The sequence below is a fragment of the Pelomicrobium sp. G1 genome (genome assembly GCF_051905455.1).
Classification (GTDB): domain Bacteria; phylum Pseudomonadota; class Gammaproteobacteria; order Burkholderiales; family UBA6910; genus Pelomicrobium.
The window spans coordinates 54,547-161,386 of the sequence record NZ_JBQACR010000006.1 but is presented as its reverse complement, the minus strand read 5'-3'; the positions used below and the strand labels follow the sequence as shown (position 1 = coordinate 161,386).

At 67.9% G+C, this 106,840-nt stretch carries 115 protein-coding genes and 1 pseudogene (2 of these 116 running past the window's edge); 62 read left to right on the top strand and 54 right to left on the bottom strand.

The genetic code is table 11. From position 1 onward, the window contains the following. The 6 genes in view from ACTFO6_RS08125 to ACTFO6_RS08100 are tightly spaced (at most 34 nt apart) and all read left to right on the top strand, a layout consistent with a single transcriptional unit that may run on beyond the window. Positions 1–809 carry the 3' portion of a carboxyl transferase domain-containing protein gene (locus ACTFO6_RS08125; RefSeq protein ID WP_439933946.1) on the top strand. It extends 799 nt beyond the left edge of the window, so the window shows 809 of its 1,608 coding nt (coding positions 800–1,608); its start codon lies beyond the left edge, outside the window; its stop codon occupies positions 807–809. Positions 810–843: 34 nt separating this feature from the next. Next, the gene (locus ACTFO6_RS08120) at positions 844–1,638 is read left to right on the top strand and encodes an enoyl-CoA hydratase/isomerase family protein (protein WP_439933945.1); all 795 of its coding nucleotides are present in this window, start codon (positions 844–846) and stop codon (positions 1,636–1,638) included. Continuing rightward, positions 1,635–2,066 carry a hypothetical protein gene (locus ACTFO6_RS08115; protein ID WP_439933944.1) on the top strand — a complete coding sequence of 144 codons (432 nt, stop codon included), beginning with the start codon at positions 1,635–1,637 and terminating at the stop codon, positions 2,064–2,066. Before ACTFO6_RS08120 ends, ACTFO6_RS08115 begins: the two co-directional genes overlap by 4 nt. Positions 2,067–2,095: 29 nt before the next feature. Further along, on the top strand, positions 2,096–4,093 hold the full coding sequence (locus ACTFO6_RS08110) for an acetyl/propionyl/methylcrotonyl-CoA carboxylase subunit alpha (protein WP_439933943.1): 1,998 nt from the start codon (positions 2,096–2,098) through the stop codon (positions 4,091–4,093). A gap of 2 nt (positions 4,094–4,095) precedes the next feature. Further along, the gene (locus ACTFO6_RS08105; RefSeq protein WP_439933942.1) at positions 4,096–5,004 is read left to right on the top strand and encodes a hydroxymethylglutaryl-CoA lyase; all 909 of its coding nucleotides are present in this window, start codon (positions 4,096–4,098) and stop codon (positions 5,002–5,004) included. Beyond that, positions 5,001–5,201 (top strand): DUF1289 domain-containing protein, encoded by a 201-nt coding sequence (locus ACTFO6_RS08100; protein WP_439933941.1) that lies wholly within the window; start codon positions 5,001–5,003, stop codon positions 5,199–5,201. The genes ACTFO6_RS08105 and ACTFO6_RS08100 overlap by 4 nt, the downstream gene beginning before the upstream one ends. Positions 5,202–5,309: 108 nt before the next feature. Here ACTFO6_RS08100 and msrA (ACTFO6_RS08095) read toward each other — a convergent pair whose 3' ends face one another. From msrA (ACTFO6_RS08095) to ACTFO6_RS08085, 3 genes are all read right to left on the bottom strand, one after another. Further along, positions 5,310–5,963 (bottom strand): peptide-methionine (S)-S-oxide reductase MsrA, encoded by a 654-nt coding sequence (gene msrA / locus ACTFO6_RS08095; protein ID WP_439933964.1) that lies wholly within the window; start codon positions 5,961–5,963, stop codon positions 5,310–5,312. Positions 5,964–6,126: 163 nt separating this feature from the next. Further along, positions 6,127–6,729 carry a DUF502 domain-containing protein gene (locus tag ACTFO6_RS08090; protein ID WP_439933940.1) on the bottom strand — a complete coding sequence of 201 codons (603 nt, stop codon included), beginning with the start codon at positions 6,727–6,729 and terminating at the stop codon, positions 6,127–6,129. Positions 6,730–6,851: 122 nt separating this feature from the next. Next, positions 6,852–7,091, bottom strand: coding sequence for a DUF2061 domain-containing protein (locus ACTFO6_RS08085; protein ID WP_439933939.1), 240 nt, complete (start codon positions 7,089–7,091; stop codon positions 6,852–6,854). A gap of 208 nt (positions 7,092–7,299) precedes the next feature. Between ACTFO6_RS08085 and msrA (ACTFO6_RS08080) the strand changes: the two genes are divergently transcribed. Continuing rightward, the gene (msrA, locus tag ACTFO6_RS08080) at positions 7,300–7,908 is read left to right on the top strand and encodes a peptide-methionine (S)-S-oxide reductase MsrA (RefSeq protein WP_439933938.1); all 609 of its coding nucleotides are present in this window, start codon (positions 7,300–7,302) and stop codon (positions 7,906–7,908) included. Here msrA (ACTFO6_RS08080) and ACTFO6_RS08075 read toward each other — a convergent pair. Continuing rightward, the gene (locus ACTFO6_RS08075) at positions 7,845–8,087 is read right to left on the bottom strand and encodes an ATP-binding protein (RefSeq protein WP_439933963.1); all 243 of its coding nucleotides are present in this window, start codon (positions 8,085–8,087) and stop codon (positions 7,845–7,847) included. The genes msrA (ACTFO6_RS08080) and ACTFO6_RS08075 overlap by 64 nt on opposite strands. On the opposite strand from ACTFO6_RS08075, the gene ACTFO6_RS08070 reads away from it, so the two are divergent. The 3 genes from ACTFO6_RS08070 to ACTFO6_RS08060 all read left to right on the top strand — a co-directional run bounded on the left by ACTFO6_RS08070 (position 7,995) and on the right by ACTFO6_RS08060 (position 9,168). After that, positions 7,995–8,210, top strand: coding sequence for a hypothetical protein (locus tag ACTFO6_RS08070; RefSeq protein ID WP_439933966.1), 216 nt, complete (start codon positions 7,995–7,997; stop codon positions 8,208–8,210). The two genes, ACTFO6_RS08075 and ACTFO6_RS08070, sit on opposite strands and share 93 nt — an antisense overlap. Before the next feature lie 344 nt (positions 8,211–8,554). Next, positions 8,555–8,917, top strand: a complete 363-nt coding sequence (locus ACTFO6_RS08065; protein WP_439933937.1) for an SPW repeat protein — start codon at positions 8,555–8,557, stop codon at positions 8,915–8,917. A 116-nt stretch (positions 8,918–9,033) separates the two neighbouring features. Beyond that, positions 9,034–9,168, top strand: coding sequence for a hypothetical protein (locus tag ACTFO6_RS08060; protein ID WP_439933936.1), 135 nt, complete (start codon positions 9,034–9,036; stop codon positions 9,166–9,168). Positions 9,169–9,220: 52 nt separating this feature from the next. Here ACTFO6_RS08060 and ACTFO6_RS08055 read toward each other — a convergent pair whose 3' ends face one another. Further along, on the bottom strand, positions 9,221–11,179 hold the full coding sequence (locus tag ACTFO6_RS08055; protein WP_439933935.1) for a PhoX family protein: 1,959 nt from the start codon (positions 11,177–11,179) through the stop codon (positions 9,221–9,223). A gap of 133 nt (positions 11,180–11,312) precedes the next feature. Further along, positions 11,313–12,134: an NYN domain-containing protein gene (locus ACTFO6_RS08050; RefSeq protein ID WP_439933934.1), complete on the bottom strand. Its 822-nt coding sequence runs from the start codon at positions 12,132–12,134 to the stop codon at positions 11,313–11,315. A 167-nt stretch (positions 12,135–12,301) separates the two neighbouring features. Here ACTFO6_RS08050 and ACTFO6_RS08045 point away from each other — a divergent pair, with 167 nt between their 5' ends. Both ACTFO6_RS08045 and ACTFO6_RS08040 read left to right on the top strand, forming a co-directional pair. Beyond that, positions 12,302–12,649, top strand: coding sequence for a hypothetical protein (locus ACTFO6_RS08045; protein ID WP_439933933.1), 348 nt, complete (start codon positions 12,302–12,304; stop codon positions 12,647–12,649). A 5-nt stretch (positions 12,650–12,654) separates the two neighbouring features. Continuing rightward, a complete protein-coding gene (locus ACTFO6_RS08040) occupies positions 12,655–13,017 on the top strand; it encodes a hypothetical protein (protein ID WP_439933932.1) in 363 nt (120 codons plus the stop codon). Between the two features lie 23 nt (positions 13,018–13,040). Here ACTFO6_RS08040 and ACTFO6_RS08035 read toward each other — a convergent pair whose 3' ends face one another. The 3 genes and pseudogenes from ACTFO6_RS08035 to ACTFO6_RS08025 all read right to left on the bottom strand — a co-directional run. After that, positions 13,041–13,463: a DsrE family protein gene (locus ACTFO6_RS08035; RefSeq protein WP_439933962.1), complete on the bottom strand. Its 423-nt coding sequence runs from the start codon at positions 13,461–13,463 to the stop codon at positions 13,041–13,043. Next, positions 13,460–14,233 carry a Mut7-C RNAse domain-containing protein gene (locus tag ACTFO6_RS08030; RefSeq protein WP_439933931.1) on the bottom strand — a complete coding sequence of 258 codons (774 nt, stop codon included), beginning with the start codon at positions 14,231–14,233 and terminating at the stop codon, positions 13,460–13,462. The genes ACTFO6_RS08035 and ACTFO6_RS08030 overlap by 4 nt, the downstream gene beginning before the upstream one ends. 127 nt (positions 14,234–14,360) lie before the next feature. Continuing rightward, positions 14,361–14,747, bottom strand: a pseudogene (locus tag ACTFO6_RS08025) (serine/threonine protein kinase); the annotation flags it as partial. Positions 14,748–15,037: 290 nt separating this feature from the next. Here ACTFO6_RS08025 and ACTFO6_RS08020 point away from each other — a divergent pair. Next, positions 15,038–15,673, top strand: a complete 636-nt coding sequence (locus ACTFO6_RS08020) for a uracil-DNA glycosylase family protein (protein ID WP_439933930.1) — start codon at positions 15,038–15,040, stop codon at positions 15,671–15,673. A gap of 25 nt (positions 15,674–15,698) precedes the next feature. Here ACTFO6_RS08020 and ACTFO6_RS08015 read toward each other — a convergent pair whose 3' ends face one another. Further along, positions 15,699–16,697, bottom strand: a complete 999-nt coding sequence (locus ACTFO6_RS08015) for a 23S rRNA (adenine(2030)-N(6))-methyltransferase RlmJ (protein WP_439933929.1) — start codon at positions 16,695–16,697, stop codon at positions 15,699–15,701. Between the two features lie 46 nt (positions 16,698–16,743). Further along, positions 16,744–17,100 carry a nucleotide pyrophosphohydrolase gene (locus ACTFO6_RS08010; RefSeq protein ID WP_439933928.1) on the bottom strand — a complete coding sequence of 119 codons (357 nt, stop codon included), beginning with the start codon at positions 17,098–17,100 and terminating at the stop codon, positions 16,744–16,746. A 69-nt stretch (positions 17,101–17,169) separates the two neighbouring features. Between ACTFO6_RS08010 and ACTFO6_RS08005 the strand changes: the two genes are divergently transcribed. From ACTFO6_RS08005 to ACTFO6_RS07990, 4 genes are all read left to right on the top strand, one after another. Next, positions 17,170–18,219 carry a TGS domain-containing protein gene (locus ACTFO6_RS08005; protein WP_439933927.1) on the top strand — a complete coding sequence of 350 codons (1,050 nt, stop codon included), beginning with the start codon at positions 17,170–17,172 and terminating at the stop codon, positions 18,217–18,219. Positions 18,220–18,341: 122 nt separating this feature from the next. Further along, entirely contained in the window at positions 18,342–18,950 is a 609-nt protein-coding gene (gstA, locus tag ACTFO6_RS08000; protein WP_439933926.1) for a glutathione transferase GstA, read from the top strand. 73 nt (positions 18,951–19,023) lie between these two features. Further along, on the top strand, positions 19,024–19,479 hold the full coding sequence (locus ACTFO6_RS07995; RefSeq protein ID WP_439933925.1) for a TerB family tellurite resistance protein: 456 nt from the start codon (positions 19,024–19,026) through the stop codon (positions 19,477–19,479). Between the two features lie 140 nt (positions 19,480–19,619). Continuing rightward, complete coding sequence (locus ACTFO6_RS07990; RefSeq protein ID WP_439933924.1) at positions 19,620–21,281, top strand: glycoside hydrolase family 17 protein; 1,662 nt, start codon at positions 19,620–19,622, stop codon at positions 21,279–21,281. On the opposite strand, the gene ACTFO6_RS07985 is transcribed toward ACTFO6_RS07990, so the two are convergent. After that, entirely contained in the window at positions 21,186–21,587 is a 402-nt protein-coding gene (locus ACTFO6_RS07985; protein ID WP_439933923.1) for a hypothetical protein, read from the bottom strand. The two genes, ACTFO6_RS07990 and ACTFO6_RS07985, sit on opposite strands and share 96 nt — an antisense overlap. A gap of 238 nt (positions 21,588–21,825) precedes the next feature. Here ACTFO6_RS07985 and ACTFO6_RS07980 point away from each other — a divergent pair, with 238 nt between their 5' ends. After that, positions 21,826–24,648, top strand: a complete 2,823-nt coding sequence (locus ACTFO6_RS07980; protein WP_439933922.1) for a glycosyltransferase family 2 protein — start codon at positions 21,826–21,828, stop codon at positions 24,646–24,648. Here ACTFO6_RS07980 and ACTFO6_RS07975 read toward each other — a convergent pair. Together ACTFO6_RS07975 and ACTFO6_RS07970 are read right to left on the bottom strand one after the other, a co-directional pair. Then, entirely contained in the window at positions 24,645–25,502 is an 858-nt protein-coding gene (locus tag ACTFO6_RS07975) for a mechanosensitive ion channel family protein (RefSeq protein ID WP_439933921.1), read from the bottom strand. The genes ACTFO6_RS07980 and ACTFO6_RS07975 overlap by 4 nt on opposite strands. Positions 25,503–25,532: 30 nt before the next feature. Next, a complete protein-coding gene (locus ACTFO6_RS07970; RefSeq protein WP_439933920.1) occupies positions 25,533–26,090 on the bottom strand; it encodes a hypothetical protein in 558 nt (185 codons plus the stop codon). 232 nt (positions 26,091–26,322) lie between these two features. On the opposite strand from ACTFO6_RS07970, the gene ACTFO6_RS07965 reads away from it, so the two are divergent. Next, the gene (locus ACTFO6_RS07965) at positions 26,323–28,299 is read left to right on the top strand and encodes a sodium:solute symporter family protein (protein WP_439933919.1); all 1,977 of its coding nucleotides are present in this window, start codon (positions 26,323–26,325) and stop codon (positions 28,297–28,299) included. Positions 28,300–28,312: 13 nt separating this feature from the next. On the opposite strand, the gene ACTFO6_RS07960 is transcribed toward ACTFO6_RS07965, so the two are convergent. The 4 genes from ACTFO6_RS07960 to ACTFO6_RS07945 all read right to left on the bottom strand — a co-directional run bounded on the left by ACTFO6_RS07960 (position 28,313) and on the right by ACTFO6_RS07945 (position 29,911). Continuing rightward, complete coding sequence (locus ACTFO6_RS07960) at positions 28,313–28,642, bottom strand: hypothetical protein (protein ID WP_439933918.1); 330 nt, start codon at positions 28,640–28,642, stop codon at positions 28,313–28,315. A 7-nt stretch (positions 28,643–28,649) separates the two neighbouring features. Next, a complete protein-coding gene (locus ACTFO6_RS07955; RefSeq protein ID WP_439933917.1) occupies positions 28,650–28,979 on the bottom strand; it encodes a tetratricopeptide repeat protein in 330 nt (109 codons plus the stop codon). Between the two features lie 26 nt (positions 28,980–29,005). After that, positions 29,006–29,206, bottom strand: coding sequence for a hypothetical protein (locus ACTFO6_RS07950; protein ID WP_439933916.1), 201 nt, complete (start codon positions 29,204–29,206; stop codon positions 29,006–29,008). 144 nt (positions 29,207–29,350) lie between these two features. Then, positions 29,351–29,911: an energy transducer TonB gene (locus ACTFO6_RS07945; RefSeq protein ID WP_439933915.1), complete on the bottom strand. Its 561-nt coding sequence runs from the start codon at positions 29,909–29,911 to the stop codon at positions 29,351–29,353. Positions 29,912–30,043: 132 nt separating this feature from the next. Here ACTFO6_RS07945 and ACTFO6_RS07940 point away from each other — a divergent pair, with 132 nt between their 5' ends. Beyond that, on the top strand, positions 30,044–31,018 hold the full coding sequence (locus ACTFO6_RS07940) for an ankyrin repeat domain-containing protein (RefSeq protein WP_439933914.1): 975 nt from the start codon (positions 30,044–30,046) through the stop codon (positions 31,016–31,018). A 117-nt stretch (positions 31,019–31,135) separates the two neighbouring features. Here ACTFO6_RS07940 and ACTFO6_RS07935 read toward each other — a convergent pair whose 3' ends face one another. From ACTFO6_RS07935 to ACTFO6_RS07920, 4 genes are all read right to left on the bottom strand, one after another. Beyond that, complete coding sequence (locus ACTFO6_RS07935; protein ID WP_439933913.1) at positions 31,136–31,672, bottom strand: lysozyme inhibitor LprI family protein; 537 nt, start codon at positions 31,670–31,672, stop codon at positions 31,136–31,138. Positions 31,673–31,795: 123 nt separating this feature from the next. Then, positions 31,796–32,044 carry a translation initiation factor IF-1 gene (gene infA, locus ACTFO6_RS07930; RefSeq protein WP_439933912.1) on the bottom strand — a complete coding sequence of 83 codons (249 nt, stop codon included), beginning with the start codon at positions 32,042–32,044 and terminating at the stop codon, positions 31,796–31,798. 73 nt (positions 32,045–32,117) lie between these two features. Continuing rightward, positions 32,118–32,273, bottom strand: coding sequence for a hypothetical protein (locus ACTFO6_RS07925; RefSeq protein ID WP_439933911.1), 156 nt, complete (start codon positions 32,271–32,273; stop codon positions 32,118–32,120). 140 nt (positions 32,274–32,413) lie between these two features. Beyond that, positions 32,414–32,815, bottom strand: coding sequence for a DUF429 domain-containing protein (locus ACTFO6_RS07920; RefSeq protein WP_439933910.1), 402 nt, complete (start codon positions 32,813–32,815; stop codon positions 32,414–32,416). Between the two features lie 80 nt (positions 32,816–32,895). Here ACTFO6_RS07920 and ACTFO6_RS07915 point away from each other — a divergent pair, with 80 nt between their 5' ends. The 4 genes from ACTFO6_RS07915 (at position 32,896) to ACTFO6_RS07900 (ending at position 37,753) form a co-directional block, all read left to right on the top strand. Then, positions 32,896–33,534 (top strand): TetR/AcrR family transcriptional regulator, encoded by a 639-nt coding sequence (locus ACTFO6_RS07915; protein WP_439933909.1) that lies wholly within the window; start codon positions 32,896–32,898, stop codon positions 33,532–33,534. A 20-nt stretch (positions 33,535–33,554) separates the two neighbouring features. Beyond that, complete coding sequence (locus ACTFO6_RS07910; protein WP_439933908.1) at positions 33,555–34,601, top strand: metal-dependent hydrolase; 1,047 nt, start codon at positions 33,555–33,557, stop codon at positions 34,599–34,601. A 411-nt stretch (positions 34,602–35,012) separates the two neighbouring features. After that, positions 35,013–36,440 carry a TldD/PmbA family protein gene (locus ACTFO6_RS07905; RefSeq protein ID WP_439933907.1) on the top strand — a complete coding sequence of 476 codons (1,428 nt, stop codon included), beginning with the start codon at positions 35,013–35,015 and terminating at the stop codon, positions 36,438–36,440. Then, positions 36,437–37,753: a TldD/PmbA family protein gene (locus ACTFO6_RS07900; RefSeq protein WP_439933906.1), complete on the top strand. Its 1,317-nt coding sequence runs from the start codon at positions 36,437–36,439 to the stop codon at positions 37,751–37,753. The genes ACTFO6_RS07905 and ACTFO6_RS07900 overlap by 4 nt, the downstream gene beginning before the upstream one ends. 8 nt (positions 37,754–37,761) lie before the next feature. Here ACTFO6_RS07900 and ACTFO6_RS07895 read toward each other — a convergent pair whose 3' ends face one another. The 8 genes from ACTFO6_RS07895 to ACTFO6_RS07860 form a co-directional block, all read right to left on the bottom strand. Next, a complete protein-coding gene (locus ACTFO6_RS07895) occupies positions 37,762–38,580 on the bottom strand; it encodes a DUF3014 domain-containing protein (protein WP_439933905.1) in 819 nt (272 codons plus the stop codon). 423 nt (positions 38,581–39,003) lie between these two features. Continuing rightward, positions 39,004–39,783, bottom strand: a complete 780-nt coding sequence (locus ACTFO6_RS07890; protein ID WP_439933904.1) for a hypothetical protein — start codon at positions 39,781–39,783, stop codon at positions 39,004–39,006. Next, the gene (locus ACTFO6_RS07885; protein WP_439933903.1) at positions 39,783–40,559 is read right to left on the bottom strand and encodes a hypothetical protein; all 777 of its coding nucleotides are present in this window, start codon (positions 40,557–40,559) and stop codon (positions 39,783–39,785) included. The genes ACTFO6_RS07890 and ACTFO6_RS07885 overlap by 1 nt, the downstream gene beginning before the upstream one ends. Then, positions 40,556–42,469 carry a hypothetical protein gene (locus tag ACTFO6_RS07880; protein ID WP_439933902.1) on the bottom strand — a complete coding sequence of 638 codons (1,914 nt, stop codon included), beginning with the start codon at positions 42,467–42,469 and terminating at the stop codon, positions 40,556–40,558. Before ACTFO6_RS07880 ends, ACTFO6_RS07885 begins: the two co-directional genes overlap by 4 nt. Beyond that, on the bottom strand, positions 42,418–42,672 hold the full coding sequence (locus tag ACTFO6_RS07875; RefSeq protein WP_439933961.1) for a hypothetical protein: 255 nt from the start codon (positions 42,670–42,672) through the stop codon (positions 42,418–42,420). The genes ACTFO6_RS07880 and ACTFO6_RS07875 overlap by 52 nt, the downstream gene beginning before the upstream one ends. Before the next feature lie 29 nt (positions 42,673–42,701). Further along, the gene (locus tag ACTFO6_RS07870) at positions 42,702–42,950 is read right to left on the bottom strand and encodes a hypothetical protein (protein WP_439933901.1); all 249 of its coding nucleotides are present in this window, start codon (positions 42,948–42,950) and stop codon (positions 42,702–42,704) included. A gap of 535 nt (positions 42,951–43,485) precedes the next feature. Beyond that, entirely contained in the window at positions 43,486–43,692 is a 207-nt protein-coding gene (locus ACTFO6_RS07865; RefSeq protein WP_439933960.1) for a 3'-5' exonuclease, read from the bottom strand. 217 nt (positions 43,693–43,909) lie between these two features. Next, complete coding sequence (locus ACTFO6_RS07860) at positions 43,910–44,407, bottom strand: hypothetical protein (protein WP_439933900.1); 498 nt, start codon at positions 44,405–44,407, stop codon at positions 43,910–43,912. Between the two features lie 53 nt (positions 44,408–44,460). Between ACTFO6_RS07860 and ACTFO6_RS07855 the strand changes: the two genes are divergently transcribed. From ACTFO6_RS07855 to ACTFO6_RS07825, 7 genes are all read left to right on the top strand, one after another. Next, positions 44,461–44,880, top strand: a complete 420-nt coding sequence (locus ACTFO6_RS07855; RefSeq protein WP_439933899.1) for a secondary thiamine-phosphate synthase enzyme YjbQ — start codon at positions 44,461–44,463, stop codon at positions 44,878–44,880. Between the two features lie 444 nt (positions 44,881–45,324). Continuing rightward, positions 45,325–45,819, top strand: a complete 495-nt coding sequence (locus ACTFO6_RS07850) for a TRAP transporter small permease subunit (protein ID WP_439933898.1) — start codon at positions 45,325–45,327, stop codon at positions 45,817–45,819. Between the two features lie 12 nt (positions 45,820–45,831). Next, positions 45,832–47,121 (top strand): TRAP transporter large permease, encoded by a 1,290-nt coding sequence (locus tag ACTFO6_RS07845; RefSeq protein ID WP_439933897.1) that lies wholly within the window; start codon positions 45,832–45,834, stop codon positions 47,119–47,121. A gap of 98 nt (positions 47,122–47,219) precedes the next feature. Next, a complete protein-coding gene (locus ACTFO6_RS07840) occupies positions 47,220–48,026 on the top strand; it encodes a GntR family transcriptional regulator (RefSeq protein ID WP_439933896.1) in 807 nt (268 codons plus the stop codon). Between the two features lie 12 nt (positions 48,027–48,038). Next, a complete protein-coding gene (locus ACTFO6_RS07835) occupies positions 48,039–49,280 on the top strand; it encodes an aconitase X (RefSeq protein ID WP_439933895.1) in 1,242 nt (413 codons plus the stop codon). Next, positions 49,277–49,699: an aconitase X swivel domain-containing protein gene (locus ACTFO6_RS07830; RefSeq protein ID WP_439933894.1), complete on the top strand. Its 423-nt coding sequence runs from the start codon at positions 49,277–49,279 to the stop codon at positions 49,697–49,699. The genes ACTFO6_RS07835 and ACTFO6_RS07830 overlap by 4 nt, the downstream gene beginning before the upstream one ends. 26 nt (positions 49,700–49,725) lie before the next feature. After that, entirely contained in the window at positions 49,726–50,712 is a 987-nt protein-coding gene (locus ACTFO6_RS07825; protein ID WP_439933893.1) for a TRAP transporter substrate-binding protein, read from the top strand. On the opposite strand, the gene ACTFO6_RS07820 is transcribed toward ACTFO6_RS07825, so the two are convergent. Continuing rightward, positions 50,654–51,805: an SGNH/GDSL hydrolase family protein gene (locus tag ACTFO6_RS07820; RefSeq protein ID WP_439933892.1), complete on the bottom strand. Its 1,152-nt coding sequence runs from the start codon at positions 51,803–51,805 to the stop codon at positions 50,654–50,656. The two genes, ACTFO6_RS07825 and ACTFO6_RS07820, sit on opposite strands and share 59 nt — an antisense overlap. 400 nt (positions 51,806–52,205) lie before the next feature. On the opposite strand from ACTFO6_RS07820, the gene ACTFO6_RS07815 reads away from it, so the two are divergent. The 5 genes from ACTFO6_RS07815 (at position 52,206) to ACTFO6_RS07795 (ending at position 55,981) form a co-directional block, all read left to right on the top strand. Further along, positions 52,206–52,577: a hypothetical protein gene (locus tag ACTFO6_RS07815; protein ID WP_439933891.1), complete on the top strand. Its 372-nt coding sequence runs from the start codon at positions 52,206–52,208 to the stop codon at positions 52,575–52,577. 105 nt (positions 52,578–52,682) lie between these two features. Beyond that, positions 52,683–53,117 (top strand): STAS domain-containing protein, encoded by a 435-nt coding sequence (locus ACTFO6_RS07810; RefSeq protein ID WP_439933890.1) that lies wholly within the window; start codon positions 52,683–52,685, stop codon positions 53,115–53,117. A gap of 182 nt (positions 53,118–53,299) precedes the next feature. Continuing rightward, the gene (locus tag ACTFO6_RS07805) at positions 53,300–53,974 is read left to right on the top strand and encodes a hypothetical protein (protein ID WP_439933889.1); all 675 of its coding nucleotides are present in this window, start codon (positions 53,300–53,302) and stop codon (positions 53,972–53,974) included. A gap of 223 nt (positions 53,975–54,197) precedes the next feature. Further along, entirely contained in the window at positions 54,198–55,670 is a 1,473-nt protein-coding gene (locus ACTFO6_RS07800) for a DEAD/DEAH box helicase (RefSeq protein WP_439933888.1), read from the top strand. Between the two features lie 38 nt (positions 55,671–55,708). Continuing rightward, positions 55,709–55,981 carry an RNA recognition motif domain-containing protein gene (locus ACTFO6_RS07795; protein ID WP_439933887.1) on the top strand — a complete coding sequence of 91 codons (273 nt, stop codon included), beginning with the start codon at positions 55,709–55,711 and terminating at the stop codon, positions 55,979–55,981. A gap of 526 nt (positions 55,982–56,507) precedes the next feature. Here the strand turns inward: ACTFO6_RS07795 and ACTFO6_RS07790 are convergent. Both ACTFO6_RS07790 and ACTFO6_RS07785 read right to left on the bottom strand, forming a co-directional pair. Beyond that, positions 56,508–56,711: a cold-shock protein gene (locus ACTFO6_RS07790; protein WP_333843018.1), complete on the bottom strand. Its 204-nt coding sequence runs from the start codon at positions 56,709–56,711 to the stop codon at positions 56,508–56,510. A gap of 185 nt (positions 56,712–56,896) precedes the next feature. Then, positions 56,897–58,522 carry a hypothetical protein gene (locus tag ACTFO6_RS07785; protein WP_439933886.1) on the bottom strand — a complete coding sequence of 542 codons (1,626 nt, stop codon included), beginning with the start codon at positions 58,520–58,522 and terminating at the stop codon, positions 56,897–56,899. Between the two features lie 205 nt (positions 58,523–58,727). On the opposite strand from ACTFO6_RS07785, the gene ACTFO6_RS07780 reads away from it, so the two are divergent. Next, the gene (locus ACTFO6_RS07780) at positions 58,728–58,994 is read left to right on the top strand and encodes a hypothetical protein (RefSeq protein ID WP_439933885.1); all 267 of its coding nucleotides are present in this window, start codon (positions 58,728–58,730) and stop codon (positions 58,992–58,994) included. 148 nt (positions 58,995–59,142) lie between these two features. Here the strand turns inward: ACTFO6_RS07780 and ACTFO6_RS07775 are convergent, their stop codons facing one another. Further along, positions 59,143–59,715, bottom strand: coding sequence for an RT0821/Lpp0805 family surface protein (locus tag ACTFO6_RS07775; protein WP_439933884.1), 573 nt, complete (start codon positions 59,713–59,715; stop codon positions 59,143–59,145). Positions 59,716–59,899: 184 nt separating this feature from the next. Here ACTFO6_RS07775 and ACTFO6_RS07770 point away from each other — a divergent pair, with 184 nt between their 5' ends. The 3 genes from ACTFO6_RS07770 (at position 59,900) to leuA (ending at position 63,532) form a co-directional block, all read left to right on the top strand. Next, a complete protein-coding gene (locus ACTFO6_RS07770; RefSeq protein ID WP_439933883.1) occupies positions 59,900–61,030 on the top strand; it encodes a PQQ-dependent sugar dehydrogenase in 1,131 nt (376 codons plus the stop codon). A 183-nt stretch (positions 61,031–61,213) separates the two neighbouring features. Then, complete coding sequence (locus ACTFO6_RS07765) at positions 61,214–61,567, top strand: hypothetical protein (RefSeq protein ID WP_439933882.1); 354 nt, start codon at positions 61,214–61,216, stop codon at positions 61,565–61,567. Positions 61,568–61,834: 267 nt separating this feature from the next. Further along, the gene (gene leuA / locus ACTFO6_RS07760) at positions 61,835–63,532 is read left to right on the top strand and encodes a 2-isopropylmalate synthase (RefSeq protein ID WP_439933881.1); all 1,698 of its coding nucleotides are present in this window, start codon (positions 61,835–61,837) and stop codon (positions 63,530–63,532) included. A 56-nt stretch (positions 63,533–63,588) separates the two neighbouring features. On the opposite strand, the gene ACTFO6_RS07755 is transcribed toward leuA, so the two are convergent. After that, positions 63,589–64,116 carry an HNH endonuclease gene (locus ACTFO6_RS07755; protein ID WP_439933959.1) on the bottom strand — a complete coding sequence of 176 codons (528 nt, stop codon included), beginning with the start codon at positions 64,114–64,116 and terminating at the stop codon, positions 63,589–63,591. Positions 64,117–64,351: 235 nt separating this feature from the next. On the opposite strand from ACTFO6_RS07755, the gene ACTFO6_RS07750 reads away from it, so the two are divergent. Further along, positions 64,352–65,584 carry a diguanylate cyclase gene (locus tag ACTFO6_RS07750; protein ID WP_439933880.1) on the top strand — a complete coding sequence of 411 codons (1,233 nt, stop codon included), beginning with the start codon at positions 64,352–64,354 and terminating at the stop codon, positions 65,582–65,584. 3 nt (positions 65,585–65,587) lie between these two features. Here the strand turns inward: ACTFO6_RS07750 and ACTFO6_RS07745 are convergent, their stop codons facing one another. Beyond that, positions 65,588–67,036, bottom strand: coding sequence for a PLP-dependent aminotransferase family protein (locus ACTFO6_RS07745; RefSeq protein ID WP_439933879.1), 1,449 nt, complete (start codon positions 67,034–67,036; stop codon positions 65,588–65,590). A gap of 185 nt (positions 67,037–67,221) precedes the next feature. On the opposite strand from ACTFO6_RS07745, the gene ACTFO6_RS07740 reads away from it, so the two are divergent. Together ACTFO6_RS07740 and ACTFO6_RS07735 are read left to right on the top strand one after the other, a co-directional pair. Then, the gene (locus tag ACTFO6_RS07740; RefSeq protein WP_439933878.1) at positions 67,222–67,476 is read left to right on the top strand and encodes a DUF2917 domain-containing protein; all 255 of its coding nucleotides are present in this window, start codon (positions 67,222–67,224) and stop codon (positions 67,474–67,476) included. Positions 67,477–67,628: 152 nt separating this feature from the next. Beyond that, on the top strand, positions 67,629–68,885 hold the full coding sequence (locus ACTFO6_RS07735; RefSeq protein ID WP_439933877.1) for a PQQ-dependent sugar dehydrogenase: 1,257 nt from the start codon (positions 67,629–67,631) through the stop codon (positions 68,883–68,885). Between the two features lie 64 nt (positions 68,886–68,949). Here the strand turns inward: ACTFO6_RS07735 and ACTFO6_RS07730 are convergent, their stop codons facing one another. The 3 genes from ACTFO6_RS07730 to ACTFO6_RS07720 are packed head-to-tail and all read right to left on the bottom strand — an operon-like array spanning position 68,950 to position 71,466. Then, positions 68,950–69,690, bottom strand: coding sequence for a hypothetical protein (locus ACTFO6_RS07730; protein WP_439933876.1), 741 nt, complete (start codon positions 69,688–69,690; stop codon positions 68,950–68,952). Between the two features lies 1 nt (position 69,691). Further along, complete coding sequence (locus tag ACTFO6_RS07725) at positions 69,692–70,573, bottom strand: DUF6279 family lipoprotein (RefSeq protein WP_439933875.1); 882 nt, start codon at positions 70,571–70,573, stop codon at positions 69,692–69,694. A 23-nt stretch (positions 70,574–70,596) separates the two neighbouring features. After that, on the bottom strand, positions 70,597–71,466 hold the full coding sequence (locus ACTFO6_RS07720) for an energy transducer TonB (protein WP_439933874.1): 870 nt from the start codon (positions 71,464–71,466) through the stop codon (positions 70,597–70,599). Positions 71,467–71,675: 209 nt separating this feature from the next. Between ACTFO6_RS07720 and ACTFO6_RS07715 the strand changes: the two genes are divergently transcribed. The 3 genes from ACTFO6_RS07715 to ACTFO6_RS07705 all read left to right on the top strand — a co-directional run bounded on the left by ACTFO6_RS07715 (position 71,676) and on the right by ACTFO6_RS07705 (position 74,048). After that, entirely contained in the window at positions 71,676–72,065 is a 390-nt protein-coding gene (locus tag ACTFO6_RS07715; RefSeq protein WP_439933873.1) for a SirB2 family protein, read from the top strand. 38 nt (positions 72,066–72,103) lie between these two features. Beyond that, positions 72,104–73,285, top strand: coding sequence for a CaiB/BaiF CoA transferase family protein (locus ACTFO6_RS07710; protein ID WP_439933872.1), 1,182 nt, complete (start codon positions 72,104–72,106; stop codon positions 73,283–73,285). A 184-nt stretch (positions 73,286–73,469) separates the two neighbouring features. Next, positions 73,470–74,048: a hemerythrin domain-containing protein gene (locus tag ACTFO6_RS07705; RefSeq protein WP_439933871.1), complete on the top strand. Its 579-nt coding sequence runs from the start codon at positions 73,470–73,472 to the stop codon at positions 74,046–74,048. Here ACTFO6_RS07705 and ACTFO6_RS07700 read toward each other — a convergent pair. The 3 genes from ACTFO6_RS07700 to ACTFO6_RS07690 all read right to left on the bottom strand — a co-directional run bounded on the left by ACTFO6_RS07700 (position 74,035) and on the right by ACTFO6_RS07690 (position 77,508). Next, positions 74,035–75,210, bottom strand: a complete 1,176-nt coding sequence (locus ACTFO6_RS07700; protein ID WP_439933958.1) for a CaiB/BaiF CoA transferase family protein — start codon at positions 75,208–75,210, stop codon at positions 74,035–74,037. The genes ACTFO6_RS07705 and ACTFO6_RS07700 overlap by 14 nt on opposite strands. Before the next feature lie 92 nt (positions 75,211–75,302). Next, the gene (locus ACTFO6_RS07695; RefSeq protein WP_439933870.1) at positions 75,303–76,421 is read right to left on the bottom strand and encodes a Rieske 2Fe-2S domain-containing protein; all 1,119 of its coding nucleotides are present in this window, start codon (positions 76,419–76,421) and stop codon (positions 75,303–75,305) included. A gap of 91 nt (positions 76,422–76,512) precedes the next feature. Then, positions 76,513–77,508 carry a PDR/VanB family oxidoreductase gene (locus ACTFO6_RS07690; protein ID WP_439933869.1) on the bottom strand — a complete coding sequence of 332 codons (996 nt, stop codon included), beginning with the start codon at positions 77,506–77,508 and terminating at the stop codon, positions 76,513–76,515. A 300-nt stretch (positions 77,509–77,808) separates the two neighbouring features. Here ACTFO6_RS07690 and ACTFO6_RS07685 point away from each other — a divergent pair, with 300 nt between their 5' ends. The 5 genes from ACTFO6_RS07685 (at position 77,809) to ACTFO6_RS07665 (ending at position 83,114) form a co-directional block, all read left to right on the top strand. Then, positions 77,809–78,420, top strand: a complete 612-nt coding sequence (locus ACTFO6_RS07685) for a carboxymuconolactone decarboxylase family protein (RefSeq protein WP_439933868.1) — start codon at positions 77,809–77,811, stop codon at positions 78,418–78,420. Between the two features lie 17 nt (positions 78,421–78,437). Further along, entirely contained in the window at positions 78,438–79,433 is a 996-nt protein-coding gene (locus ACTFO6_RS07680; protein ID WP_439933867.1) for a LysR family transcriptional regulator, read from the top strand. Positions 79,434–79,726: 293 nt separating this feature from the next. Further along, on the top strand, positions 79,727–80,272 hold the full coding sequence (locus ACTFO6_RS07675) for a TRAP transporter small permease subunit (RefSeq protein ID WP_439933866.1): 546 nt from the start codon (positions 79,727–79,729) through the stop codon (positions 80,270–80,272). Between the two features lie 34 nt (positions 80,273–80,306). After that, positions 80,307–81,689: a TRAP transporter large permease gene (locus ACTFO6_RS07670; RefSeq protein WP_439933865.1), complete on the top strand. Its 1,383-nt coding sequence runs from the start codon at positions 80,307–80,309 to the stop codon at positions 81,687–81,689. A 312-nt stretch (positions 81,690–82,001) separates the two neighbouring features. Then, a complete protein-coding gene (locus ACTFO6_RS07665; RefSeq protein ID WP_439933864.1) occupies positions 82,002–83,114 on the top strand; it encodes a TRAP transporter substrate-binding protein in 1,113 nt (370 codons plus the stop codon). Between the two features lie 52 nt (positions 83,115–83,166). On the opposite strand, the gene ACTFO6_RS07660 is transcribed toward ACTFO6_RS07665, so the two are convergent. The 3 genes from ACTFO6_RS07660 to pqqA (ACTFO6_RS07650) all read right to left on the bottom strand — a co-directional run bounded on the left by ACTFO6_RS07660 (position 83,167) and on the right by pqqA (ACTFO6_RS07650) (position 84,988). Continuing rightward, entirely contained in the window at positions 83,167–83,751 is a 585-nt protein-coding gene (locus ACTFO6_RS07660; RefSeq protein WP_439933863.1) for a cytochrome b, read from the bottom strand. Then, positions 83,730–84,680, bottom strand: a complete 951-nt coding sequence (locus tag ACTFO6_RS07655) for a beta-propeller fold lactonase family protein (protein ID WP_439933862.1) — start codon at positions 84,678–84,680, stop codon at positions 83,730–83,732. Before ACTFO6_RS07655 ends, ACTFO6_RS07660 begins: the two co-directional genes overlap by 22 nt. Positions 84,681–84,913: 233 nt before the next feature. Further along, the gene (pqqA, locus tag ACTFO6_RS07650; protein ID WP_333842941.1) at positions 84,914–84,988 is read right to left on the bottom strand and encodes a pyrroloquinoline quinone precursor peptide PqqA; all 75 of its coding nucleotides are present in this window, start codon (positions 84,986–84,988) and stop codon (positions 84,914–84,916) included. A gap of 257 nt (positions 84,989–85,245) precedes the next feature. Between pqqA (ACTFO6_RS07650) and ACTFO6_RS07645 the strand changes: the two genes are divergently transcribed. From ACTFO6_RS07645 to pqqA (ACTFO6_RS07625), 5 genes are read left to right on the top strand one after another with little or no spacing between them, the layout of a single operon-like run. After that, on the top strand, positions 85,246–86,157 hold the full coding sequence (locus ACTFO6_RS07645; protein ID WP_439933861.1) for an energy transducer TonB: 912 nt from the start codon (positions 85,246–85,248) through the stop codon (positions 86,155–86,157). After that, complete coding sequence (pip, locus tag ACTFO6_RS07640) at positions 86,154–87,101, top strand: prolyl aminopeptidase (protein ID WP_439933860.1); 948 nt, start codon at positions 86,154–86,156, stop codon at positions 87,099–87,101. The genes ACTFO6_RS07645 and pip overlap by 4 nt, the downstream gene beginning before the upstream one ends. Next, positions 87,092–88,834: a PAS domain S-box protein gene (locus ACTFO6_RS07635; RefSeq protein WP_439933859.1), complete on the top strand. Its 1,743-nt coding sequence runs from the start codon at positions 87,092–87,094 to the stop codon at positions 88,832–88,834. The genes pip and ACTFO6_RS07635 overlap by 10 nt, the downstream gene beginning before the upstream one ends. Positions 88,835–88,844: 10 nt before the next feature. After that, positions 88,845–89,489, top strand: a complete 645-nt coding sequence (locus ACTFO6_RS07630; protein WP_439933858.1) for a response regulator — start codon at positions 88,845–88,847, stop codon at positions 89,487–89,489. Positions 89,490–89,492: 3 nt separating this feature from the next. Continuing rightward, on the top strand, positions 89,493–89,669 hold the full coding sequence (pqqA, locus tag ACTFO6_RS07625) for a pyrroloquinoline quinone precursor peptide PqqA (protein ID WP_439933857.1): 177 nt from the start codon (positions 89,493–89,495) through the stop codon (positions 89,667–89,669). Positions 89,670–89,729: 60 nt separating this feature from the next. On the opposite strand, the gene ACTFO6_RS07620 is transcribed toward pqqA (ACTFO6_RS07625), so the two are convergent. The 4 genes from ACTFO6_RS07620 to ACTFO6_RS07605 all read right to left on the bottom strand — a co-directional run bounded on the left by ACTFO6_RS07620 (position 89,730) and on the right by ACTFO6_RS07605 (position 96,639). Continuing rightward, positions 89,730–92,006 (bottom strand): TonB-dependent receptor, encoded by a 2,277-nt coding sequence (locus ACTFO6_RS07620; RefSeq protein ID WP_439933856.1) that lies wholly within the window; start codon positions 92,004–92,006, stop codon positions 89,730–89,732. Positions 92,007–92,252: 246 nt separating this feature from the next. After that, positions 92,253–94,520 (bottom strand): TonB-dependent receptor, encoded by a 2,268-nt coding sequence (locus ACTFO6_RS07615; protein WP_439933855.1) that lies wholly within the window; start codon positions 94,518–94,520, stop codon positions 92,253–92,255. Positions 94,521–94,664: 144 nt separating this feature from the next. Further along, a complete protein-coding gene (locus tag ACTFO6_RS07610) occupies positions 94,665–95,309 on the bottom strand; it encodes a response regulator (RefSeq protein WP_439933854.1) in 645 nt (214 codons plus the stop codon). Between the two features lies 1 nt (position 95,310). After that, positions 95,311–96,639, bottom strand: coding sequence for a histidine kinase (locus ACTFO6_RS07605; RefSeq protein ID WP_439933853.1), 1,329 nt, complete (start codon positions 96,637–96,639; stop codon positions 95,311–95,313). A gap of 305 nt (positions 96,640–96,944) precedes the next feature. On the opposite strand from ACTFO6_RS07605, the gene ACTFO6_RS07600 reads away from it, so the two are divergent. The 5 genes from ACTFO6_RS07600 (at position 96,945) to ACTFO6_RS07580 (ending at position 102,300) form a co-directional block, all read left to right on the top strand. Then, positions 96,945–98,912, top strand: coding sequence for a sigma-54-dependent Fis family transcriptional regulator (locus ACTFO6_RS07600; RefSeq protein ID WP_439933852.1), 1,968 nt, complete (start codon positions 96,945–96,947; stop codon positions 98,910–98,912). A gap of 196 nt (positions 98,913–99,108) precedes the next feature. Next, the gene (locus tag ACTFO6_RS07595; protein ID WP_439933851.1) at positions 99,109–99,666 is read left to right on the top strand and encodes a flavoprotein; all 558 of its coding nucleotides are present in this window, start codon (positions 99,109–99,111) and stop codon (positions 99,664–99,666) included. Continuing rightward, positions 99,642–101,048 carry a DUF6513 domain-containing protein gene (locus ACTFO6_RS07590; RefSeq protein WP_439933850.1) on the top strand — a complete coding sequence of 469 codons (1,407 nt, stop codon included), beginning with the start codon at positions 99,642–99,644 and terminating at the stop codon, positions 101,046–101,048. The genes ACTFO6_RS07595 and ACTFO6_RS07590 overlap by 25 nt, the downstream gene beginning before the upstream one ends. Next, entirely contained in the window at positions 101,045–101,620 is a 576-nt protein-coding gene (locus ACTFO6_RS07585; protein WP_439933849.1) for a DUF447 domain-containing protein, read from the top strand. The genes ACTFO6_RS07590 and ACTFO6_RS07585 overlap by 4 nt, the downstream gene beginning before the upstream one ends. Beyond that, positions 101,617–102,300 carry a (5-formylfuran-3-yl)methyl phosphate synthase gene (locus ACTFO6_RS07580; RefSeq protein ID WP_439933848.1) on the top strand — a complete coding sequence of 228 codons (684 nt, stop codon included), beginning with the start codon at positions 101,617–101,619 and terminating at the stop codon, positions 102,298–102,300. The genes ACTFO6_RS07585 and ACTFO6_RS07580 overlap by 4 nt, the downstream gene beginning before the upstream one ends. A 49-nt stretch (positions 102,301–102,349) precedes the next feature. Here ACTFO6_RS07580 and ACTFO6_RS07575 read toward each other — a convergent pair whose 3' ends face one another. The 3 genes from ACTFO6_RS07575 to ACTFO6_RS07565 are packed head-to-tail and all read right to left on the bottom strand — an operon-like array spanning position 102,350 to position 105,033. Continuing rightward, positions 102,350–102,973 carry an amino acid kinase family protein gene (locus ACTFO6_RS07575; protein ID WP_439933847.1) on the bottom strand — a complete coding sequence of 208 codons (624 nt, stop codon included), beginning with the start codon at positions 102,971–102,973 and terminating at the stop codon, positions 102,350–102,352. Then, complete coding sequence (locus tag ACTFO6_RS07570; protein WP_439933846.1) at positions 102,960–104,030, bottom strand: hydantoinase/oxoprolinase family protein; 1,071 nt, start codon at positions 104,028–104,030, stop codon at positions 102,960–102,962. Before ACTFO6_RS07570 ends, ACTFO6_RS07575 begins: the two co-directional genes overlap by 14 nt. Next, a complete protein-coding gene (locus ACTFO6_RS07565) occupies positions 104,023–105,033 on the bottom strand; it encodes an ATP-grasp domain-containing protein (RefSeq protein WP_439933845.1) in 1,011 nt (336 codons plus the stop codon). Before ACTFO6_RS07565 ends, ACTFO6_RS07570 begins: the two co-directional genes overlap by 8 nt. On the opposite strand from ACTFO6_RS07565, the gene ACTFO6_RS07560 reads away from it, so the two are divergent. Next, positions 105,010–105,735, top strand: coding sequence for a HisA/HisF-related TIM barrel protein (locus ACTFO6_RS07560; RefSeq protein WP_439933844.1), 726 nt, complete (start codon positions 105,010–105,012; stop codon positions 105,733–105,735). The genes ACTFO6_RS07565 and ACTFO6_RS07560 overlap by 24 nt on opposite strands. A 10-nt stretch (positions 105,736–105,745) precedes the next feature. Here ACTFO6_RS07560 and fae read toward each other — a convergent pair whose 3' ends face one another. Together fae and ACTFO6_RS07550 are read right to left on the bottom strand one after the other, a co-directional pair. Continuing rightward, complete coding sequence (fae, locus tag ACTFO6_RS07555; protein ID WP_439933843.1) at positions 105,746–106,258, bottom strand: formaldehyde-activating enzyme; 513 nt, start codon at positions 106,256–106,258, stop codon at positions 105,746–105,748. 22 nt (positions 106,259–106,280) lie between these two features. Further along, positions 106,281–106,840 carry the 3' portion of a triphosphoribosyl-dephospho-CoA synthase gene (locus ACTFO6_RS07550; RefSeq protein WP_439933842.1) on the bottom strand. 373 nt of this gene lie beyond the right edge of the window, so only the last 560 of its 933 coding nucleotides appear in the window; the start codon falls outside the window, past its right edge; its stop codon occupies positions 106,281–106,283.

Here is a 106,840-nt window from a genome sequence, read left to right as displayed (position 1 = left end):
ACCGTAAAAAAGCCCTTCCCTTCGAGCCCGCGGAGCCGGAGGAACCCCTCTATCCCCCGGAGGAGCTCTACGGCGTGGTGCCGACCGATCTCCGGAAGACCTACGACGTGCGCGAAGTGATCGCGCGCCTCGTCGACGGCAGCCGCTTCGACGAATTCAAGAGCCGCTACGGCACCACCCTGGTGACGGGCTTCGCCCGCATCCACGGCTACCCGGTGGGAATCTTGGCCAATAACGGCGTCCTGTTCTCCGAATCCGCGCTGAAGGGCACCCACTTCATCCAGCTCGCCTGCCAGCGGGGCGTGCCGCTGCTCTTCTTGCAGAACATCACCGGCTTCATGGTGGGCAAGAAATACGAAACCGGCGGCATCGCCAAGGACGGGGCCAAGATGGTGACCGCGGTGGCCTGCGCCCGGGTGCCCAAGTTCACCGTGATCATCGGCGGCAGCTTCGGCGCTGGCAACTATGGGATGTGCGGCCGGGCCTACGGCCCCCGCTTCCTGTGGATGTGGCCCAACGCCCGCATCTCGGTGATGGGGGGCGAGCAAGCGGCCTCGGTGCTGGCCCAGATCAAGCGCGACGGCCTGGAAAAAGAAGGCAAGAGCTGGAGCCCCGAAGAGGAGGAGACCTTTAAGGCCCCGATCCGGAACCAGTACGAGACCCAGGGTCATCCCTATTACGCCACTGCCCGCCTGTGGGACGACGGGGTGATCGACCCGGCCCAGACCCGCCGGGTGCTGGGGCTGGCCCTGTCGGCCGCCTTCAACGCCCCCATTGAAAATACCGCCTTCGGGGTCTTCCGCATGTGACGCGTGGCCCCGCTTCTTCGACCTTGCGACGCCCATGAGCTCCCCATCGATCCTGCTCGACATTGACAAGCGCGGCGTGGCCACGCTGCGGCTCAACCGTCCCGAGGTGCACAACGCCTTCGACGACGCCCTGATCGCCCAATTGGGCGACGCCTTGCATCACCTGGAGCAGGACCCGGCAGTGCGGGTGGTGGTGCTGGCCGCCGAGGGCCCGAGCTTCTGCGCCGGGGCGGATCTCCAGTGGATGCGGCGGGTGGCCGGCTACACCGAGGCCCAGAACGTGGAGGACGCCCTGAAGCTCGCCCGGGTGCTCAGGCGGCTCGACGCCCTGCCCCGCCCCACCGTGGCCCGAGTCCAGGGCTCCGCCTTCGGCGGCGGGGTGGGGCTTATCGCCTGCTGCGACCTGGCGGTGGCGGCACGCGGCGCCCAGTTCGCCCTGTCCGAGGTGCGGCTGGGCCTGATCCCCGCCACCGTCGCGCCCTACGTGGTGGCCGCCCTGGGCCCCCGCCAAGCGCGCCGCTACTTCACCACCGGGGAGCGCTTCGACGCCGAGACTGCACGGCGCCTGGGGCTGGTGCACGAAGTGGCCGACACGCCCGCCCTGGATCAGGCGGTGGAGGGGCTGGTGGCGGCGCTGCTCCAGGGCGCGCCCGGCGCCCAGGGGGCGGCCAAGCGCCTGGTGGCCGACGTGGCCGGGCGGGGGCTGGACGAGGCGCTCCTCCTGGAAACCGCTCGCCGCATCGCCGCGGCCCGGGCCAGCGCCGAAGGGCGGGAGGGCATGGCCGCCTTCCTGGAGAAGCGGGCTCCGCGCTGGACCACAAGGGCATGAGCGATCCGGCCCCCGATATCCTGCGGGCAGACCGCCGGCTGCGACGGCGCATCGCCTTCGCCGCCCTCGCCCTAGTGGCGCTGGCGGTCCTGGCGCTGGAGCTGGTAGCGCCCTGGCTGGTCGCGAAGTTCCAGCATGATCCGCGCGAGGCGGTGCGAGCCTTGAAGCTTTTGATGCTGGCCGCTTTCGCTCCCCTCATCCCCATCGGCGTTTATCTTTTTTCCTTTGGCCGGTGCGCCGTGCAGGCCGGCCGCTTTCCCCCGCCCGGCGCCCGGGTGATCGTGGACACCCGGATCGCCCAAGGCCGTGCCGCCCGGCTGCGGGGCGGCGTGCTGATGCTGCTCGGCCTCGTTCTCACCGGCATCGCCCTCTTCGCCGCCCTGGTGGTGCCGGCCCTGGTGGAGCGCTCGTTGTTCGCTGCGGCCTGATCTGGATCGAGGGGAAACCGACGGCCGCCATGTTCAACAAGCTCCTCATCGCCAACCGGGGGGAAATCGCCTGCCGCATCATCCGTACCGCCCGCCGCTTGGGGCTGCGCGCCGTGGCCGTCTACTCCGAGGCGGACGCCCGGGCGCGCCACGTGGCGATGGCGGATGAAGCCCACTTGATCGGCCCGGCGCCGGCGCGCGAGAGTTACCTGCGCATCGACCGTATCCTGGAAGCGGCGAAGCGCTGCGGCGCAGAGGCGATCCATCCGGGCTACGGGTTCCTCTCGGAGAACGCCGAGTTCGCGGAAGCCTGCGCCGCCGCCGGCATCGTGTTCGTGGGGCCGCCCGCCGCAGTGATCCGGGCCATGGGCTCCAAGAGCACCGCCCGGGAGCTCATGGAGGCAGCGGTGGTGCCCGTGCTGCCCGGCTACCACGGCCATGACCAGCGGCTGGAGACCTTCCAGGCCGAGGCCGAGCGCCTGGGCTACCCGGTTCTGATCAAGGCCGCCTTCGGCGGAGGCGGCAAGGGGATGCGAGTCGTCGCCCGTCCACAGGAGCTCCCCGAGGCCCTTGCCGCGGCCCGTCGGGAAGCGGCCTCCGCCTTCGGCCATGACCAGTTGCTCCTGGAAAAGTACCTCCACCGGCCCCGCCACGTGGAGGTGCAGGTCTTCGCCGATCGGTTTGGCGCCGCGGTGCACCTCTACGAGCGGGACTGCTCGCTGCAGCGCCGGCACCAGAAGGTGATGGAGGAGGCGCCCGCGCCGGCGCTCGCCCCGGAGCGCCGCGCCCAGATGACCCGGGCTGCCCTGGCCGCCGCCCGGGCGGTGGGCTACGTGGGGGCCGGCACCGTGGAGTTTCTCCTGGCCGAGGACGGGGAGTTCTACTTCATCGAGATGAACACCCGGCTCCAGGTGGAGCACCCGGTCACCGAAATGGTGACCGGCCTGGATCTGGTGGAGTGGCAACTGCGGGTGGCGGCGGGGGAGCCCCTGCCCCTTTCCCAGGAGCAAATCGCCTGCAACGGCCACGCGGTGGAAGCGCGCATCTACGCCGAAGATCCCGCCCGGGACTTCCAGCCTTCCCCCGGGCGCATCCTCCATTTGCGCCTGCCCGAGGAGAGCCCCCACGTGCGCGTGGACAGCGGAGTGGCCGAAGGGGACGAGATCGGCGTCCACTACGATCCCCTGATCGCCAAGCTGATCGCCTGGGACCTGGACCGGGCCGGGGCCCTGCGCCGGCTGAGGCACGCCCTTGCCCAAGCGCGCATCGCCGGTGTGGCCACCAACGTGGTTTTCCTGAGCGCCCTGGCGGCCCATCCCACCTACCTGAAGCCGGACCTGGATACCGGCTTCATCGAGCGGCACCGGGACGATCTGATCCCGGGCGAGCGCTCCACGCCGGAGTGGATCGTGGCGGCGGCGGCCCTGGCGGAGCTCCTGCGCATCGACCGGGAAGCGGAGGCCGCCGCAGAACGCTCCTCCGATCCCCATTCCCCCTGGCACTGGCGCGACGGCTGGCGGCTCAACCAGGACAGCCGCCAGGTCTTCCGCTTCCGCGACGGACGGGCAAGCGTCCAGGTGACGGCCCGCCACCGGCGCGGTTACTATCTCCTGGAGCTTCCGTCCCGCAGCTTCTGCGCCCGGGGCGCCCTGGAGGGGGAAGAGCTGCTGGCGGACCTGGACGGAGTGCGGGCGCGGCTTGCGGTGGTGCGCTCCGGGACCGATCTCATCCTGATCGCCGAGGGCCGCTGCTACCGGCTGAGCCTCGATGATCCGGTGGCCCTGGCTCTGGCCGAGGAGCATCCCGCCGGAAGCCTCACGGCCTCCATGCCCGGCATCGTCACCAGCGTTCTGGTGAAGCCCGGGGAGCGGGTGGTGAAAGGCCAGCCCCTCGCCACGCTGGAGGCCATGAAGATGGAACACACCTTGGTCGCGCCGGCCGATGGCGTCGTACAGGCGGTGCGGTGCACTCCCGGCGAACAGGTGAGGGAGGGGATGGAGCTGATCGTGCTGGAAGCTGAGGCGTAGCCATGAGCCTGCCTGTCCGGGTAAAAGTGGTGGAAGTGGGCCCGCGGGACGGCCTGCAGAACGAGCCCAAGACGGTGCCCGCCCCGGTCAAGATCGAGCTGATCGAGCGCCTCGCCGACTCGGGGCTCACGGTGATCGAAGCGGGCAGCTTCGTCTCCCCCAAGTGGGTGCCCCAGATGGCGGACACGGCCCAGGTGCTGGCAGGCATCCGCCGCCGGCCCGGGGTTTCCTACCCGGTGCTGGTGCCCAACCTGAAGGGCCTAGAGGCAGCCCTGGCCGCGGGGGCGGAGGAGATCGCCGTGTTCGCCGCCGCCACCGAATCCTTCTCTCGCAAGAACACCAACTGCACCATCGAAGAGGGGCTCGAGCGCTTTCGGGAAGTGACGGCCGCGGCCCTAGAAGCGGGCGTGCGGGTGCGGGGCTACGTGTCCTGCGTGCTGGGCTGCCCTTACGAGGGGGAAGTGAAGCCTGAAGCTGCGGCCCGGGTGGCGGCGGCCCTCTACCGCATGGGCTGCTATGAAGTGTCCCTGGGGGACACCATCGGCGTGGGCACGCCCGGCAGGATGAAGGCCCTGATCGAAACCGTCGCCCGGGAAATCCCGGTGGAAAACCTGGCGGTGCACTGCCACGACACCTACGGCCAGGCGCTGGCCAACTGCTACGCGGCGCTGGAGCGGGGGGTGGCGGCGATCGACGCCGCGGTAGCGGGCCTGGGGGGCTGCCCCTACGCCAAGGGCGCCACCGGCAACGTAGCCACCGAGGACGTGGTGTACCTGCTGAACGGCCTCGGGATCGAGACCGGCGTCGACCTGGAGCGGCTCATCGACGCGGGCGAGTTCATCTGCGGCTTCCTCGGCCGCCCCAGCAACTCCAAGGCGGCGCGGGCCATCCTCGCCAGGCGCAACCCATGAACGGCGTCCCCTCCCCTTGCGTCCAGGTGTGCGCCATGGACCCGGCGACCCAATTCTGCCGCGGTTGCTTCCGCACCCTGGAGGAGATCGCCGGCTGGCCCTCCTATACCGAGGCCCAGAAGGCCGAAGTCTGGCGCCGCATCGCCGAGCGCCGGGCCGGCCCGGCGATCCCGGCCCAGGCCCACGCCCGCTCCTAAAGGGGGCGACTGAATCCCCCGGGTATTACCCGCAGGCTCGGGGAACCCGCCGGCTCCCCGCGGGAGGCGCTTCCGGGCGCGGGGCGTTTCGCCTGCGCTCAACCCATCCTACGGGGCGCCGGCGCCCACGGGGCATTCAACGCCGGTGCCGCCCAGACCGCAATAGCCGTGAGGATTCTTCGCCAGGTACTGCTGGTGGTAGTCCTCGGCGTAGTAGAACGGCGGCGCGTCCCGGATCTCGGTGGTGATCTCTGGGTAGCCCGCCTTCTTGAGCGCCGCCTGGTAGCGGTCGCGGGAGGCTTCCGCCGCCCGCCGCTGGCCTTCCGTAGAGGTATAGATGGCCGAGCGGTACTGGGTGCCCACGTCGTTGCCCTGGCGCATTCCCTGGGTGGGATCGTGGGATTCCCAGAAAGCCTGGAGCAGCCGCTCGAAGGAGATCACCCGGGGATCGTAGACCACCAGCACCACTTCAGCGTGGCCGGTGAGGCCGCTGCACACCTCCTCGTAGGTGGGATTGGGGGTGTAGCCCCCGGCATAGCCCACCGCTGTGGTATAGACCCCTTCCAGGGGCCAGAACTTGCGCTCGGCGCCCCAGAAGCAGCCCATGCCGAACTGAACCTGCTCCATCCCCTCGGGGAAAGGCGGCTTGATCGGGCGCCCGTGCACGAAATGCTTGTTGGTGACCGGCAGGGGCGTCCCCCGGCCTTTCAACGCCTCCTCCGGCGCGGGCATCACCAGCTTGGAGCCGAACATCCACATCATCTGGGCCTCCTCATCCAACGAATCCACGCTGGGCCTCCTGGATCATCTGCGCTCCGCCGACCGCCCCTCAGGAGTTGCGACCGCGAAGGCGTGCATCGCCCGCGGGGTGCGGCACGCCCTCGCTCGCTCCCGGGTCGCACTTACCCCCTTCCAGGGGCAGGCACTACGGCCCGTCCGCGGGCACACCGCTCAAGCCCGCCGTCAGGACGAAGCGCATGGCCTCTTCCCGCGACCACGGCACCGGGGTCACCGCCGAGCCGGGCACCAGGACCGTGTAGCCCCCCACCTGGTAGCTCATGGGCAGGTAGACCGCCACCCGCCCGCTCTCGTGCAGCTCGGCCGGTAGCCCGGTCAAGTCGTCGCGCATGAGAAAACCCACCAGGCGCAGGTCGGTGCCCGGCACTTCCACGGCCACCACCCGTCCCGCGGCGCTGCGGCTTTCGCTGGAGAACAGGCCGAAGAAGTCGCGCACCGCGCCGTAGACCGTTTTCACCAGGGGCATGTGCAGGAGCAGGCGCTCTCCCAGCTCGAACAGGCGCCGCACCGCCCAGGTCTGCATCAGCAACCCCACGGCGAAGATCACGCCGACGCCCGCCAGCATGCCCATGCCGTAAAAATAGAGATGCTCGGAGAGGACCGCCTTCAGCAATCCTCCGAGAAAAGTTTCCGCGGTGGCCGCCAGCCACACCACCAGGTAGAGAGTCGCCACCACCGGCACCACGGTCAGCACGCCGGTGAGAAACGTCCTGCCGATCGCCTTTCGCATGGAGCCCCCGCAGCGCCTCCTGTTCCTCGCCCGCAAGCTCGCGGGTCGAAGACAGACTGTAACAGAAGGCGCTGGTGCCGAACACAAAGGCGGCGCCCTCCGCGCCGCCTTGGGACCCCCCCTCAGGCACCCCCCGCCTGAACTAGCCAGCCCGCGCCGGCGGCCGGGCGGCTCCGCTTGCCGGCGGACCGCCGGGCGCGGAGCCGCTCCCAGAGCTTTTCGTGGAAGAAATAGGCCACCGTGTTGAGGGCGGGCTCGAGGAGGGCGATGGCGCCGCCCAAGGCTACGCTGCCGGTCAGGGCGTAGCCCACGCCGAAGGCGACGCTGAAGTGCACGATCCCGAAGGTGATGGTCTTGATCATGGCAGGCCTCGTTTTGTTCCTCATGCGGCCGTGTTGTCCGCGTTCGAAGCCAATAATAATCATTCTCCCATATAGAGAGAAACGAATTGTATTTGGTTTAATGATCGATAAAATCGATCAAAAGCAGAAGCCGGATCGCCCCGTGTAAGCGCCGACGCCGTCAGACGGTCTAAGGGTTGAGCAGGATTCCTAAGGGAGGGGGTTGCCGATGAAATCCGTCACCTGCGTTGCCATGGGCCTGCTGGCCGCGATCCTGGGCGCCAGCGCATCGGCCCAGCCCGCTCCGCCCCTGGCCAAGGCCACCTTCGCCGGCGGCTGCTTCTGGTGCGTGGAAGCCGACTTCGACAAGGTGCAGGGCGTGGTCTCCACCACCTCCGGCTACACCGGCGGGCACACAACCCATCCCACCTACAAGGAGGTCTCGGCGGGCGGGACCGGTCACGCCGAGGCGGTGGAGGTGGTCTACGACCCCAGGAAAGTGGGCTACGAGGCGTTGGTGGAAGTGTTCTGGCGCAGCATCGACCCCACCACCCCCAACCGGCAGTTCTGCGACGTGGGCGACCAGTACCGCACCGCCATCTTCTACCACGACGAGGAGCAGAAACGGCTGGCGGAGGCCTCGAAGCGGAAGCTGGAACAGACCAAGCCTTTCAAGGAGCCGATCGTGACCGAGATCGTACCCGCGGGGAAGTTCTACCCGGCCGAGGAATACCACCAGGACTTCTACAAGAAGAACCCGATCCGCTACGCGTTCTATCGCAACGGCTGCGGGCGGGACCAGCGGCTGGAAGCGCTGTGGGGCAAAGCCCGCAAGTGAAATGAGCCGGCATGACTAGCCCCGTGGCAGCGTGATCTCGACGCACAGCCCCCTTCCGGGCTGTTAGCGGCGCGGATCCAGCCGCCGTGGGCCTCGACGGCGCGTTTGGCGATCGCCAGCCCGAGGCCGTAGCCGCCGCGATTAGCCGTGCCGTCGGCGTCGAAGAACGGCTCGAACACCGCGTCCACGGCCAGCACCGGCGCCGCATGCCTGCCGAGTCACTGGCGCAGCGGCCGGCGGTGCTGGAGAAGATGAAGGAGCTGCGCAAGGACCGCGGCCGGCACGGGCCGCGCGGGGAGTAACGAGGGGCCGCCCCCGCGACTCGTCAGGGCAACGCCGCGGGCCGCTCTCCGACCCCGAGCGCCGGTGCATCGGCCCAGCCCGCTCCGCCCCTGGCCAAGGCCACCTTCGCCGGCGTCTTCTGGCACGGGAGGGCCCCAGGGGGATGCCTCGCTTCCGCCATGTCCGGCGATATACCGGCGGGCGGCCCCTCCGGGGGGTAGAAAAAGCCCTCGGGTGAGGCCCCCTTGTTGCATAGCAACTCGTTGTTCCTGAAGGAGTGTGACGGAACACGGGGTTTCCGGCGGCGGTCTAAAAGAAAGGAGATGGAGATAAACCCGGCAAGCTAGCGAAAGGAGGTGACTGAATGGGCACCACCAAGCGTTGGCAGGACTGGGTAACCCTGGCGCTGGGGGTGTGGCTGTTCATCTCCCCTTGGGTATTGGGGTTCGAGGATAAGATGAGCGCCGTCGCGTGGAACTCCTATCTCCTTGGCGCTGCGGTGGCGATCTTTTCCGTCGTCTGCCTCTATACGCCCAAGGTGTGGGAGGAGTGGCTGAACGTCGCCTTTGGCGTATGGCTGATCATCTCGCCGTGGGTGGTGGGTTTCAGCACCTTCGCGGCGGCGACCTATAACGCGGTCGCGGTTGGTATCCTGGTGATCGGCTTCACGTTCTGGGCGATGGCGCATGCCGGCCACCTGGCCTGGCGCAAGGGTCACCAGGCTTGAGATGGCGTTCGCTTCGAAAGACGAGACCTTCGCAGGTCTCGAGGGGCGGAGAGGAGCTGCGGTACCGCCCTGATGCTCCCAAGGGCCGTCGTGATGACGGCCCTTTTCGCGTAATCATGGGCTTCAGCGAGTCCACCGCCGCCACTGCCGACGCGGTCATCGTGGGCGTGCTGCTGGCCATCGTCTCGCCCCTGGACGTCACCGAGGAATACGGCCTCATCGAGGCGAGCGGCGGCCACCACCCGACCTGAAGGGGGGCCTGGCGGGTCGGCCCGCCAGGTGAAAGAAAGGAACCGCGCTCCCTTATGTGCCGATGATGCCGCCGTCCGCGCGGCGGATAGCGATGGTGGCCGAGCGCGGGCGGCCACCCTTTTCACCCTCCGGCCAGGCGCTGATGGCCTTGGGGTTCTTCGGGTCGTTGCGCCCCGGGTGCGGCAGGGGCGCTTCTCCCGGATGCTGGATGTTGACGAACAGGGTGCGGTGGTCCGGGGTGAATTGGATCCCGGTGATCTCGCAGCCCACCGGGCCAGTCAGGAAACGGCGCACCTCCCCGGTCCCCGGGTCGGCGGCCAGCATCTGGTTGTTGCCGATGTTCGCCCAATCCTTGGTGGCCATCAATTGGGCGGAGGAATCGGTCTGGATCCACAGCACGCCGCGCCGGTCGATGTAGAGGCCGTCGGGCTGGGCGAAGGCAACGCCTCCGGGAGCGTTGCCCCGCTTCAAGGAATCTGGGTGGGCGGGATCACCCGCCAGCAGAAACACGTCCCAGGTGAAACGGGTGGCGCTGGGATCTCCGTTCGCTTCCCGCCAGCGCACGATATGGCCCATGAGGTTGGGAGCACGTGGGTTGGCGGCGTCCGCGCCCACCGGATCTTTCTGTTGCAAAGGCTTGCCCTTGCCGCGGGCGGTGTTGTTGGACAGGCTCACGTAGACCTCTTTGGTGCGGGGGTGGACTGCGATCCATTCGGGCCGGTCCATGTAGGTGGCCCCCACCACGTCTGCGGCAGTGCGGGCATTGATGAGCACTTCCGCCTGGGAGGCGAATCCCCGTTCCGGGGTGAGCCCATTCTTGCCCTGAATAAGCTCCAGCCACTCCCCGGTACCGTCGGCGTGGAAGCGGGCGGCGTAGAGGGTCCCCTCGTCCAGGATGTCCTGATTTTCTGCGGCGCCGCCCCCCTTCACCCAGGGCCGCTTGCTCACGAACTTGTAGATATGTTCGAACTTGGAGCGGTAGTCGTCGTCTCCCATGTAGTAGACTACCCGCCCGTCTGGGGCGAGGGACAGCATCGCTCCCTCATGGGCCAAGCGGCCCATGGCGGTGCGCTTCACCGGGACGCTCTTCGGATCGAAGGGGTCGAACTCCACGACCCAGCCGAAGCGGTTGGGCTCGTTCGGGTGCTTGCCAGCGTCGAAGCGCTCGTCGAATTCGTGCCAGCGGAAGCCCCAGCTATCCTTGGACGGCCCGATGCCGTAGCGGTCCTCCAGCGGGCTGATCTTGCCGGTGTCGTTGATGAAATAGGCGTTGACGTTCTCTTCGCACGAGAGATACGTGCCCCAAGGGGTGACGCCGTTGGCGCAGTTCTGGAATGTGCCCAGAACTGTACGCCCAGCCGGGTCTGCTACTGTCCGCATCCAGGGATGACCGGCCGCCGGGCCACGGATGGTAAAGGGTGTGTCCGCGGTGATACGGCGACCGTAGCGTGAATCCCGTACCGTGCGCCAGCGGCCCCCTTCGAAGCGCACCTCGTACACCCCCAGTCCATGGGCGTTCTTGGATTTCTGCACTTTCTCAGCGGTCCAGGGGTCCATGCCCTCGGGCGTCAGCAGGTTGTCGTCGGTGTACTCGTAATTGATGGCGATCAGCCCATGGGTGGAGGAGTCGGAGCCCTTGGGCAGAGGGAAATAGTGCATGCCGTCGTGGAACATGCCCGACTGCATGGCCTGCTCGGCCGCGGTGTTGCTGGCATCGGGCTTGAAGTCCGGGGCGCCGGGCATGATGGGATCGCCCCAAGCATTCACCACTTGCCAGGTGTACCCGGCCGGCACCACCACCGTATCCGCCCTGGAGACGGGCACCGGCGTAAACCCGAGGAGCGGCCCCCTTTTCTGCGTCATTTCCAGGGCGCGGCAGCCGCCGAAAAGCGACAGGGCAGCCACGCTCAAGGATCCCTTGAGCAGGGTGCGCCGGGACAGCCGCAAGGCGAGGAGTTCATCGAAGTCGAGGCTTTCTTCCGGGAGCGGGGAGGGAAAAGGGACTGACATGAGCACCTCCTTAGAGGCCCCTGAATGGTTCAGAGGTCCCTTCCGGCGCAGCGGGCGCTGGGCTGGTTTTATCGATTTTATTTATAGCAGGACGGCGCCCGGAAGCAACCCGCGCCGCCGGCGCCGGATGACCTCAATCCTCGTGGGCGAAGCCCCGGATGATGTAGCCGCCTGACTTTTCGTCCCGCTCCAGAGTCAGCAACCCCCGGGCCTGGGCCTCTTCCAGAAGCTGCCCGAAGGTCTTGAACCCGTGGTAGCTCTCGTTAAAGCCGGGCTTGCGGCGCTTGATGGCCTGCTTGACCATCGACCCCCATACCTTTTCCTCCTCGCCCCGCTCCTCGAACAGGTCCTCCACCGTCGCGAGCACGAGATCCAGCGCCTCCTGCTTCTTCTCCTCCTCGCTCGACTCCGCCTTCTTCTCCTCGGGTTTCGCCGTAGCGGCTTTTGTCCTGCGCCGCTTGCGCTGAGAGCGCTCTGCTTCCCGTACCAGGTCATCGTAGTAGATGAACTCGTCGCAGTTGCTGATAAGGAGATCAGAGGAGGATTTTTTCACCCCTACGCCGATCACGATCTTGTTGTTCTCCCGCAGCTTCGACACCAGAGGCGAGAAATCCGAGTCGCCGCTGATGATGACAAAGGTGTCCACGTGGGACTTGGTGTAGCACAGGTCCAGGGCGTCCACCACCATGCGGATGTCCGCCGAGTTCTTGCCCGACTGGCGCACGTGGGGGATCTCGATCAGCTCGAACGCCGCCTCGTGCATGGCCGGCTTGAACGCCTTGTAGCGGTCCCAGTCGCAGTAGGCCTTCTTCACCACGATGTTGCCCTTGAGCAGGAGGCGCTCGAGCACCTTCTTGATGTCGAACTTGTCGTACTTGGCGTCGCGCACCCCGAGGGCGATGTTCTCGAAGTCGCAGAATAGCGCCATGTTCTGGGTGGTCTGTTTGGTGCTCATGAACTCCTTTCGTCGCTAACGGCCGCCGCAACGGGCGGCACCGCCGAAGTCTACGGCGAATCGGGATGGGTGGCTACCCGGACGGCGCCGTACAATAAGCATCATCACGGCGTCGCCGGCGAGCCGCCGGACCGCCGGTCTTTTCACGCCATGGAGGAGCTAGGCTTATGTCCCCCCGCCGCCCGCTACCCCTCGTCCTCACCGCCGCCCTGCTCGTCCCATGGGAAGCGGCCCGGCCCCAGGCGCCCAGCGAGGGCGTCCGGGTCTACGAGCCCGCCCACCTCGTGGCCAGTCGGTACACGGTGGTGAAACGGCTGTGGGTGGAATCGATCCCCGCCATGTTCCGCTACCCCCTGTTCGAGACCCGGGAGGCGGCGGCCACCGCGGCGCGGGCGGCGGCCGCCGAAGCGGGGGCGGATGGGGTGGCCCACCTCGCTTGCACCGATCTGGCGGCCATCGGCCGGGGGGAGGGGCTGCTGTGCTACGCCCTGGCCATCCGGGTCAAGCAGCCCTGAGCCCCATGAGCCCCAAGCTGCGCGCCGCGATCGCCCTCGTCGTCGGGATGGGGTCCGCCGTGATGGCGCCGGCCGCGGACCCGGAACCCATCACCACGCTGCAGTACCGGCTCGAGTTCGCGCGCCGGGAGCTCGAGGCCGCGCGCGCCGCCACGGCCCAGGCGACCGAAGCGCTCCAAGCCGCCCGGCAGCGGGTGGCGGAGGCGGAGCGGGCGCTGGACCGCGCCCGCCGCGAAGCGCAGGAAGCCGAGTCTCGGCTCGAGCGGGCCCGGGCGGCGGAGCGCCAGGCGAGCGGCCGCCTGGAGGAGGCCGAGCGCCGGCTTCGCGAGGCATGGCAGGCGCAGGAAGCGGCTACCACAAGGCATTGATCCCGCGCCCGTCCCGGGTCCCGCTACCCGATCGGGATATAGGCATAGCCCCGATTCTGCAGAGCGATGGCGTTGACGAATACGTTCTCCTCCACCTCCAGGCCCGGCAGCAGGTTGTCTTCTCCGATGCGGCAACGCTCCATGGCGATCCTGCACACCTCGATGCGCACGCCGGCCTGGAGGGCGCCGTGCATCAGGGCACGACCTTCGGCGAGGGCGGCCTCCTCCGCCGGGTCGAACTTGGTGCCCGCCAGGGTCCGGGCGGCGAACTTGGTGGCGGGGCCGTGCAGGAGCAGCACGAAATCCGGCTCGATGCCCTGGCCGCGGAATTGTGCCAGGGCGTGAAGCAGCAGGGAAAGCCGGTCCTGGAAGCGCCTGGGGTCGCCGGTGGTGAAGTCCCACACCGCCCGCGCGCTGGCGAGCCCGGCCCAATCCTCCCCCTTCATGCGCCAGCCCTTTCCACGCCGCCCGCGCCTGCGAGCGGCAGGCAATCGCTGAGCAGCGCCCGCATGCGCTCCCAGTGGCTGCCTTCCCAGAACACCCGGTGGCAGCCCTCGCAGGTGCTGAAGCGCTCGTGGACCTGGGCCACCGTGGGCGGCAGGCGCTCGAGCACCTGCTCCTTGGGGATGGGGGCGAGGGGCAGGTTGCAGTGCAGGCAGCGGGAGAAGGGCCGCACGCTGGAGGCGAGCTGCAGCCGCTCCACCACCTCCTTGAGCTGTTCCTGGGGCTTGCGCGCGTGCACGTAGCAGCCGTGGGTGATGCTGCGGCACTTGAGCAGCTCCCGGTCCCGGGTGAGGATGATGCGACCTTCCCGCTTCGCCTGCATGCAGATGTCGAAGTCGTCGCAGGTGTTGTCGTACAGGGTGTCGAACCCGAGCATGCGCAAAAGCCGCGCGAGTCCCCCCAGGTGGGCGTCGGCGATGAAGCGGGTCTCCCGCAGGGGCCGCGGCCGCACCCGCACCAGGGGCCCCACGTCCAGCGCCTCGAACTTGGGATAGACGCTCACCCGGTCCCCCTCCCGCACCCGGTAGGAGAAATCCACCGACTCCCCGTTCACCAGGATCAGCTCCACCTCCGTGTGGGGCACCCCCAGCGCCTCGATGGCGTTCTTCACCGTCGCCGCCCGGGCGCAGCGGTACTCGAACTCGGTCTTCCTGCGCTCGGGGGCGAGAAAGTCGTTCAGCTCTTCGTAAAAGCGAAACCAAGCGGTGACCATGGGGCGAGCTCCTTCGTCCCCCTATCAGCGCCCATTCTAACGCGGGACCAGTCAGCCAGAGGGCCAGGGGGAGGGGCGGCTCCTCCAGGCGTGCCGCCTGTTCCCGCAAGTGCTGCAAGTGCTCCTGCCAATAGCGTGGGGTGTTGAACCAGGGGAAGGCCGCCGGAAACGCCGGATCATCCCAGCGCCGGGCCAGCCACCCCGCGTAGTGGATCATTTGCAGGGTTCGCAGCGACTCGACGAGGCCAAGCTCCCGCGCCTCGAAGTCGAAGAACTCCCGGTAGCCCCGCACCAGCCAGCCAAGCTGGCGAGTCATGTCCTCGCGGCTCCCGTGAAGCAGCATCCACAGGTCCTGCACCGCCGGCCCCATGCGCGCGTCGTCCAGGTCGATAAACTGGGGACCGTCGTCGGTCCAGAGCACGTTGCCCGCGTAGCAGTCCCCGTGGAGCCGCAGCCGGCGCAGAGGAGCGGCCCGTTCGAATGCCCGCCGGACCCGGTCCAGGAGGTGCTCCACCAGTCGGCGGCACGTCTCCCTCGGCTCGGGGGGGCACGAAGCCCCTCTCCTGCAAGAACCAGGACGGCTCGACGCCGAAGCTCTCCACGCCCAGCGCGGGCCGGTGGCGGAAAGGGCGCGCGGCCCCTACGGCGTGGAGGCGGCCGATGAAGCGCCCCAAGCGCTCCACCGCATCGAGGGTGAGCTCCGGCGTCAAGCGGGCGTAGGGATGAGGGGCTTCCGGCATGCCCGGGATCGTAGTCCACGCCGCATCTTGCGTTCAGCGCTTGCGCCCCCGGCATAATGGGATTATGGATTCGACCCTCGACGCCCTGCGGCGGCATCAACGGCAGCTCGCCCGCTGCACCCGGTGTCCCAAGATGATCGGCCCGCCGGTGATGGGCTACCCGGTAGTCTCGCCGGTGATGCTGGTGGGTCAGGCGCCCGGGGCCAAAGAGATCGAGCGCCGGCGCCCCTTCGCCTGGACCGCGGGCAAGACCCTGTTCGGCTGGTTCCGCGGCATCGGCCTCGACGAAGAGGGTTTTCGCCGCCGGGTCTACATGGCCGCCGTGTGCCGCTGCTTTCCCGGCAAAAATCCCGGCGGCGGCGACCGGGTCCCCGACCGGCAGGAGGTGGAAAACTGCACGAGCTGGCTCGCCGCGGAATTCCAGCTCCTGCGCCCTCGGCTGGTGATTCCCGCGGGCAAGCTCGCCATCGGCCTGTTCCTGCCGGTGGGCAAGCTGGACGCGGTGGTGGGACGGCTCTTCAAGGTGCGGCTCTTCGGCTTCGAGACCGACGTGGTGCCCCTCCCCCACCCGTCAGGCGCCTCCCCCTGGCACCGCACCGAGCCGGGCCGCGCGCTGCTCCATCAAGCCCTTGCCCGGATCGCCGCCCACCCTGCCTGGGGGAAGATGTGCGGGCGAGAGGCGCGGAGGGCCGCCGATTGAACGCTGCGGGAAAACGGCACTTTTTTTACTTCTTCACACCGTACTTGGCCCGGTAGTGCTGGGAGAGCACCTTGCGGGTCTGGGCATAGAGTTGGGGGTTGGTGGAAGGCGGCCGCGGCCCCTTGGGGGCATCCCCGGGCGGGCGCCTACCGGCAGGAAGCTTTTTCATGTCCTTTGGGGTCGATTCCGGCACCAGCCATTCGACCTCCCAGCCGCCGGCGCCGTTCACCGCGAGCCGCTCCCAGAGCCAGGGCAGCAGGGCCGAGGCGAAGGCTTCGAAGTTCCAAGGGGGGTTCACGATCAGCATCCCGCACCCCCGGAGGCTTGCGCTCCAGCCCGCCGGGTGCACCGCCAGGGTAAGCTTCAGGATCTTGGTGACGCCGCTTTCCGCCACGCTGCGCTCGAAGGCCCGCACCTCCCCCGGCGCCATGAAGGGGTACCAGAAGGCCAAGATGCCGGTCCCCCAGCGCCCATGGGCGAAGCGCAGGGCCTTCCCGATGCGCCCGTACTCCCCGGCCCGGTCGAAGGAGGAGTCCACCAGCACCAGACCCCGGCGCTCCCGGGGCGGCAGGTAAGCCCGCAGGGCCTGGTAGCCGTCCATGCACTCCACCGTGGTGTTCGGCGCATCGCCAAAAAGGGCCCGCAGCTCGGCCCAATCGGCCTTGTTGAGCTCCGTGGCCACCAGCCGGTCCTGGGGTCGCATGAGCCGACTGGCGATCCAGGGCGAACCCGGGTAGAAGCGCAGCTTCCCGTCGGGGTTTTCGGCGCGCACGCACGCCAGGTACGGGGCGATGGCCTCGGGCACCGGGTGCGCGTCCCACAGCCGGCCGATCCCTTCCTTCCACTCGGCGAGCTTGCGGGCCCACTCGTGCTGCAGGTCGTAGCGCCCGATGCCGGCGTGGGTGTCGAGATAGAAGAAGGGCTTCTCTTTGCCCGCCAGCGCCAGGATCAATTGGGCGAGCAGGGCGTGCTTGAAGCAGTCGGCGAAGTTACCGGCGTGGAAAAGGTGACGATAGGCGAGCATGCCCCGCAGCCTGGGTCCCGGTCACAATATCCGCGAAAGATACGGACTAGAGCCGGTTGTACTTGGTGGCCTTGCCCCGGGCCTTGTCCGCCGGGTACTTCTCGGCGTTGAGGGCGAGCTTCTTTTCCGCCGCCCGCAGCAGGTCGACGCCCAGCTTGTCGGCGAGCCGCGTGAGGAACAGCAGCACGTCGGCCATCTCCAGCTCCACCTCGGCCCGCACCTCGGGCGGCAGGTTCGCGCTTTCCTCGAAGGTGAGCCATTGGAAGTGCTCCAGCAGCTCGCCCGTCTCCCCCGCCAGGGCCATGGCCAGGTTCTTGGGATTATGGAACTGATCCCAGTCCCGCTCGGCGGCGAACTCGGCGAGCGCTTGGCGCAGGGCTTCCAGGCTGTCGATGGATTTCATCCGGGGGCTCCTCGATTTTCCACCGGCAGTATAAAACCTCCGAGCCCAGGCCACGCGGCCGCGTTTAAAATGAAAGCCGCCTACGGGCGATGGCCCCCGGGTATCCCGATGCCCGCCAACCTCACTCCCGAGTACAAGGCCGCCGAGGCCGCCTTCCGCAAGGCGCGGGACCCCCGCGAGCGGCTGGAGTGGCTGCGAGAGATGCTCCGGGTCATCCCCAAGCATAAGGGCACGGACCACCTGCAGGCGGACATCAAGCGCCGCATCAAGGAGCTCTCCGAGGAGCTGGAGGGGCCGCGCAAGGGGGGCGCCCGCACCGGCCCGGCCCTGGTGGTGCGCCCCGAAGGGGCGGCCCAGATCGCCCTGCTCGGTCCCCCGAACGCCGGCAAGTCGTCCCTGCACGCCCGCCTGACCGGATCGGGGGCGGAGGTGGCGCCGTACCCGTTCACCACCCAGTACCCCCAGCCGGGCATGCTGCCCCACGAGGACGTCCATTTCCAGCTCGTGGACCTGCCGGCGGTGTCCCCCGAGCACCCGGTTCCCTGGCTCGCCGCCGCCCTCCAGACCGCGGACGCCTGCCTGCTGGTGGTGGACCTGGGCGACCCCGCCTGCGTGGAGCAGGTGGAGGCGCTCCACGCCTTGCTGCGGGATAAGCGGGTGACCCTCACGGAACGGTGGAGCCTGGACGAGTCCGCGGCCGACGAAGAGGACCCCTTCGCCCTGCGGCTTCCGGCATTGCTCCTGGCCAACAAGGCGGACCGCCTGGCCGATCCGGAGGAGGAGCTGCGGACGTTCCTGGAGCTCGCCAGGCTTCGCTACCCCAGCCTGATCGTCTCGGCCCAGAGCGGCCGGGGCCTGGGGGACATCGGCCCCTGGCTGTTCGAGCATCTGGACATCGTGCGCGTCTACACCAAGGCCCCTGGCAAGCCGGCGGAGCGCAGCCACCCCTTCACCCTGCGCCGGGGCCAGACGGTGGAGGACGTGGCGCGACTGGTGCACAAGGACCTGGCGCGCCAGCTTCGCTACGCCCGGGTGTGGGGAAAGTCCGGCATCCAAGGCCAGCAGGTGGGGCGGGAGCACCGGCTGGAGGACGGGGACGTGGTAGAGCTGCACGCCTGAGCCAAACTCTCCCCGGCGCCTGCGGTCAAACCCTCGCTCTGCGGAGCCGGCGGGAAGCGAGGAGCTTCGCTTCGGGTTTTTCGATGTAATCTTGCGTCACTTCGGACACACCGGAGACCGCCATGAAACTGTATTACGCCCCGGGCGCCTGCTCCATGGCGTCCCACATGGTCCTGCGGGAGGCGGGCTTTTCCTTCGACCTGGAAAAGGTGGAGCTAGCCACCGGGAAAACCGCTTCGGGGGAGGACTATCGCCGGATCAACCCGAAGGGCTACGTGCCCGCCCTGCGGCTGGACGACGGCGAGATCCTCACCGAGTCGGCGGTGATCCTCCAGTACCTGGCGGACCAGAAGCCGGCGGCGGGCCTCGCGCCCGCGCCGGGCACCCTGGAGCGCTACCGCCTCATGGAATGGCTCAACTTCATCGCCACGGAAATGCATAAGCAACTGGGCGCCCTCTACAACCCCAAGATCACCCCGGAATGGCGGGAAAACCAGCTCGCCTTGTTCGGCCGACGCTGCGACTTCTTGGAGGGGCAGATGGGCACCAAAACGTACCTGATGGGGGACCGCTATTCGGTGGCGGACGCCTATCTCTTCACCGTCCTCAATTGGACCCATTTCCTTCACGTGGACATGGACAAGTGGCCGACGCTCCGGGGATACATGGCCCGGGTGGCGGAGCGGCCGGCGGTGAGGGACACGATGCGGGCGGAGGGTCTGATCCCGTGAAGGGTGTGGGCGAAGCGTGGGCGTCCCGAAGGCCGGGCCGCCCGTGGGAACGCTGGGCGGAAGGGAGGATTCCATGCTGAAGGCCCTCAAGCGCTGGATGGAAGCCGGCCAGGACGCTCCCGCCCTTCCGGGCGCGGCAGTGGCCCAGCGGGAACTGTTGGCGGCCGCGGCAGGGCTCGTCGCCGAGTTGATGCGGGTGGACCTGCAGGAGCGTCCGGAGGAGCGGGCCGTGGCGGCGAAGGCCCTGACCACCCTCTTCGCTTCGGACCCGCAGACCATCGACGGCCTGCTGGCGGAGGCGGGGGACCGGTCGCGGCGCTTCGCTTCCTACTACGCACCAGTGTCCCTGCTCAAGCGCCGCTGGGGAGCTCCAGAGCGAGTAGCGTTCATCGAGGCGCTGTGGCGCATCGCCCACGCCGACGGCCAACTGGACGCCCACGAGGATCACTTCGTGCGCAAGATCGCCCACTTGCTGTACGTGTCCAACACCGATTGCATCCTGGCGCGCAACCGCGCCCGAGCCGAATGAATCCCCGCGGAGAAACCGCCATGACCGAAAGCTGGAATGACGCGAGCCAGAACACCCGGCGCCGCGTTCTCCACCGCCGTCGCCGGGGCCTGCGCCACGGGCCGTCCCCTCGTGCCTGAGGGGCCGCTTCCACGCCCCAGATGAGCGGCCCGAGGCTGCGGTACGGCCTCCTCCTGGCCGTGCTGGGCCTTGCCTGCGTCGCCGCCGGATACGACGCCTGGTTTCGGGGCCGGCCGGTGCCCCTGCCCGATGGGCCCGCCCAGCCCCTCGACTGCGTCTCCTACACGCCCTTTCGCCTGCCGGGGGAAAGCCCCCTCGATCCCAATACCCAGGTGTCCCGCGCTCGCATCGAAGCGGAGCTAAAATTCCTGTCCACCCGGTTCCGGTGCGTGCGCACCTATTCGGTCAGCCAGGGGCTCGCGGAGGTGCCCGCCGTGGCCGAGACGCTGGGCATGCAGGTGCTGCTGGGCCTCTGGCTCGGGCGCGATCGGGAGGAAAACGAACAGGAACTGGCCCTCGGTCTCCGCGTCGCCAACGCCCATCCCGCCACGGTGCGCGCCGTGATCGTGGGCAACGAGGTTCTGCTGCGGCGGGAGCTGCCGCAGGAAGAATTGCGCGCCTACATCGAGCGGGTGCGCGCGGCCACGCCCCTTCCCGTCACCTACGCCGACGTGTGGGAGTTCTGGCTCCAGCACCCGTCCCTGGCCCAGGCCGTGTCCTTCGTCACCATCCACATCCTGCCCTACTGGGAAGACGATCCCGTGGGGATCGAGGAAGCGGTTCCCCACGTGCAGCGGATCTACGGTCGGGTGCGGGCCGCCTTTCCGGGGCGGGAAACTTTCATCGGGGAAACGGGCTGGCCGAGCCGGGGACGCCAGCGCCGGGAGGCGGTCCCCAGCCAGGTCAACGAAGCCCGCTTCCTTCGGGAGTTCCTTTCCTTTGCCCACCGCTCGGGGGTAGCGTATAACCTGATCGAGGCCTTCGACCAGCCCTGGAAGCGCCGCCTGGAGGGGACGGTGGGAGGCCATTGGGGCCTGTACGACGCCGCGCTGCGGCCCAAGTTTCCCCTGCAAGGCCCGGTGGTGGAGGACCCCCACTGGCGCGCGAGTTTCTATTCTGGCGGCGCCCTAGCGTTTCTCTTCTCCCTGATGGCATGGATCGGCAACCCCCGGCCGGGCGGGCGGGGGCTGCCGGTTCTCGTGCTCGCGGGCTTCGCGACCGGCGTGGCCCTGGCGGCCCAGTGCCGGCATATGGCGGCGGCCAACCAGGACCTATTCGAGTGGGCCTTGACCGGCGCCTTCACGGCCTTGGCGCTCGCCACTGCCCTGGTCCTGGCCTACGGGCTGGCCCGGTGGGCGGGCGACTGGGAACGGCTCGCGCCTCCCGCTTCCCTCCTCCACATCCCGCGCCCGCCGAAAAGGGCGGCGGACTGGCTGGGGTTCCTGCGCTTCGCCTGGCTCTTCGCCGCCGCGGTGGTGGCGCTGCTCCTCGTCTTCGACCCCCGCTATCGAGACTTTCCCCTGGCCCTCTTCGGGCCGCCCGCCCTGGGCTTCCTGCTGCACGCCCTGGCTGGCGCCGGGGAATGGAGGGCCTGGCCCCCGGCGGAGGGGGAGGAACGGCTGCTGGCAGGCGGGCTCGCCGCCTCCGCCCCCCTCATCGTGGCGAGGGAGGGGCTCACCAACGGGAGCGCCGTCCTTTGGGCGGCGCTAAGCCTGGCACTGGCGGCCGCGGTGCTCGCTCCCCATGTCGCCGCCCGACGACAGGCTCGAACCCGTCCGGGCGAGCACCAGGGCGCCCAGTAGAAACCCCACCGCCGAGGCCTCGAAGCAGTACAGGATCAGCCCGGCGAGCCCCAGCGCCGCGGCGGTCCAGGCGATCCACGGCCGCGGGAGCGCCACCGCCAGCGCACCGGTCCCCAGCGCCCCGTACCCCAGACCGTAGCCGGAAAAGGCGGCGATGACGGCCCGGCGCAGGCCACACCACCAGGGTCCCGAGCCCCCGTCGCACAGATGGGCGACGGCGGCAGGCTCCACCAGCCCGTAGCGGGCGGCGGCGGCGAGGAGCCCGACTGCGGCGATGGCGCTCCAAGGGAAGAAGGCCTTACCCATGAATCGGATACCCGCGCCCGGCTTAGGTGCGGGAGTCTGAGCGGACGCTCCAGCATACGGCATGCGCCATGCCAGACGAAAGTCCAGACCCGCCACGTCGATCGGCACGCCGGACAAAAATCCGATAGAATTCGCGCCGCTTCGCTTGTGGATCCTCGCCCTGTCGTCGGTTGACGACAGCATTTTCCTGGTTCTACGCCAGAGCCAGACGCAAGTGCGCGCGGCATAAGCACTTGGCATGCAGGCATGGACCCTGCTTGACGCCAGGGCGCTTGCAGCGAAGCCAAAAGCCAGCCCGCCGTGGCGGCGGGTCACGGAAAAGAACCATACGGAGGGGCCCGGCAGAGATGCCGGGCCTCTTGTTTGCCAAAGGGTGATCGTGAAGACCGACTCCTTGACCTTACCCGCCGGAAAGCCGGTCCGCGCGCTTGTCCCGGCCGCCCTCATCGCCCTGCTGATCGCATCCCTCAACTACGGGTCGTGGGCCTATTTCAACCGGCCCCTCGCGCCGGCGGAATTCGAGGGCCGGGTCCGGGGCATGGCCTATAGCGCCTTCCAGCGCCACCAGAGCCCCCTGGAGAACCGTTATCCCTCGGAAGCCGAGGTGGCCGCCGACCTGCGGCTGCTCGCCCGCCACACCAAACGCATCCGGGTCTATACCGCGACGGAAAACCCGATACTCCCCCGGCTCGCCCGGGAAGCGGGCCTCCAGGTCACCGCCGGCGCCTGGCTGAGCCGGGACCGGGAGCGCAACCTGCGGGAGATCAACGCCCTCGTCTCCGCGGCCAAGATCCACCCCAATCTAGACCGGGCCATCATCGGCAACGAGACCTTGCTGCGGGGCGACCTCGGCGTGAAGGAGCTGGCGGGTTACCTCAAAGCGGCCAAGCGCCGGCTGAAGATCCCCGTCTCCACCGCCGAGCCCTGGCACGTCTGGCTCAAGTACCCGGAACTGGCCCGGCACGTGGACTTCATCACCGTACACCTGCTGCCCTACTGGGAAGGGGTGCCCGTGGAAGCGGCGGTGGAGTTCGTGTTCCTGCGGCTGGAAGAGCTGCGGCGGAAGTTCCCCAAGAAACCCATCGTCATCGGCGAAGTGGGCTGGCCCAGCCACGGGGACCGGGTCCGCCAGGCCCTCGCCTCCACCGCCCACCAGGCCCAGTTCGTGCGGGCCTTTCTCGCCCGCGCCCGGGACCTTCCTCTGGACTACTACCTGATGGAGGCCTTCGACCAGCCGTGGAAAGGGGCCGAGGAAGGACGGGCGGGGGCCTATTGGGGCGTGTTCCACGCCGACCGCACCCCCAAGTTTCCCTTAAGCGGCCCGGTGATCGAGGATCCCCACTGGCCGCAGAAGGCCCTCGCCGCCTCCCTCTTAGCCTTTCCCTTCATGCTCTGGTTCGCCGCCGCCTTCCGGCGCTTCCGCCTGCCAGGACGGCTGTTCTTCGCCGGATTGATCCAGGCCGCGGCCGCCCTCCTGGTGTGGCTCGCCGCCATGCCCTTCGAGTTCTACCTGAAGCCCCTCGACTGGGCCATGCTGGCGCTGCTCGCGCCCGCCTTCCTCGCCATGGCGGCCATCCTGCTAGCCAACGGCTTCGAGTTCACCGAAGCGTTGTGGCGCGACCGCTGGCAGCGGAGCTTCGGCCCGCGGGAGCTTCCGCCCGGCCAGGCGCAACCCTTCGTCTCCATCCACCTCGCCTGCTCGCGCGAGCCGCCGGAGATGGTGATCCTGACCCTCAATAGCCTGGCTCACCTGGATTACCAGAACTTCGAAGTGCTGGTGATCGACAACAACACCCCGGACGAAGCCCTGTGGAAGCCGGTGCAGGCGTGGTGCGAGAAGGCAGGACCGCGATTCCGTTTCTTCCATCTGCCCCAGTGGCCGGGATTCAAGGCCGGGGCGCTCAACTTCGCCCTGCAGCAGACGGACCCGCGCGCCGAGGTGGTGGGGGTAGTGGACGCCGACTACGCGGTGAGCCGCACCTGGCTCTCGGCGCTAATGGGCCACTTCCTGGAGCCCCAGGTGGCCGTGGTGCAGGCGCCCCAGGCCCACCGAGACTTCGAGGCCAACTTCTTCCAGCGCATGTGCAACTGGGAGTTCGAAGGCTTCTTCCGCGTGGGCATGCACCACCGCAACGAGCGCAATGCCATCATCCAGCACGGCACCATGACGCTGATCCGCCGCCGCGCCCTGGAGCGGGTGGGCGGCTGGGCCGAGTGGTGCATCTGCGAGGATGCGGAGCTGGGGCTGCGCCTCATGGGCGCGGGCTACGAGACCCGCTACGTGGACCGGGTGCTGGGCCGGGGCCTCACGCCGGCCGACTTTAAAGCATTCAAGTCCCAGCGGCTGCGCTGGGCCTTCGGCGCCATGCAGATCCTCAAGGGGCATTGGTCCGCCTTGACCGGCAAAAGCCCCTTGAGCGCCGGCCAGCGCTACCACTTCCTGACCGGGTGGTTTTCCTGGTTCGCCGACGCCCTGCACTTCGCCTTCGCCCTGAGCGCTCTCCTCTGGACCATCGGCATGCTGGCGGCGCCCAAGCACTTCACCCTGCCCCTGGACCTCTTCCTCGTCCCGGTGCTCGCCTTCTTCGCCGCCAAGGCCCTGTTCGGCCCGGTGCTGTACGCGGCGCGGGTGGACTGCGGCTGGCGCGACATCTTGGGCGCGTCGCTGGCCAGCATGGCCCTGTCCCACGCCATCGCCCGAGGCGTGTTCCAGGGCCTGGCCCGGAAGCGGGGGGTGTTCGTGCGCACGGCGAAGAGCTTCCACCGCCACGGGCGCTTCGCCGCCATGCTGGGCGTGGTGCGGGAGGAGCTGCTCATGCTCGTCGCCTTGAGCCTGGGGGCGGGATTGACCCTGTGGGGCCTGGGCACCGAGCGGGAGGCTTCCCTCTGGGCGGCGATCCTGGCCGCCCAGGCCGTGCCCTATGGGGCGGCGCTGCTCACGGCAGCCATCTCCGCCCGGGCCGGCCGCACCGCCCGCCAGGGCGCCCAGCCGGCGCCGGAAGGCGCCCCGGTGGCGCGCATCGAGCCCGCGGTCCCGGTGCGGGAGCGGGCCCGGGCCTAACCGGGCGGGGCGAGGCGGGCCGTCTCGCCGGCCGCGCTGCCTGCGCCCGAGGGCCGGCGCCGCCCGGGGAGCGACGCCAGGTAGCGGGCGATGATCTGCTGCTCGGTGGCCATGCGCCGGTCCGCGGGATAGGGGTAGCGCAGGATGAGGTGCACCTTGTCCACGTCGGGCAGGGCCACCGCCACCCGGGGCTCGGCCGAGGGCATCATGATGAAGCGCTCCCCCTCTATTTCCCGGATGGCGGCTTCCGCTGGCTCGACGAAGGCGCTGCACACTTCCCGCGCCGCCTGCTCCAGGACGCCCTTCAACGCCTCCACGTCCTCGCCGGCGGCCACCGGAACGGTGAGCAGCCCGATCTGGTAGCGCCCGATCCGGGACAGGTTCTTGAGGGGATGGGTGAGGTAATAGGCGTTGGGGAACTGCACCAGCCGCCCGGTCAACTGGTGCTGCTGGCCCACTTCCAGCACCGTGGTGGAGAGCAGGGTCTGGTCCACCACCTCTCCCTTCACGTCGTGGATCTCGATGATGTCGCCGAAGCGGAACGCCCCCGAGGTGGTGCGATAGACGTAGCCGAGCACCGAGATGAGGAGTTCCTTGGTGGCGAGCACCACGGCCACCCCCAAGGCCACCAGGGACAGGGCGGCGGCCCGAAGTTCCGAGCCCCATACGAAAACGAGGGCCACCACGGCGATCAGGAACGAGGCGTTGCGCCAGAAGACCGAGGTGCGCAGCTTGGCCTCCCGGGACATGTGCACCCGGCCGCGCAGGATCCAGGAAATGGCGAAGTTGGCCAACAGGACCCCGGCCAGGATGACCAGGGTGGCGAGGATTTCGTGGCGCAGCAGCGTGTCCATGGGGCGCTCGGGAGACGTCATTTTACAGGGTCAGCCGGCGCGGAAACGCTCTCGCAGGAAGCGCCGCGGCACCTCGAAATCCAGGAACAGGAACTGGTCCTGCGGATCGCGGGCGAATCCCCCCGTGCGGGCGCAGGGCCACTCGGCGGCGGTCAGACCTTCCGGCACCAGGGCGTGCTTCTTGCGCGGATCGAGTAGCAGAACCTCGCCGGTCGCGTGCCGCGCCGCCCGGCTTTTCCGGTCCACGATCCCCAGCCGCCCGGAGTGGGCCACCACGATCACGAAGTAGACGTCGGGATAGTTGCGCGCGTCGTCGTGGAGGCTGACGGGCCCCGCTCCCTGCACGGTGAAGCGCTCCAGGCTCAGCGCCCCCGCCGGCAGCCCCAGCGCCTCCTGCAGCTCGGCCCGCAGTCCTTCCACGAAGCCCAGAGTCAGGCGGGCCCGCACCGGGTCGAGGCTGCGGGTCTCGTCGAAGGGAAAGCCCTCCCGGCAGAGGGCGCGGGCCTGCTCGAACAGGGCTTGCAGCTCGGCGTGGCGGCCCTGGATGCGAGCGCCGGTGCGAAGCAACGTCGCGTAGCGGGCGGTCACGGGGACATGCCAGGGTTATAAAGAGGTACCGTCCAGGAAGCGGCGCGCGACCCGCCGGGCCCGCGCTGCCGGCAGGAGCGCATGATGGCTTGTCTGCCCCACACTGGCAAGGCGGCGCCCGCCGGAAGCCCCGGCCGTCCCGGCCTCCCGGGCGCGGCGTGGGATAATCCCCACGGACCGGGCTTCAAGCGGAGGGAAACCTTGCGGCGGACCGGCAGTCCGCCGGGCCATCATGCTCGACCTGTTCATCGTTCTGGCATTCGTGGGGTACTCCATCGCGGCGGGGTTCGCGGCCCGGCGCAAAGCTTCCCGCGACCTGCACGAGTATTTCCTCGCCGGGCGAGGCCTGAAGGGCTGGCAAGCGGGAACCAGCATGGCGGCGACCCAGTTCGCCGCCGACACGCCCCTGCTGGTGGCGGGCCTGGTGGCCACGGGGGGCGTCTTTCTGCTCTGGCGGCTGTGGATCTACGCCCTGGCCTTCCTGCTCATGGCCTTCGTCTTCGCCGCCCTCTGGCAGCGGGCGGGGGTACTCACCGACGCCGAGCTGGCCGAGATCCGCTACAGCGGCCGGGGGACGCTGCTGCTGCGGACGTTCAAGGCGATCTACTACGGCACGATCTTCAACTGCGTGGTGCTCGCCTGGGTGCTCGCCGCCGCCGTCGGCATCACCGAGCTCTTCCTGCCCTGGCACCGGTGGCTGCCCGCGGCGCTCTACGATCCCCTCGCCGATTTCGTCCTGCGCTCCGGCCTGGGACCGAAACTGTCCTCCAGTGCTCCCGCCTATCCGCAGCACCTGGCAGCGGCCAACAACATCATCAGCATCGCGCTGATCCTTCTCTTCACCGCCCTCTACGCCACGACCGGGGGCCTGCGCGGCGTGGTGGCGACCGATATTGTGCAATTCGCCGTCGCCCTGGCCGGCACCCTCCTCTTCGCCTGGTTCATCGCGCAAGCGGCCGGGGGGCTTCGCGCCCTGGTGCCGAGTCTGGTCCACCTCTACGGGGAAGAGCGGGCGGCCCGGATCCTCTCCTTCGCCCCGGGCTTCGCCGGTGAGGCGACGGGCGGCCCGGACTGGCCCGCCCTTCTCCTGCCTTTCCTCGCCGTCATCGGCCTGCAGTGGCTGTTCCAGGTGAACAGCGACGGCACGGGCTACCTGGCCCAGCGGACCATGGCCTGCCGCGACGAGCGGGAGGCGCGCTTCGCCGGCATCGTCTTCGCCTGGCTGCAGATCCTGCTGCGCTCCCTGCCGTGGCTGGTGATCGCCGTGGGGCTCCTGGTGCTGTACCCCTTCGACGAGAGTGCGAAGACGGAAGCGGGCTTCGCGGCGCGGCGGGAACTCATGTTCGTGCGGGGCGTCCACGAGCTGATGCCCAGCGGCGCCCTGGGCCTCATGTTGACCGGCATGCTCGCCGCCCTCGCCTCCACCCTGGACACCCATCTCAACTGGGGCGCCAGCTACTGGAGCAACGACCTCTACCAGCGGCTCGTCTGCCGCGCCTGGCTCAAGCGGGAGCCGGGGAACCGAGAGCTGGTTCTGGTCGCCCGGCTCTCCAACGTGCTGGTCATCGCCCTGGCCCTCGTCGTCATGGTGAACTTAAGCTCGATCCAGCAGGCCTGGCAAATCGCGCTCCTGTTCGGCGCGGGGGTCGGGTCGGTCTTGGTGCTGCGCTGGCTGTGGGAGCGGATCAATCTCTGGTCGGAGCTCGCCGCCATGGCGGTCTCCCTCCTGGTGGCGCCTCTGCTGCTCCACCTGGGGGGGCAGGCCCGCGCCGAGGGCTGGTTCGCGGGCAACGAGCTGGCGATCGAGGCCCTCAACCTGGGCATCATGGCGGCCGCGTCCACGGCGGCGGCAGTGGCGGCGGCGTTCCTCGGACCGCCTACCGATCCCGAAACGCTCGAATCCTTCTACCGCCGCGTCCGGCCCCACGGATGGTGGCGCGCCACCGCCGCCAAGGTGGGGGACGACCCGTCGCGCCCCCTGCGGGCTTTGGCGCGGGACGGGCTGACCGCGCTCCTCGCCGCAAGCTCCCTGTTCCTCTGCCTCTACGGCGCCGGACGGCTGCTCCTGCCCCATCCCGCCGTGCCATGGCCGGTGGCGGCGGCGGCGCTGGTCCTGGGCGTGACGCTGGTGCCCCTGTGGTGGCGCCGCGCCTCGCGCGCCGAGCCCACCGGCGCGCAATCCCGTCCCGTCCCCGCCCGGGCCCCGTGAGCCGAGCGGGCCCTCAAGGCGTCGCGGCTTCCCCGTCGATCGCCGACGCGCGCGCGAATGCCGGCCGGGCAGTGCAGCGGGCGTCGTACGCATCGAACGCCGGGCAGCGCTCAAGCAGCCCATACGCCAAGCACATGAGGGAATTGAGCGTCATCCCATCGAGGGTCCTGACGTCGAGCTTGCCCTCGTAGAGGACATGGTTGACGCGGTTCCAGGCCGAACCGGGCTCGATGGAAATTCCGCCGCCCACCACCTGGCGCTCGATCGGCACCAGCGTATAGGGAGCAGCGGCGCAGCCGGCCACGGCCAGTGCCGCGACCAGCAGGATGCTGTGGGTCTTCATAGCCGCCTCACTGGGCAAGGAGCGTGTGGATCGCTTCCCGGTCCGGGGCATCGCGCTTCACGCGCAAGTAGGTCTCGAACGCCTGTTTCGCCTGCGCCCGGTCGCCGGTCTTGAGGGCGACGAGACCCAGGGAGCGGTGCACCTCGGGCGGCGCTCCGCCCGCGTTCACCGCGCGCTCGTAGGCGGCGAGGGCTCGCTGGGCGTCCCCCTCGTCCCACCGCAACCGGTAGACCTCGCCCTTGGCGAACCAGAGCTCGCCGTCGTCGGGCGCTTCCGCCAGCAGTTGCTCGATCACGATCTCGCTGCGGCCGTACTGCCGCAGGCTCAGCTCGTCCAAGTGGTGGGCGCGAAGGGGATTCCGGCTCAGAGCCCCGCCGCCGGGCTGGTGTAGCGACGGTGGATGAAGTCGATCTGCGCCAGCAGATTCTCATCCAATCTCGCTTCGGCGGCGGCCAGCTCTTCCTTGAGCTGGTCGATCCTCGTGGCCCCGAGGATGTTGGACGCGGTTGCGCACGAAGGCGATGGCCAGGTGGACCGGACGAATGCCCGCCCGCACCAGGGCATCCATGGCCTCGATCTGCTCCAGCCTCGGGGTCGCCTGTCTTTCCTTCGTCGGATCGAACCGGGCGTTGCCGAAGAGCGGCACCTTCCGCTCCGCTCGGAAACGTTCAGATCGCTGTCGGAGAGAGGATGGTAACGCATGGAGGATTACAAAATTCTAAACCGCACCGGCAGGAGAATGGCCTTGCCCGCCGATGCGGGGCTCAAGGCGCCAAGCCGGGCGACGGCCTTGAGCGCCGCCTGATCCAGCAGGGCGTGCCCCGAGCTGCTGGCGACCGACGCCTCCACGATGCGCCCGCCTTCCCCCAGCTCCAGGAGGAGCACCACCTCCCCTTCTAGCCCCAGCCGCAGGGCTTCCGGCGGGTAGAGCAGCACCTCCGACAGCCGCTCCAGGGTCTCGGCCAGTTGCGCCGCCGGAAGGGGTTCGACCTGCATCTGCCCTTCTCGCCTGGAAGGCTGGGGGTGCTGCGGTTGGGGAGCGGTCTTCCGGGGCGGCTTCGCTCCCGGCGGCCTCAGCGGGTCCGGGCGCTCCTGGGACCGGGAGCCGGTTTCGGGAAGGGGCTCGAGCCAGGCCGTCAGGACCGGAGCGTGCGCCATGGACCGTCCCCCGGCGCCCACCTGGGCCGGGTCGAGGCTCGCCAGCACCAGAACATGGAGCGCGGCCGATGCCCCCAGCGCCCAGCCGAACGTCGCCCAGGGACGATCCATCAGCCCCTCCCCAGCCGATCCGGCACACCGGGGCGCCGTGGAATTCGCGGGGCGAGCCCTACCACCGCATTTTGACAATCGGGCATCATTTCCCGACTATGGAGACCTTTCCCACCGGATGGCAAGCCCCGGATGATTTTGCCTGAGCGCGCAGTCAACTGGCTCGCCGCCGCAGCGGTGGCCGCCCTGTTGGCCGGCGGCCCCTCTAGGGCGGTGGAGCTGCCCGATCCGGCGCGCTTCGGCGTGACCATCGAAATGGGCGATCTGCGCGCGGCCTCCGCCTGGCTGGACGCGGGGCTCCCACCGGACTTCATGGCCGACCGCATCGGCACCGGGCTCATGATCGCCGCCTGGGAGGGCAACATCCCCATGATGGCCCTGTTCCTGTCCCGGGGCGCCGACCTTCATAAGACCAACCGGTTCGGCGAGCAGGCCCTGATGCACGCCGCCTGGAAAGGCCGGCTGGAGGCGGTGCGGTGGTTGCTGGACCGGGGCGCCCGGGTCAACCGGGAGGGGCACGAATGGTCGGCCCTCCACTACGCGGTGTTCGCCGGCCACGAGGCAGTGGCCAGGCTACTCATCGAGCGGGGCGCGGACGTGAACGCCCGGGCGCCCAACGGCTCCACCGTGCTGATGATGGCCGCCCGGGAAGGGCGCGAGGGGCTCGCCCGCTTGCTGGTCGAGCGCGGCGCCGACACTCAAGCGGTCAACGAGCGGGGCGAGGATGCCCTCGCGTGGGCCATGCGCCACGGGCACCTGGGCATCGCCCGGCTGGTGGCGGGGCCGGAGCGCTTCGCCCAGGCGGCGCGGCGGCCTGCCGGCAGCTTCGGCGCGCCGGTGCGCTCCGCGCCGGTGTCGCCCCGGATCGAATCCCTGCTCTCGGAAATGCGGCTCAACGAAGCCCTGGGCCACCTCACGCCGGAGGCGAAACGGGACTATCTCGCCGCCATCGAGCGCCTGCGCCGGGAAGAGGAGGCCCAGGCGAGGGCGCAAGCCCCGCCGCCCCGGGAGCCCAAGGGGATCGAAATCCGCGCCAGGCGCGGGCAGCCGGAGCGCCAGGAGGCGGTGTTGATCGACGAGCGTGGGCAAGAGTGGCCGCTTCCCTGAACGCCAAACAGACCGCGCCGAACCCCCGCGCAGGCGGCGACCAGGCTTTCTAGCTGACGCCGAAACAAGCGGCCTTCGCGCGAAGCGGCGTGTCGGTGGTCGCCGCCTGAGAATGTCCTAACGGCGCGCGTCCTTCCCGGGTGCGCCGCTCCCGGCGGCGGGCTGGGCCAGCTCCGCGGCCAGCGCCTCCAGCGCCCGGACCCGGGCCGCCGTCCGCACGTATTCGCAGTTGAGGTGCATGGCCCGCTGCACTTCCGTTCCAGCGAAGGGCGCCGCCTGCAACTCGCAGTCGGCGCGCACGTAATCGGACCAGGTCTTCTGGGAACGTTCCAGCGCCTGTCCCGCGTCCGGAGCGAGACGGCTCAAGTGGGCGTAGGCGTTCTGGAGGGCGGCCTGCTCTTGCCCCAGGGCGGCCTGGAGGCAGCCCATCAGTTGCCCCACGTCGCCGGCGCGCTCCTCGCACGCATGGCCGGCCGGATGGGACGCCACCCTCGGCGCCGGCGGCGAGGAAGAGGCCGGGGGCTTCACGGGAGGGGAAACGGGCCTTGCCATCCCGATGCCGAAGCTCGCGATGGCCAGCCCGAAGATGACGGTGAGCGCCGCCATCTCGATCAGGATCTGGTCGGCGTGGCCCACGTGGGAAAGCTTGCTCATGGACGCTCCCTGCCCCGCCGACGCCGGCGGGCGCAGCGCCGATAAGTGTACCGAGATGGGGGCAGGTAAGGATACGCCGCCGGACCTCCGGCGGCGAGAAAACGACGAGCGGCTTGGAGCCTGTTAAACCGGCGTCCGGGCGGGGGCGCCTCCCTCCCGGTGACGGAAGTTGATGCGGGCCTTGGTCAGGTCGTAGGGCGACATCTCCACCGTGACCCGATCGCCCCGGGTGATGCGGATGCGGAACTTGCGCATCTTGCCCGAGGCGTAGGCCACCACGTCGACCCCGTTGTCCAGGGTGACCCGGAACTGGGTGTTGGGCAGCACTTCGCTCACCACGCCCTCCACTTCCAACAATTCTTCTTTTGCCATGGGGAAATCTCCTTCGCTCAAAAGGTGCCAGACGCGCGCCAAGGCCGGCGCCAAAGCCGGGGACAAGGGTGGCTCAACGCCCGGAGCGGGAAGACTGGGAACCGGGGACCCGCCGCGCCTGCTTCCCCGCCTCCTTGCGCTGCTGGGAATGCTTGCGCTCCTCAACTTGCTGCAAACGGCGCCGGATGATCATCGTCGCGGCTTCTTCGGGGGTTAAGGTTCGGGCCATGAGGGTGCCTCCTTCTGCTGCGGGTTCAAAAACGCAAAGCCCCCGACCAACGTCAACCCCGAGGGTCAACCGGTAGGGGGCTCTTATGAGAGTGCTTATCGCACACCTAACGAGTGGATAATTATACAGGAATATCCGGGCTAGTACCAGATGGCCATGGGCAGCCCCGCGCCGTCCCGCTCCCGCACCCGGGCAACGATGGCCCAGGCCTGAGCCCCGATGCCGCGCCCGTCCAGGGCGCGCTGGAGTCGGGAAGCCACCTCCCGCGTCGGGGCGGACAGCACGGGCCGGATCGGCGCGGGGAACACGCTGGATGCCCGGGGCCGCCCGAGGAGCGCCCGCGCCTGCCCATCGCAGGCACGGGCGCCGGATTCGGTGAGGCCCAGGGGAATATCGACGGCAATGGCGGCGGCGTCCGGATAGGCGGCGAGCACTTCGGCCGCGGAGCGGTGCACACCCACGTCCAGAACGGGCCTGTCTTCGCCCAGGCTCACCGCCACCCATCCCTTGGGACAGCCGTCCACGCCCACGAGCCGCGCCATTTTTCCTTCATCCCCGCCTGCGGGAGAAGCGTATCCTAAGAAAGGACCGTATCCCTCGTCTTGCAACGCTGGAGGCCGAAATGGAAAACCCGTCCGATCTACGGGAGCGTATCGTCGATACCGCTCTCGCTCTGGCGGAGGGAAGCGCCTGGGAGCGCGTGCGCCTGTTCGACGTGGCCGCTGAGCTGGGCATCACCCTGGACGAGGTGCGCCAGCACTTTCGCGAAAAGGAAGACGTGGCCGAGGCCTGGTTCGACCGGGCGGACGCGGCCATGCTGCGGGCCGCGGCTCGGGCCGAGATCCAGGCGCTTCCCCCGCGGGAGCGCCTGCACCGGCTGATCATGGCCTGGCTCGGGGCCTTGGCGCCCCACCGCCGGGTGACCCGACAGATCATCTATGGAAAGCTGGAACCCGGCCACGTGCACATCCAGGTGCGGGGACTGCTGCGGGTGAGCCGTACCGTCCAGTGGATCCGGGAGGGGGCCCGGCGGGAGGCCGCTTACCTCAGCCGGGCGCTGGAGGAGACCGTGACCACGAGCATCTACCTCGCCACCTTCCTCTACTGGATGCACGACGACTCGGCGAACTCGGCCTCCACCAGCCGTTTCCTGGACCGCTTGCTGACCGCGGCCGAGGGACTGCCCTCCTGGGTGTTCGCCCGCCCGACGCCGCCCAGGGAGACACCGGGCGAAGCCGTCCGCACCGAACCCTCTCCGTAGTCGAGCTTCCTCGGGCGCCGGTGGACACCCTGACCCACGCCTTGAGCGGGGCGCTGCTGGCCCGCGCCACCGCGCCTGCCCATCCTTCCCCCGGCGCGCCGAGCCTGCGCCAGCGCATGGCGGTGGGGTTCACCGCCGGCGCGTTTCCCGACGGCGACTTCGCCCTGCGGGCGGTGGACACCTTGTGGTACCTGGGCCGCGTCCATCAGGGCGTCACCCACTCCCTCCTGTTGCTGCCTCTATGGGCGCTTCTCATCGCCCTCGTTGCAGGCCGGGTATGCGACCGGCCCTGGCGGCTTTTCTACGGGCCGGCGGCCCTGGGCATCGGCATCCACATCGCGGGAGACGTGATCACCGCCTACGGCACCCAGCTCTTCGCCCCGGTCTCCGGCTGGCGCGCGGCGCTTTCCCTCGCCTTCGTGATCGACCCGTACTTCACCGGGATCATCGCGGCGGGGCTCGCCGCCGCGTGGTTGCTGCCGGCCCGGGGCCGGGCCGCGGCGGCCTTCGGTCTGCTCGCCCTGGCCGGCTATGTGGCCTTCCTGGCGGCGCTCCATCAGCGGGCGGCGGACATCGGCGCGGCGTACGCCCAGACCCTGGGGCTCGTCAGCGCCACACCCCACGCCCTGCCCCAGCCCTTTTCGCCCTTCCACTGGAAGGTGATCGTGAGCCACGGCGAGACTTACCACGAGGCCCTGGTGGACCTGCTGCCCGGGCCCAGCCTGGTGGAACGGATACCCGGGATGGATCGCTACGCCCCCATGGCGTCGGCATACCGACTGGCGCCCCAGTGGCGCGTGCACCCGCGTTTCGGTTCCGACGCCCGGGAAAGCGCCCTCGCCCGGGAGGCGTGGGCGCAAGAGGCGTTCCGGAATTTCCGCGCTTTCGCTCGCTTTCCCGCCCTCCATCGCATCGACCAGGACGGCGAAGCCCAGTGCGTCTGGTTCGTGGACCTGCGCTTCACCTTGCCATGGCGGGTGCCCTCCTTCGTTTTCGGCCTGTGCCGCGAGCGTCCCGGCGCTCCCTGGCGGCTGGCCCGGGAGCGGGGACCCTTGTGGATCGATTGAGAAGAGACGTTCACCAGTCGCCCGCAAGCTGGGTTTCGGCGCTCTCGAGCCGGATCGGGTCCCGGGCGCACAGGGCTACCCAGGCGCTGGCCTCGAGGAACGCCTGCGCCGCCGCGAAGCCGATCCTCGGGAGCCGGTCCCGCGTCGGAAAGCGGAAACCTCTATCTCAAAAAATCCGGTAGGGTGCGTTGAGCGTAGCGAAACGCACCGCCAATGAGACGAGAACCTTTGGAGCGGTGCGCTGAAGCGCACTACGGTTTGGGAGTAGGGTGCGTCGAGCACCAGCGAAACGCACCGAAAGCACCGGTGAGCGTGCTACGCCCATGCCCCCGGAGGCACAGGACGCGGTGACGTACAAGTACAATATGGGCGACGAAGCCCTCGCCGTTCAGGCTAACGTATCGATCCGGAATGGACATCCCCGACGCCCTTCGCAGCCGATTCCACGCCCTGCGCTCGTCCGCCCTTTTCTGGTCCCTGCGCTACTTCGAGCAGTCCTCCGAATGGCTTGCCGTGCGCCAGGACACCCTGGAGCCGCCCCATCGATCTCTGGACCGCGGGGTGATGCTCACGGCGATCACCGACGGCGGCTGGGGCTACTGCGCCACGGGGGACCTGTCCCCGGCCGGGCTGCAGGGGGCCTTGGACCAGGCCACCGCGTGGGCCGAGGCCACTCGGGAGATCGGCGTGCTTCGCTTCGATCCCCGGGACCTGCCCGCCCCGAGGGGAGCGCTCAAGGACGAAGCGGGCAAGAGGCCTTCCCCGCGGGAGCTCTACGACCTCCTCGCCGAGGAGTGCCGGCGGGCGAAGGCCGACCCGCGCATTGCCGAGCGCTACATGGCCCTGGAGCGGCGGGAAGTGGACGCGCTCTATCTCACCAGCACGGGCGGCGAGGTCCGCCAGCAGTTCCGCTACATGATCGCCCACGGGCGGGTCACGGCGCACCAGGGCACAGAGACCCAGGCGCGCAGCTTTCTTCATGCGAGCCAAGGCGGTCTCGTGTCCTTCGAGCGCTGCGGCTTCATCGGCTGCGGCCCGCGCTTGGCGGACGAGGCCTTGCGGCTCCTGGGGGCACCCAATTGCCCGTCGGGCCGGATGGACCTGCTCCTCATGCCGGACCAGATGGCGCTCCAGGTCCACGAGTCTATCGGGCACCCCCTGGAGCTGGACCGCATCCTAGGGGACGAGCGTAACTACGCCGGAACGAGCTTCGTGACCCTGGACATGTTCGGCCGCTACGCCTACGGCTCGCCCCTTCTCAACGTCACCCACGATCCGACGGTGCCCGGGGAGATCGCGGGCTTTGCCTTCGACGACGAAGGCACGCCGGCGGAGAAGGTCTGGCTCATCCGCAACGGCATCCTGGAGCGCCCCCTCGGCGGGCGGCTCTCCCAACGGCGCTCGGGCCTGCCCGGCACGGCGAGCGCCCGGGCCTCGAGCTGGAACCGCCCGCCCATCGACCGCATGGCCAATCTCAACGTGGAGCCCGGCGAGAGCTCCCTGGCGGAGATGATCCGCTCCATCGAGCGGGGCGTGCTGATGCGCACCAACGCGTCCTGGTCCATCGACGATTCCCGCAACAAGTTCCAGTTCGGCTGCGAGTGGGGCGAGCTGATCGAGGACGGAGAAATCAAGGGCGTGGTCAAGAACCCGTGCTACCGGGGCGTCTCCAGCGCCTTCTGGCGCAGCCTGCGCATGGTGGGCGACGCGGACACGTTCCAGGTGCATGGGACGCTCACCTGCGGCAAGGGCGAGCCCAACCAAGCGATCCACGTGGGTCACGCGGCGCCAGCGTGCCTGTTCTCCGGCGTGGACGTGTTCGGCGGCGAAGGCGCATGAAAGCGCATTTCTTCGATCTGGCCGACCGGCTGGGCCGGGCGCTGCCCCCGGACGAGATCCTGCTTCTTTACCTTTCCGGCGAACGCTCGGATTTCGTGCGCCTCAACCAGGGCAAGGTACGCCAGGCGGGAAGCGTGGAGCAGCGCTACCTCACGGTGCGGCTGGTGCGCAAACCCCGCCAGGCGGCGGCTACCCTGGCCCTAGCCGGCGACGGCGGCGATTTGGAAGCGGCGCGGGCGGCCCTCGCGGGGCTGCGGGATCTCCTCCCCCAGCTTCCCGAAGACCCGTGGCTGATGATCGCCGAGACGCCCCGCTCCACCAGCACGGAACGCCGCGGCCGTCTCGCGCCGGCCGCGGAGGTCACCCAGCAGGTCGTCGCCGCCGCGAGGGGGCGCGATCTGGTGGGCTTCTACGCCGCCGGGACCCTCTACCGCGGCTTCGCCAACTCCTTCGGGCAGCGCAACTGGCACCAGGTGGAGAGCTTCCACCTGGATTGGAGCCTCTACCTGCACGGCGACAAGGCGGTGAAGTCGGGCTACGCCGGATTCGATTGGGAGCCCGCCGCCTTCGAAGCGAAACTCGAGGAGGCGGCAGAGAAGCTTGCCCTCCTCTCGATCCCACCGCGGACGATCGAGCCGGGAGAATACCGGGCCTATCTCGCGCCCCGGGCCCTGGAGGAGCTGATGGGGCTGCTCTGCTGGGGCAGCTTCTCGGCCCGAGCCCAAGCCACCGGGCAGAGCCCGCTCCTGCGCATGGAGCACGGGGCCACCTTCTCGCCGCAAGTCACCCTGATCGAGAAGGTCGAAGCGGGCGTCGCGCCGCCGTTCCAGCAGGAGGGCTTCATCAAACCGGCCACCGTGACCTTGATCGACCGGGGCCGGCTCGGCGAGCCCCTGGTGTCGCCGCGCTCGGCCAGGGAGTACGGCCTTCCCACCAACGGGGCCAACGCCGCCGAGACGCCCCAGTCCCTGGACATGGCGCCCGGCACGCTGGACGAGAAGGACGCCCTGGCGGCCCTGGACACGGGGCTCGCCGTCGGCAACCTCTGGTACTTGAACTACTCGGACCGGCCCGCCGGCCGCATCACCGGCATGACCCGTTTCGCCACCTTCTGGGTGGAGAGCGGGCGCATCGTCTCCCCGGTCGAGCCCATGCGCTTCGACGATTCCATCTACCGCATGCTGGGGGAGAACCTGGCAGACCTCACTCGCGCTCCCGAGCTGCTGCTGGACCCCTCCACCTATGGAGAGCGTTCCAAGGCCAGCGCCCGGCTGCCGGGGGCGTTGCTGCGCTCGCTCCGGTTCACCCTGTAACCGGGTTTTCAGCGGGGCAGTTCCTGGCCGGTCAACTGCCGCCAGATCTCCCGCAGCTTCGCCTTGACGACGAGGGCGTTGTCGCGGCCCATGCGCAGGAGGATTTTCTGGCCTGCCGACAGCTCCTCCAGCTTGGGGTCGGCGAACTGGTAGAGCACGTGGGGCTGTACCAGGACGATCGGTTCCTTCGGCTCCGGCGTCGCGAGCAGGTGGTCGATCACCTCGATCAGGCGGTCGTTGAAGTATTTGCCGGGATATCCCAGGTCCTCGTAGGCCTGCTGGAACAAGGGGTAGAAGTGGACGTACACCGCCGCGAGCTTCTTGGTGTCTACCGCCTCCGCGAGCCGCACGTAAGGCGCGTAGCGCCGGTGATTTTGAGCGCCGATCGTCAACCGGTCGCCCTGCTGCGCCGCCAGGAACTGCCCTGCGGGGGGCTTCACCGGCAGTAGGCGCGAAGCCACTCGCTTTCGCGGCAGGTTGTCCACCGTGGCGACGATGCGCCGCACGATGTCCGTGAGATAAAAGAGATCCGCGAGCGGTTTCGTTCCCAACAGACCAGCCAGAGATTCCCGCAACGCGCCATCGCTCTCTTTGAGGGGCGGCAGGGACGGCTGCGGCGGCGCTTCCTCCCCGGAAGGTAGTGCGCGTTCGATGGGATGTCGGATGGGCGGTTCCGCCTCGGCTCGAGGCGTCGGCGCTGGTGCCGGAGGTGCCGCTGGACTGGGCTGCTGAACCTGCGGCACCTTCTTTTCCCCCCAGGGATAGAAGAGCGCAATGACGACGGCCAACGCAGCGAGCAGAGTCAACCACCAGATCGTGTTTCTCATGGGCGTAAACGATCCCTGGTGTAAAGAACCTCTGAAGTCGTGCGCGGGCACGACCGAGGCCATAGAGGTTGCGTCCCGGACTCGACACGCCGGCCGACAGACGAGTCTCGGATCTCGGCCCCGGTGCTCTTCTTCTATTCCTCTTGCCACCGGAAACCCGGCGCGGGGGCTTGGGGCTTATTGTGCCACCTTGCCAGGGCTAAACCCAAGCATCCCCCGCAGCGCAAACGCGGCAGGACAGGGGAGTCGACGAACACCGCTGGCTTTCAGGTGGACACCTTTCCCTCATGAGCTCCGGTTGTCGCACCCGTGCAGCGATGCCAAGCGCCCGCGGGGCGGATTGATCGGGAGGAAAAACCGATGAGTGCAAATGACACGGTAAGACCCGGGCACCTCTCTTTTCGCCGCAACGACCGTCTTGTCTCAGCCCCGTTCGGATTCGATCGCGGGCCGTGGTGCCACTGCGTCCAGGATAGGACTGTCCCCTGTTCCCCGCCACTCGTCGAATTCCGGGGGCAGAAGCTCGAGGATCTCGTCCCCGGCCATGCCGTAGACGTCGTAGGTCACATCGAGCTGCTGCAGCACCCGCACGAAGCGCAGCACGGTGCCAGGCCTGGGAATGGCCGCCTGGGCGCCGCGTTTTGGAATTCCCCAGGAGCGGTCGAGATAGAGGGCGTTCAACGCTTCCAGCACGCCCCGGCTCGCGATCAGGTCGATGCGGCTGGTGATTTCCCGGTAGATACGCTGCTCCCGGTGCAGGGGACCGGAAAGCACCAGGATCGCGTATCCCCGGTGCCGCCGATAGACCGCGTAGGGACCATACAGCAGGTGCCGGTAGCGGGTGCGGAAGCTGAAGTCCGGCACGTGGCGATAATCCTGTCCCGGCTTGCGGGAGCCGTCGGGCCTATGCGGGCACACCTGATCGAAGTAATAGAGGGAAAGCCACGCCCACAATCCCCGGTTGGCTTCGATCTCCTCTTGCGGCAGCGGCTGCAACCGGTTCCACAGGTATTCGCCGGCGCCCCAGCGGCTGGCGAAGAGCTTGCGCTCGACCCGCACCTCGGCGGAAAGCTCGGTGGAGTAGCGCGGATCGGTGAGGAGCGCTTCCGGCGGCGGCGCGGCCGCGCCGGCCCGCAGCTCGGCGAGATACGCGCGAAAGCGCTCGATTCCCGGGTTGCTGAGCGCCCGCGCCAGCTCCGCCATCACCCGCTCGCCTTGGCCACCGCGCGCTCGAACCGCGCCCGCACCCCCCGCGCCCGGCAGAACGCCTGCACCGCCTTGTCGATCCATTCCTCCTGCCGCAGGCGCGCCTCTTCGCCGCTGCCCTCCGGCGGAGTGTCCACGCCGGGCAGGGCGCATACGTAGCGCAGCCACAGGCTGGTCCAGTCGCTTTCGTCCCAGTCCGGATCGGTGACCTCCTCCACGAACACGATCTCGTGCAGAATTCTGCGTACCACCTCCGGATACACCAGCGCCAGGAACGAATCTCCGGAGCGGGCGGCTTCCCCCAGGTCGGCAATGCGGCGGTTCAACTCCAGCGTCGGCCAGTCGGAAACGTCCAGCCGCCAGACCTGCTCTCCCAAGTCCGTAAACACCACCGGCAACAAGGACTGCTTGTGCCTCAGGTCCTCCTCCGGTCGCAGGGGCACCAGCTTGTCGGCCACCGCCAGCAGCAGGCCCTTGCGCGTCCCGCTGCCCACCACCTTCAGGCGGAACTTGGGCAAGGGCGTCGGGGTGATATCGGTGAGCCGCCGGTCGGGCGGGATCAGCGGCTCGCCCACCGTGCCGAAGGGAAAGCGCATGTAGGACGTGGCGTTGTAAGCCTCGATGAACACCCGGGACGCGGAGGGAAACCCGAATCCCGACAGGTCAAACTCGGCGTCGAACGCCCATCCGCCGTCTTCAGCCGGCACGAGCCGCACCGTCACGTGGGAGCGGGGAATGCGTCGGCGCCCGGTGTAGTTGAGGCGTCGGATCACGGCGCCTCCTCGAGCCGCAGCACCTTCACCCGGACGTCGCGGCGCGGATCGAACCCCTTCATCGTCACCTGGAACCCGGGATCGTCGATTCGCACCACCACCCGATTACGCTCCCGGCGCACGGCCTGCGCGCCGCGCGTCTGGACGTCGATGGGCGGACGGTCCACCTCGAAGTCGAACGGCTCGTAGAGGGAAAAGGGGTTGCCGCGCCGGACTTCGTAGGCCGCCACCACTTCCACGAAACGCGGCACGGCCCCGGCCCCGGGCGCGCCGGTTAAGCGGAAACCACCCCGCAGCTTCTGCAACTGGAAAAACCGGTCCTTCGCCACGGTCTCCACCTGCCCGTCCCCGGCGGTACCGTCCACGCCGATCCGTTCTTCTTTGCGCTTGTCCTTGGTGACCACCGTCTCTTCGGTGGGAACCTCGAGGAAGAAAAGGTGCCGCAGCAGATGGAAATCGCGCCCTTGGGCCGGGCGGGTGAGGCTGCGCACGATCTCCCGCGGCGCACTTTTCACGTAGCGCAGCGTGAAGGGCCCGTGACGATAGCGCTCCTTGAAGCGGGGCGAGCGCTCCTGCCACTCGGTGTGCGCCGGGTTCTCCGAATCGCCCAGCAACGCCGAGAGCCGCCGGTCGCGCACGCAGACGATGGCCCGCACCCCGCCCTGCAGCCCGCTGCGCACCCCCGCCACGGTGATGCCGTCCCGCACGAAGTGCTCCTCGGCGCCGGAGAGGGCATCGTCCCGTTCCAGGAACACCTCGAAGCTCGCCAGGGCGCCCTCCCCGTCCGCCGGCTTGACCCACACCGGCACCCTCACCGCGACCCGCCGGCCGTCGTTGAACGCCGCGCGCAAAGGGGCAAGGGCCGCGTCCACCGAGGCATCCCCCGCCCAGCGCGGGGCGGCCTCCGGGGGCGGCTCGGGCAACCGCACGTAGCGCGCCTCGGGCAGGTCGAGCCCCCAGCGGGCCAGCTCGATGAGGGACTGGAGCCGCGGGCCCTCCGCCCAGCCCGTGCTTTCCGCCAGGCGCAGCACCGAGCGGGCATCCAGCACCTCGGTGCGCCGGTCGTGGGCCACTTCCACCACCAGGTCGCCCGCCAGGATGGGCAGAAAATAATGCCTGACGACGGAGGGCAGGATGGCCTCGGGCTTGAGATCGGGATCGGGATAGGGAATCACCACCGAGAGCCCCGGCTCGTCACCGCGCTTTATGGCGAAGTCATGGCAGAACGCGCCAAGTACGCCCGCCTCTTCCACCGGCAGGGCGAAGTCGTCCTGGAACCGGCCGAAATAGCCGTAGGGGTAATAGCGCGCGCCGTCCAGCTTGTGAATCCTCAGCACCGACTGGCCCATGAGCAGCCGGCGTCCGTCGTCGCGGCGGACCGTGAGAGCGAAAAAGCTGTTGATCCGCGAAGCCGCCGGAAAAACGGTCTTGCCGAGCCCCCAGCGGCCCAGCTCCGACCACTGCTTGCGCGAGCGGCCCACATTGCGCCAGAAATAGTAGAAATCGTTGCGCGCGCCGCCGGGGCCGATCTCCTCATCCTCGCTCTGCCGGGGATCGCCCTGCAGGCCCCGGGTGCCGTAGTCCTCCACCACCAGGAAGCCCACCGGCTCTTCGGGCGAAGGAAGCCGGGCAAGGCCGCTCCTGTCGGCGGCGAGGTGCCGCCACAGACCCGCGAAATAGCGGGCCGCGCGCTCGCCCTGGAGCCACGCGCCCGGCGGAGAAAAGGCGATCCGTACGCGCACCGGCTCGCCCGGCGAGCGGGCGTCGAGGGAATTCTGGATCGCCTCCCGCACCAGAGCGTCCGCCAGGCTGCCGAGGGCTTCGGTGGAGAAGAACTCGCTCTCGATCGGGTCGATGTTCATCTCCCCCGGCTGCATGCGGCGGAATTTCCAGAAAGGAGCGTCAGCCATCGCTTCAGGCCGTAGCGGCGTTCGCGCCGCCGGCGCCAAGGGCTATCGTCATCGGGGTTATTTAAATCAGGTTCTTCCGGGTTTAGCGTGAGTAAAGGTCCAGGACACCACAGAAGAAGTAAATGGCGGTCTTGTTCGGGATTGCGATATCCACAACCCCGTCGTTTGATCGCCATGATTTTGCTGTTCAATCCTTCAGCCACGGCGTTGGTCACACGATGTGGGCAGTAGATCACGATATTGTCCAGGTGCGCTCCTGGGCGACATATTCGATCGAGCCTTCCTGCGCATCGCAGGCAACGGTCATGTAGGCGTGCCCCTTCTTAAACGCCTTCTCGTCCACCCCGATCACCGGCATCGCGCGCGGGCGCTTGCGCGTCCGTCCCCGCGCCACCGCCCGGCTCATGATGCCCCACAGCTCGTCCCAAGAGAGCCGCAGCAGCGCACGAGCCCCTTCAATGGTGGCACACTGCTTGAGCACATCGATCGCCTAGCGCTCCATTAGAAGCATAAAACGCGAGCGCGCACCCGCCCACGGCACGCTCACCTGCACCACGACGTGCTCCGGGCACTCCACCCGCGCAATGCGCGCATGCACTTAAGTGCCAAACTGGCAGGTATCCAGGTGCCGCCACACCCGCTCCTCGGCGTGATCGCGACAGGCAGCTCGCGCTGACCTCGGGGACACGGCCGGCTACCCCAGGCTCATGTTCCAGCCAAATATCCACCCGCCCTTTCGCCACATCGAGGTCAACATGTCCCACAAACCACGGCGCGGGCGAGCCCCAGAATCCGCCCGTAAAGATCAGTATATCGCGCATGACAGCCCTCCCTCTGCAGAAGCTTCATAGCGCAAACCGCGACTCATGGCAAACCCGGATGGACCTGGTTTTCTGACCGGAAGCCGCATCGCGACAAGTTTCTTCCGGTGAACTTTAAGAAGCCTGGCAAAAGCACGCAAGCAGCCTGGCTTTTCCCTTCGCAAAGGAAAGGAGGGGAGTGGGAGTGAGGGACCCTTAGGCCGCCAGCCTAGCCCGGGCTTGACCGAGCTTCGCCACGAACGCGGATTCCTGATGCCAGGTGATGAGGAGCTCGTCCATCGCCCGGGTCATGGCCACGTAGAGGAGCCGCGCTTCCTCCTTGGGGTCCTGCTCCCTGCAGGGCCTGAAGCCGACGCCAGGGATCGCCCCTACCGGAAACTCCAGTCCCTTGCTCGAATGCATGGTCATGACCTTGACGCTGTCCTCGGCCGGATGGAAGTTGCGGTTGCGCCGGTTGCCGTTCAGCCACTCCACCGGAAGCGTCGCCGCGCGCAGTCGCTGGGTGATCTCCTCGCCGATGAAGTGTGAGCGATAGATCACGGCCACGTCTTTCCACGCCCGGCCGCGGCGGTGCGGCGCCTGAAGCCGATGGGCGATGAAGTTGGCTTCGGCCTTGAGGCTAGGCAGCTTGGCGAGCTCCGGAGGCGAGCCGTGGCGTCCGGCGCTGGAAGGTTCCATCAGGGGAATGCCGTCCTCTTCCGCCTCTTCCGGCGCAAGCACGTCCCGGGCGGATTCGTAGGCCACCGCCAGGATCTCCCCGGTGTTGCGGTAGTCGAGCCTGAGAATGGTGGTGCGCCCCCGGGCCCGAATGCCGGCGCCCGCCAGGCTGATTGCGCCGCTTACCCTTGTGGTAGATCGACTGGGCGTCGTCGTAGAGCAGCAGAAACGCGTTGGTTTCCGGGTCCACCATCTGGACCACGAGCTGGAGCCACTCCGGCTGGAAGTCGTGGCCTTCGTCGATCAGCATGGTGCCGTACTGGGCGCGGGGGATCCGGCTCTTTTCCACCGCTTCGATCACCCGCTGAACCAGGGCCTCGTAAAACGCCTCCGGGTTCTTGCCCCGGGACGCCCGTTGAGCCCGCCCGCGCTGCCAGCTAACATCGGCGGCGCGTCCCATCGGCTTCCATCCGGAGGGAGTCAGCGGTTCGCCTGAAACTTAGGAATCGGTCCATGAAATCCTATCGCAAGGAACTCTGGTTCAATACCCCGACGCGCACGGACTTCGTCAACATCACGCCCCAGGTCGCCCAAGCGCTGCGGGAAAGCGGCATCCAGGAGGGGCTGTGCCTGGTCAATTCCATGCACATCACCTCATCGGTGTTCATCAACGACGACGAGACGGGGCTGCACGCCGACTTCACCCGCTGGCTGGAAGGCCTCGCGCCCCACGAGCCAGTGAGCCAGTGGCGCCACAACGATACCGGCGAGGACAACGCCGACTCCCACCTCAAGCGCCAGATCATGGGGCGGGAGGTGGTGGTGGCGGTCACCGGCGGGAAGCTGGACCTGGGCACCTGGGAGCAGATCTTCTACGGCGAGTTCGACGGGCAGCGCAGAAAGCGGGTGCTGGTGAAGATCATCGGAGAGTGATTCACCCGTTCCTCCGGTTGATGCGGATCGGGCTTCGGGCTTGATCCGCAGGGCGATGCTTGGCCTCCTCCTCAGGCCCGCTCCCCTTCCCAATCCCACAACAGGCAGCATGCGTAGAGCGAAGCCTGCCTGCGCCGCATGGGTCGCGGCAGGCAGGCAAAACGCACCGACGCCACGCCCGGAGGCGCCCGAGCGGTGCGCCAAGGCGCACCCTACGAAACTGGCAAACGCTGCGACAAGGCCACCCTGCAGCTGTGATGGCGGTCAATGGTTCGTCAAACCTTGACCGGAAACTCAACCCCGCGCCGCCGATGCATCTCCCTTCCGCGAACATCCCGAGCGCCAATGCCCACCCCTTGCCAGGCTCGCTCTTTTATGACTTAATACGTCTTAATATAAGTTGGGCGAGGCCGATGCGCTTGCGCCCGAATCAGGAGGAGGTCCATGCACGGGCTGGCGCGGCGGTTGGAGCGCATCGGCCAGGCGATGAGCGTGGCGGCGGTGGCGGTGATCGCCGTGCTCGCCTTTCCCATCTTCTACGACGCCCTGGCCCGCAAGGCAGGCGCGCCCACGACCTGGGTGTTCGAGGTGAGCCAGTACGCTCTCATCACCGGCTCGTTCCTCGCCAACGCCTTCGCCCTCAGGCAGGGCAACCATTTCCGCGTCCAGCTCATATTCTCCCTCTTTCCCCGCTGGAAGCGCCTGCTGGACGACCTGGCCCTCGCCGCTACCCTCGCCTTCGGCCTGGTAATCCTGGTGGCGGGCGGCATGCTGACCCACTACTCCTTCGTGAACGGGATCCGCTCCGCCTCCATCTTCAACGTCCCCCTTTACCTGCCCCAGATGATGATCCCCCTGGGCGGGCTGGCGCTGGTGCTCCAGGCGCTCGCCATGCTGGTGCTGCGCCAGGCGCCGGCGGAGGCCATGGAATTCGAGTGAGGAGAGACGGGCGTGGAATCCGCCGGGCTGATCGCCATCACCCTGCTCTTCCTCTTCATGCTGCTGTCGATCCCCGTGTTCATCTCCATGGGGCTCGCGGCGTTCATCGGCTTCGTCATGGTGAAGGGGATAGACCTGGCGATCGCCAGCTTCGGCGACATCGTCTGGCAGAGCGCATCCATCTTCGAGCTGGTGGCGATTCCGCTGTTCATCTTCACCGGCGTGCTGGTGGAGAAGATCGAGGCGGGGCGGGATCTCTTCGACTTCGCCAAGGCCTGGGTGGGCAACGTGCCGAACTCCCTCGGCGCGGCCACCATCCTCGCCTGCGGGGTCTTCGCCGCCATCAGCGGCTCCAGCATCGCCACCGCCGCCACGGTGGGCATCGTCGCCATTCCCCTGCTGCTGCAGGAGCGCTATTCCCAAGCCCAGGCGGGTGGCTTCTGCGCCGGGGGCGGGACCCTCGGCATCATCATTCCGCCCAGCATCCCGTTCATCCTGTACGGGGTCATCACCGAGACCTCGATCGGCAAGCTGTTCATCGCCGGCATCCTGCCGGGCATCCTGATGATGTCCCTCTTCATGCTGTACGTGGTGCTGGCGAGCCGGCCGCGGATCGTGGTCAGGCATACCCCCAGCCCCGGCCAGCGCCGGGAGGCGGCCCGCAGGGGCATCGGCATCCTGCTGCTGCCCATCGTCATCATCGCCGCCATCTACACGGGGCTGTTCACGCCCACCGAGGTGGGGGCACTCTCCGCCGTGTACGTGCTGCTGCTCGGCTTCGTGCAGCGCCGGCTCACCTGGCGCCGGTTCCTGGACGCGAGCTCCACCGCCACCCGGACCACCTGCATGCTGCTCATGCTGGTGGTTTTCGGCCAGTACTTCGCCCATTTCCTCACCTTCGAGCAGGTGCCCCAGACCATCGCCGGGTGGATCACCGCCTACGACGCCGGGCCCTTCGTCACGGTGACGCTCATGATACTGGTGTACCTGGTGCTCGGGATGTTCCTCGAGAGCGCGGCGATGCTCCTGATCTCGATCCCCATCTTCTTCCCGATCGCCATGCACGTGGGCATGGACCCGATCACCTTCGGGGTCTTCGCCTGCATCGCCATGGAGATCGCCCAGATCAGCCCGCCCGTCGGCATCAACCTGTACACCATCCACGGCGTGTCGCGCATACCCCTGTGGAACCTGGCCAAGGGAGCGGCGCCGTTCCTGCTAATCCAGCTCGGGATGCTGTACGTGGTGTATTACTTTCCGGCGCTCTCGTTATGGCTGCCCCAGCACATGATAGGACGCTAGCAAAGCTGCTGCGCGTCCCGATTGCTTTGTCGCGCACTCGGGCCGCTCGCGACGCTTTGCTTGTCGCTGTTAAGGGGCGGTAAGGGAGTAGTCTGCCCATGAAAATCGAACGCGAGAGCAGCATCGCCCTCTACGTCCAGATCGCCGACCGCCTGGCGCGGGACATCGCCGAGGGCCGCTACAAGCCTTTCGAGCGCCTGCCCTCGGAGCCTGCCTTGATGACGCGCTTCGGTGTCTCCCGCGTTACCGTGCGGCAGGCGCTCGCCCTGCTCGCGCGCCAGGGGCTGGTGTCGGCCAAGCAAGGCAAGGGAACGTTTGTCGGGGCCCCGGTGGTGCGCCACGAGCTACAGGACCTGCGGGGCTTTTACGACGCCCTTGTCAACAAGGGCCACACGCCGCAGACGCGGCTCCTCAAGTTCGAGCCGGTGCAGGCGCCCGCGCCGATCGAGCTGGCCCTCGGCGCCGCCGGACGCGAGGCGATGTTCCTCCAGCGGGTGTATTCCCTGCATGGTCATCCGTTCGCGCTGGCGAGGGCGTGGCTTCCGCCGGCGGCGGCGCGGGTGTCCTGGGACGAGGCGAGCCGCAACCCGATCTACTCCATCCTGGAGGAGCTGCTGGGCCTGCGCGTCACCCGGGCCGAGGTGAGCATCCTCGCCCGGACGGCGGAACCCGAGGAGGCGAAGCTGCTGGAGCTGCCGGCGAACAGCCCAGTGCTGGTCATGGAGCGGGTGTCCTACTCCGTCGAAGGGGCGATGCTGGAATGCTCCCGCTTCAGCATCCGGCCCGAGAGCTACCGGTTCAGCCTGAGCGTCCACGGACCCTTCGCCATCACCCGCAAGATCCAGGAAGTGGTCCCACCGCCCCGCGGACCGGCGACAGTCTCTCAACGCAAACGCAAGCGATAGGAGGTGAGCACCATGCAATTGACCGCTGAAGAGCGGGCCATGCTCCGCGGCGACCTGGGCGTCGCGGTCAAGGAAGCGCTCGAATACCAGATTCGGGTGGGTGAGTTCTTCGGAGCAAGACGCTTCGTTCCAGTAACCAACGTGCACATGATGGGCGACATCGAGGTGATGGGCGAAGGGGGCCTGTCTTGGCTCAGGTGCACTGCAGAGAAGAAGGCACGCTGCGCAGTGAACGTCACGACCAACGCCCGCTGCATTGATTTCGACTTCACAGAGAAGCTTCAGCAGGATCCCAAGGCGGTGGCCGAGGAGCGGGAGCTGATCGGGCTGCTGCGCGGCATGAACGTCACCACCACCGACACCTGCATCAACTATCAGACCCTGTATCAGCCCCACCTGGGCGAGCACGTGGCCTGGGGTGACACCGGCACCGTGATCTACGCCAACTCGGTGCTCGGGGCGCGCACCAACTTCGAGAGCGGGCCCGCGGCCTTGGCCGCCGCCCTCACCCGGCGGGTGCCGGAGTATGGATTCCATCTCGACGCCCACCGCAAGGGCACCTTCATTGTGAACCTGGAAGCGGACTTGGACGACCTGGCCGACTGGGGCGCCGTCGGCAAGCTGGTGGGCGAGCCGCACCAGAATTACTTCGAGGTGCCGGTGTTCACGGGGCTCAAGCGCACCCCGGTGGCCGACGAGCTTAAGCACCTGGGCTGTGCCCTGGCGAGCTACGGTTCCATGGGCATGTTCCACATGGTGGGGGTTACGCCGGAGGCGCCGAGCGTGGAAGCGGCCTTGGGCGGCAACAAGCCCCACACGGTGATGACCATCACTAACGCGGATCTGGAGCGTCTGTATCAATCCTACGATCTCAAGGACGGGCGCTGCGACCTGATCGTGTTCTCTGGTCCCCAGCTCTCCCTGTGGGAAGTCAAGGACCTGTCGGAGCGCTTCGACGGCAAGAAGGTGCATCCTGGGACCCAGGTGTTCGTGACCTCGAGCAACGGCGTGCTCTCGGCCGCGCGCAAGCTGGGCTATGTGCAAAAACTGGAGGCGGCTGGCGTTACCCTCATGGAGGGCGTGTGTTTCTACATCCTGCAGAACCTGTCCCAGCTCCGTGAGCGCAACGGCTGGACCAATATGATTTCCAACTCGGCGAAGATCGTGAACATCATCGGCGCCCATCGCTTCAACACCATCCTGCGCCGCACCCAGGATTGCGTCGATATCGCCGTGACCGGGAGGATCCGATGAGCGAAGTGCTGGAAACGATTCGAGTCAACCGCGCCTTCGGCGAGGTGGTGGAAGGGGAGGCGGTGGTGTCGGAGGAGGGGTTCAGCCCTCGCTACGACCTGGACCGCTGGAGCGGGGTGATCACCAAGCCCGGCCACAAGCTGGAGGGGACCCTGATCAAGGACAAGATCTGCTTCTTTCCCACCGCCAAGGGCGGCATCGCCGCCGGCTGGGCCTTCTACGACATCAAGCACAAGGGCATCGCCCCCAAGGCGCTGGTCTTCGGCATCACCAATCCGGTGATGGTGCAGGGCGCCGTGTTCGCCCACATGACCATCACCGAGGGCTGGTCGCGCCCGCCGGGGGAGTGCATCAAGACCGGCGACTGGGTGCGGGTCGATCCGCAGCGCAAAGTCATCGAATTGCTGAAGCGCAAGTGAGCAAACCCTAGAGAGGAGGAGCGAGGATGACACCCAAGCTTAAGAGCTTTATGACTGCCGCAGCGCTGGCGGCGGCTTCCTTGAGCGCTTCCGCCGAAACGCTTTCCCTCGCGACGTGGGGCACCTCCAGCCACCCCCAGGTGAAGCTGTTCACCCAGCCGTTCATGGAGGCGGTGGAAAAGAGGACCAACGGGGCGATCAAGTTCAAATACTTCCCCGACGACCAGATGGTGAAGCAGAACTTCGTGCCCAACGCCGTGCCCACCGGCACGGTGGACATCGCCCTCACCACGCTGGATAGCTGGGCCGGGCGCATTCCCGACGTGTCGGTGACGACCATGCCCTTCTGGCCCCTCTCCATGCAAGGGACGCGGGAGCGGCTCGTTCCAGGAAATCCGATTTTCGACTGGTTCGACCGGGAGTTTCAGAAGAACGGCGCCAAGATCCTGTGCATCTTCGACATCGGGCCGCCGGTGGTTTCCACCAACTTCGAGCTGCGCGGGCCGGAGGACCTGAAAGGCAGGAAGATCCGGGCCACATCCAAGGGTCACGCGGAGCTGCTCCAGTCCCTGGGCGCGTCCCCCGTGGTGCTTTCCGTGGGCGAGGTGTACCAGGCGCTCCAGCGGGGCACGGTGGACGGGGCGGTGGGCGGGCTCCAGGGCATGGTGGGGCTCAAGCACTACGAAGTCGCGAAACACGTCATGGCCAGTAACGGCGTGCTCGGCACCTACATCCACGGCTACGTGATGAATCTCAAGCGGTTCAAGAGCCTCTCCAAGGAGCAGCAGGAGATCATCCTGCAGGCGGCGGCGCAGGCGCGCAACGCCGCCCAGAACTTCATGATCCAGAGCTACCAGCAGTTTCTGGGCGTCGCCCAGGAAAAGGGCATGAAGCTGTTCGCGCTGCAGGAAGGTTCCCCCGAATGGGAACGCTGGCAGGCGGCCGTCGTCAGCTTCAATGCCGCGCAGAAGAAGAACTTTTCTCCGGAACTGCTTCAGGTGCTCGGCCAATAGCGTGCAGGCAGAAAGCGCGGGAGCCGACGGCCTGATCCCGGTCACGCTCCCTGTTCCGGTACCTGTGCGGGCAGAAAGCCTGCGTCCGTCCGCGGCGGCGTAGCGCGAGCGGCGCCAGCGCGACCGCGGCGAGGACCGCGGTCGAAGGCTCGGGAATCACGGCGAGGGCCGCGTGCGCCAAGGCGGCGTGGCCCGCCGTCGTGGGATGGATGCCGTCCCAGAAGAAGGTACCGCTCGGGTCGGCGATGCATGCGAGGCTCGCCGCGCAGGCCGACGTGACATCGGTAATGCCGAAGGCGCCGGGTTCGCTGACGACGGCATTCACCAGACCGAAGAGGTCCAGGAAGCGCACGCCGCCCAGGAGGTCCGCCGGCAGGGTGGTCAGTTCCGCCGCGAGCGCCAGGTTCATCGCCATGGCGAGCCCCGTGGCAAGCGTCGCCACGCCGGGAAACATGGCGTCGAGCGCCCGGATCGCCGGCGACTTGCCGATGTCGGGCACGTTGGCGAGCAGGAACTTCCGCGCACCGGCCGTCTCGAGCTGGGTCAGGATGGATCCGATGTTATCCGCGTAGTCCGAAATGAGCACCGTGGGATCGCCCCCGCCGGCTGCGATCTCGAACGCATCCCGCGCGTCGTTGCCGCCGCCCACGATCACGTACAGGGCGCTGGACGGCGCGATTCCGCCGGTCCCGGCGAGGAAGAAGCCGATCTGATCGAGCAAGCTGAACGGGAAAGAGGAGCCGAGGGGACCGGTGCGCGCGCCGCCGAAGGCAAAGTTGGTTCCGCCTAGAAGCGAGGCTTGGGCGCTCAGGCCCAGGCTCGCCGCGAGCTGCTCCACCCAGACCGGCCCGTTCGAATAGCGGTCCGAGGCGTAGGGAAACGTGGGGATAAAGCTCGGGTCCGGAATGGGCGTGGCTGTGCGGGGCATGTCCGGCGGCGCCGGGCTATCGAACACAACCGCGTTGTTGCCCGCATCCGCCAGGCTGTCGCCAAAGACGAAGAGACTGGTGATCGCCGCGCCGGCCGTTGCCGTATACAGGGCAAAGCATGCGATCGCCACCGATCGCGCGATGCGCCCGAAGCCCGTTGCCATAGTCGCCTCTTTTGACCGTCATCTCGCGTCTTTCGAGAGACGTCGCCGAAATTAAAAAATGCAGCCTTCATGCCAAGCCGAACCTTTACAGACGGATCAGAGATTTAATTCCTGACTTCGTGATGCATGCCGGAATATTACCGCCATTTGTAAATCCGGCCGACATCGCAGCAGGCGTTTTGTCGGCCCATTTTTCCGAAAGCATCCAGGCAGGAGCGGATCTCGCCCCTGTCTTCGGTCCAATCCGTTAGGAAATACCCGGTCCGGCTCGGAACCGCGCCCGCCAAAGTCTCTGGCACGGTTCTGGCTCGTATCTCGTTCGTGAGCCATCTCGCCGGAAGCGGCGCCCGCGCCGTCTGCCTCGAAACGCGGGTTGGCCCGGCAGGAAGGAGGATAGATCATGCATTTCGACCAGAGGCTGTGCCGCAGCGAGCCGATCGTCATCGAGCTGGATGGGCGCAAGGGCGGAAGCGCCTTCGAGCTGGAGCTGGCGGAGGCGCTCAACCGGGTTTCCACCGGCTGGTGGAAAGGGCCCCTCATCGTAGTGCTGCGCCACTTCCAGGACAAAAGGGCCCTGGAACCATCCCTGCAATGGCTGGCCTACCTCAGCGTCCAGGCGACCGACTGCGAGTTGTGCCTGGAGGATTGCCATCCGGACCTGCTACGCCTGTTCGACTCGCCGACGTTCCGTCAGCGCTTCAACATCATCACCCTGAGCGCCGAATCCCTCGAGGCGGTCCGCGGCCTCCGATTGCCCGCGCCGGCACTTTGAGCGTCGGTCGTAATATCAAGGACTTCCGTTCCAGCAGCCGATCCCGAACTGGGCTATAAAGAAAAAGGGGATCGCCGCGGCCAGGCGGCAGAAAGCGAGGGTGTCATGTCGATGCGCATCCAAGTGGGCAACGACATCGAGCCGGTCGTCGTCGAGTTCAAGGACCAGATCGATTCTGACTCCTGGAACGAATGCGTCGAAGCCTATAACCGGATTCCCCGGATCTGGTGGAAGGCGGTGGTCATCGTCCTGCGCAACCTGACCGCCGTGGACGAAAACGAGCTACGACTGCTGCTGTACCTGCGCCGGCGGGCGAGCCAGGGTGATTTGTGGGTGCTCGATTGCGCGCCGGAGGTCACCCGGCTGCTGGAAGTTTCCGGCCTCACCCGCCAGTTCAACCTGGTCCGGGTAGAAAACCGCCCGGACCCGTCGACCCGGAAAGGGCGGGGAGCTTCGCGCCGCCCGGCCCAGGCGGCGAGCCCGGCATCGGCCCCGAGCGCGCCCTTCGAGGGGATCGGCGCCGGCCGAAGCCGTTCCTGAAACGCCAAGGCCCAGTCGGCGGGCTTTACACTCCCGCCGGGCGAACCCTTCAAGCCGTTGATTCCGCAGGGCGGCACGCTGATTGCTCGGCCCAAGAGGCGTGGGTCGATTTTGTCGCAGAGTTCCGCAGGTGACCCCGCAATCCCCTCTCCCGTATCCGGAGATTCGACAAGGCCCCTTCCATGGCAACCCTGCAAGCCCGCTCCTTCGCCCCAGCACCTTCGGCCGCTTCGTACCGGCGCCGCTTTCCGGCGTTCCAGGTGGACGGGCAAGGACTGGAAGAAATCCATCGCTTGGCGGAGGAACACGGCTTCTCGGCCACCTGGCATCAGGGGGACCGGCGTCTGAGCGGGCCGGAAGCGCTGAAGGCGTCTGCGAGCCCCTCCCTTGAGGGCCTGACGCTGGAATTGGCCTTGGCCGGTACGGCCGCTCCTACCGCCCGCCTGCGCTTTCACGGCGGCTACGGAATCGTCGAGGGAACCCGGGACTCCCGGGTGCCATCCTTCGCGGCCCAAGTGGAAGCGCTGGCGGCCCGGCGGCTTCCGACCTATGCCCGCTGCATGCATCCCCTCGCCTGGGGCTACGCCACCCTCGCCTACGTGTTGATGACCGAACGGCCCGATCTCTCCCGGGTCGGCACCGAAGCGGCCTTTCTCGTCTGGTCCGGGACCATCCTGTTCGGCGCGCTGATGCTGCTAGTCTCCACCTGCTACCTGCGCCGCAGCCGCGAGCTCAGGCTGGATCCAGGTCCCAGGCGTCTCACCGCCTGGGACCGCCACGGGGAATGGGTGCTGCTGTTCGCGGCGGGCCTGGTCATGGGCCTGAGCGCCGTCTTCATTGGGCAGCGGCTGGCCTGACGCGGTTTCCTCGCCCTCGGAGGCCGCCGGCGGGAAGCGCCGCGCGCCGGCGCAAACCGTGTATAATGCCGGCCAGGATTCGGCGCCAGTTCATCCGGTCAGCGTCGCAATCTCCTCGCGGTTGTTCTTCGAACTCCCTCGAATTCCATCAACGCAACAGCGCATCTGCCTGAACCGGTTCTGACGGCGTGAAGCCGCAGCAGGCCGATCCCAGGAGATCCTTTTGTCCCGATCGTTCGCACAGCTCGGCCTGCAGGCTGAGCTCCTCCGCGCGGTGGAGGAACAGGGCTACACGGCGCCCACACCGATCCAGATCCAGGCCATTCCGCTCATTCTCGAGGGCAGGGACGTGCTCGCCGCCGCCCAGACCGGCACCGGCAAGACCGCCGGCTTCACCCTTCCCCTGCTCCAGCGCTTGGCCCCCGCCGCCAACGGCTCCACCTCACCGGCCCGCCATCCCGTGCGGGCGCTGATCCTCACGCCCACCCGCGAGCTGGCGGCGCAGGTGGAAGGGAGCGTGCGCACCTACGGAAAATACATCCCGCTGCGCTGCACGCTCATCCATGGCGGCGTCAACCTGAACCCTCAGGTCCAGGCGCTGCGCCAGGGCGCGGACATCCTGGTGGCCACCCCGGGCCGGCTGCTGGATCACGTGCAGCAGAAAACGGTGAACCTGTCCCGGGTAGAAATCCTGGTGCTGGACGAAGCCGACCGCATGCTGGACATGGGTTTCATCCGCGACATCCGCCGCATCCTGGCCCTGTTGCCTTCGAAGCGGCAGAACCTGCTTTTCTCCGCCACTTTCACCGATGAGATCCGCAAGCTGGCCGGCGGACTTCTGCACGCGCCGGCGCTAGTGGAAGTCGCACGGCGCAACGCCGAGGCCGAACAGATCGCTCAGCGGGTGTACCCGGTGTCCGTCGAGCACAAGCGGGCGCTCCTGGCCCACCTGATCGCTTCCGGCAACTGGCGCCAGGCGCTGGTGTTCACCCGGACCAAGCACGGCGCCAACCGGCTGGCCCAGCAGCTCAGCCGGGACGGGATCCAGGCCGAGGCGATCCACGGCGACAAGAGCCAGCCCCAGCGGACGCGGGCGCTGCAGCGGTTCAAAGACGGGCAGATACGCATACTCGTGGCGACTGACATCGCCGCCCGCGGCCTGGACATCGAAGCCCTGCCCCACGTGGTGAACTACGACCTGCCCCAGGTGGCCGAGGATTACGTGCACCGCATCGGCCGCACCGGCCGAGCGGGCGCGAGCGGCGAAGCCGTTTCCCTCATGACTCCGGGCGAGCAACCCCTCCTCGGCGCCATCGAGAAGCTGCTCAACCGCCGCCTGGAGCGCCATCGAGTGCCGAGCTTCGAGGCTCGCCGAGACTCTCGCGCTGGATCCGCCAGCAGCGAATCGGCCGCCGGCGCTCACCCGCACCACGCTGTAGCGGGCTTCCGCGGTGAGCGCCCAGGCAGTGACCCTCGGGGCACCCGCGCAACCGCGAGCCGCGGCCGGGCACGAAGTCACGCCGGCGTTCATGGGGCGGCCCATGGGAGTGGCAAAAGCCCGTTTGTCTCCCATGCCCACCCGCCATCGGGCTCCGGCGCCGCTTCTGCGATGCCGGCCGAAAGGAGACGCCGCGCGGGGCGCAGCACCCGGCCAACCCCCGCGCTGCTCAACGCCTCGTCCCGAAGCGAAGCCTGATCGGTCTCCATCCAACTCAAACCGAGGAGGAATTCCGGATGAATATCTTTGTAGGCAACCTGCCACCCCAAGCCACCGAGGCGGAGCTGACCGAATTGTTCAAGGCCTTCGGTGACGTGAGATCCGCCCAGGTGATGCGGGAGCTGTTCACGGGCGCCTCCCGCGGCTTCGGCTTCATCGAAATGCCCGGCAAGCAACACGCCCTCGCGGCGATCCGGAGCCTCAACGGCAAAGAGCTGCACGGCCGCCCCCTGAGAGTCCATGAGGCGCGTCCTAAGGGACGGACGGGACGGACGCGAGCCCCCCGGTGAGGGCCCGCGCCGAAGGCGGGGATCAACGGCAAGCGAGCGCCCGAAAAGCCGCCGACGCGAAAGCGTTCGACCGGAGCTCCATTCCCCATGCGCTTCGCCATAGAAGGCGGTCGAAGAGGCGGCGGACGCGAGCCCCCCGGTGAGGGCCCACGCCGAAGGCGGGGATCAACGGCAAGCGAGCGCCCGAAAAGCCCGCCGACACCCAAACGCTCGACCGAAGCACCACCACCCACGGGCTCCGCGAGAGAAGGCGGTCGAAGAGGCGGCGGACGCGAGCCCCCCGGTGGGGAGCTGTAGCGGCCGGCGGCCCTTTGCGTCCGGACTCGGGTCGCATCCCCATCGTGCCGATGGGGCCCCTGCTCCACCTCGCCGGCCGCCCGCCGGAGGGCGGAAGTGAGCCCCGGCGTTTCGCTAGGGTTCTGACCCTGGAGGCGGCAGACCGAAACCACGGGGTGTTAAGTCTTCCAAGAAACAAAAACCCCGGCACGATCATGCCGGGGTTTGATGCGTTCGAACGGTTGCGTCGTCAGGCGGGATTGACGTTGGACGCCTGCTTGCCCTTGGGGCCTTGGGTCACGTCAAAGGATACCTTTTGCCCTTCTTTCAGGGTCTTGAAGCCCTTGCCCTGGATCGCGGAGAAGTGGACGAAAAGATCTTCACCGCCCCCGTCGGGGGTGATGAAACCGTAGCCCTTCGCCTCGTTGAACCATTTCACCGTACCGGTGGCCATTACACAATCCTTTCCAAAAAAACAAACCAAACCCGCGGCCGTAACCGCGTTCCCATGTCGGACCTACAAGACTGCGAACCGCCAACCGGTGGTGCAAACCTTGCAGCGAACACGCCGCCTTTTTAGCCGACTCCCGCTGCCGTGTCAAACATTTGCACCGCCGCCGGCGCCTGTCGGAAAAACACCTACCCGGTGCGCCACCGGGCCAGCCGGGCGAGGGCGAGGGCGGCGAAAGGCAACGCCAGGCCGATCAAGGTCTGGGTGACGAGGAGCATTCCCAGCTCGCTGTAGTCAGCGGGGACCAGGACCGCCCCGGTGGCGGGATCGCGCACCTCCCGGGTGACGACGAAAACCTGATTGAGGTACTTGGTACCAAGCTGGGCCGCCGAGAGGGCCAGGTTGGTGAACGAGGCCATGACGGCGAAATAGGTGGCCTTCAGGTTGGCGGGCGCCGAGTTGGCGATCCAGGCGAGCATCGGAATCATGGCGATCTGCCCCAGGGGCGATTCCAGGGCGGTGTTCACCAGGGCGATGAAGCGGGCGTCCACGAGGCCACCGGTCACGGCGGCGGTCCACCGGTGCAGTCCATAGTACATGCCGACGATGGGCAGCGCCAGGAGCGTCCCGGCGATGGTGAGGAAACCCACCACGTAGCCGATGGAGCGCTCCGCCATGAAGCGGCGGAAGATGAACATGCCCGCCAGGGTGAGGGTGCTGCCGATCAGGGAAAGCACGGACAGGAAATGCTCGTCGAAGCCCAGCTCGTCGATCATCCACCAGGTGAGCCCGGCGCCCGGCGTCGGCACCGCGCGGAAGGCGAAGATCACGACCGCCGTGCCGATCAAGGTGGCGCGCGCATAGGGATCGAGCTCCCGGGTGAGCCTGGCGATGAGGAACAGGACGATGGCGAGGGAACCAGCGAAGATCAGCTCCTGGTTGTAGGGCACATCGCTCAGGCCCAGCCCCACGGTGAAGGCGACGAAGGCGCAGCCTCCGCCCAGGATCCACCCGTTGGGGGCCGGGCGCGCGACGGGCCCCAGCACCAGCTCCTCCGCCGCTTCCCTGCCGTAGCCCTGGGCCGTGAGCCGCCGCAGGTCGCGGCGCTTGCGCACTGAATGGATCACCACGCCCGCCACCGAAATGGCGGGAATCGCCAGGGCCATCAGGTAGACGCGGTAATAGATCTGCGCCTTGGCTTCCATGGGCAGGGCCTGGGTGCCGGAGAACACGTACAGGTTGACCATTGCCACCAGCACGGCGCCGCCGATGATGGCCACCCTCCCCAGGGTCTGCATGGTGGTGTGCATGCCCTTGCGAGTAGCCGGGTCGATGGGCCGTCCGTCCGGGTCTACCCGCGGCACCGCCTCTACCGTCATGGCGTCCGCCACCGCGTCCTGGAGCACATAACCCACGGGAGCGAGGAGCGCGGAAAGCACGTACCACGCCTCCGCCGGTATGAGGGCGACCAGGGCCTCCCGATGGCCGATCAGCCCCACCATGATGAGGAGGCTCGCCGCGATGAGGGTCGCTCCCAGGTAAACGAGGGCGCTCTTCCAGCGCCACACCAGGTCCACCAGGTGTCCCAGGGGCATCTTGAGGGCCCAGGGAATGTTGACCCAGAACCCGAGGGCGGCCAGAAACGCGGCGGAAAGCCCCAGGTAATCCTTGACGAAGAAGGCGCCCACGATGTCCGTGAGGCCGGAGATTCCCGCCGCCATGTACACCATCAGGGGCGGCAGGTAGGAGAGCCGCATCTCCCGGCCCAAAGAGAGGAGGTTGCGGTCCACCCAGCGGTAGGCGGCGGTCAGCATCGACGTATGCGGCAGCGGGGCGCGCTCGCCCGTGGGGGCATTCTATGCCCGGACCGGGCTCCCTGGCCGGAAAAACGACGACCGGAAGTGCGGGAGCGCGTAAGTGATCGCTCAGCAACCGGCTCTTGCATTAGGCTGCCATGGGGCGGCTGGCGTTTCCGCGAAGTCCCCACCCTCTGGATCGGCCCATTCCCCGGAAGGTGTCATGATCTCGTTCCAGGACTGCCTCGGTTTTTCGGAGCTCACCGAAGAGGAAATCCTCGCCATCGCGGAGCACGAGCACATCCCGGAAATCGCCGCCCTGGAGCTGGGCAACCACCTGGCCCAGACCCCGGAAGGGGAACACCTCATCAGGGCCATGATCGTCGAGGACATCCAGCAGGCCGAGGCGAGCGGCGACGTCCGGCGCGCCGAGGCCCTGCGGGGTGTGCTGCGGCGTTTCATAGAGCACCACGCGGGGGCCGCCCGCTGAGGAAGAAAAAGGCGGATCGCGGCACCCAGGGTTCCACGAGCGTTTTAGAGCTTCGTATCGGCGGCGACGCTCGCCGTCTCCCCATGGGACAGGACCAAAAAAGCCCGGCGCGGAGCCGGGCTTTTCGCTGGAAGAGGGGATGGCGGGTTCAGCCGATCACCTGCCATTCCCCCTCACCCACCTGGCATGCTTTGCCGCGCACCCTCTCCTTCCTGCCTTCCACCGTGACCACGCTCTCGTACTCCCGGCACTTGCGGCCCTCGTGGGTGAAGCCCTTGAGGGGCGTCACGGCGTAGGTGACGCCCTGGGGGTTGCTCCAGGTGACGGTCTGGCGGTCCGCCGCCAGCTCCAAGGCGTGGCCGAAGCAGGCCCGGTCCTCCCGGTCCATTTCCCGGCCGATGCTCGCCCCGATCACCGCGCCCAGCACGCCCCCGATGATGATGGCGGCCACCTTGCTTTCGCCCTTGCCCACCTGGGAGCCCACCACCGCGCCCACCGTGCCCCCCAGCACGGCGCCGATGGCCTCCCGGTTGCAGCGGCCCGAGAGGATGCCGTAATCCCGGGGCCACTTGTGGCCGGAATAGCCCACGTAGTAAGGATCGTGCTTCTTGCGCCATCCGTGGGCCGGGGCCCAGGGGGGTGGGTCCGCCCAGGCCGGTGAAGGCGCCACCCCCGCCAGCACGGCCGCCAGCAGGACCGCCGCGGCCCCGCGACCCTTCATTGCGCCTCTTTTCTCCACGTACACCCTCCTTTTCGCCAAATCGAGACTTTAAGCTTAACGAACCGCCGCGCCGTCGGCTGACCGCACCGGTCGGGACTTACGAATTTCGGCACTTTGGAACTCGGTTCGCTTTGCGCCCACCAACCGGTTGTGCCGGTTTCGTCCTGCTCATCAGGGAGAAAGCATGATTCGTTCCATAGGCTGCCTCCTCCTCGCTGCCGCCCTCTTCTGCGCCCAAATCGCCGGCGCGGACGACGTTCATCATTCCCAGGCCCATTCGTTCCGGGTGGTCACCCTCGCCCGCGGGCTCGACCATCCCTGGGGGCTCGCCTTTCTCCCCGACGGCCGCTTCCTGGTGACCGAGCGCCCCGGCCGGCTGCGCCTGGTCGCGCCGGACGGCACCCTGGATCCCCTGCCCGTCGACGGGGTGCCCACGGTGGCAGCCTACGGCCAGGGGGGACTGCTGGACGTGGCCCTGCACCCCCGCTTCGCCGACAACGGCCTCGTCTATCTCTCCTACTCCGCCCGGGGCGACGGAGGTATCGGCACGGAAGTGGCGCGGGGGCGGCTCAACGGCCACCGCCTGGAGAACGTGGAGGTGATCTTCCGCCAGACGCCCAAATCGGGGGGCGGGCGCCACTTCGGCTCGCGCCTGGTGTTCGACCGGGAAGGCCACCTCTACATTACCCTAGGGGACCGGGGCGAGATGGAGCGGGCCCAGCGGCTCGACGACCTAGCCGGCAAGATCGTGCGGCTCACCGAGGACGGTCGGGTGCCGAAGGACAATCCCTTCGTGGGCCGGCCGGGGGCCCGGCCCGAGATCTATTCCCTGGGCAACCGCAACGTGCAGGGGGCGGCGCTCCATCCCCGAACCGGCGAGCTGTGGACCCATGAGCACGGACCCCAGGGGGGCGACGAGGTGAACGTCATCCGCGCTGGCGTGAACTACGGCTGGCCGATCATCACCTACGGAGTCGAATACGGCATCGGCACCAGGATCGGCGAAGGCACCCACAAACCCGGCATGGCCCAGCCGATCCACTACTGGGTGCCCTCCATCGCGCCCTCGGGCATGGCGTTTTACACCGGCGACAAGTTCCCCCGCTGGCGAGGAGACTTGTTCGTGGGAGCGCTCAAGCACCAGACCCTGGTGCGGCTCAGGCTGCGGGGAGAGCAGGTGATCGAAGAAGAGCGCATGCTGAAGGGGGACCTGGGGCGAATCCGGGACGTACGCACGGGTCCCGACGGCTACGTCTATGTCCTGACCGACGCCAGGAACGGCGTCCTCGCCCGGCTGGAGCCCGCGGGACAATAGCCTGGATATTTCACGAAGACGCCCCAGACCTGAACGTACGATGCGCAAAATCACCGTATTGCGGCTTGAGCCCTAGGGGCAATTTGTCTCGCCAGGCTACTCGGGTCCTTCATCCTCCCGAGTCCCTCATGAAGCATCCGGGCTAGTCTTGCATCGCAAGCGCCGGAAGTCCACCATGAAGAAATGAAGACTTGTCCGCGCCGGGTCCTCGCCTCCCCCAGAGAATCCCTGATCCAGCGCTTTCCCTGGCCAGGAGGGTTGCTGCGGGACGTGTTGCGGGGCTCGCCCTTGGAGCGCGCAGCCGCCTACCGGCACAACCGGGCCCAGCTCGGGCTTCTGCTCGCCTACACCGTCCGCTGGAGCGCGATGTTGGCCGCCTTGCTGGCCCTGCTGCAGATCGTCTCCCGGGCCGCCTCGGGAGCCGAGCCACCGCTCATCACCGTGCTGGGCAGCGCCCTCGGGCTCGGCGCGGCCCTTTGCGCCGCAGTGGTGGCGGTCATGGGAGCGGCCTGCCTCTACCTGCGCTTCGTCCGCTAGCTTCTTGAACTATCCGGGCAGGGCCCGGGGGCTTGCCGAGCCGCCCCGTTTTGGGGCATCATCGCGTCATGATTCTGATCGGCAGCCGGGCTTTCGGTCTTTCGACCAGCCCTCTCGCTTTTCCTCTTTCCGCAAGCCTCCTGCTTGCGGGGCTGCTGCTGCGCCTGCTCGGGCGCTGACGACTTCCATCTCCCCATTCGCGTTGTAACGGCCCGCCCCACCGGGGCGGGGAAGCTTTTTCGACGACGGAAACCCAGGAGCGTTACCATGGTGCAGGAACCTGCGAAAAAATACCGACCTTTCAAGCCGGTCGATCTTCCCGACCGGGCCTGGCCCGGCCGGGTCATCAGCGCGCCGCCCATCTGGCTGTCCACCGATCTGCGCGACGGCAACCAGGCGCTGATCGAGCCCATGAGCGTGGAGCGCAAGCTGCGCCTGTTCGAGCTGCTGGTGCGGCTGGGTTTCAAGGAAATCGAGGTCGCCTTCCCCTCCGCCTCCCAGACCGACTTCGACTTCGTGCGGCGGCTGATCGAGGAGGACCGGGTGCCGGAAGACGTGTGGATTCAGGTGCTCACCCAGGCGCGGGAGGACCTGATCCGGCGCACCTTCGAGGCGCTGCAAGGGGCGAAGCGCGCCATCGTCCACCTGTACAATGCCACTTCCCCGGTGTTCCGCCGGGTGGTGTTCCAGCAGGACAAGGGGGGGGTGGTGGACATGGCGGTGCGCGGCATGTCGCTGATCAAACGCCTCGCTGCGCAGCGGCCCGAAACCGAATGGCGCTTCGAGTACAGTCCCGAGACCTTCACCGCCACCGAGCTCGACTTCGCCCTGGAGGTGTGCAACGCCGTCACCGCCGTGGTGGAGCCCACGCCCGAGCGCAAGCTGATCCTGAACCTGCCGGCCACAGTGGAGGTGGCCACTCCCAACGTCTACGCCGACCAGATCGAGTGGATGCACCGCAGCCTTGCGCGCCGGGAATCCATCGTGCTGTCGCTGCATCCCCACAACGATCGGGGCACCGCCGTGGCCGCCGCGGAGCTAGGGCTGATGGCCGGGGCTGACCGGGTGGAGGGGTGCCTCTTCGGCCACGGGGAACGCACCGGCAACGTGTGCCTGGTCACTTTGGCGCTGAACCTGTATTCCCAGGGCATCCATCCCGGGCTCCAGATCGACGACATCGACGAGGTGCGCCGCTGCGTCGAGTACTGCACCCAGCTCCCGGTGCACCCGCGCCACCCCTACGCGGGCGATCTGGTGTACACGGCATTCTCGGGCTCCCACCAGGACGCCATCAAGAAGGGATTCGCGGTGCAGCGGCCCGACGCCCCGTGGGAAGTGCCGTATCTGCCCATCGATCCGGCCGACGTGGGCCGCAGCTACGAGGCGGTGATCCGGGTCAACAGCCAGTCGGGCAAGGGCGGCGTCTCCTACCTCCTGGAGCGGGATTACGGGCTGCAGCTTCCCCGCCGGCTGCAGATCGAGTTCTCCCGGGTGGTGCAAAGGCTCACCGACACCTCGGGCAAGGAAGTCACTGCCCGGGAGATCCACGAGCTGTTCAGCCGCGAGTACTTGGAGGCGTCGGATCCGTACCGCTACCTCGCCCACCACGTGAACGAAAAGGAAGGGGGCGAAGTGGAGATTACGGTGGAGCTGGAGCAGCGGGGTCGCCGCCGCACCCTGCGGGGGCGGGGCAACGGGCCCATCGACGCCTTCGTGCATGCCCTTGAGGAGGAGGTGCGGGTGCTGGACTACCACGAGCACGCCATCGGCGCCGGGGCCAGCGCCGCCGCGGCCGCCTACGTGGAGCTCAAGCTGGGGGACGGCCCGGCCCTCCACGGAGCGGGCGTGGATGCCAACATCGTGAGCGCGTCGCTAAAGGCCATCGTCTCGGGGGTTAACCGGGCGCTCGCCCAGGCGGCGGAGACGGCGCCCCGCACCGCGGCGACCCGCGCCGTCGCGGCATAGGGTTGATCGGGCTCGCGCGAAAGACGGAAGCGCCTTGGCCGGCGGGGCCGACCCGCTTAGGAATGCAGTCGGCTGTGCTTGGGCACGTTCGCCATCAAATATTCCATCTGGTCGGCGAGGATGCGCCGGTTCTGCAGGATCAGGTGCTCGAAACGGCTGGGCACATAGGGCGCGTAGAGCAGGCCCATGCGCGCCGCCTCGGGGGTGCGGTTGTTCTTCTTGCCGTTGCAGACCTTGCAGGCGGTCACCACGTTCATCCACCGGTCCCTTCCGCCCCGGGATAGGGGAATGATGTGGTCCCGGGAAAGCTGGCGTTCCCGGAACTGGTGGCCGCAGTAGGCGCAGAGGTAGCGGTCGCGGGCGAACAGGGCGGCGTTGGTCAACGCCGGCTCCCGTTCCCGGCTGGGCATGAAGTCGGTGCCCTTGATGGCAATGATGGAGCGGGTGGACAGCTCCGAGCGCACCCCTGTCAGCCGGGAAACGCCGCCGTGGTAGGTGCACACCAAGTTTCCCACCGACCAGGCCACCATCCCCTTGGCGTGGTAGGTGATGGCGTCCTCTACCTCCAGCCACCGGTCGGGCATCCCGGCCAGATTTACCGCCAGAATCCAGGTCACGACAGGCCTCTGCTACGACGCATGGTTGCAAAAATCGCGCCACGTAAGAAATTACCACAAAATCCGAAAAAATCCTCGCGCCGGCCGTCGGGCGCCGGCCGCCGGGCGCCGGCCGCCGGTCGGCGCCGGGGGCAAGCGGGGGGCGGCGCCCGGGCTATAATTCCCATCGATCTTCCCGGCAGCTTCCTTCTCCGAGCCGACCTTGACCGCCGCCCTGAATCGGGCCCTTTTTGCCGTCGTTGTCCCGGCCACCGCGATCCTCGGGGCGTTTTTGCTGGTGCGCTACGGCGGGCAGCTGCCCCCTGCCGTGGCGGCGCTGCGCAACTACGGGGCCTACGCCATGCTCGCGGTCACCGCCTTGACCAGCCTGGGCTTCAACCGCAGCCGGCCTTTTTTCGTCGCCCTCACCCTCGCGGCCGCCTACCTGGGCTACAAACTGATCATCGTCCCGGACCTGGGGAGCGTGGCGGCGCGCACGGTTTACCTGGGCATCTGCCTCCTCGTGCCCGTCAACCTGGCCTTGCTGGCGTGGCTTCCCGAGCGGGGCATCTTCAACGTCTGGGGCCTGCGCCGCCTGGTGCTGATCCTGGGCGAGGTAGCCCTGGTGGCGGCCTTGGCTCGCGCCCAGGATCTTTACCTTTTGAACCTCCTCGAACAGCGGCTGTTTGCCCTGGCCCTGCCCGGCTCGCCCCCCATTCCCCAACTCGGCGTTCTGACCGCCGCCGGGTCCTTCCTGGCGATCGCCGTCCGGCTCGTGGGCCGTGGCTCCCCCAACGAGGCTGGACTCGCCGGGGCGCTGGCGGCCTTCACGTGCTTCGCCTACACCCTGGCCCACCCGACGGCGGCCAGCGCGTTCGCCGCCGCCGCGGCGCTCATCCTGTTCGCCAGCCTGCTCCAGGACTCCTACCGGATGGCTTTCCGGGACGAACTCACGGGGCTGCCTAACCGCCGGGCGTTGAACGAACGCCTGATGAGCCTGAGCGGCCACTACGCCGTGGCCATGGTGGACGTGGATCACTTCAAGCGTTTCAACGACGCCCATGGCCACGACGTGGGCGACCAGGTGCTGAGGATGGTGGCTGCCCGCCTGGCGGAAGTGGGCGGGGGTGGGCGCCCCTACCGTTTCGGCGGAGAGGAGTTTGCAGTGCTCTTTCCGGGCGTGACCCTCCGGGAGGCGCTGCCCCACCTAGAAGCGCTCCGGGCCCGGATCGCTGGGTACAAACTGGCGGTGCGCGGCAAGGACCGCCCCGCGAGCGAGCGTTCGGGACGGCGAGAGCGGGGCCGACGTGCGCCGGACACCCACGTCTCGGTCACGGTCAGCGTCGGGGTGGCCGAGCCGAACGAGCGCTACACCAGCCCCGAGGAGGTGCTGCGGGCGGCGGACAAGGCGCTCTACCGGGCCAAGCGCCGGGGGCGCAACCAAGTCAGCCGCTGAGACTCACGCCGGCACCCGGGCTTTGTGGCGCGTTGCTTCCAACTGATGCCGGACCAGATCTCCGAGCCGCATCACCGCTTGCTCCAGCGGCCGGGTCAGGGGATGGCCGCAGTTCAAGCGGATGCAGTGGCGGTAGCGGTCGGATGCCGTGAACATGGGCCCCGGCGCAATACCGATCCCATGTTCCAGCGCCTCCCGGTGAAGGGTCATGGCGTCCACCCCCTCGGGCAGCTCGATCCACAGCACGAAGCCGCCGGCGGGCCGGGTGATGCGCGTCTCCTTGGGAAAAGAGGCGGCCACCGCGTCCGACAGGGCGCCCACCTGGGCCGCCAGGCGGGTGCGCAGGATCCGCAGGTGGCGGTCGTAGCCCCCGCTTTCCAGGAACTCGGCCAGCGCCTCCTGCAGCAATTCGGGCTGGGCCATGCTGGCGACGAATTTGTGGGTATAAACCCGGTCGCGATAGCGGCCCGGCTCGACCCAGCCGATGCGGAATCCCGGCGCCAGCGTCTTGGAAAAAGAGCCGCACAGCAGGATCCACCCGTCCGGGTCGTAGCACTTGGCCACTTTAGGAGGGTGCGTGCCGTTGTAGATCTCGCCGTGGACGTTATCCTCGATCACCGGCACCCGGTGGGCGGCGGCAAGCCCGGCCAGCCGCTTTTTGTTTTCGTCGGACAGGGTGGCGCCCAGGGGATTGCTGGCATTGGACATGACCACCGCCGCCTTCACTTGGCCCGAGCGCATGGCCAGCTCCAGGGCGTCCAGGGACAGGCCGCGCCGCGGACAGGTGGGAATCTCCAGGGCCTTCAGCTTCAGGCTTTCCACGATCTGCAGCAGCCCGAAATAGGTGGGGGACTCCAGCGCCACCGTGTCCCCCGGCTCGGTGACGGCGCGCAGGCACAGGTTGACCGCCTCGGTGCAACCGCTGGTGACGATGAGATTGCCCGGCTCTAGCCTACAGCCCCAGTCCAGGGCGCGGCGGGCCAGCGCCTGGCGCAGCCGGTCGTTGCCCGGCGGAAGGGAATAGGCGGAGATCAGCCGGGGCTTGCGCCGGGCGAGGGAGGAGGCGATGCGCTGCAACCGGGCCGCGGGGTAGAGTTCCGGCGCGGCGCACGCCGTGCCGAGGGGCGCGATCTCAGGCCGCTTGCCGGCCTCTAGGAGCGCTTCCACCAGGTTGGACACGCCCACCTTGGATGGGCGGGCGGGCGGCTCCGAGCGCTGCGGCTCGGCCAGTCGCAATCCGGGATGGCGCACGTAGTAGCCCGACTGGGGGCGGGCCTCGATGATCTTGCGGTCTTCCAGCAGGCGGTAGGCTTGGAGCACGGTGGAGATGCTCACCTCCCGCTGGGCCGAGAGGCGGCGCACGGACGGCACCCGCTGCCCCGGGCGCAGGGTGCCCGCTTTGATCAGCGCCGCGATTTCGTTGGCGACGGTTTCGTAGAGCGGCGGCTGCATCGGTTGAGCCCCGTCAATCCCATTCGTCATGAGCCCGTTCGATCATGGACCCGGCCGGGACCGCGTCAAAGACACAGTTGCCCGGACCGCCTTCCAGCACAGTTTCCCGGCTCCCGAACTGTTTCGCAAGCAAAACGGAATTTCTGATTCTGTTATCGGGCAGGCCGGCTGCCTATGATTCTTGCATGGGCGCCCGTCCGAGCAACGCGGACCTCTTCCTGGAGAAAGGCCAGATCCTGCGCCTGCGCAGGGGTCAGGGGGTGCGGATCGCCTGCGTCTCCGGCCTTCTGTGGATGACCCAGGAGGGCGACCCGGACGACTGGTTCATCGCCGCCGGCCGGACGATGACGGTGAGCGCGCCGGGGCTCACCCTGATCGAGGCCCTGGAGCCATCCATCGTAGCCTTCTCTCTGCCCCTGCCGGCGCGACCCAGGGGCTAGCCCTTAGTGCCCCTGGTTTTCCTGCCTCCGCAGCCTTCCTCCCCACTCCTGCGCTGGCCACGGAGTGTTTTCTGAAGGATAAACCGCCTTGCCGGGCCGGCAAGGTTTCCTAGAATGGAAGCGCGCGTCAAACCACCGAGGAGGAAGCCAAGATGGGCCAACAACACGTTTTACCCGCCGCCCTGGTTGCGGGCGTGCTGGCTTGCGCGGGTCCCGCGGCGGCGCAGGGCAACCTGGAGAGGCTCTCCAGCTTTCGCACCACCGGCACGCCCCTGGATATCCAGACCGTCCCCCAGACGGGTTCCAAGGCCGAGGCGATCAAGAGAAACCTGCAACGCATCAAGCTTCCGCCCGGCTTCAAGATCGAGCTCTACGCCCTGGTGCCCGACGCCCGCCACATGGCGGTGGGTCCCTCCACCGGCGTAGTGTTCGTCGGCACCCGCAAGACCCGGGTCTGGGCCGTGACCGACCGGGACAAAGACCGGGTGGCCGACGAGGTGAAGCCTTTCGCTCCTTCCCTGGAGATGCTAGTGCCGAACGGGGTGTGCTTTTCCCGGGACGGCTTTCTGTTCGTCGCCGAACATAACCGCGTGGTCGTGTTCCCGGCCGCCGAATTCTTCTACGAAGGGCCCGATGTCGCCGCCTTCAAGGTGGTAGGCCAGGGGGAGCTCATCCCGGTGGAAGAGGAGAGCTACAACCACGGCGCCCGAGTCTGCCGCATCGGCCCCGACAACAAGCTCTACGTGAGCCTGGGCCAGCCCTACAACGTGCCCCCGAAAGAGAAACTCGCCCTCTACGACCGGGTCGGCATCGGCGGCATCATCCGCATGGACCGGGACGGGAAGAACCGGGAAGTCTATGCCCGGGGCATCCGCAATTCGGTGGGCATGGACTTCAATCCCAAGGACAAGACCCTCTGGTTCACCGACAACCAGGTGGACGGGATGGGCGACAACATCCCGCCCGGGGAGCTCAACCGGGCCACCAAGCCGGGCCAGCACTTCGGCTTCCCCTGGTACGGGGGCGGCAAGGTGCGCACAGAAGAATACAGGGACTCCACGCCGCCGCCGGACGTGGTGTTCCCTCAGGTCGAGATGGACGCCCACGCGGCGGACCTGGGCATGGTTTTCTATACGGGCAAGATGTTCCCGGCGAAGTACCAGGGCGGCATCTTCTCGGCGCAGCACGGGTCGTGGAACCGCACCAAGCCCATCGGGGCCCGGGTCATGTTCACCTCCCTCAAGCCGGACGGGACTGCGGACAAGACCGAGGTGTTCGCCGAAGGCTGGCTCACCGAGCAGGACGAGTATATCGGTCGTCCGGTCGACGTGGCCCAGCTTCCCGACGGCTCGATTCTCGTGTCCGACGATTTCGCTGGCGCGATTTACCGCGTCTCCTACGCCCCGTGACCAGTCCATCGAGATCATCGTCAAACCGCCCCGGTGACGCCGTCCGGCGCAAAGCCCGGAGCCCTCAACGAGGAGACAGGATCCCGTAGAACTCCAGGGCGACGCAGATGATCGCCGCCACCGCTCCCAGGTGGGCCACCCAGGCGAGCTTCGCCGACTGCTTTCCGATAGACCAGGTGAGCCAGACGGCCCCGAGCAGGAGGGCAGCCCGGATCTCGCCGATGTAGGAACGCAACCCGATCAGCAGGGCGATGGCGGCCAGCAGCACCGTGACGAAGGCGAACACGGCTCGCTGCAGCTCGTTGTACGCCGGCAGGCCCGCCGCAGAAGCCAGCCAGCTTTCTATGCGTCCGGGATAGTGCTCGCCCAGCAGGGGATAGAGCTGGCGCACCAGCAGGTTCAGGTCCTTCCGCAGATGGGCGCTGCGCACCTGGACGTTCCTCGCCTGGACCAGGGGACGAAGGGGCGCCGGCAGGTGAGATTCCGGGGGCAAGGCGGTGCCGGCCGGGAGCACCACCACCACCGGCAACCCCCGCTGGATGGCCGCCGCCAGGAGGCCGCCCCCGTCGAAATGGTTCCGGAGGAAGCCGGCGGCGCCGCCGGACTCCTCCTCCATCACCGCCACCACCGCGCCGCACCGCCCCAGGATCTCCTGTGCCAGCCGCTCCCCGTGCGTCCCCTGGTGCAGGTCCAGGGTGCCCAGGACGACCCGCCCGGGAAACCATTGTCTCAGGTGCTCCCACACCCGGGCCGTCAGGGAGGCCGCACCGGCGGGCTGGACGCCGACCAGGAGCACCTTTTTCATTTCATCCCGAAGGCGAAGGAGGCGGGGCGCCGGCCTGGCTGCGCTGCCGGCCGCAGCTCATGCGCTCCAGTGCGCGGCCCAGGGCGCCGGTCCGCTGGAGCAAGGTCTCCCGCTGCTCGGCCGTCATCGTCTCCCCGACCTCCACCAGCAAGCGCCAGGTGCGGGCCCGGTTGGCCGCCAGGTCCTGGGCCCGGGTGGGCGGCTCCAGGAGCGCCGGGCGGGTGAGCAGCTCTTCCAATCGCCGCCGCAGCTCCTCCGGCCGATCGCGGTTTCTCAACGCCTGGGCGAGGGCTTCGCGCCAGCGCTGCCGGTAGGCCAGGGTTTCCCGCGCGGTGGGAACCAGGGCCCGGCTCCAGGCGTCCACTCGCTGCCCCTGGGCCTCGGTGAGGGGCCCCATCCAGCGCTCCAGGTGCTTCCTCATCCATTCGGCGTACTTGGCCTCCAGCTCGGGGCGGGAGAGTTCCACCCAGCTTGTGCGGAATTTCTCGTCCCGCTTCTCCAGGCTGGCGACCGCGGCGTCCACCTGCTCGGGGCTGGCGCTGGAAAGCAGCTCGGCGAGATGGGGCGCCGCCTGGGCGTAGAGCCGCTCCAGAGCCGCCTGGAACTCCCCGTAACGGGCCTCCAACCGCTCCACCGTGGCGCCCTGGGTCATGTCCTCGCCCACGTGGCGCACCCAGGCGGCATAGACGGGCAGCTCGTCGGCACAATGCCAGCGCTTGAGCTCCTTCACCCGGGTGCGCATCAGGGCGCTTTGCCGGTCGGTCAGCTCCACGTAGCCTTGCACGTACCAGGGCAGCAGCAGCTCCAGGTTGCTGTAGGCCAGGTCGATCCGGCTGCAGCCGGACAAGGCGAGCAAGACCACGGCCCCTAAGAGCGTGCGCATCGATCTTTTCTGGATCATTCGCGTCATTTCCTGGCGTCACGAAGTTGGAACCGGATCGGCACCTCCACCCAGGCCGCCACGACCTCTTCCCCCCGGCGGGCGGGAACGAAGGTCCAGCGCCGCACCGCCTCCAGGGCGGCCTGATCCAAGGATATAACGCCCGAGCTTCTCGCCAGGTGGACTTCCGCCGGGGCGCCGGACGGATCCACCTTCACCCGCAATACCACCCACCCTTCCTGTCCGAGCCGCCGCGCGGACAGGGGGTACTCGGGCGGCGGATTGCGCAGGTAATCCGCCGTGTAACTGGGCGGCGTGGTCTCCGGGGCCGCCCGGCGGGCGGAGCCCGGCGTTTTCTCCGGCGCGCCCCCTGGGGTCGTCTCCAGCGGGACCGGCCGCGAGACCTGCGGTTCAACCGCCGGGACCGTCCCGGGCGCAGGCGCGCTGGCACCGGAAGGAGGTGGCGGATCGGCCTGGGGAATTTGGGGCGGATCGGCCCGCAGGGCTTCGGGCGGCGCGTCGCGGGCCGGGGCCGAAGGGGCGGTTGCCGGCGGAGACAACCGAGGCGTCGGAGCCGCTTCAGCCCGGAGCCGTACCGGGGCGCGGGAGGAAACCGGGGGCGCCTTCGGCTCGATTTCCGGCTCCGGGCGGGGCTCATCGGTGCCATCCGCTTCCGGCACGGGCGCCACGGTTACCGTGAGGGGCGAGAGCACCGCGGGAAGCCGCACTTCGTCGTGGATCAGGGGCACCGGAAACAGCAAAGCCGCCGCGTGCAGCAGGGCAGAGCCCGCCAGGAACCAGGCGATGGGCGCGCGGTTCGGGCGAGCCTCTTCCTCCCGGGCCGCCGGCTCGTCCGGCGACCGGGGAAACTCGAGGATTTCGGCGGATCTTTCCACGGGCAGGGGCATAAGACGAAGGAAATCATACCCCGGTCCCCCCGCCAAGCCCGCCTGTTTCGCCGAGGGAGGCGGGAGGTTCGCCCGGTTGCCAGGGGCGGCGCTGGCCGACGATAATGCTTCGCCGGATGCTCCGCGGGAGTGCCGCTCAAACCATATCGAAATCGAACCCGGCATCCCGCCTTCCTGTTCCGTGATCCGAACCAGCGATGGCCTACACCTGGATTAAACATCTGCACGTGGCCTGCGTGGTGGCGAGCTACGGGCTGTTCTTCGTAAGGGGGCTGTGGATGATCGTCGACTCGCCGATGCTTAACCGGCGATGGGTCAGGATCGTCCCCCACGTGAATGACACCGTGCTCCTCGCCGCCGGCGTCACCCTCTCCATCATGATCGCCCAGTACCCGTTCGTCGCCGGCTGGGTGACCGCCAAAGTGGTGGCACTGATTCTCTATATCCTGCTCGGGATGTACGGACTGAAGCACGGCGAGACCAAGCGCGACCGGGTGATCGCTTGGATCGCGGCCCAGGTCGTGTTCCTCTACATCGTGGCGGTGGCGATCACCAAGAGCACCAATCCGGCCGCGGCGTGGCTGTAGTTCTGAACCAAAATGTTAAGGCGCGAAGAATCGACCCAGTGACTTCCCGCCCCAAACCCCTCGCCGGCGTGCGGGTGCTGGACTTGACCCGCCTTTTGCCTGGGCCCCTGTGCACCCTCTATCTGGCCGACCTAGGAGCCGACGTGGTCAAGGTGGAGGACCCGCAGCAGGGCGACTATGCGCGTAGCTTCAACGCCGCGCCGGGCGAAACCTCCTCCTTCTTCACGCTGCTCAACCGCAACAAGCGAGCCCTGCGGCTCGACCTGAAGCATCCCCGCGGGCGCGAGGCCTTCCTGCGCCTGGCGCGAGGGGCCGACGTGGTGGTGGAAAGCTTCCGTCCGGGGGTCATGGAGCGCCTCGGGGTAGGCTACCCGCAGCTCGCGGCGGCGAACCCGAAGCTCGTCTATTGCGCCATCACCGGCTTCGGCCAGGACGGACCGTACCGGGACCTGGCCGGCCACGACGTCAACTACCTGGGCTATGCCGGGGTGCTGGACCAGATCGGCCCCGCGGGAGGCGCTCCGGTGATCCCCAACCTGCAGATCGCCGACATGCTCGGCGGCGCCCTCATGGGGGCCACCGGGATCCTGGCGGCGCTCTTGGACGCGCGCACGAGCGGCCGCGGCCGGCTGGTGGACGCCTCCATGACCGACGCGGTGCTGGCCCACGCCGTCTTTCCCATGCTCGCCTTGCTCAGCCGGGGCCGCACCGTGCCCCGGGGCGAGGACACGATCAGCGGCGCGCTGCCCTGCTACAACGTGTACCCGACCGCCGACGGGCGCTACGTGGCGGTGGGGGCGCTGGAGCGCAAGTTCTGGGACCGGCTGTGCGAAGCGCTGGCGCGCCCCGACTTGAAGCCCAAGCAGATGCCGGATGATCCTGAGGAACGCGCCCGGGTCAAGGCCGAGCTGACTGCAATCTTCGCCTCCCGGCCCCTCGCCCACTGGGTCGAGCGCTTCCGCCACGCCGACTGCTGCGTGTCCCCCGTGCTCACCCTGGAGGAAGCCCTCGCCGATCCCCACTTCAATGCCCGCGGCATGATCGTACGCGACGTCGGCGGGCGGCCGGTCCAGTTCGCCTGCCCTTTGCACCTCACCGATTTCGCGTTTTCGGTCGAACGACCGGCACCGCAACCCGGCGAGCACAGCGAGGAGGTCCTGGCTGAGGCCGGCTTCACCGGGACGGAGATCGAGGGGTTGCGCGATGCCGGCGTCATCTAGCCCGCTTGGCCCATGAGCGCCGCCCTGTAGACGCCGCCGGAGGACATCAGGCCTTCGCCCCGGATGGGGTGGGGATCCATGGGGCGCGAGCGCCCGCCCCGGCCGGCAAGAAAGGTTGAGCTAGATCAAATCCTCCGCCGGCGCTGAGCGGTATAAGGAAACCGTTTTCCCGATGGAGGCTGGGATGGCCGAAATTCTGGACACGCTCAGAAAACAGCACGCGCACATGCGCACGATCCTGCAGGTGCTCGAGAACGCGGTCGAGGACTTCGGCCGGGGGGGCAGATTCGATCCCTACCTGGCCGACGCGGCCCTTCGCTACGTCGCCGAATTCCCGAAGACGGTCCATCGCCCGGTGGAGGCAGCTGTTTACAAGGCGCTGGGGCAGGCCAATGCGCCCGTCACCCCGTCGGCGGAGGCGATCGCAGCCGAGCACTCGGACCTGGAGGCGCGCGCCGAGCGTCTGCGCACGGTCCTGTTCTGGAGCGGGCAGCATCCTCAGCTTCCGCGCGAACTGGCCGCCTCCATGGCCCGCGCGCTGATCGACGACCTGCGCCGGCACATGAGCGAGGAGGAGAACACGCTCTTCCCGGCGGCGGAAAGGACTTTCGACGACGCCGCCTGGGCCCGAGTGAAGGCGGCGACGGAAGCGACAGGCGCCACGTCGGAATCGCGAACCCGGCCGCTGCGCGAGCTTCTGGGGCAGATCGCCGCCCTGACACCCCCACCGCCGAAGCGCGGCAAAGACGTCAAACCCGCTTAACGACCTCTTCGAGCCAGTCGCGGCAGACCTCGTCGCTGTGTTCGCCTAGCAACGGCGGCGGCCGGGAGATCTCGAAAGCGTAGTCGGAAAGAAAGACGGGGTAGGCCGTCGTCCGGGTGCGGACCCCGTTCGGCAAAGTAAGCGGCTGCACCAGGTCCATGGCTTCGATATGGGGATCGGACAGGATCTGGGCGTAGTCGTTGATGGGGGCGCAGGGCACGCCGCGCCGGTCCATCTCCTCGAGCCATTCGGCCGCCGTGCGGCAGGCGAACAGGGGCTGCAGGATCGAGACCAGCGCCGCCTGGTTCCGCGCCCGCAGCTCCTGGCTCTTGAAGCGGGGATCGTGGGCGAGATCGGGCTTGCCGACCGCCTCGCATACCTCCCACCACAGCTTGTCGTTGCCGGCGGCGATGACGAAGTAGTCGTCCTTGGCGCGGAACGCCTGGTAGGGTGCATTGCGGGGGTGGGCCGAGCCCAGGCGGCGGGGGGGTTTGCCGGTGCCGAAGTATTCGCTAGTCTGCAGGGCAGCCACACCGATTAGGCTTCCCACCATGGAGCAGTCGATGAAGGCGCCTCTGCCCGTTTCCCTGCGGCGCACCAGGGCGGCCAGGATGGTATAGGCGGCGTAGAGCCCGGCGCAGAAATCGCCGATGGGTACCCCGCACTTGACCGGCGGCCCTCCTTCCTCCCCGGTCACGCTCATCACTCCGCTCACCGCCTGGATGGTGACGTCGAAGGCGCCCTTTTCCGCGTAGGGCCCCCTCTGGCCGTAGCCCGAGATGGAGCAATAGACCAGGCCTGGGTTGTCCGCCTTGAGCGTTTCGTAACCGAGGCCAAGACGGACCAGCACGCCTGGGCGGAAATTCTCGATCACCACGTCCGCTCGGGCCGCCAGCCGGCGCAGGCGGGCGACGTCCGTTTCGCTTTTCAGGTCGGCGGCGAGGCTGCGTTTGTTGCGGTTCAAGGAGGCGAAATTCTCGCTGAACGCGATCCCTTCCGCCCCGGCGGACAGGGGCGGCCACGCCCGCATGCCGTCGCCGCCGTCGGGACGCTCCACCTTCACCACGTCGGCGCCTAGGTCGGCGAGCAGGGACCCAGCGAAGGGGCCGGCTGCGATCTGACCGAACTCCAGGACTTTCAACCCCGCCAACGGTTTGTGAATCGACACGAGCCCTCCCACGCTTTTTCGTCAAGGCGTGCCCCGCCGCCCGCCCTCCGCCTCCTCGGGAGCGGACCCGCTCGGGCGATCACATTCTATCCTCGCTTCGTCAGCGCCGGCGCGCCCATCGAAGAGGCCGCTGCCTTGCCTTTCACCGCCAGGATCTCCTCGTGTTGCATCTGGGCCAGCACCTGGCGGGCCCGACGCAGCGCCTTGTCGGACTTCAGGAACAGCTCCGAATATCCGTCGTCGGGATAGTCGAACATCTGCTGCTGCTTCTCGAGGGCCCAGCGATCCTGGGCGACCACGTCCGGGAACATCTCGGCGATGCGCCGGGCCGCCGACCTGGCGGGATCGCCGCGGGACATATGGTCGGCGCGGCAATTCACGCACCAGCGCCACACGTGATTGCGGTCGTCCACTGGCGTATGGGTGTGCAACAGCACGTATCCCCGGTCCATGCCGGTGCCCAGCTTTCCCGGAGGCGCCACCCGCAACTCCACCCGCGTCAGGCCCGGGCTCAGCATGCAGTGGGTGTGCTCCCGGTCGACCACCTCGTAATGGAACCAGTCGACGAAATAGGGCGGCTGGACGTAGTTGCTGGCACGGCGGATCGTCTTCACGAAACGGTAGCCTCCGATCTCCCCCTCCACCAACTCGATCGGCAAGAGACTGTTGGCGTAGTCGCCGATGTTGCCGTCGTGCAGCGGATAGAAATGGGTGATGTCGAGCAGGTTCTCGATCAGCAACAAGTAGTTCGCCGGAACGTGCATCGGTCCGGAATCGATCGATTCCCAGGCCGGGTCGGCGACTTCCGGGGTGCGCGGCGGCTGGAACAGGGCGGCGCGTTCCGGGTTGCCGGTCCAGACCCACACCAGGCCATCCTGCTCGATCACCGGAAAGGGACGGAGCCTGGCCTGGGGCGGTATATGCCCGTCGGGATGGGACGGGATCTTCACGCACCTGCCCTGTTCGTCATAGCAGAGCCCGTGATAGGCGCATTCGAGCAGACCGTTTTCCAGCAGGCGCCCCTCGGACAGGGGAAATCGCTTGTGGCAGCAACGATTGTCGAAAGCGACCACTTTGCCCGTCCTGGTCCGCCAGATGACCAGCGGCTGGCCCGCGATCTTGTGCCCCGTCAGCGTCTCCGGCTTGAATTCGTGGGACAGCCCGGCGACGTACCAACAATCCTTGACGTACTGATACGATTCCATGAGTTTCAACTCCTCTTGCGAAGTCAGCCACTCCGATTTCAACCGGGTACATCAACGGCCGCCGGGCGCCCTCCCCCGTGCCACGCCGGCGCTACAGATCCAGCACCAGCACGGGGGTCTTAGATCGGGAGCAGCACACGAGCACGAACTCCTTGCGATCGGCCTCGTCCAGGACGAAGTCGCGATGATCCGGCTCCCCGTCGACGTAGCGCGTCAGGCAGGTTCCGCAAACCCCGTTTTCGCAGGAAGTTTCGATGAAGACGTCGTTCTCCCGCAGAACGCCGACAATGGTCTTGTCGGCGGGCACCTCCAGCTCCCGGCCGCTGCGAAGCAGCCTGATCCGGAACGGGCGGTTCTCGGATCCCGGGGCCGAAGCGTCCGCGGGAGGCGAAAAGTACTCGAAGTGCAGGGCCTCCCGCGGCCAGTGAGCGGAAGCCGTTTTGACCGCTTCCATGAAACCCGGGGGGCCGCAGTAATACAGGTGGGTGCCGGGCTCGCATTCGCGCAGCAACGTGCCCAGGTCGAGCCCGCGGGCGGGGTCTCCGCCGTCATGGTGGACCTTCACCTTGCCGGCCGCGACCAGCGGCCCGAGGCGGTCGAGGAACGCCGTCTTTTCTCGAGAGCGCGTGCAATAATAAAGGCGGTAATCCTCGCCCCGGGCCTCGAGCTCCGCGATCATGGCCATCATCGGGGTGACGCCGATGCCGCCGGCGATGAGCAAATGGCGCCGGGCCCCTTCGGTCAGGGGAAAATGGTTGCGCGGTCCAGCAATCGTCAGGAGGTCCCCGATTCGGACGTCCTCGTGCAGGGCCCGTGAACCGCCGCGCCCGTCGTTTTCCCGCTGCACGGCGATGACGTAGCGGTGCCGCTCCTTGGGATCGTTGCACAGGGAGTATTGGCGCACGCACCCCGGTTTGACATGGACGTCAATGTGGGCGCCGGCGGTGAAGGCCGGCAACGTCTCACCCTGGGGATCCCTCAGCTCGAAACTCGCGATGCCCTCCGCCTCCAGCATGATGGCCCGCACCTGCACCTGGCGTTGGGCGGTGGCGTTCCTCGTCCCGGCATCTTCACGGGCTTGTGTCATACCCTCTACCTCGCCGAGAGAGCGAAAAGCCGCCGCTACCTGCCCCATCCGTCCTTCCTCGTAAGGGAATCGAAAATCCGACACGGAGCCGCCTTCTTGGCAGAAGGCGGATGCACGAACTATAAGTGAGGGTCGATTATTGATAAAAGCGATATTTCTTGATATTTTCCATTCATTAATCTTGAACTCAGGCCCTGCCTGACGGCTCCGCCCGCCGTCTCCCCTGGAAACGAGCCGGTGTGCCCGGCCCCTCGGAGGGCAGGACATCTTCAAACCGCTGGATGGACCGGGAGAAGACCCATGGCCCGCGTTCGAGACGTCCCGATCGAAGAGGTGCCCGACGACCTTAAACCCCTTTACCGGTTGTTCACGGCCGAATACGGAAGCTTCGGCAACCAGGTCAGAATCATCGCCCATTCCCCGCCGGCCCTGCGTCACCTCTGCGGGCTGCTGGTGGAATGGCGCGGGAGCGGCAGCCTGCCGCGTCGGCTCGTGGAGATCGCGGTGGTCACGGTGAGCCGCATCAATCGCTGCCCCTATTGCATCGCCCACCACGGGTCCGTCCTGGTGGATCTGGGCATCCGCCCCGAAGCGGTGGAACGGATCCTGGAGCCTTCTCCCCCGGGTTTCGACGAGATCGACGTCCTGGTGCGGGACTACGCCAGGCTGGTCGTCGAACGGGCCTGGGGTATCCGGGACGACGTCTTCGCGAGATTGAGGCGGGCCTTTACCGAGCGGCAGATCGTCGAGCTGACCCTCAGGATCTCGATCTGCAACTTGTTCAACCAGTTCAACAACGCCCTGCAAATCGAGATCGAGGAGGAGGCCCTGGCCGATGCCCTGTCCCGGGGACTGCGCGGCGCCATGGAGGAGCGGGATCCGCCGCCCTCGAGCCCGCCGGGTTCCGACTGAGCTCATGAGGTCGACGGATGAATATCAAACAGCTTGAAACCTTCTACTGGATCGAACGGCTCGGCAGCTTCAGCGCCGCCGCCGAGCGCGTCTTCGCCACCCAATCCACCGTTTCCATGCGCATCCAGGAGCTGGAGCAATCCCTGGGGGTGAAGCTGTTCGACCGGTCCCACCGCACCGCGCGCCTGACGCCGAAGGGCAAGGAGCTGGTGCCCTACGTGGAACAGCTCATCGAGCTGACGGCCGAAATGCAGCGGCGCATCACCCCACCCGAGGCGATGAGCGGCCTGATCCGGGTCGGCGTGGTGGAGATCATCGCCTCCACCTGGCTTCCCCGCTTCATCCGCACCCTCCAGGAGACCTACCCCAACGTCATGCTGGAGCTGGAGGTCGCCCTGTCCTTCGAGCTGACGGAAAAGCTGCGCAACGGCTCCCTCGACGTGGTATTCGCCCTGGGACGCCCGCCCGGCACCCATTACGTCACCGAGTCGCTCGGCTCCGTACAACTGGAATGGATGGCGAGCCCGGGACTGGGAATTCCCGACGACACCGTCGCCCCGAGGGAGCTGCAGCCCTGGCCCTTCATCACCCTGAACCGGCAGTCCTACCACCACGCCCGGATCCAGTCCTGGATGAAGGAAAACAAGGTGCGTTGCCGGAGGATCATCGTGTGCAACTCCATGACGGTGGCCGCCACCCTCGTGACGGCGGGCATCGGCGTGAGCCTCTTGCCGCCGCGCTGCTACCGCCGCGAGATCGAAGCGGGGTCGCTGCGAATCGTTCACACCACGGGCGGCATGCCGCCAGTGGAGTTTTTCGCCATGTATCCCATGGACGAGTTCCAGCCTCTGGCGCAGCTCGTCACGGAACTTGCCGCACGGGTCAGCGATTTCGACCGGGCAGGCCGGGAATCCGGCCGCAACACCACTCCGGCCCGGGTCCCGTCGCCCCCTTCATCCCTGAGCAAGAAACGCCTCAAGAAGACCCCGTCCCTCGGCAGTCGAGCCGCATAAAAATTCCCCGCTTTGCGTCGGAGGGCACGGCTTCTATCAAAAAATGCGATAGAAACTTATCCGAAAAAAGCACTTGTGTTGATAATCATCCTTCTTTGCAGGATGATTTCGCAGCAATCCCGCAGCCGATAAAAACCGGGGGCATGGGCTTCCATCCTGCGGCAATACCGCCTGTCGTGCCTGCTCTGGTGCACGAGCAGCCAGGAGCTCGCAGCCTGCGCCCCTGACGAAGAGGCGAGCGACGCTCGAACAGCGCGGACTTTCACGTCACAGCCTTTGGAGGAGCCATCAAGGTGGTGAAGATCAGACGGGTCCTCTCGTGGATAGAGGGCTTCAACGATTTCCTGGGGCGCAGCATTTCCTGGCTCATGCTGGGGGTCGTGGGCGTCTGCTTCACGGTGGCGATTCTTCGCTACGTCTTCAGCCTCGGCTGGATATGGCTGCAGGAGTCCTACGTCTGGCTCAACGCCATCGTCTTCATGGTAGGGATGGGCTACACCCTGCTCTACGACAGCCACGTGCGGGTGGACATCTTCTATCGCTCGGCCAACCTGCGCTACAAGGCCTGGGTCGATCTCTTGGGAACCTTGTTCTTCCTGTTTCCCTTTCTCGGAGCCGTATGGTGGGCCTGTTACCCGTACGTCGCCGTCTCCTGGGAGCGGCTGGAAACCTCCCGCGAGGCGGGCGGCCTGCCGGCCCTCTACCTGCTCAAAAGTTTCTTGCTCGTCTTTGTCGTCGTTCTGCTGATCCAGGGGATCGCGGTCGTCATCCGCAGCATCATGGTGCTCAAAGGCGCCCATGAGTACGGGAAGCAGTTCGATGAAAACAAGATCGTCTAGCCTCTTTAACCCGACTCACTGACGAGGTTTGCCGATGGGCGGCGGAGAGATCCTGGCCATTCTTCTGCTGGTGTCTATTTGCGGCGTGCTGCTCCTCGGCTATCCCGTCGCCTTCACCCTGGCCGGCGTCGGCGTCCTGTTCGCTGCACTGGGCATCGGGTTCGAGGTCTTCAACTGGCGCCTCTTTTCGGCGCTCTCCTCGCGTTATTTCGGCGTCATGACCAACGAAACCCTGGTCGCGGTGCCTCTCTTCGTCTTCATGGGCGTCATGCTGGAGCGGTCCAAGATAGCCGAGGACCTGCTGGTCACCCTGGGCCAGCTCTTCGGGCGGCTGCGCGGCGGGCTGGGAATCTCCGTGACCCTGGTCGGCGCGGTGCTCGCCGCCTCGACCGGAATCGTCGGCGCCACGGTGATCGCCATGGGCCTGCTCAGCTTGCCCACCATGCTGCGGGCCGGCTACGACCATCGGCTCGCCTGCGGGACCATCTGCGCCTCCGGCACCCTGGGGCAGATCATCCCGCCGTCCATCGCCCTGGTGCTGCTCGGCGACGTGCTGGCCGGCACCTACTCGGAGTCCCAGCTCGCCCGGGGCATCGTGGCGGTCAAGCCGTTTTCGGTGATCGACCTTTTCGCCGGGGCCTTCATCCCCGGGCTGGTGCTCGTGGCCCTTTATCTGGCTTACCTGACCGTCGTCGCCTTTCTTCGGCCGCAAAAGTGCCCGCCCCTCTACGACGAGACGGTCACGCGGCGGGCGCTGGCCTACAAGGTGGCCACCGCGCTCATCCCGCCGGCCTTCCTGGTGGTCGCGGTCCTCGGCTCGATCCTCGGGGGACTGGCGACGCCCAGCGAAGCGGCGTCCTTCGGCGCCGTCGGCGCCACCCTGCTCGCCTTGCTCCAGCGCCAGTTGTCCCTGTCCGTCCTGCGGGAAGTGGTCCGGGTCACCACCCGCATCACCTGCATGGTGTTCGGAATCCTCCTCGGCGCCTCGGTGTTTTCCCTCACCTTCCGGGGGCTCGGCGGCGACCACATGGTGACCGAATTCTTCACCAACCTGCCGGGCGGCTTCTTCACCGCCATGCTGCTCATCATGATCGTGGTGTTCCTCCTCGGGTTCATCATCGACTTCATCGAGATCGTCTTCATCGTCGTTCCCATCGTCGCCCCGGCGCTTCTCATGATGGACGTGAGCCCGATCTGGCTAGGGGTGATGTTCGCGATGAATCTGCAAACGAGCTTCCTCACGCCCCCCTTCGGCTGGGCGCTGTTCTACCTGCGCGGAGTGGCCCCCGCCCAGGTGCGCACCGTAGACATCTATCGCGGGGTCGTTCCCTTCGTCGTCCTGCAGCTCGTGGGGCTGGGAATACTCGCCTGGTTCCCCGCCCTCGCCACCTGGCTGCCCGGCGTGATCTTCGATTGATCTCCTGGCCGGGATTTCCCGCCCATACCACCGGCACGGGCGATTCCGCCGGAGCCCCGGGTCTTTGTCCGGCGGACGCCGAAAAATGATCGTGTTTTTCAATTCGAGCCCATCGGAAAATATCGTTTGAGGTGATATTTCCTCTCGCCGATACTAGGATTCGATCTCGATTCGGCGGCTCTCCCCGCGGCCGATGATCTCGCGAAGCGGCCGCAATAAGTCCATGCAAACAACCCGGAGCGCTGAGAGACGGAGGGCCCCTTGCGTCGGGCGCAAGGGCGAAGAGGCCAACCTTGCAGGAGGAGTGGAAACATGAAGGACGTCAAACGCCGGAAGTTTTTGAAAAGCGTGGCCGTGGCGAGCGCGGCGGCGGCCACCGCGGGTTTCTCGGCGCCCGCCATCTCCCAGAACCGGATCAAGTGGACCATGGTGACCACCTGGCCGCGCAACCTTCCCGGCCTGGGAACCGGCGCTCAGTACTTCGCCGACATGGTCACCAAGACCTCCGGCGGAAAGTTCACCATCGAGCTCTATCCGGCCGGCGAAATCGTGCCGGCGCTGGAGGCGATCGACGCGGTGGGCAGGGGCACGGTGGAAGCCGGCCACGGCTGTCCTTACTACTGGAAAGGCAAGGCACTGGCCGCCCAGTTTCTGAGCAACTTCCCCTTCGGCCTCACGGCCCAGGAATACAATGCCTGGTACTACTTCGGCGGCGGCAAGGAGCTCGCGGACAAGGTCTACCGGGAGCAGCTCGGCTGTAAGTTCGTGCTGTGCGGCAACACCGGCGTGCAGGCCCCCGGCTGGTCGCGCAAGGAGATCAAGTCGCTAGCCGACTTCAAGGGCCTGAAAATGCGCATGCCCGGCATCGCCGCCGAAGCCATGCAGCGCCTCGGCGCCACCGTGGTCAACGTGCTGGGCAGCGAGGTGACGGCGGCGCTGGCTTCGGGGGCGGTCGATTGGGTCGAATGGAACAACCCCTATGGCGAGGCCTCCCTCGCCTTCTACCGCTACGCCAAGTACTACTACACCCCCGGGTGGCACGAGTCCGGCACGTCCCTGGAGCTGTTCGTCAACAGCAAGGCCTGGGACGCCCTCTCCGCCGAGAACAAGCTGCTGGTGGAGCAGTGCGCCTACGCCACCAACGTGCGCATGCTGAGCGAGTTCGTCTGGTACAGCGGCCCTCAGCTCGAAGAGTACGTGACCAAGCACGGCGTCCAGGTGAAGGTAATCGACGACGAGTCCCTGGTGGCCATCGGCAACGCGGTGGGCGAGGTGATCGGGGACATCATCGCCAAGGACAAGAACAGCCGTGAGGTGTACGCCAGCCTGATGAAGGCCCGGCAGCTCCAGATGCCTTACAGCAAGAACACCGAGGGAGAGTTCCTCCGGGCCCGCTCGCTGCCGTACAAATTCCCGAAGGCGTGAGGCGGCATATTCGGGTCGATTCCCCCCGGCTGCGCCGGGGGGAATACCGCTCTCACGGCAGCATCCGGTTGAACACCCCGTCCCGGCGCAGGAGGTGCTGGGTCGCCGCGGCCACGTGCAGCACGATCAGGACGATGAACGCGTAGGACGTGGTCACGTGGAGGGTGGTGAACACCTGGTTCACCAGCTCGTGCTCCCAGCCCAGCTTGGGGAACGGCAGCCCGAAGAACTTCATCGGGTACTTGGTGAAGGAGGAAGAGAGATAGCCGGAGAGGGGCATCAGCACCATGCACAGGTAGAGCAGGCGGTGATTGATGGCCGCCGCGCGGGCCTTCCACGCCGGCAGGAACGCCGGCAGGGCCGGGGCCGGGTGGGTCAGGCGCCAGGCGATGCGCACCGCGATGAGCATGGCGATGGTCAAGCCCATGGATTTGTGGAGCGCGAAGAACCAGGAGCGCTCCGGCGAGCCCTTGGGCAGGTCCACCATGTACCACCCGAGGGCGAACTGGCCGAAGATCAGGGCGGCGATCCCCCAGTGCAGCAGGATCGCGATCCAGTGATAGCGCTCGCCGCCGCGCTCGAGGACTCCGGGGGATGCCCGCGGCGCGCCCGCCGCTATCTGATTACCACGCCCCATGGCCGCTCTCCCACCGGGATCTCCCGCAAAACCTTGTCAGTACCCGTGTCGATCACCGACACCGAGTTGGAGCGCCCGTTGGCCACGTAGAGCTTGCTTCCGTCGGGCGTAATGGCCATGTTCCAGGGGCGCTTGCCCACCGGCACCGTGGCGACGATGCGGTTTTCGGCGGTGTCGATCACCGATAAGGTGGCGTCCCTGCCATTGGACACGTACACCTTCTTCCCGTCCGGGCGCACGGCGACGCCATTGGAGTAGTTGCCCGCCTTGATCACGGCCAGCACCTTGTGGCTCGCCACGTCGATGGCGTAAACCTCGTTCGCCAGCTCGCAGGCCACGTAGGCCCGGCCGCCGTTGGGGAGAAAGCCGATGCCCCGCGGCCGGCGCCCCACCGGGATGGCGGTCACCTGCTCGCGTTTCGCCACGTCGATCACGTCCACCTGCTCGGCTTCCTCGGCGCTCACGTACAACCACTTCCCGTCCGGGCTGAACACCGCGTGCTCCGGGTTTTTGCCCTGGACCTTGACGCTGAAGCGCTTCTGGTTGGTGGCGGTATCGACGAAGGCGACGCTGTTCGACAACTCCACCGCCGCCACCACCCACTGGCCGTCGGGCGAGACACTCACCCCCTCCGGCGACTCGCCCAGGGCGACCTGGCCCACGGCGGCGCGCTTCTCCAGGTCCACGATGACCAGCGCGTTGTTGGGCTGATCGCTCACGTAAAGGTATTTGCCGTCCTTGCTGATCGCCAGGCCCCGCGGCTTCTTCCCGGCCCGGATCTCGGCGATCACCTTGTCCTCTACCGTGTCGATCACCGAAATGGTGCCGCTCTCTTCGTTCGGCACGTAGGCGAGCGGCACGGCCCAGCTCCAGAGCGGTAGGAGAAACAGCAGCAAAGGGAACCGGCCGATAGGGAAACGACGCTTCATCCTTTCTCCTTTCTTTACGTAGATTATTTCCAGCCCGCGGTCCGCCCGGGTGGAATGGAGCGAAGGGCTCCTGGCAAAGGCTTTTCTTCTGCCTTAGGACGCCGTCTTTCGAACGAGTTCCGACGCGATCGGGCGGCCGGGTCCCCCTGCCGCCCGATCGAATGTTACGGCATGCACGTTCCCTGCGCGCGGGCTATGGACGTCATGCCCGCCCGCGGAGAGCGGGAAACGCTTCAGCGATTGGCGATGTACATCGTGACTTCGAAGCCGAAGCGCATGTCGCTGAACTGGGGTTTGGTCCAAGCCATCGTGGAAACCTCCTTCAATGTTGGAATGGAAACAACCCGGACGGCGTCCGGGAGGAACGCCCCGGGACTTGCCCCCAAGGCTTCCCGGACTTAATCTTCGGCGCAGCCTCGGGCCTGCGGCAGTCGGGAAATCGTGACCCGGGGCTCATGATTTTCATGATCTTTCACCGCTTTATTTACCGGGGTCAGGCGTTGCACTAGGCTAGCTTGGATTATTTCACGATTGCCCAGGGCGGCCTCTTTTGGAGGACGCCTTCGTGAGACTGGCCGGGCTGACCCCCAACCCGATGACACTGCACAGCGTGGCCTCGTTCCAGGGGCGACTTCGTGAAATGGCCGGGCGAGACGCAGCCGAACAACGCCCCGAGGACGTCTTGCTGCCCGAGGATCTCTCCGGTCCGTCCGATTCGAACTCGAACCGGCGACTCCTCTTGGCGCTGATGCTGTCGCTGGCGGCCCATGGCCTGACCGTTTACCTGGTGCCCGCCCCCTCCCCGACCCCGCCCAAGCCGGTGGAGGTGCTGGAAGTTCAACTGGTCTCCGTCGCGCCGGTGCAGATCGAGGAGGCGTCGCCCCCGCCGCCCCGACCGCTGGCGGCCGAGAAACCCAAACCGGACTCCGTTCCTCAGGCCCGGCCGGTGGAGCGGAGGAAGCCCACGCCGCAGAAGCCCGTCGCCCAGGCCAAGCCTGCGAGCCCGCTGGCGGAAGAACCCGTGCAGGCCTCTCCCGTGGAACCCCCCGCCCCGCCGGCCGAGTCGCCGGGTCCCGTGGCGGCCCTGCCCCCCGCGGCCGAGCCAGCGGCCCCGGCACCGGTCTTGAGCCCCGCTCCCCTGCCGCCGGCGGAATCCCAGGCCGCCTTGCTGCGGGACAGGGAAACCCTTCAGGGGTACGAGCGCAGCCTGAGCGCCGCGGCGGCGGAGCACAGGCAGTACCCGCGCATCGCCCGGGTCCGGGGCTGGCAGGGAACCGCCCAGATCCTGGTGCGCATCGGCCCCAACGGCCAAGTCCAGGAAGTGAAGGTGGCGGAATCCAGCGGCCACGAGGTGCTGGACCGCCAGGCCCTGGACATGGTGCGCAAGGCCCTCTCCCGCCAGCCCCCGCCTTCGAGCCTGCGTGGGTGGTACGAGGTCACCGTCCCCATCCACTTCCGCCTGGAGGAACGGGGATGACGGGGCTTTACCCCTATGCCGAACCCCACGCCCGAGGCTGGCTCCCCCGGGGCCTCCATCGCCTCTATTACGAGGAAAGCGGCAACCCCAGGGGCCGCCTGGTCATCGTGCTGCACGGCGGCCCGGGAAGCGGCTCGAACCCCACGAGCCGGGGCTTCTTCGATCCCGCCTTCTACCGGGTGGTGCTCTTCGACCAGCGGGGCTGCGGCCAGAGCACCCCTCTTGGCGCTGTCCAGGAGAACTCGCTCCCTTTTCTCCTGGAGGACATGGAAGCGTTGCGGGCCCACCTGGGCGTGGAACGCTGGCTGGTGTGCGGCGGCTCCTGGGGGGCGACCCTCGCCCTAGCCTATGCCCGGGCTCATCCTTCCGCCTGCGCGGGGCTCTTGCTGCGGGGCGTCTTCCTGGGCACCGAAGAAGAAGTCCACTGGTACCTCCAGGGGCTCGCCCGTTTCCTGCCCGACGCATGGGAGGCCTTCTCCCGCGCCGTGCCCGGGGAAGAAAGCCTCCTGGAGCGCTACCATCGGGCCCTGCACGGAACGAACCGGAACCTGGCCCTCGCGGCAGCGCGGGCTTGGGAGGCTTACGAGCAGCGAGCCATGGGCCTCGTGGACCCGGTCTCCAGCGAGCCCCCTCCTCCTGAGAAACTCCTCGCCAAGGCCAGGATCCAGACCCACTACCTGGTCCATGGTTGTTTTCTGGACCCGGGCGGGCTGCTCCGCGGGGTCCCGAACATCCGTCACATCCCCTGCACCCTGGTGCAGGGCCGGCTGGACCTGATCTGTCCGCCCGTCGCGGCCTTCCGGCTCAAGGCAGCGTGGCCCGAGGCCCGGCTCATCCTGGTGGAAGGCGGAGGGCACTCCGCCGGCTCTCCCGCCATAGGCCAGGCCATGCTCGCGGCAGGGGAAGCGTTCAAGGCGCGGCTTGAGTCTGCCTCATGCGCTTGAGAACCCGCATCAACCTGCTGTGCACGACCCTCATGGTGCTGTTCCTGGTGGCGAGCGGCGCCATGATGCTGGACAACATGCGCAAGTCCATCGGCGAGGAGGTTCGGGCCGCCACCCGGGTCACCGTGCAACTGCTCACCACCGTCATCTACACCAGCCGGTTCGTGCCCCACTCCGAGTCCCAGCTCCAGGTGATGCTCAACTTCCTCAACTCCCTGGGCCGGGTGCGTTCCAACGAGATCCGCTGCTACAACAGCCTGGGCGACCTGGTCTATGTCTCGCCTCCTTCCACCTACAAGGCGGGACGCTACGCGCCCCAGTGGTTCAGCCGCCTGGTGAGCCCGAAGGAGTCCCTGGTTTTCCTGCGTTTCCAGGGGGGCTTCCTGGAGGTGATCCCGGATCCTTCCCGCGCCACCCTGGACGCCTGGGACGACCTGAAAAGCCTGGCCTGGATCGCCGCCGCCTTCTTCGTGCTGGTGAACGTGCTGGTGTTCTGGCTGGTGGAGCGGGCGTTGAAGCCCGTGAAGACCATCCTGGAGGGCCTTTCGCGGATGGAACAGGGCCGTCTGGACGCGCGGCTCCCCGATTTCGCCCTGCCCGAGATGTCCGCCATCAGCCACACCTTCAACCGCATGGCCCAGGCTCTGGAGAGCAGCATGGCGGAGAACCAGCGCCTGGCGCTTGCCGTGCAGCAGTCAGGGGACGCCACCATGATCCTGGACCCCCAGGGAAAGATCACCTTCTGGAATCCCGCCGCCGAGCGGCTCTTCGGCTACGCCGCCGGGGAGATCCTGGGGCGGCCCGCCCGCGTCCTCATGCCCGGCGAGGGCGAGGCAGCCGAGGCGCTGGCCGCGCTGCTGCGGGGCGGGCGCATCGACAACGCGGAGACCCGGTGGCTCACCCGGGACGCTCGGGTGCTGGATTTGACCCTCTCCGCCGCGCCCCTCACGGACCCCGCTAACGGCCAGGTGCTCGGCGAGATCGTGAGCCTGCGGGACATCACCGAGAAAAAGCGGGCCGAGGCGATCGCCCGGGAGCTGGAACAAAATCGCCGGCTCACCCAGCTCATCCAGCGCCACGTGGAAGAGGAGCGCCGCAGCCTCGCCCGGGAATTGCACGACGAGCTGGGCCAGTGCGCCACCGCGATCAAGACCATCGGCATGACCATCGCCCAGCGCACCGCCCAGAGCGACCTCCAGGCCCACGAGCAGGCGAAGACCATCGTCTCCATCGCCGGGCACCTCTACGACCTGGTGCATCGCATGATCCGCAACCTCAGGCCTTCGGCTCTGGACCACCTGGGGCTGCCCGAGGCGCTCCAGGATTCGATGGAGACCTGGCGAGCCGCCCACCCCGAGGTGTATTTCTCCCTCAAGCTCGAAGGCAAGCTGGAGGACCTGGGGGAGGAGGTCAACATCACGGTCTACCGCATCGTCCAGGAGTGCCTGACCAACGTGGTCAAGCACGCGGGCGCTTCCCGCGCCGAGGTGCAGGTGGTGCGCGGGATCGACCCGGAAAGCGGGGAGGAAGCGGTGCAGGTCACGGTCCAGGACGACGGCCGGGGCATGGGCAATGGCGGCGCCTCCGTCCGGGTCGGCTACGGGCTCCTGGGCATGCGGGAGCGGGTGCAGGCCCTCAAAGGCCGCTTCTCGGTGGAGGGCCATCCCGGCGCAGGCGTGCGGGTGCGGGCGGTGATTCCACTGCCCGTCCAGGCGGCGGTGGCGGCGGGTTAAACTGTTTTTTATGATCGCTTCCCCGCTCAAGGTCATGCTGGTGGACGACCACGCGGTGGTCCGCATGGGTTTCCGCCTGCTGCTGGAGAGCACGCCCGACATCCGGGTGGTGGCGGAAGCCGACACCGGCGAGCAGGCGCTCAAGCGCTATCCGGAGGCCCGGCCGGACGTGGTGGTGATGGACCTTTCCATGCCGGGCATGGGGGGGATGGAGGCGGTGAGGCGCCTGCTCGCCAAGGACAAGGACGCCCGCATCCTGGTGCTCTCGGCCCACGACGACACCCTGCACCCGAAGCGGGTCCTGGAAGCGGGGGCCCTGGGCTATCTCTCCAAGCGCAGCGCGCCCGAGGAGCTGATCCAGGCGGTGCGGCAGGTGGCCGCCGGCAAGGTCTATCTGGAGCCGGCCCTGGCCCAGCAACTGGCGATCCAGCAGGTGACCGGAACCCGCAACCCGGTGGAAGTCTTGAGCCCGCGGGAATTCGAGCTGTTCCTGCTCCTCGCCCAGGGCAAGACCGTGGCCGAGATCGCCGAAATGCTGTACCTGAGCCCCCGCACGGTGGGCACCCACCTGTACAACATCAAGCAGAAGCTGAACGCCTCCAACGCCGCGGAACTCACCCTGATCGCCCTGCGGGCGGGGTTGCTGGAGCCTTAGCTCATGAAAATCCTTAGGCCCGATCCAGGCTTTTCCCAATACAAGATCTGGAGTCTCGATCTTATATTGGAAGCTGAAATTTCTGGCGCAGGACAAGGAGGATTCGCCATGTGGACCAAGCCCCAATTCACCGAAATGCGGTTCGGCTTCGAAGTCACCCTGTACATCGCCAACCGCTGATTTTCTCCGCTCTCTCGTCTTTCGGGGGCTGCCGCGAGGCAGCCCCTTTTCGTTCCCGGTTCAGTCGTCCCCTCCCCCCGCCCCGCCTCCCAGGGCGTAACGCAGCCCGACCCAGGCCGCCCGGGGGGCGCCGGGGGAGCGGAACTGCTCGGGGGCGGCGCTCCCCGGATCGAAGGTGTTGCCGGGGCCGCGGAAAAAGTTCTCCCCCAGCACGCCGAAGTTCTCGTAGCGCTCGTTCAGCAGATTGTTCAGCTTGAAAAAGAGCTCCCAGCGGCGGAACAGGCGATAACGAGCATCCAGGTTGAGGACCGCGTAGCCCGGCACCGGGCCGTGGACGTCCTGGTTGTTCTCGTCCCCCCGGGCGAACTGGCTGCTCGCCGCCTGGAGGCTCGCGCCCAGGGACAACGCTTCGCTCACCGAATACTCGGCCCGCAGCTTGAGGACGTGGCGGGGAATGCCCGGGATGCGGTCGCCGGGCCGCACCTGGATGTCGTTCGGCCCCTGGATGGGCTGGGCCGAGGAATTGTTGGGGCTGTTCAGCAGGAAGGGGGTGCGGAAAGTGGCGTCGATGAAGCTGTAGCTCCCCAGAAGCCGCAACCGGCCCCAATCCGCCTGCAGGGTAAGCTCCAGCCCCTGGCGGCGGGTGGTCCCCACGTTCTGGAAGAACCCGGCGTTGATGGCCCCGCCGCTGCTCACGAACTGGATGTCGTCCTGGAGGTGGGTCCGGTAGAGGCTCAAGCTGTAGCCCAGGCGGCCGGCGACGCGGCCCCGCAGGCCTGTCTCCCAGGTCCGGGAAACCACCTCCTTCAAGGGCGGATCGGCCAGGAAAGCGTTGGGCAGCCGGCACGGGGCCAGAGGGTCGGCGCAGGTGAGCTCCACCGGGGTGGGAGCCCGCATGCCTTCGTTGTAGGCGAGGAACAGGGTGTGGCTCGGGACCAGGTTGTAGGCCACCCCCGCCGCCGGATTGAAGCGGGAAAAGGTGTGGTCCCCGTTCAAGGCGGGCTCCAGTCCCGTCTTGTCCCGGATCCTGAGCCGGGCCCGGTTGTAGCGCCCCGAGACGGTGAGGTGCAGGCGTTCGGTCAGGGACAAGGTATCGGTGAAGTAGAGCCCCGCGTAGCGGTTCACCGCGTTCACGTCGGTTTCCAGCTCGAAATCCCCGGTGGCCACCGTGCCCCGGTCGGGGGTGAACGCCGCCTCCTGCTCGAACTGGCTGAAGTCGGTCTCCCCCCGGTCCAGGCTCGCGCCGAGGGTGAACTGGTTCGCCCGCTCGAGGAGACGGCCGAGCAGGGTCCACTGCACCGAGCCGCCATAGCCCCGTTGATCGGTGACGCTCAGGTCGTTGAACGCCGGGTTGGGGCTGGTCACGGGGTCGAACTCATCGTTGACGTTGCTGCTGAAGTTGTCGCTGTAGAGCCTGCGGTAATAGACGTTGGCGGCGAGGATCTTGTCTTCGCCGAACACCCGGCTGCCCTTGAGACTAAAAAAATTGAGCCGGTTGCGGGTGCGGTCGGGCCAGGTGTAGGCCTGCTCCGGCCGGCCCAGCATCGACAAGGGCAGCGCCTGAACCCCCTCCAGGGTGTTGTCGGCGTGGGTGAAGCTCGCGTCCAGGTCCATGACGTCGTCCTCGAAGCCGAGCTTGCCGAAGAGCTGCCGCACCTTCGAGGGGGAGTGCTCCCGCCAGCCGTCCTCATCGAAGAGATTGCCGGTGACGAACCAATCCACCCGGTCCCGGAAGCCTCCGTATTCGAACTCCACTGCTCGCCGGTCCCAGGAGCCCGCCAGGGCCTGGGCGGCGAAGCCCGGGTACTGGAAGCCGGACTTGGTGTGCACCGCCAGGGCGCCACCCAGGGTGTTCAGGCCGAACAGGGGGTTGGAGCCGGGAATCAGGTTGATGCTGGAGATGGCCGAGCGGGGAATCAGATCCCAGTTCACCGTGTCGCCGAAGGCCTCGTTCACCCTCACCCCGTCCACGAACACCGAGAGGCCCTGGGGCGTGCCCAGAAGCGGCGAGGCGGAAAAGCCCCGGAAGCTCAAGTCCGGCTGGAAGGGGTTCGCCTGGGCGGCGTTCACCGTGACGCCGGCCAGGTTCCTCTCCATGAAGTCGGAAAGGTCCAGGGCCTGCTGCCGCCGGATTTGCTCCCCAGTGGCGGCCTGGACCGCCGCCGGCACCTGTTCCAGGGGAGCCCCCACGCTGGGCAGGGGTGTCGTACCCACCACTTCCACCGTGGGCGCTTCCAGGGTGGCAGCCGGATTCTCGGCCCAGGCGGCTGCGGCGAACCAGGGCAGCAAGGCGGCGATCCGCCATGCCTTCGGCGGACGAGGGATAAACGCGGACACCCGATTTCTCCTCCCCGAGGATTTCTTGGAACGTTTTTCCTGCCGGAGGCAGGAATCATGCCACGCCCCTTCCCCATGGGGAAACCCGAAGCGCCCTGCCGCGGGGTTTCCCTGGACCGATCCAGTGTCCCAATCCTGAAACAGGGTGTAGCGGGAGCCCCAAAAAAAGCGGGCGCTCGTGGTGGCGAGCGCCCCAGGGGAGGATAGGCCTACGACAAACCGGTGAGCGCTGCGGCCTAGGGTTCCTTAGTGCCTGGGCGGGACGTCGAACTGGTACTTCACCCCTACCCAGCCAGCCCGGGGGGCGCCCGGCGCGACGAAGCGCTCCACGGGCCCCAGTTGATCCAAGGGTTGGCCGGTGGCCGGATCGAAGGCGTTGCGGTTGAACGCCCCCAAGGTCTCGTAACGGGCGTCGAACAGGTTGTCCACCTTGGCGAAGAACACCCAGTGGCGGGAGAGGCGGTAGTCCAGGTTCAGGTTCACCACCGTGTAGCCCGAAAGCTCGCCGCGCTGGTTGTTCTCGTCCCCCCGCAGGAACTGGCTGGAGGCGTAGAGAGCCTGGGCGCCCACGGTGAAGCGCTCGCTCACCCGGTAGACGCCGCCCAGCTTCAGGGTGTGGCGGGGAATGCCGGGCAGCCGGTTTCCTTCCGACACGTCGATGGTGGCCGGCTGGGCCGGGTCCAGGGGATTCGCCACCGGGTTGAACAGGCTGGCCGCAGACCGGAACGTGGCGTCCACGAAGCCGTAGTTGGCGAACCACTCGAAGGGTCCTGCCTGGCCGGCGAGCCCCAGCTCGATACCCTGCCGGCGGGTCTTGTCCACGTTGGTGAAGAAGCCCAGGCCCACGCCAGTGGAGACGAACAGGATGTCGTCCTTGAGCTCGGTACGGTAGGCCGTCGCGCTCCACTTGAGGCTCCCCCCGAAGCGGCCCCGGGCCCCCACCTCCCAAGTCTTCGCCACCACCGGCTCCAAGGGCGGGTCGGCGACGAAGCCCACCGGCAGGGCGCAGGGATCGTTCTCGTCGGCACAGGTGAGCTCCACGGGCGTGGGCACCCGGAAGCCCTCGTGGTAGCTCCCGTACAGGGTGAGTCCCTGCCGGGGGTTGAAGGTGAGCCCCAGCGCCGGGTTGAAGCGGTTGAACGTGTGGCGGCCTTCCAGTTCCGGCGCGAGCCCCGTGTCGTCCCGTAGCCGCACTGTTGCCCGGTTGTAGCGGCCCGAGAGGGTCAAGGCCAGCTTCCCGGTGAGGGACAAGGTGTCGGTGAAGTAGAGGCCATAGGCGGTGTTGCGGCCGGTCACCGCGGTATCCAGCTCGAAGGGGCCGGTGGCCACGGTGCCCCGGTCCGGGGTAAAGTCCGCCTCCTGCTCGAGCTGGCGGAAGCGGGTGCGGCCCCGGTCCACGCTGGCGCCCAGGGTGAGCTGGTTGGCACGCCCGGCAAGCTCCCCCAGGAGGCTCAACTGCACCGTGGCGCCCAGGACGCGGCTCGCGGTGCGGGTAGCGCGGTTTTCCGCTTCATAACCGTCGTCCGTGGGGTCCAAGGGAGTGCCCCCGTCGTCGAATTCCGCGTCTCCGTTGAACGTGCCGAGGTCCAGCTTGCGGTAGTAGGCGTTGCCGGAGAGGAGCGTCTTGTCGCCGAACCAGCGGCTGCCCTTGAGATTGAAAAAATGCAGTTCCGGCCGGGTCTCGTCGGGATGGGTGAAGATGGCCTCCCGGCGCTGGGCCAGGAAGCTTTCCGGGACGAGGCCATTTCCCACCAGCTCGTTTTTCGCGAAGGTGTAGGAAAAATCCAGGTCGCTCGTGGCGTCCTCCCAGCCCGCTTTGGCGAAGAACTGTTTGACCTCGGAAGGGGAGAAATCCCGCCAGCCATCCTCCTCGAAGAGGTTGGCCGTGACGAACCAGTCCACCCGGTCCCGATGCCCCCCGTGGGCGACGTCGAAGGCCTTGCGCCCGAAGGAGCCGGCGTAGGCCTGGCCCGTGGTACCCGGGTAGTCGAAGCCCGACTTGGTGCGGATGGCGAGCGCCCCGCCCAGGGTGTTCAGGCCGAACACCGGGTTGGAGCCCGGGATTAAGTTGATGGTGGAAATGGCCGACAGGGGGATCAGGTCCCAGTTCACCGTGTCGCCGAAGGCCTCGTTCACCCGCACCCCGTCCACGAACACCGAAAGCCCGATGGGGTTGCCGAGCAAGGGGGAGGCGGTGAAGCCCCGGTAGGTCACGTCGGGCTGGAAGGGATTGTTCTGGGCCTGGTTGACGTGGACGCTGCCCAAGTTGCGCACCATGAACTCGGAAAGGTCCAGGGGGTTCTGGGTCTGGATCTCCCGGTCGGTCGCCGCCTGGACGTTGGCGGGAACCTGCTCCAGGGGCACGCCCAGGTCGGGCAAGGGCGTGGTGCCGATCACTTCCACCGTGGGCGCCTCCAGCCGGGTCGCCCGCTCCTCGGCGTGGACGACGCCCGCCACCCCCAGCGCCCCGATCGTTCCCGCGAGCCAGCCCGCGAGCGCGTTCTTCTTTGTCATGCTCCCCCCTGGTGACCGAAATCGCCGGCTTCGTCGAGCCTGCGGCCTGGAGCTTAGCAACCCGGGGAACTGGCCCGCGTGCGGATATTGCTTAAAACCCACCGGGAAATTTTCCCGACGGGGGCAGAGGAGCGCCGGTGCGGCTCAACCGGAGATCAAGTGATGCTTGAGGGCGAGCCGCACCAGCTCCACGGGGCTCGTGACCCCCAGCTTCTGCTTGATCTGGGTGGTGTAGTTGGCGACGGTTTTGGCGGAGAGGTGCAGGTCCCGGGCGATGGCTTCGGGCCCATGCCCTTCCACCACCCGCTGGAAGATCTCGAACTCCCGGGCGCTCAGGCACGCCAGGGGGTCATTCGCCCCCGTCGCGGCGTACAAGGCGATCCGCTGGGCCACGTCGGGACCGAGGTACCGGCGCCCCTGGGCCACGGCGTGCACGGCGCTCACGATCACCTCGGGCGCCGCCGCCTTGGTGAGGTAGCCCAAGGCGCCGCTTTTCAACGCCTGCAGGGCGAAGGCTTCGCTCTCGTGGATGCTGAAGACCAGGACCCGGGCAGCGGCGTCGCGGGACACGATGCGCCGGATCGTCTCCAGGCCGCCCATGCCGGGCATGGAGAGGTCCATCACCACCACGTCCGGCTGGATTTCCCCGTAGAGCCGGTAGGCCTCTTCGCCGCTTGCCGCCTCGGCCAGCACCCGGATCTCCGGTCGCTGTTCCAGCAGCCGGCGGAAGCCGGCCCGGACCACCGCGTGGTCGTCGGCCAGCAGCACCCTCACGGGCACGGCGTCCATCTCAAGCCCTCCCGCCCGCGGGCAACTCAGCCGCCACTCGCACGCCTCCCTCCGGGAGGCTCTCCACCGTGAACCGCCCTCCCAGGGATTCGACCCGCTCCCGCATGCCCAGGAGCCCGTGGCCAGCTTGGAAGGCGTCCGGGGCGAGGCCCCGGCCGTCGTCCTGCACCTCCACGCTCACCCGATCCTCCGGCCCGCTGCCTCCGGTCCGCGCGAGCCGCACCTCCACCCGGCGGGCGTCCGCGTGCTTCGCCACGTTGGTCAGCCCCTCCTGCACCAGGCGGTAGAGGCACACCTTCGCCCCTTCGTCCAAGTCCTCCACGTCCCCCGAGAACTCCAGGGTGCAGGCGACGGTGGAATGGCGCCGGCGCCAGCCGGCCACCAGTTCCCGCAGCGCCTCTTCGAGCCCCAGCTCGTCCAGGGCTCCCGGGCGCAGCCGGGCCAACATGCCGCGCACGATGCCCATCATGGCCCGGCACGCCTCCACGATCGCCTGGGCGCTGGCCCGGGCGGACGCCGGCACCTGCTCCGCCTGGCTCAGGATCGCCGCCGCCTCAGCGTGAATGGCGCTCAAGTACTGGCCCAGCTCGTCGTGCAGTTCCCGGGCAAGGCGCTTGCGCTCGTCCTCCTGCACTTCCAGCAGCCGGCGGCTCAACTGGCGATTGCGGGTCATGGACTGCTCCAGCGCCTCGGCCATGCGGTTGAAAGCCCGGGCGATGCGGGCGAGCTCCGGCAGGGGGAACTGGGGCAGCCGGGTCTCGAGACGACCTTGCTCCAGCCCGGTCAGCGCCTCCAGGATGCGGTCCACGGGGCGCAAGGCCCGCCCCACGATGCCATAGACGGCCAGGTTCACCCCCAGAAAGATGAGAGCCGCGAGCTGGGCGAGCCCCGCGCTTTCTTCCCATACCTCCTGGATTTCGGAAGACGGATCGGGGCGGATCACCAGCTCGCCCATCGCCTGCTCGCCCGCCCGCCAGGGGCAGCGCACCGCTTCCCACGCGGGCGCCATGCGGGTTAAGGCGGCGGCGAACCACTCGGGCGCTCCACCCCGGTCGGGGTCCGGGCGGTCCCGGCTCGTGTATACTGGGCGTCCGGCGGCGTCGTAGAGTTCCATCCGAAAGTGGCGCACCCGCGCCAGGGCTTCCGGATCCAGGGCGGGTCCGGCGCCGATCCCGCCGGCGCACAGGATGTGCTGGGAAAGGTCCATGGTGGACTGGATTTCCGCCCGCACGTCCTCCCGGGCCCGTTGCATGGCGAAAAAGGCGCTGGCGAGGAGGACCGCCCCCAGGAGGGCGCTCAGGAGCAGGTTCAGGCGCAGCTTCAGGCTCATGGCTCGTGGCCGGGGAACTGGGTGGTGAGCGGCCCAGTATGCCAGAAAGCTTCCCCGGGACGCGGGACGGCTCCTGCGCGCAAAACATCCCTTATCTCGTGTTTAAAGGGAGAACTTTTGCCCGCCTATGGATAAACGGGGTGCGGGATGCTATGTTTGTAATACCCGCGTGGCTACCCATAGGAATGGTAGAGCAGGTTCTGGTTTTAACTCGCCTTTTCGCCAGATCTCGCGACCGATAAAACAAACCGCTATGGATTCCAGGAACAAAGCTTCCCTGGAACCCAGACAGCGCGGAGGAGGATATGGCCGACCTCAGTCTGATCGAAAAACACGTTCGATCGGTGTGCTCCACCGTCTCCCTCGGTCTTGGCGAGCACGCCCTGCAAAACCGGGTCACCCAGTCGTGGATCCGCTGCCTGAAAGACTACCGGCTCGACCCCGCCAGCCCCAATCCCCCCCTGGTGGTGAATGCTTCCGAGCTCAAGGAGCGCATCGAGCGCCTGTCGGACATCGTGCCCCACGCCAAGCTGGAAATGGCCAACCTGTACCAGCAACTGGCCGGCTCCCAGCTCGCGGTGGTGCTGACCGACGCCGACGGGGTAATCCTGAGCCTGGTGGGCGATCCCATCTTCACCAAGGCGGGCGCCCGCATGGGGCTCATCGAGGGCGCGGTGTGGAGCGAGCGGGAGCAGGGGACCAACGGCATGGGCACCTGTCTCGTGGAAAAGAGCCCCATCGTCATCCACCGCACGGAGCATTTCTTCGCCCGCAACATCAGCCTCACCTGTTCCGCCGGCCCCATCTTCGACGGGCAGGGGAACCTGCGGGCGGTGCTGGACGTCTCCAGCCAGTCGGCCCTGCCCCAGCAGTACGCGGTGGCGCTGGTGAACATGTCGGCCCAGATGATCGAGAACCAGGCCTTCATGAGCGCCTATAAGAACGATTACATCGTGCGCTTCCACAGCCGGCCGGAGTTCGTCTACACCCTGAACGAGGGGGCTCTCGCCTTCTCCTCCGAAGGGAGGCTGCTTGCCGCCAACCGCAGCGCCCTGTTCCAGCTCGGCGTGCGCAGCGTGCCCGAGATCTTCGGCGTCGACATCGGCGAGCTCTTCACCACGGCGCTGCCCGAGCTGGTGGCCCGCAGCGCCAAAAGCTCCTTCCATCCCGTGCCGGTGTACGGCGCCCGCCACGGCTCCCGTTTCTTCGCCGTGGCCCAGCAACCCGAGAGCCTGGCCCGCCGCGGAAGCGAAGTGTTCGTGAGCCGCGTCTCCCCGGCCAAGAGCGGCCCCGAAGCGCAGCCGCGCCAGCTCATCGACATGCTGGAATTCGGCGATCCCAAGATGGCCCACAACGTCTATTGCGCCAAGCGGGTGCTGAACCGGGACATCCCCATCCTGCTCTACGGGGAGACAGGCACGGGCAAGGAGATATTCGCCAAGGCCATCCATTACGCCAGCAACCGGGCGGAGCGGCCTTACGTGGCGGTGAACTGCGCCTCCATCCCCGACACCCTGATCGAAAGCGAGCTCTTCGGCTACAAGCCGGGCGCCTTCACCGGAGCGACCCGGGAGGGGCGCCGGGGCAAGATCCTACAGGCGAACGGCGGCACCCTGTTCCTGGACGAGATCGGCGACATGCCCCTGCCCCTCCAGGCTCGGCTGCTGCGGGTGCTGGAGGAGCGGGAAGTGCTTCCCTTGGGGGGCGAGGTCCCGGTGAAGGTGGACATCCAGCTCATCTCCGCCACCCACCGCAACCTGAGCGAGATGGTGGCAGCGGGGGAATTCCGGGAGGACCTCTACTACCGGCTCCAGGGCATCGCCCTGACCTTGCCGCCCCTGCGCAGCCGCACCGACAAGCGCCAGCTCATCCAGCACATGCTGGCGGAGGCGGCCGGGGGGAACGATCGGGCCAGCCTCGATCCGGAGGCGTTGCAGGTGCTGGAGGAATACGACTGGCCGGGCAACATCCGCCAGTTGCGCAACGTGCTGCGCACCGCCATCGCCCTGTGCGAGGGCGACACCATCACTGTGCGGGACCTGCCCGTGGAAGTCCTGGGCGGCCGGAGGCTCGCCCCCCCGGAGCCCCCTCCGGCGCGGGACCCCAAGCTCAACGCCCTGGAAGCCGCGGAGCGGGACGCCCTGATCCAGGAGCTGGAGCGCCACCGCTGGAACATCACCAACCTGGCCCGGCATCTCAACACAAGCCGCAACACCATCTACCGCAAGATGAAGCGGCTCAACATCCGCAACCTGAACGGCGACAAGAATTAGAACGCCGGGCTTGGCGCCCGCGCCCCCGCCCAGGGGGCGCGGGCATGGGTTATGCTAGCTTTTTGGTTTCCACCGCGCTGGTGGATCGGATGCTGACCGTCCCTTCCGGCTTTTCTTCCGTGTCGTCGATCGCCGCCCTCCTCGCCGCGGCCGAGCGCGCCTCCAGGCGGGCGCCCCTCCCGGCCGGGATCCGCCCATGAAACGGGATCCCCTGCCCAGGTTCGCCTGGGCGCTCACCGGCTCGGGGCACTTCCTGCGGGAGTCCCTGGAGATCGCCTCCGGGCTGCCCTACACCGACCTCTACCTCTCGGCGGCGGCGGAGGAGGTGCTGCATATGTATAACGTCGACTTGGAAGACCTGCGCCGGCGCTTTCGCCTCTTCCGCGACAACACGGCCAGCGCCGCGCCGGTGGGGCTGTTCTACCACGGCTTCTACCACACGGTGGTGATCGCGCCGGCCACCTCCAACACCGTAGCCAAGCTGGTCTGCGGCATCGCCGACACCCTGGTCACCAACATCTACGCCCAGGCCGGCAAGCAGCGCATTCCGAGCATCGTCTTCGCCTGCGACGCCGAGCCCGAGGTCTACACCGAAGCGCCCAAGGAGTGGGTCACCCTCTATCCGCGCCGCATCGACCTGGAGAACACGGAGCGGCTCAAGCGCTTCGAGCACACCACGGTGGCCACCACGATCGAAGAGCTGCGCCGGGCGGTGGAAGCGAGACTCCAATGCCTGAACATATTCTCTTCCTGACCGGCAAGCTGGCGGAAAAAAGCCTGCACAAGGTGCTCGAGGGCATGCAGCCCGCGCCCTTCATCTTTGAGGTGGTGCAGATCGGGATCAACGTAGCCGGTCTCATGACCGCGGACCTGATCCGGCGCCGGCTGCCGAAGCCGGTGAAGGCGGACTGGATCATGGTGCCCGGCCGCTGCCGCGGCGACCTGGAGGCGCTCTCCCGCCATTACGGCGTGCCGGTCAAGCGGGGCCCTGACGAGTTGAAGGACATTCCCCGCTATTTCGGGGCCAAGGGCCTGCAGCCGGACCTGGACCGCTATGACATCCTGGTGTTCGCCGAGATCGTGGACGCACCGCTCCTTCCGATCTCCGCCCTCCTCGCCCGGGCCGACCGCTACCGCCGGGACGGCGCGGACGTGATCGACCTGGGCTGCCTGCCCGAGACGCCTTTCCCCCATCTGGCCGAGGCGGTGAAGGCGCTCAAGTCGGAAGGCTTCCGGGTGAGCGTGGACTCCATGGAACCCCAGGAGCTCCTGCGCGGGGGGGAGGCGGGGGCCGATTATCTCCTGAGCCTCAAGGAAGAGACCCTGTGGGTGGCGGACCAGGTGGCTTCGGTGCCGGTCCTCATTCCCTCCCGCCCGGGGGACCTCACCTCCCTGGAGCGGGCGATTGCCCAGATGCAGGCCCGGGATCGGCCATTCTATGCCGATCCCATCCTGGACCCCATCCATTTCGGATTCACCGACTCCCTGATGCGCTACCGGGAGCTGCGGCGCCGCCATCCGGACGTGCCCATTCTGATGGGAGTGGGCAACTTGACCGAGCTGACCGACGCCGACACCACCGGCATCAACGCCGTGCTGCTGGGCGTCGCCTCGGAGCTGCGGGTAGCCGCCATTCTCACCACCCAGGTGAGTCCCCACTGCCGGCGGGCGGTCAAGGAAGCGGATGTCGCCCGGCGCCTGATGTACGCGGCGCGGGAAAGCGCGAGCCTGCCCAGGGACTTCACCGAAGCGCTCCTCACCGTCCATGCCCGGCGGCCGTTTCCGGACACGATGGAGGAAATCGCCGAGATCGCCCGGGCGGTCAAGGACCCGAGCTTTCGCGTGCAGGTGAGCGAATCAGGCATCCACGTGTACAATCGCGACGGCTTCCATACCGCCACCGACCCCTACGCCTTTTTTCCCCGGCTCGGGGTGGAAAGGGACGGGGCCCACGCCTTCTACCTGGGAGTGGAGCTGGCCCGGGCCCAGATCGCCTGGCAACTGGGCAAGCGCTACGCCCAGGACGAGGAGCTGGACTGGGGCTGCGCGGTGGAGCGGGCCCCCGAGGACAAAAGCGCCTACCATGCGCCCGGTGCCACCCTGGAAAAACCCAAGAAGGCGGGAAGCGGCCCATGATCTTCGAGACCATCGTCACGACCCGCTCGCCCTCGGGCACGACCCACATCGCTCCCATGGGCATCCGTGAGGAGCAGGACAACCTGGTGCTCGCGCCTTTCAAACCTTCCACCACCCTGGAGAACGTGCTGGCCAGCGGCTGCGCCGTGGTCAACTACAGCGATGACGTGCGCATTTTCGCTGGTTGCCTGACCGGGCGGCGGGATTGGCCTCTCACGCCCGCCGACCGGGTTCCCGGCGTGCGCCTTGCCGCGGCCCTGGCCCACGCGGAGCTGGAGCTCGTGCGGGCGGAAGACGACCCGCTGCGACCGCGCCTCTACTGCCGCCGGGTCCACCTGCAAAATCATCGCCCGTTTCGCGGCTTCAACCGGGCCCAAGCCGCCGTGCTGGAAGCGGCCATCTTGGTGTCGCGCCTGCACCTGCTGCCCCGGGACAAGATCGAGGCCGAGGTGAAATATCTCGCCATCGCGGTGGAGAAGACCGCAGGCCCCGCCGAGCGGGAGGCGTGGGGCTGGCTGATGGAGGCCATTGCCGCCCACGACGCCCGGCGGGAAGCGGAGCGCCCGGCATGACCGCGCTGCTGGCAAGCGTGCGCTCCCGGGAAGAAGCCGCCCTCGCCCTGGCGGGTGGGGCCGACGTGATCGACCTCAAGGAGCCGCGCCGCGGCGCCCTGGGGGCTCTTGCGCCGGAGACCGTGGCGGAGCTCGCCCGCTTCGTGGCGGGCCGGCGCCCGGTGAGCGCCACCCTGGGGGACCTTCCCATGGTCCCGGCCCTCCTGCGGGCCGCTGCCGAGCGCGCATCTGCGAGCGGCGTGGATTACATCAAGGTGGGCCTCTTCTCCTCGTCCCAGTCCCTGGCATGCGCACGGGCCCTGGAGCCCCTCGCCCGCCGAGGCTGCCGCCTGGTGGCGGTCCTGTTCGCCGACCAGGCCCCCGACTGGGCGTGGCTCCCCGAGATCGCCGCTGCCGGATTTTCGGGAGCGATGCTCGATACAGCGGACAAAACCCGGGGAGGCTTGAGGACCCACCTGGACGAGGAAGCGCTCGCCCGCTTCGTGGGCGCGGCCCGCGCCCAAGGGTTGACGGTGGGCTTGGCCGGCTCTTTGACGGAGGAGGACATCGGCCCCTTGAAGGCCCTCGCCCCCGACTTCCTGGGCTTTCGCGGCGCCCTGTGCGGGAAGGGGGAGCGCACCGGGGAAATCGATCCCGCCCGAGTCGCCGCCGTGAGAGCCCGCCTGGCTGCGGCCGTGTAGGCGATTCTGGCGGCCCTTGGGGCTTCGGCCACAGCGTGTACGAGAAGGGCTAAGAATCCCGGTCGACCAATATCCCCGTCGGCCGGCACACGCTGCCGAGGAGGAGCTGACCCAAGGTATCATGCTGCTGCTTGGCCAGCACCAGCGTCTGAAAGCACCCCGAGCGCACGAAGGCCGGAAATGAGGGGTCCACTAGGCCGCTGCGGCTCATTTCCTCCGCCGCGATCTCCGCCTGGGCGGGCGCAAAGGGTTTGACCAACACCAACCGCTCGGCGCTCACGTAATGGGCAAGCCAGGCAGCCAGGCTGTCGGAGGTCACGTCCCAACTGGCAGGAATCTCTTCGGCGGCGAGGGCCATGCGGGCGGGCAACCAAACGGCCACCCGGCCCGACCGCAGCGCCCCCACCAGTTCCTCTCGGCTCGCCGCCGGCACCAGATCGGGGCAGATGCCCGCTAGCATGAGGCCGTATTGCTCCATGCCCAGCAGGGCCATGCGGTGGGCGATCCCGTCGTCGAAGCGCCACGCCTCCTGGGCCTCCCGCACCCGGTCGGCAAAGGGACCGCCCCCGGGCACAATGATGACCTGCCCGCCCCCGTAGCGAGCCAGCGTCTCCAGCCAGTCTCTGAGCACCGCCTCTCCGGCGAGGCTGCCGCCCAGCTTAACTACCCACATGGATCGCTTCCTCTGCTTCTTCGGCCGCCAAGCAAGCCACCGCCACGGCCGGGGCACACCCGGCAACCCACTCCGGATCGGCGCGGATTCGATGGAACAAGCCAGCGAAGTCTCGGTAAGGCCGCTCGAGCCGCGCCGCCAGCCGGGCCGCGACGAAGCGGCCCACCCCTGCGCCCACCACAGGGGCCGTGGCCTCGACGCCAGCTGCCGCCAGGACCCGGCGGGCGGCAGCTTCAATCTGGGCCAGCTGGTATCCCGCGAGCCGGCGGGCGAGCCGGCGCCAGGCGGCGGGCGCCGCCGAGGCGGCGTCGCGCCCGATCATGCGGGCGAGCCGGCGGGCGCTGCCTTCCTCGGTCTTCTCTCCCCCGTCGGCCGCAGGCCACTGGTCCGCGTGCTCGGGCAGCGCGCCCGCCAGCCGGTGCACGTCGGCCATGGTGGCGAAGTGTTCCGCCACGAGGGGCACCCGGCGTCCCTCGAAAGGCACGCGCCTCCCGAGGGCCATTACCGGCGTGCGCGCCACCCCCGTGTAGACGAGCTCGCCCGAAGCCAGGCGCTCGAAATCGTCTTCGCCCGCGGCGCGCACCTCGCCCCCGGCCACAGGCACTAGGTCGGTGGTGGTGCTGCCCACGTCCACGAAGAGCGCCGCCTCGAGCCGCCCCGCGACGAACCGGGCGGAGGCGAGCCAGTTGGCGGAGGCAACGCGCCGGGGCATGCCCTTGGCATGGGCGGCGTCCACGAAACCGACACCGGCGAAGTAGCGCGTGCGCCGTCCGCTCAGCCGTCGCTCCATGAAGTCCGCGAGCCGCGCCACCCCCTCCGCCCGGTCCCGGAACAGGTCCGCCATCTCCCCGGTCATGGTGAGGGCATGGCACGGGGCGGCGCCCAGACGCTCGAGGGCCCGGTCCACCGCTGCCGCCAGGTAATCCAGGCCCCGCCACAGGGGGCAGGGCAGTTGCACCGCGTCCAGCACGGCCAGCTCGCCCGCGGTCCGAGCGACGGCGGCGGCCTTGAGGTGGGCCCCGCCCAGGTCCCAGCCGATGACCGCCGCTTCAGGCATCGACGGGCTCCAGGGAAACGCGAACCGGCCCCTTTCCCGTTAGTCGGTCTATCCTGCCTGACTTTTCTTCGCTGGCCTCGGAGACAAGACCCAGGGCCAGGGCCGCCGGGTTCATCCCCAGCACAGAGCGCAGGCCGCAATAGGACGTGGTGAGCCGGGGATTGATCTCCAGGACCACCGGTCCCGCGGGCGTCTGGACGTAATCGATCCCCACGAAACCGGCCAGTCCCGGGATCGCCGCCACCGCCGCCTGGGCGAGGGCGGCCAAGCGGCCGTCCGCGTCCGCCCAGGCACCCACGGTGACCCCCGTTAGGGCGAGAGCTTCGCCCCGCACCGCGATGTGCTGGCGGTTGCAGGAAAGGAGCCGCACTCGGCCCTCGGGGAAAACCAGCAAGGAGAGGCTGGCGGCCTCGCCCTCGATCCAGGGTTGCGCCACCGGGCCCGTCCCCGCCTCGAGGAGCGCCGCGCGGACCGCGTCCACGTCCGGCACCCGGCGCGCGCCTTCGCAGCCGGCGCCGTCGTCGGGCTTGACCACCCAGGGACCGGGAAGGGCCGGCAGGGGCTCCCCGGGGGCGAAGGTGGGAACGACGGGAAGGCCGGCGCGGGCGAGGGCCCGGGCGGTGGCCCGTTTGCTCGCCGCCACCCGCACCGCCTCCGGGGCGCACCCGAAGAGTCCCTTCCCCCGCGCCAGCGCTTCCCGGCCGAGGGCTTCCAGCACGCCCCCCGTCTCGGGGGCGATGATCCAGGCGAGATCGGCCAGGGCGAGCCCGCGCCGGTAAAGGGAACGGGGGCTTTCGCCGGGCGCGGGCTCCAGCACCGCCGCGGCGCCCGGCGGGAAGGGCAGCCGGGGATCCCGGCTCACCACCGTTTCCACGCCCGGCAGTTCCGTGAGATCATCCAGCGCCGCGCGCAGCATCCTGTCCCCTTCGCGCGCGAGGGAAGCAGGCAGCGGCTGCCCCATGAATCCGCCGCCCGTCACGTGCTCGTACAGGAAGATTCGCACCCCTATCCCCCGGTGGAGATCGTTCCGGTCATCGACCTCATGGACGGCCTCGTGGTCCATGCCCGGCGCGGGCAGAGGGAGCGCTACGCGCCGCTCCGTTCCCGGCTATGCGCCGGAAGCCGCCCCCAGGACGTGGCCCGGGCGTTGGCTGCCCTGCACCCGTTCCGCGCCCTTTACGCCGCGGACCTGGACGCCATCCTGGAACGGGGGAGCCACCTGGCCTTGCTCGAGGCCCTGGGCCGGGAGCTCGCGCCGGTGGAGCTGTGGGTGGACGCGGGCGTTCGCGACCTCGCCCGGTGGCGCCGCCTGGCCGCCGGCGGGCTCACCCCGGTGGTGGGCAGCGAAACCCTCCCCGACCTCCGTCTGCTGGAAGCCCTCGCAGGCGAGGCCCACGCCTTCGTCCTCTCCCTCGACTTCCGGCGGGAGCGCTTACTGGGCCCGGCCGAGCTGCTCGAGCGTCCGGAACTCTGGCCCTCCCGGGTGATCGCCCTGAACCTGGACCGGGTAGGCGCCCGACGAGGCCCGGATCTCGCCCTCGCGGGAGCGCTTGCCGCCCGCGCCCCCGGGGCGCGGATCTACTGCGCCGGGGGCGTACGCGGCAAGCGGGACCTGGAAGCGCTCACCGCCCGGGGCTTCGGGGCGCTCATCGCCTCCGCCCTACACGACGGCAGCCTCACCCGCGAAGACCTCGAGACCCTGTGAGCCGCGTCCCTCAGGCGTGGGCGGCGAAGGGGTGCATCACGCTGCGCCGCTTGGCGAGGATGTCGCTCACCTTGGGCTCGCCAGCCACCGCCCGCTTGATCGCCTCCTTGGTCGCCTGGTAGTTGAAGTCCTGGATCTTGTTGTCGTCGGCGGCCTCCCAGTGGATGAACACTCCCACGCAAATGAAGACGTCATCGGCCTCGTTCGCCGGGATGGTGCCATCCTCCACGCAGTCGGCCACCGCCATCGCCACGCCCCGCTGAGCCGGCCCGAACATCTGGGTCGCCTGCTTGGCGTTCTTGATAGTGACTTTATTGAACATCACGGTGTGGGGCTTCGCCGGCAGGTTGGGCGCAACCACCGCCAGAAGCGCTGTAAAACCGTCTTTGTTATTGGTCAAGGTATGGCAAAAAGCCGACTCGGCAGCACTGCCGCGGGGACCCATGATCAGGTCGATGTGGGCCACCTCGTTGCCGTCGCCCACCAAGGATTCGCCTACCAGGGTGCGGGTGATCTTAGCCATGGGTTTCTCCTTTTGTCGTTGGTTAGTGAAGAGTGGACCGAAGTCCAGCGCTTGGAGCGGCCGTCGACGGGACTGCATCGCGGCCGCCAAACTCCTTGTCGAGGATAGCTTGTAGCGATAAGGCGAACAAGCTCGCCACGGTCAAATCGGCGGTGGTGCCCGGATTGATGCCCCGGCGCTTCAATCGCCGGTCCCAATCGAGGAGCGTGGGCATGAGGCTTTGCGGATGGTGACAGCGCATCAACTCCATATCCCGCCGCGCTGCCTCAAGGCTCACTTCCCGCGCCACGGCGGGCCCGAGCTTGCGGGCCACGTGGGTATCCGGCTCCCGAGCGAGCAAGCCAAGATAGACGGCGGTGGCTGCCCACTCTTCGCCCTGCCAACGGGCGAGGGCCCAGGCGGCCCGGGGCACGCCCACGTCGAACACGTCCCGGAAGCCCTCGGCGTACTGGCGGGCGATCCCGTCCCGATGGCGGGCCGCCGCCATGGCCGCCACCAGCGTGACCCGGGGAGGCTCGTGCACGTCGTGCTCGGGGCTGCGGCCCAGGCCGCCCGGATTGGCGAGGCGGATGGCTCGGTAAG

Bases quoted from the DNA above. Each gene is read 5' to 3' on its own strand.
- ACTFO6_RS08120 (WP_439933945.1), top strand. From the start codon at position 844: ATGAGCTCCCCATCGATCCTGCTCGACATTGACAAGCGCGGCGTGGCC.
- ACTFO6_RS08115 (WP_439933944.1), top strand. From the start codon at position 1,635: ATGAGCGATCCGGCCCCCGATATCCTGCGGGCAGACCGCCGGCTGCGA.
- ACTFO6_RS08110 (WP_439933943.1), top strand. From the start codon at position 2,096: ATGTTCAACAAGCTCCTCATCGCCAACCGGGGGGAAATCGCCTGCCGC.
- ACTFO6_RS08105 (WP_439933942.1), top strand. From the start codon at position 4,096: ATGAGCCTGCCTGTCCGGGTAAAAGTGGTGGAAGTGGGCCCGCGGGAC.
- ACTFO6_RS08100 (WP_439933941.1), top strand. From the start codon at position 5,001: ATGAACGGCGTCCCCTCCCCTTGCGTCCAGGTGTGCGCCATGGACCCG.
- msrA (WP_439933964.1), bottom strand. From the start codon at position 5,963: ATGATGTGGATGTTCGGCTCCAAGCTGGTGATGCCCGCGCCGGAGGAG.
- ACTFO6_RS08090 (WP_439933940.1), bottom strand. From the start codon at position 6,729: ATGCGAAAGGCGATCGGCAGGACGTTTCTCACCGGCGTGCTGACCGTG.
- ACTFO6_RS08085 (WP_439933939.1), bottom strand. From the start codon at position 7,091: ATGATCAAGACCATCACCTTCGGGATCGTGCACTTCAGCGTCGCCTTC.
- msrA (WP_439933938.1), top strand. From the start codon at position 7,300: ATGAAATCCGTCACCTGCGTTGCCATGGGCCTGCTGGCCGCGATCCTG.
- ACTFO6_RS08065 (WP_439933937.1), top strand. From the start codon at position 8,555: ATGGGCACCACCAAGCGTTGGCAGGACTGGGTAACCCTGGCGCTGGGG.
- ACTFO6_RS08060 (WP_439933936.1), top strand. From the start codon at position 9,034: ATGGGCTTCAGCGAGTCCACCGCCGCCACTGCCGACGCGGTCATCGTG.
- ACTFO6_RS08055 (WP_439933935.1), bottom strand. From the start codon at position 11,179: ATGTCAGTCCCTTTTCCCTCCCCGCTCCCGGAAGAAAGCCTCGACTTC.
- ACTFO6_RS08050 (WP_439933934.1), bottom strand. From the start codon at position 12,134: ATGAGCACCAAACAGACCACCCAGAACATGGCGCTATTCTGCGACTTC.
- ACTFO6_RS08045 (WP_439933933.1), top strand. From the start codon at position 12,302: ATGTCCCCCCGCCGCCCGCTACCCCTCGTCCTCACCGCCGCCCTGCTC.
- ACTFO6_RS08040 (WP_439933932.1), top strand. From the start codon at position 12,655: ATGAGCCCCAAGCTGCGCGCCGCGATCGCCCTCGTCGTCGGGATGGGG.
- ACTFO6_RS08035 (WP_439933962.1), bottom strand. From the start codon at position 13,463: ATGAAGGGGGAGGATTGGGCCGGGCTCGCCAGCGCGCGGGCGGTGTGG.
- ACTFO6_RS08030 (WP_439933931.1), bottom strand. From the start codon at position 14,233: ATGGTCACCGCTTGGTTTCGCTTTTACGAAGAGCTGAACGACTTTCTC.
- ACTFO6_RS08020 (WP_439933930.1), top strand. From the start codon at position 15,038: ATGGATTCGACCCTCGACGCCCTGCGGCGGCATCAACGGCAGCTCGCC.
- ACTFO6_RS08015 (WP_439933929.1), bottom strand. From the start codon at position 16,697: ATGCTCGCCTATCGTCACCTTTTCCACGCCGGTAACTTCGCCGACTGC.
- ACTFO6_RS08010 (WP_439933928.1), bottom strand. From the start codon at position 17,100: ATGAAATCCATCGACAGCCTGGAAGCCCTGCGCCAAGCGCTCGCCGAG.
- ACTFO6_RS08005 (WP_439933927.1), top strand. From the start codon at position 17,170: ATGAAAGCCGCCTACGGGCGATGGCCCCCGGGTATCCCGATGCCCGCC.
- gstA (WP_439933926.1), top strand. From the start codon at position 18,342: ATGAAACTGTATTACGCCCCGGGCGCCTGCTCCATGGCGTCCCACATG.
- ACTFO6_RS07995 (WP_439933925.1), top strand. From the start codon at position 19,024: ATGCTGAAGGCCCTCAAGCGCTGGATGGAAGCCGGCCAGGACGCTCCC.
- ACTFO6_RS07990 (WP_439933924.1), top strand. From the start codon at position 19,620: ATGAGCGGCCCGAGGCTGCGGTACGGCCTCCTCCTGGCCGTGCTGGGC.
- ACTFO6_RS07985 (WP_439933923.1), bottom strand. From the start codon at position 21,587: ATGGGTAAGGCCTTCTTCCCTTGGAGCGCCATCGCCGCAGTCGGGCTC.
- ACTFO6_RS07980 (WP_439933922.1), top strand. From the start codon at position 21,826: ATGCAGGCATGGACCCTGCTTGACGCCAGGGCGCTTGCAGCGAAGCCA.
- ACTFO6_RS07975 (WP_439933921.1), bottom strand. From the start codon at position 25,502: ATGGACACGCTGCTGCGCCACGAAATCCTCGCCACCCTGGTCATCCTG.
- ACTFO6_RS07965 (WP_439933919.1), top strand. From the start codon at position 26,323: ATGCTCGACCTGTTCATCGTTCTGGCATTCGTGGGGTACTCCATCGCG.
- ACTFO6_RS07960 (WP_439933918.1), bottom strand. From the start codon at position 28,642: ATGAAGACCCACAGCATCCTGCTGGTCGCGGCACTGGCCGTGGCCGGC.
- ACTFO6_RS07950 (WP_439933916.1), bottom strand. From the start codon at position 29,206: ATGCCCTGGTGCGGGCGGGCATTCGTCCGGTCCACCTGGCCATCGCCT.
- ACTFO6_RS07945 (WP_439933915.1), bottom strand. From the start codon at position 29,911: ATGGATCGTCCCTGGGCGACGTTCGGCTGGGCGCTGGGGGCATCGGCC.
- ACTFO6_RS07940 (WP_439933914.1), top strand. From the start codon at position 30,044: ATGATTTTGCCTGAGCGCGCAGTCAACTGGCTCGCCGCCGCAGCGGTG.
- ACTFO6_RS07935 (WP_439933913.1), bottom strand. From the start codon at position 31,672: ATGAGCAAGCTTTCCCACGTGGGCCACGCCGACCAGATCCTGATCGAG.
- infA (WP_439933912.1), bottom strand. From the start codon at position 32,044: ATGGCAAAAGAAGAATTGTTGGAAGTGGAGGGCGTGGTGAGCGAAGTG.
- ACTFO6_RS07925 (WP_439933911.1), bottom strand. From the start codon at position 32,273: ATGGCCCGAACCTTAACCCCCGAAGAAGCCGCGACGATGATCATCCGG.
- ACTFO6_RS07920 (WP_439933910.1), bottom strand. From the start codon at position 32,815: ATGGCGCGGCTCGTGGGCGTGGACGGCTGTCCCAAGGGATGGGTGGCG.
- ACTFO6_RS07915 (WP_439933909.1), top strand. From the start codon at position 32,896: ATGGAAAACCCGTCCGATCTACGGGAGCGTATCGTCGATACCGCTCTC.
- ACTFO6_RS07905 (WP_439933907.1), top strand. From the start codon at position 35,013: ATGGACATCCCCGACGCCCTTCGCAGCCGATTCCACGCCCTGCGCTCG.
- ACTFO6_RS07900 (WP_439933906.1), top strand. From the start codon at position 36,437: ATGAAAGCGCATTTCTTCGATCTGGCCGACCGGCTGGGCCGGGCGCTG.
- ACTFO6_RS07895 (WP_439933905.1), bottom strand. From the start codon at position 38,580: ATGAGAAACACGATCTGGTGGTTGACTCTGCTCGCTGCGTTGGCCGTC.
- ACTFO6_RS07890 (WP_439933904.1), bottom strand. From the start codon at position 39,783: ATGGCGGAGCTGGCGCGGGCGCTCAGCAACCCGGGAATCGAGCGCTTT.
- ACTFO6_RS07880 (WP_439933902.1), bottom strand. From the start codon at position 42,469: ATGGCTGACGCTCCTTTCTGGAAATTCCGCCGCATGCAGCCGGGGGAG.
- ACTFO6_RS07865 (WP_439933960.1), bottom strand. From the start codon at position 43,692: ATGCATTCGAGCAAGGGACTGGAGTTTCCGGTAGGGGCGATCCCTGGC.
- ACTFO6_RS07860 (WP_439933900.1), bottom strand. From the start codon at position 44,407: ATGGGACGCGCCGCCGATGTTAGCTGGCAGCGCGGGCGGGCTCAACGG.
- ACTFO6_RS07855 (WP_439933899.1), top strand. From the start codon at position 44,461: ATGAAATCCTATCGCAAGGAACTCTGGTTCAATACCCCGACGCGCACG.
- ACTFO6_RS07850 (WP_439933898.1), top strand. From the start codon at position 45,325: ATGCACGGGCTGGCGCGGCGGTTGGAGCGCATCGGCCAGGCGATGAGC.
- ACTFO6_RS07840 (WP_439933896.1), top strand. From the start codon at position 47,220: ATGAAAATCGAACGCGAGAGCAGCATCGCCCTCTACGTCCAGATCGCC.
- ACTFO6_RS07835 (WP_439933895.1), top strand. From the start codon at position 48,039: ATGCAATTGACCGCTGAAGAGCGGGCCATGCTCCGCGGCGACCTGGGC.
- ACTFO6_RS07830 (WP_439933894.1), top strand. From the start codon at position 49,277: ATGAGCGAAGTGCTGGAAACGATTCGAGTCAACCGCGCCTTCGGCGAG.
- ACTFO6_RS07825 (WP_439933893.1), top strand. From the start codon at position 49,726: ATGACACCCAAGCTTAAGAGCTTTATGACTGCCGCAGCGCTGGCGGCG.
- ACTFO6_RS07820 (WP_439933892.1), bottom strand. From the start codon at position 51,805: ATGGCAACGGGCTTCGGGCGCATCGCGCGATCGGTGGCGATCGCATGC.
- ACTFO6_RS07815 (WP_439933891.1), top strand. From the start codon at position 52,206: ATGCATTTCGACCAGAGGCTGTGCCGCAGCGAGCCGATCGTCATCGAG.
- ACTFO6_RS07810 (WP_439933890.1), top strand. From the start codon at position 52,683: ATGTCGATGCGCATCCAAGTGGGCAACGACATCGAGCCGGTCGTCGTC.
- ACTFO6_RS07805 (WP_439933889.1), top strand. From the start codon at position 53,300: ATGGCAACCCTGCAAGCCCGCTCCTTCGCCCCAGCACCTTCGGCCGCT.
- ACTFO6_RS07795 (WP_439933887.1), top strand. From the start codon at position 55,709: ATGAATATCTTTGTAGGCAACCTGCCACCCCAAGCCACCGAGGCGGAG.
- ACTFO6_RS07790 (WP_333843018.1), bottom strand. From the start codon at position 56,711: ATGGCCACCGGTACGGTGAAATGGTTCAACGAGGCGAAGGGCTACGGT.
- ACTFO6_RS07785 (WP_439933886.1), bottom strand. From the start codon at position 58,522: ATGCTGACCGCCGCCTACCGCTGGGTGGACCGCAACCTCCTCTCTTTG.
- ACTFO6_RS07780 (WP_439933885.1), top strand. From the start codon at position 58,728: ATGATCTCGTTCCAGGACTGCCTCGGTTTTTCGGAGCTCACCGAAGAG.
- ACTFO6_RS07775 (WP_439933884.1), bottom strand. From the start codon at position 59,715: ATGAAGGGTCGCGGGGCCGCGGCGGTCCTGCTGGCGGCCGTGCTGGCG.
- ACTFO6_RS07770 (WP_439933883.1), top strand. From the start codon at position 59,900: ATGATTCGTTCCATAGGCTGCCTCCTCCTCGCTGCCGCCCTCTTCTGC.
- ACTFO6_RS07765 (WP_439933882.1), top strand. From the start codon at position 61,214: ATGAAGACTTGTCCGCGCCGGGTCCTCGCCTCCCCCAGAGAATCCCTG.
- leuA (WP_439933881.1), top strand. From the start codon at position 61,835: ATGGTGCAGGAACCTGCGAAAAAATACCGACCTTTCAAGCCGGTCGAT.
- ACTFO6_RS07755 (WP_439933959.1), bottom strand. From the start codon at position 64,116: ATGCCCGACCGGTGGCTGGAGGTAGAGGACGCCATCACCTACCACGCC.
- ACTFO6_RS07745 (WP_439933879.1), bottom strand. From the start codon at position 67,036: ATGCAGCCGCCGCTCTACGAAACCGTCGCCAACGAAATCGCGGCGCTG.
- ACTFO6_RS07740 (WP_439933878.1), top strand. From the start codon at position 67,222: ATGGGCGCCCGTCCGAGCAACGCGGACCTCTTCCTGGAGAAAGGCCAG.
- ACTFO6_RS07735 (WP_439933877.1), top strand. From the start codon at position 67,629: ATGGGCCAACAACACGTTTTACCCGCCGCCCTGGTTGCGGGCGTGCTG.
- ACTFO6_RS07730 (WP_439933876.1), bottom strand. From the start codon at position 69,690: ATGAAAAAGGTGCTCCTGGTCGGCGTCCAGCCCGCCGGTGCGGCCTCC.
- ACTFO6_RS07725 (WP_439933875.1), bottom strand. From the start codon at position 70,573: ATGCGCACGCTCTTAGGGGCCGTGGTCTTGCTCGCCTTGTCCGGCTGC.
- ACTFO6_RS07715 (WP_439933873.1), top strand. From the start codon at position 71,676: ATGGCCTACACCTGGATTAAACATCTGCACGTGGCCTGCGTGGTGGCG.
- ACTFO6_RS07705 (WP_439933871.1), top strand. From the start codon at position 73,470: ATGGCCGAAATTCTGGACACGCTCAGAAAACAGCACGCGCACATGCGC.
- ACTFO6_RS07695 (WP_439933870.1), bottom strand. From the start codon at position 76,421: ATGGAATCGTATCAGTACGTCAAGGATTGTTGGTACGTCGCCGGGCTG.
- ACTFO6_RS07690 (WP_439933869.1), bottom strand. From the start codon at position 77,508: ATGACACAAGCCCGTGAAGATGCCGGGACGAGGAACGCCACCGCCCAA.
- ACTFO6_RS07685 (WP_439933868.1), top strand. From the start codon at position 77,809: ATGGCCCGCGTTCGAGACGTCCCGATCGAAGAGGTGCCCGACGACCTT.
- ACTFO6_RS07680 (WP_439933867.1), top strand. From the start codon at position 78,438: ATGAATATCAAACAGCTTGAAACCTTCTACTGGATCGAACGGCTCGGC.
- ACTFO6_RS07670 (WP_439933865.1), top strand. From the start codon at position 80,307: ATGGGCGGCGGAGAGATCCTGGCCATTCTTCTGCTGGTGTCTATTTGC.
- ACTFO6_RS07665 (WP_439933864.1), top strand. From the start codon at position 82,002: ATGAAGGACGTCAAACGCCGGAAGTTTTTGAAAAGCGTGGCCGTGGCG.
- ACTFO6_RS07660 (WP_439933863.1), bottom strand. From the start codon at position 83,751: ATGGGGCGTGGTAATCAGATAGCGGCGGGCGCGCCGCGGGCATCCCCC.
- ACTFO6_RS07655 (WP_439933862.1), bottom strand. From the start codon at position 84,680: ATGAAGCGTCGTTTCCCTATCGGCCGGTTCCCTTTGCTGCTGTTTCTC.
- pip (WP_439933860.1), top strand. From the start codon at position 86,154: ATGACGGGGCTTTACCCCTATGCCGAACCCCACGCCCGAGGCTGGCTC.
- ACTFO6_RS07635 (WP_439933859.1), top strand. From the start codon at position 87,092: ATGCGCTTGAGAACCCGCATCAACCTGCTGTGCACGACCCTCATGGTG.
- ACTFO6_RS07630 (WP_439933858.1), top strand. From the start codon at position 88,845: ATGATCGCTTCCCCGCTCAAGGTCATGCTGGTGGACGACCACGCGGTG.
- pqqA (WP_439933857.1), top strand. From the start codon at position 89,493: ATGAAAATCCTTAGGCCCGATCCAGGCTTTTCCCAATACAAGATCTGG.
- ACTFO6_RS07615 (WP_439933855.1), bottom strand. From the start codon at position 94,520: ATGACAAAGAAGAACGCGCTCGCGGGCTGGCTCGCGGGAACGATCGGG.
- ACTFO6_RS07610 (WP_439933854.1), bottom strand. From the start codon at position 95,309: ATGGACGCCGTGCCCGTGAGGGTGCTGCTGGCCGACGACCACGCGGTG.
- ACTFO6_RS07605 (WP_439933853.1), bottom strand. From the start codon at position 96,639: ATGAGCCTGAAGCTGCGCCTGAACCTGCTCCTGAGCGCCCTCCTGGGG.
- ACTFO6_RS07600 (WP_439933852.1), top strand. From the start codon at position 96,945: ATGGCCGACCTCAGTCTGATCGAAAAACACGTTCGATCGGTGTGCTCC.
- ACTFO6_RS07595 (WP_439933851.1), top strand. From the start codon at position 99,109: ATGAAACGGGATCCCCTGCCCAGGTTCGCCTGGGCGCTCACCGGCTCG.
- ACTFO6_RS07590 (WP_439933850.1), top strand. From the start codon at position 99,642: ATGCCTGAACATATTCTCTTCCTGACCGGCAAGCTGGCGGAAAAAAGC.
- ACTFO6_RS07585 (WP_439933849.1), top strand. From the start codon at position 101,045: ATGATCTTCGAGACCATCGTCACGACCCGCTCGCCCTCGGGCACGACC.
- ACTFO6_RS07580 (WP_439933848.1), top strand. From the start codon at position 101,617: ATGACCGCGCTGCTGGCAAGCGTGCGCTCCCGGGAAGAAGCCGCCCTC.
- ACTFO6_RS07575 (WP_439933847.1), bottom strand. From the start codon at position 102,973: ATGTGGGTAGTTAAGCTGGGCGGCAGCCTCGCCGGAGAGGCGGTGCTC.
- ACTFO6_RS07570 (WP_439933846.1), bottom strand. From the start codon at position 104,030: ATGCCTGAAGCGGCGGTCATCGGCTGGGACCTGGGCGGGGCCCACCTC.
- fae (WP_439933843.1), bottom strand. From the start codon at position 106,258: ATGGCTAAGATCACCCGCACCCTGGTAGGCGAATCCTTGGTGGGCGAC.